The 113624-nt window shown below is 73.2% G+C and carries 96 protein-coding genes and 4 pseudogenes (2 of these 100 running past the window's edge); 51 read left to right on the plus strand and 49 right to left on the minus strand.

Annotated features, from left to right (window positions below; genetic code table 11):
* Positions 1–1599, plus strand: partial view of a DNA helicase PcrA gene (pcrA, locus tag A6F73_RS19745; RefSeq protein ID WP_063349013.1) — the 3' portion only. The gene continues 1029 nt to the left of window position 1, outside the view; only the last 1599 of its 2628 coding nucleotides appear in the window; its start codon lies off the left edge, out of view; its stop codon occupies positions 1597–1599.
* A 25-nt stretch (positions 1600–1624) separates the two neighbouring features.
* On the opposite strand, the gene A6F73_RS19750 is transcribed toward pcrA, so the two are convergent.
* Entirely contained in the window at positions 1625–2473 is an 849-nt protein-coding gene (locus tag A6F73_RS19750; RefSeq protein WP_063349014.1) for a M23 family metallopeptidase, read from the minus strand.
* 368 nt (positions 2474–2841) lie between these two features.
* Here A6F73_RS19750 and A6F73_RS19755 point away from each other — a divergent pair, with 368 nt between their 5' ends.
* Positions 2842–3249: a cobalamin B12-binding domain-containing protein gene (locus A6F73_RS19755; protein WP_063351339.1), complete on the plus strand. Its 408-nt coding sequence runs from the start codon at positions 2842–2844 to the stop codon at positions 3247–3249.
* 81 nt (positions 3250–3330) lie between these two features.
* Here the strand turns inward: A6F73_RS19755 and A6F73_RS19760 are convergent, their stop codons facing one another.
* Together A6F73_RS19760 and A6F73_RS19765 are read right to left on the minus strand one after the other, a co-directional pair.
* Positions 3331–4932: a DUF5691 domain-containing protein gene (locus A6F73_RS19760; protein ID WP_063349015.1), complete on the minus strand. Its 1602-nt coding sequence runs from the start codon at positions 4930–4932 to the stop codon at positions 3331–3333.
* A 52-nt stretch (positions 4933–4984) separates the two neighbouring features.
* Complete coding sequence (locus tag A6F73_RS19765; protein WP_063349016.1) at positions 4985–6283, minus strand: SWIM zinc finger family protein; 1299 nt, start codon at positions 6281–6283, stop codon at positions 4985–4987.
* 150 nt (positions 6284–6433) lie between these two features.
* Here A6F73_RS19765 and A6F73_RS19770 point away from each other — a divergent pair, with 150 nt between their 5' ends.
* The 5 genes from A6F73_RS19770 to sucD all read left to right on the plus strand — a co-directional run bounded on the left by A6F73_RS19770 (position 6434) and on the right by sucD (position 13514).
* Complete coding sequence (locus A6F73_RS19770; RefSeq protein WP_063349017.1) at positions 6434–7546, plus strand: AAA family ATPase; 1113 nt, start codon at positions 6434–6436, stop codon at positions 7544–7546.
* Entirely contained in the window at positions 7543–9951 is a 2409-nt protein-coding gene (locus A6F73_RS19775) for a DUF5682 family protein (protein WP_063349018.1), read from the plus strand. Before A6F73_RS19770 ends, A6F73_RS19775 begins: the two co-directional genes overlap by 4 nt.
* A gap of 20 nt (positions 9952–9971) precedes the next feature.
* Positions 9972–11135 carry a VWA domain-containing protein gene (locus A6F73_RS19780; RefSeq protein ID WP_063349019.1) on the plus strand — a complete coding sequence of 388 codons (1164 nt, stop codon included), beginning with the start codon at positions 9972–9974 and terminating at the stop codon, positions 11133–11135.
* Positions 11136–11437: 302 nt separating this feature from the next.
* Complete coding sequence (sucC, locus tag A6F73_RS19785) at positions 11438–12610, plus strand: ADP-forming succinate--CoA ligase subunit beta (protein ID WP_063349020.1); 1173 nt, start codon at positions 11438–11440, stop codon at positions 12608–12610.
* Between the two features lie 19 nt (positions 12611–12629).
* Complete coding sequence (gene sucD, locus A6F73_RS19790) at positions 12630–13514, plus strand: succinate--CoA ligase subunit alpha (RefSeq protein WP_063349021.1); 885 nt, start codon at positions 12630–12632, stop codon at positions 13512–13514.
* Positions 13515–13584: 70 nt separating this feature from the next.
* On the opposite strand, the gene A6F73_RS19795 is transcribed toward sucD, so the two are convergent.
* On the minus strand, positions 13585–15309 hold the full coding sequence (locus tag A6F73_RS19795) for a LuxR C-terminal-related transcriptional regulator (protein ID WP_063349022.1): 1725 nt from the start codon (positions 15307–15309) through the stop codon (positions 13585–13587).
* Between the two features lie 132 nt (positions 15310–15441).
* On the opposite strand from A6F73_RS19795, the gene A6F73_RS41555 reads away from it, so the two are divergent.
* Positions 15442–16953, plus strand: a complete 1512-nt coding sequence (locus A6F73_RS41555; protein ID WP_063349023.1) for a DUF6350 family protein — start codon at positions 15442–15444, stop codon at positions 16951–16953.
* Between the two features lie 193 nt (positions 16954–17146).
* On the opposite strand, the gene A6F73_RS19805 is transcribed toward A6F73_RS41555, so the two are convergent.
* Both A6F73_RS19805 and A6F73_RS19810 read right to left on the minus strand, forming a co-directional pair.
* The gene (locus A6F73_RS19805; protein WP_063349024.1) at positions 17147–18304 is read right to left on the minus strand and encodes an IS701 family transposase; all 1158 of its coding nucleotides are present in this window, start codon (positions 18302–18304) and stop codon (positions 17147–17149) included.
* A gap of 88 nt (positions 18305–18392) precedes the next feature.
* The gene (locus tag A6F73_RS19810; RefSeq protein WP_063349025.1) at positions 18393–19040 is read right to left on the minus strand and encodes a hypothetical protein; all 648 of its coding nucleotides are present in this window, start codon (positions 19038–19040) and stop codon (positions 18393–18395) included.
* A 368-nt stretch (positions 19041–19408) separates the two neighbouring features.
* Between A6F73_RS19810 and purN the strand changes: the two genes are divergently transcribed.
* Together purN and purH are read left to right on the plus strand one after the other, a co-directional pair.
* Positions 19409–20074 (plus strand): phosphoribosylglycinamide formyltransferase, encoded by a 666-nt coding sequence (purN, locus tag A6F73_RS19815; protein ID WP_063349026.1) that lies wholly within the window; start codon positions 19409–19411, stop codon positions 20072–20074.
* Positions 20075–20143: 69 nt separating this feature from the next.
* Positions 20144–21721, plus strand: coding sequence for a bifunctional phosphoribosylaminoimidazolecarboxamide formyltransferase/IMP cyclohydrolase (purH, locus tag A6F73_RS19820; RefSeq protein WP_063349027.1), 1578 nt, complete (start codon positions 20144–20146; stop codon positions 21719–21721).
* A gap of 131 nt (positions 21722–21852) precedes the next feature.
* Here the strand turns inward: purH and A6F73_RS19825 are convergent, their stop codons facing one another.
* On the minus strand, positions 21853–22479 hold the full coding sequence (locus tag A6F73_RS19825; RefSeq protein ID WP_063349028.1) for a hypothetical protein: 627 nt from the start codon (positions 22477–22479) through the stop codon (positions 21853–21855).
* Positions 22480–23028: 549 nt separating this feature from the next.
* On the opposite strand from A6F73_RS19825, the gene A6F73_RS19830 reads away from it, so the two are divergent.
* The 6 genes from A6F73_RS19830 to A6F73_RS19855 all read left to right on the plus strand — a co-directional run bounded on the left by A6F73_RS19830 (position 23029) and on the right by A6F73_RS19855 (position 28614).
* Positions 23029–23883: a bifunctional methylenetetrahydrofolate dehydrogenase/methenyltetrahydrofolate cyclohydrolase gene (locus A6F73_RS19830; RefSeq protein ID WP_063349029.1), complete on the plus strand. Its 855-nt coding sequence runs from the start codon at positions 23029–23031 to the stop codon at positions 23881–23883.
* Between the two features lie 35 nt (positions 23884–23918).
* The gene (locus A6F73_RS19835) at positions 23919–24344 is read left to right on the plus strand and encodes a DUF3017 domain-containing protein (RefSeq protein WP_063349030.1); all 426 of its coding nucleotides are present in this window, start codon (positions 23919–23921) and stop codon (positions 24342–24344) included.
* A gap of 204 nt (positions 24345–24548) precedes the next feature.
* Positions 24549–25541 carry a malate dehydrogenase gene (locus A6F73_RS19840; RefSeq protein WP_063349031.1) on the plus strand — a complete coding sequence of 331 codons (993 nt, stop codon included), beginning with the start codon at positions 24549–24551 and terminating at the stop codon, positions 25539–25541.
* Between the two features lie 125 nt (positions 25542–25666).
* On the plus strand, positions 25667–26992 hold the full coding sequence (locus A6F73_RS19845) for a hemolysin family protein (RefSeq protein WP_063349032.1): 1326 nt from the start codon (positions 25667–25669) through the stop codon (positions 26990–26992).
* 30 nt (positions 26993–27022) lie between these two features.
* Positions 27023–28063 (plus strand): tryptophan--tRNA ligase, encoded by a 1041-nt coding sequence (gene trpS / locus A6F73_RS19850; protein ID WP_063351340.1) that lies wholly within the window; start codon positions 27023–27025, stop codon positions 28061–28063.
* Positions 28064–28125: 62 nt separating this feature from the next.
* The gene (locus tag A6F73_RS19855) at positions 28126–28614 is read left to right on the plus strand and encodes a 2'-5' RNA ligase family protein (protein ID WP_347878545.1); all 489 of its coding nucleotides are present in this window, start codon (positions 28126–28128) and stop codon (positions 28612–28614) included.
* Between the two features lie 20 nt (positions 28615–28634).
* Here the strand turns inward: A6F73_RS19855 and A6F73_RS19860 are convergent, their stop codons facing one another.
* A complete protein-coding gene (locus tag A6F73_RS19860) occupies positions 28635–31145 on the minus strand; it encodes a CDP-glycerol glycerophosphotransferase family protein (RefSeq protein WP_159398496.1) in 2511 nt (836 codons plus the stop codon).
* A 316-nt stretch (positions 31146–31461) separates the two neighbouring features.
* Positions 31462–35034 carry a CDP-glycerol glycerophosphotransferase family protein gene (locus A6F73_RS19865; protein ID WP_063349034.1) on the minus strand — a complete coding sequence of 1191 codons (3573 nt, stop codon included), beginning with the start codon at positions 35032–35034 and terminating at the stop codon, positions 31462–31464.
* A 134-nt stretch (positions 35035–35168) separates the two neighbouring features.
* Between A6F73_RS19865 and A6F73_RS19870 the strand changes: the two genes are divergently transcribed.
* Positions 35169–36167, plus strand: a complete 999-nt coding sequence (locus tag A6F73_RS19870; RefSeq protein WP_079135826.1) for a glycosyltransferase — start codon at positions 35169–35171, stop codon at positions 36165–36167.
* 54 nt (positions 36168–36221) lie between these two features.
* Positions 36222–37169: a YihY/virulence factor BrkB family protein gene (locus tag A6F73_RS19875; protein WP_063349036.1), complete on the plus strand. Its 948-nt coding sequence runs from the start codon at positions 36222–36224 to the stop codon at positions 37167–37169.
* A gap of 22 nt (positions 37170–37191) precedes the next feature.
* Here the strand turns inward: A6F73_RS19875 and A6F73_RS19880 are convergent, their stop codons facing one another.
* A complete protein-coding gene (locus A6F73_RS19880) occupies positions 37192–38373 on the minus strand; it encodes a D-alanyl-D-alanine carboxypeptidase (protein WP_107453066.1) in 1182 nt (393 codons plus the stop codon).
* A 172-nt stretch (positions 38374–38545) separates the two neighbouring features.
* On the opposite strand from A6F73_RS19880, the gene A6F73_RS40495 reads away from it, so the two are divergent.
* Both A6F73_RS40495 and A6F73_RS19890 read left to right on the plus strand, forming a co-directional pair.
* Positions 38546–38803 (plus strand): hypothetical protein, encoded by a 258-nt coding sequence (locus tag A6F73_RS40495; RefSeq protein ID WP_063349038.1) that lies wholly within the window; start codon positions 38546–38548, stop codon positions 38801–38803.
* A 91-nt stretch (positions 38804–38894) separates the two neighbouring features.
* Entirely contained in the window at positions 38895–40505 is a 1611-nt protein-coding gene (locus tag A6F73_RS19890; RefSeq protein ID WP_063349039.1) for a hypothetical protein, read from the plus strand.
* 66 nt (positions 40506–40571) lie between these two features.
* On the opposite strand, the gene A6F73_RS19895 is transcribed toward A6F73_RS19890, so the two are convergent.
* Genes A6F73_RS19895 through sdhC form a run of 4 tightly spaced genes read right to left on the minus strand, consistent with a single transcriptional unit; the run spans position 40572 to position 44022 of the window.
* Positions 40572–41345 (minus strand): succinate dehydrogenase iron-sulfur subunit, encoded by a 774-nt coding sequence (locus A6F73_RS19895; protein WP_063349040.1) that lies wholly within the window; start codon positions 41343–41345, stop codon positions 40572–40574.
* Positions 41345–43087: a succinate dehydrogenase flavoprotein subunit gene (gene sdhA / locus A6F73_RS19900; protein WP_063349041.1), complete on the minus strand. Its 1743-nt coding sequence runs from the start codon at positions 43085–43087 to the stop codon at positions 41345–41347. Before sdhA ends, A6F73_RS19895 begins: the two co-directional genes overlap by 1 nt.
* Before the next feature lie 54 nt (positions 43088–43141).
* Positions 43142–43633 (minus strand): succinate dehydrogenase hydrophobic membrane anchor subunit, encoded by a 492-nt coding sequence (locus A6F73_RS19905; protein ID WP_063349042.1) that lies wholly within the window; start codon positions 43631–43633, stop codon positions 43142–43144.
* 8 nt (positions 43634–43641) lie between these two features.
* On the minus strand, positions 43642–44022 hold the full coding sequence (sdhC, locus tag A6F73_RS19910) for a succinate dehydrogenase, cytochrome b556 subunit (RefSeq protein WP_063349043.1): 381 nt from the start codon (positions 44020–44022) through the stop codon (positions 43642–43644).
* 254 nt (positions 44023–44276) lie between these two features.
* Between sdhC and A6F73_RS19915 the strand changes: the two genes are divergently transcribed.
* Positions 44277–45068, plus strand: coding sequence for a hypothetical protein (locus tag A6F73_RS19915; RefSeq protein WP_063349044.1), 792 nt, complete (start codon positions 44277–44279; stop codon positions 45066–45068).
* A gap of 43 nt (positions 45069–45111) precedes the next feature.
* Here the strand turns inward: A6F73_RS19915 and A6F73_RS19920 are convergent, their stop codons facing one another.
* Both A6F73_RS19920 and A6F73_RS19925 read right to left on the minus strand, forming a co-directional pair.
* On the minus strand, positions 45112–45597 hold the full coding sequence (locus tag A6F73_RS19920) for a 2-oxo-4-hydroxy-4-carboxy-5-ureidoimidazoline decarboxylase (protein ID WP_063349045.1): 486 nt from the start codon (positions 45595–45597) through the stop codon (positions 45112–45114).
* A gap of 391 nt (positions 45598–45988) precedes the next feature.
* The gene (locus A6F73_RS19925; protein ID WP_063349046.1) at positions 45989–46744 is read right to left on the minus strand and encodes an SDR family oxidoreductase; all 756 of its coding nucleotides are present in this window, start codon (positions 46742–46744) and stop codon (positions 45989–45991) included.
* 140 nt (positions 46745–46884) lie between these two features.
* On the opposite strand from A6F73_RS19925, the gene A6F73_RS19930 reads away from it, so the two are divergent.
* The 9 genes from A6F73_RS19930 (at position 46885) to A6F73_RS19970 (ending at position 57906) form a co-directional block, all read left to right on the plus strand.
* On the plus strand, positions 46885–48474 hold the full coding sequence (locus tag A6F73_RS19930; protein ID WP_063349047.1) for a methylmalonyl-CoA mutase family protein: 1590 nt from the start codon (positions 46885–46887) through the stop codon (positions 48472–48474).
* 183 nt (positions 48475–48657) lie between these two features.
* Positions 48658–49911 (plus strand): amidohydrolase, encoded by a 1254-nt coding sequence (locus A6F73_RS19935; protein ID WP_079135828.1) that lies wholly within the window; start codon positions 48658–48660, stop codon positions 49909–49911.
* A gap of 416 nt (positions 49912–50327) precedes the next feature.
* Complete coding sequence (locus A6F73_RS19940; RefSeq protein WP_063349048.1) at positions 50328–51389, plus strand: BMP family ABC transporter substrate-binding protein; 1062 nt, start codon at positions 50328–50330, stop codon at positions 51387–51389.
* 260 nt (positions 51390–51649) lie between these two features.
* Positions 51650–53263 carry an ABC transporter ATP-binding protein gene (locus A6F73_RS19945; RefSeq protein ID WP_279634956.1) on the plus strand — a complete coding sequence of 538 codons (1614 nt, stop codon included), beginning with the start codon at positions 51650–51652 and terminating at the stop codon, positions 53261–53263.
* Positions 53264–53268: 5 nt separating this feature from the next.
* Positions 53269–54435 (plus strand): ABC transporter permease, encoded by a 1167-nt coding sequence (locus A6F73_RS19950; RefSeq protein WP_063349050.1) that lies wholly within the window; start codon positions 53269–53271, stop codon positions 54433–54435.
* Positions 54432–55697 carry an ABC transporter permease gene (locus A6F73_RS42530; protein ID WP_063349051.1) on the plus strand — a complete coding sequence of 422 codons (1266 nt, stop codon included), beginning with the start codon at positions 54432–54434 and terminating at the stop codon, positions 55695–55697. Before A6F73_RS19950 ends, A6F73_RS42530 begins: the two co-directional genes overlap by 4 nt.
* Positions 55694–56098, plus strand: coding sequence for a cytidine deaminase (locus tag A6F73_RS19960; protein ID WP_063349052.1), 405 nt, complete (start codon positions 55694–55696; stop codon positions 56096–56098). The genes A6F73_RS42530 and A6F73_RS19960 overlap by 4 nt, the downstream gene beginning before the upstream one ends.
* 96 nt (positions 56099–56194) lie before the next feature.
* The gene (locus A6F73_RS19965; protein ID WP_063349053.1) at positions 56195–57472 is read left to right on the plus strand and encodes a thymidine phosphorylase; all 1278 of its coding nucleotides are present in this window, start codon (positions 56195–56197) and stop codon (positions 57470–57472) included.
* 95 nt (positions 57473–57567) lie between these two features.
* Positions 57568–57906 carry a helix-turn-helix transcriptional regulator gene (locus A6F73_RS19970; protein WP_063349054.1) on the plus strand — a complete coding sequence of 113 codons (339 nt, stop codon included), beginning with the start codon at positions 57568–57570 and terminating at the stop codon, positions 57904–57906.
* Between the two features lie 91 nt (positions 57907–57997).
* Here A6F73_RS19970 and A6F73_RS19975 read toward each other — a convergent pair whose 3' ends face one another.
* Genes A6F73_RS19975 through A6F73_RS19990 form a run of 4 tightly spaced genes read right to left on the minus strand, consistent with a single transcriptional unit; the run spans position 57998 to position 60510 of the window.
* On the minus strand, positions 57998–58552 hold the full coding sequence (locus A6F73_RS19975) for a Uma2 family endonuclease (RefSeq protein WP_063349055.1): 555 nt from the start codon (positions 58550–58552) through the stop codon (positions 57998–58000).
* A gap of 25 nt (positions 58553–58577) precedes the next feature.
* Entirely contained in the window at positions 58578–58871 is a 294-nt protein-coding gene (locus A6F73_RS19980) for a hypothetical protein (protein WP_063349056.1), read from the minus strand.
* Positions 58858–59211, minus strand: coding sequence for an AbrB/MazE/SpoVT family DNA-binding domain-containing protein (locus tag A6F73_RS19985; RefSeq protein ID WP_079135829.1), 354 nt, complete (start codon positions 59209–59211; stop codon positions 58858–58860). The genes A6F73_RS19980 and A6F73_RS19985 overlap by 14 nt, the downstream gene beginning before the upstream one ends.
* A 9-nt stretch (positions 59212–59220) precedes the next feature.
* Positions 59221–60510, minus strand: coding sequence for an MFS transporter (locus A6F73_RS19990; RefSeq protein WP_063349057.1), 1290 nt, complete (start codon positions 60508–60510; stop codon positions 59221–59223).
* A gap of 92 nt (positions 60511–60602) precedes the next feature.
* Between A6F73_RS19990 and A6F73_RS19995 the strand changes: the two genes are divergently transcribed.
* The 3 genes from A6F73_RS19995 to A6F73_RS20005 all read left to right on the plus strand — a co-directional run bounded on the left by A6F73_RS19995 (position 60603) and on the right by A6F73_RS20005 (position 63438).
* A complete protein-coding gene (locus tag A6F73_RS19995; protein WP_079135830.1) occupies positions 60603–61580 on the plus strand; it encodes a LysR family transcriptional regulator in 978 nt (325 codons plus the stop codon).
* A 130-nt stretch (positions 61581–61710) separates the two neighbouring features.
* Positions 61711–62868, plus strand: a complete 1158-nt coding sequence (locus A6F73_RS20000; RefSeq protein WP_063349058.1) for an adenosine deaminase — start codon at positions 61711–61713, stop codon at positions 62866–62868.
* Positions 62869–63081: 213 nt separating this feature from the next.
* Positions 63082–63438 (plus strand): hypothetical protein, encoded by a 357-nt coding sequence (locus A6F73_RS20005; protein WP_063349059.1) that lies wholly within the window; start codon positions 63082–63084, stop codon positions 63436–63438.
* A gap of 109 nt (positions 63439–63547) precedes the next feature.
* Here A6F73_RS20005 and A6F73_RS20010 read toward each other — a convergent pair whose 3' ends face one another.
* Positions 63548–63733: a PspC domain-containing protein gene (locus A6F73_RS20010; RefSeq protein ID WP_063349060.1), complete on the minus strand. Its 186-nt coding sequence runs from the start codon at positions 63731–63733 to the stop codon at positions 63548–63550.
* Positions 63734–64236: 503 nt separating this feature from the next.
* On the opposite strand from A6F73_RS20010, the gene aspS reads away from it, so the two are divergent.
* Entirely contained in the window at positions 64237–65514 is a 1278-nt protein-coding gene (gene aspS / locus A6F73_RS20015) for an aspartate--tRNA(Asn) ligase (protein WP_063349061.1), read from the plus strand.
* Between the two features lie 74 nt (positions 65515–65588).
* Here the strand turns inward: aspS and A6F73_RS20020 are convergent, their stop codons facing one another.
* Positions 65589–66071, minus strand: coding sequence for a hypothetical protein (locus tag A6F73_RS20020; protein WP_063349062.1), 483 nt, complete (start codon positions 66069–66071; stop codon positions 65589–65591).
* Between the two features lie 144 nt (positions 66072–66215).
* Between A6F73_RS20020 and A6F73_RS44395 the strand changes: the two are divergent.
* Positions 66216–66302 (plus strand): annotated as a pseudogene (locus A6F73_RS44395) (PhzF family phenazine biosynthesis protein); the annotation flags it as partial.
* Here the strand turns inward: A6F73_RS44395 and A6F73_RS20025 are convergent.
* The 4 genes from A6F73_RS20025 to A6F73_RS20040 all read right to left on the minus strand — a co-directional run bounded on the left by A6F73_RS20025 (position 66302) and on the right by A6F73_RS20040 (position 69721).
* Positions 66302–66913: a VanZ family protein gene (locus A6F73_RS20025; protein ID WP_079135831.1), complete on the minus strand. Its 612-nt coding sequence runs from the start codon at positions 66911–66913 to the stop codon at positions 66302–66304. The pseudogene A6F73_RS44395 and the gene A6F73_RS20025 sit on opposite strands and share 1 nt — an antisense overlap.
* A gap of 148 nt (positions 66914–67061) precedes the next feature.
* Positions 67062–67376, minus strand: coding sequence for a hypothetical protein (locus tag A6F73_RS20030; protein WP_063349063.1), 315 nt, complete (start codon positions 67374–67376; stop codon positions 67062–67064).
* Positions 67373–68917, minus strand: a complete 1545-nt coding sequence (locus tag A6F73_RS20035; protein ID WP_063349064.1) for a HAMP domain-containing sensor histidine kinase — start codon at positions 68915–68917, stop codon at positions 67373–67375. The genes A6F73_RS20030 and A6F73_RS20035 overlap by 4 nt, the downstream gene beginning before the upstream one ends.
* 126 nt (positions 68918–69043) lie before the next feature.
* The gene (locus tag A6F73_RS20040) at positions 69044–69721 is read right to left on the minus strand and encodes a response regulator transcription factor (RefSeq protein ID WP_063349065.1); all 678 of its coding nucleotides are present in this window, start codon (positions 69719–69721) and stop codon (positions 69044–69046) included.
* 591 nt (positions 69722–70312) lie between these two features.
* On the opposite strand from A6F73_RS20040, the gene A6F73_RS20045 reads away from it, so the two are divergent.
* On the plus strand, positions 70313–70975 hold the full coding sequence (locus tag A6F73_RS20045) for a SigE family RNA polymerase sigma factor (protein WP_107453068.1): 663 nt from the start codon (positions 70313–70315) through the stop codon (positions 70973–70975).
* A gap of 294 nt (positions 70976–71269) precedes the next feature.
* Here the strand turns inward: A6F73_RS20045 and A6F73_RS20050 are convergent, their stop codons facing one another.
* From A6F73_RS20050 to deoC, 4 genes are all read right to left on the minus strand, one after another.
* Positions 71270–71908, minus strand: a complete 639-nt coding sequence (locus tag A6F73_RS20050) for a hypothetical protein (RefSeq protein ID WP_063349066.1) — start codon at positions 71906–71908, stop codon at positions 71270–71272.
* 244 nt (positions 71909–72152) lie between these two features.
* Positions 72153–73055: an aldehyde dehydrogenase family protein gene (locus tag A6F73_RS20055; RefSeq protein ID WP_063349067.1), complete on the minus strand. Its 903-nt coding sequence runs from the start codon at positions 73053–73055 to the stop codon at positions 72153–72155.
* Complete coding sequence (locus A6F73_RS20060) at positions 73048–74523, minus strand: aldehyde dehydrogenase family protein (protein ID WP_063349068.1); 1476 nt, start codon at positions 74521–74523, stop codon at positions 73048–73050. The genes A6F73_RS20055 and A6F73_RS20060 overlap by 8 nt, the downstream gene beginning before the upstream one ends.
* A gap of 5 nt (positions 74524–74528) precedes the next feature.
* On the minus strand, positions 74529–75515 hold the full coding sequence (gene deoC / locus A6F73_RS20065) for a deoxyribose-phosphate aldolase (RefSeq protein ID WP_079135833.1): 987 nt from the start codon (positions 75513–75515) through the stop codon (positions 74529–74531).
* Between the two features lie 229 nt (positions 75516–75744).
* Between deoC and A6F73_RS20070 the strand changes: the two genes are divergently transcribed.
* The gene (locus A6F73_RS20070) at positions 75745–76419 is read left to right on the plus strand and encodes a PH domain-containing protein (protein ID WP_063349070.1); all 675 of its coding nucleotides are present in this window, start codon (positions 75745–75747) and stop codon (positions 76417–76419) included.
* A 63-nt stretch (positions 76420–76482) separates the two neighbouring features.
* Here the strand turns inward: A6F73_RS20070 and A6F73_RS20075 are convergent, their stop codons facing one another.
* The 6 genes from A6F73_RS20075 to A6F73_RS44060 form a co-directional block, all read right to left on the minus strand.
* A complete protein-coding gene (locus A6F73_RS20075) occupies positions 76483–78207 on the minus strand; it encodes a phospho-sugar mutase (protein WP_063349071.1) in 1725 nt (574 codons plus the stop codon).
* Between the two features lie 192 nt (positions 78208–78399).
* Positions 78400–79221, minus strand: coding sequence for a purine-nucleoside phosphorylase (locus A6F73_RS20080; protein WP_063349072.1), 822 nt, complete (start codon positions 79219–79221; stop codon positions 78400–78402).
* A 210-nt stretch (positions 79222–79431) separates the two neighbouring features.
* Positions 79432–80517: an NlpC/P60 family protein gene (locus A6F73_RS20085; protein WP_063349073.1), complete on the minus strand. Its 1086-nt coding sequence runs from the start codon at positions 80515–80517 to the stop codon at positions 79432–79434.
* Between the two features lie 60 nt (positions 80518–80577).
* The gene (locus tag A6F73_RS20090; protein WP_063349074.1) at positions 80578–81060 is read right to left on the minus strand and encodes a poly-gamma-glutamate biosynthesis protein PgsC/CapC; all 483 of its coding nucleotides are present in this window, start codon (positions 81058–81060) and stop codon (positions 80578–80580) included.
* Positions 81057–82406 (minus strand): poly-gamma-glutamate synthase PgsB, encoded by a 1350-nt coding sequence (pgsB, locus tag A6F73_RS20095; RefSeq protein ID WP_079135834.1) that lies wholly within the window; start codon positions 82404–82406, stop codon positions 81057–81059. Before pgsB ends, A6F73_RS20090 begins: the two co-directional genes overlap by 4 nt.
* Before the next feature lie 21 nt (positions 82407–82427).
* Positions 82428–84668 (minus strand): HAMP domain-containing protein, encoded by a 2241-nt coding sequence (locus A6F73_RS44060; RefSeq protein ID WP_279634917.1) that lies wholly within the window; start codon positions 84666–84668, stop codon positions 82428–82430.
* Positions 84669–84914: 246 nt separating this feature from the next.
* Here A6F73_RS44060 and A6F73_RS20105 point away from each other — a divergent pair, with 246 nt between their 5' ends.
* A complete protein-coding gene (locus A6F73_RS20105) occupies positions 84915–85904 on the plus strand; it encodes a hypothetical protein (RefSeq protein ID WP_159398497.1) in 990 nt (329 codons plus the stop codon).
* Positions 85905–85915: 11 nt separating this feature from the next.
* Here A6F73_RS20105 and A6F73_RS20110 read toward each other — a convergent pair whose 3' ends face one another.
* A complete protein-coding gene (locus tag A6F73_RS20110; RefSeq protein ID WP_063349076.1) occupies positions 85916–86353 on the minus strand; it encodes a gamma-glutamylcyclotransferase in 438 nt (145 codons plus the stop codon).
* A 99-nt stretch (positions 86354–86452) separates the two neighbouring features.
* Between A6F73_RS20110 and A6F73_RS20115 the strand changes: the two genes are divergently transcribed.
* Positions 86453–87901: an NAD(P)H-quinone dehydrogenase gene (locus tag A6F73_RS20115; protein ID WP_063349077.1), complete on the plus strand. Its 1449-nt coding sequence runs from the start codon at positions 86453–86455 to the stop codon at positions 87899–87901.
* Positions 87902–88137: 236 nt separating this feature from the next.
* Positions 88138–88875: pseudogene (locus A6F73_RS39450) on the plus strand (DeoR/GlpR family DNA-binding transcription regulator); the annotation flags it as partial.
* Positions 88876–89172: 297 nt separating this feature from the next.
* On the opposite strand, the gene A6F73_RS20135 reads toward A6F73_RS39450, so the two are convergent.
* The 5 genes from A6F73_RS20135 to A6F73_RS20150 all read right to left on the minus strand — a co-directional run bounded on the left by A6F73_RS20135 (position 89173) and on the right by A6F73_RS20150 (position 94032).
* Positions 89173–90948, minus strand: a complete 1776-nt coding sequence (locus A6F73_RS20135) for a biotin carboxylase N-terminal domain-containing protein (protein ID WP_063349081.1) — start codon at positions 90946–90948, stop codon at positions 89173–89175.
* A 288-nt stretch (positions 90949–91236) separates the two neighbouring features.
* Entirely contained in the window at positions 91237–91836 is a 600-nt protein-coding gene (locus A6F73_RS20140) for a nucleoside triphosphate pyrophosphatase (RefSeq protein WP_063349082.1), read from the minus strand.
* 97 nt (positions 91837–91933) lie between these two features.
* Positions 91934–92059 (minus strand): hypothetical protein, encoded by a 126-nt coding sequence (locus tag A6F73_RS44065; protein ID WP_279634918.1) that lies wholly within the window; start codon positions 92057–92059, stop codon positions 91934–91936.
* Positions 92060–92196: 137 nt separating this feature from the next.
* The gene (locus tag A6F73_RS20145; protein ID WP_063349083.1) at positions 92197–92418 is read right to left on the minus strand and encodes an acyl-CoA carboxylase epsilon subunit; all 222 of its coding nucleotides are present in this window, start codon (positions 92416–92418) and stop codon (positions 92197–92199) included.
* A 24-nt stretch (positions 92419–92442) separates the two neighbouring features.
* On the minus strand, positions 92443–94032 hold the full coding sequence (locus tag A6F73_RS20150; protein ID WP_063349084.1) for an acyl-CoA carboxylase subunit beta: 1590 nt from the start codon (positions 94030–94032) through the stop codon (positions 92443–92445).
* A gap of 241 nt (positions 94033–94273) precedes the next feature.
* On the opposite strand from A6F73_RS20150, the gene A6F73_RS20155 reads away from it, so the two are divergent.
* From A6F73_RS20155 to A6F73_RS43235, 3 genes and pseudogenes are all read left to right on the plus strand, one after another.
* On the plus strand, positions 94274–95167 hold the full coding sequence (locus A6F73_RS20155; protein WP_063351348.1) for a biotin--[acetyl-CoA-carboxylase] ligase: 894 nt from the start codon (positions 94274–94276) through the stop codon (positions 95165–95167).
* A gap of 169 nt (positions 95168–95336) precedes the next feature.
* A complete protein-coding gene (locus tag A6F73_RS20160) occupies positions 95337–96461 on the plus strand; it encodes an adenylate/guanylate cyclase domain-containing protein (protein WP_063349085.1) in 1125 nt (374 codons plus the stop codon).
* A gap of 446 nt (positions 96462–96907) precedes the next feature.
* Positions 96908–97933 (plus strand): annotated as a pseudogene (locus tag A6F73_RS43235) (diguanylate cyclase); the annotation flags it as partial.
* Positions 97934–98656: 723 nt separating this feature from the next.
* Here A6F73_RS43235 and A6F73_RS20170 read toward each other — a convergent pair.
* Positions 98657–99253 (minus strand): TetR/AcrR family transcriptional regulator, encoded by a 597-nt coding sequence (locus tag A6F73_RS20170; protein WP_063349086.1) that lies wholly within the window; start codon positions 99251–99253, stop codon positions 98657–98659.
* Positions 99254–99381: 128 nt separating this feature from the next.
* Here A6F73_RS20170 and A6F73_RS20175 point away from each other — a divergent pair, with 128 nt between their 5' ends.
* The gene (locus tag A6F73_RS20175) at positions 99382–100581 is read left to right on the plus strand and encodes a macrolide family glycosyltransferase (protein WP_063349087.1); all 1200 of its coding nucleotides are present in this window, start codon (positions 99382–99384) and stop codon (positions 100579–100581) included.
* Here the strand turns inward: A6F73_RS20175 and fdhD are convergent.
* Positions 100571–101470 (minus strand): formate dehydrogenase accessory sulfurtransferase FdhD, encoded by a 900-nt coding sequence (gene fdhD / locus A6F73_RS20180; protein WP_079135836.1) that lies wholly within the window; start codon positions 101468–101470, stop codon positions 100571–100573. The two genes, A6F73_RS20175 and fdhD, sit on opposite strands and share 11 nt — an antisense overlap.
* Before the next feature lie 156 nt (positions 101471–101626).
* On the opposite strand from fdhD, the gene hutH reads away from it, so the two are divergent.
* Positions 101627–103210 carry a histidine ammonia-lyase gene (gene hutH / locus A6F73_RS20185; RefSeq protein ID WP_107452919.1) on the plus strand — a complete coding sequence of 528 codons (1584 nt, stop codon included), beginning with the start codon at positions 101627–101629 and terminating at the stop codon, positions 103208–103210.
* 91 nt (positions 103211–103301) lie between these two features.
* Here the strand turns inward: hutH and A6F73_RS20190 are convergent, their stop codons facing one another.
* Positions 103302–103727 (minus strand): hypothetical protein, encoded by a 426-nt coding sequence (locus A6F73_RS20190; protein WP_063349089.1) that lies wholly within the window; start codon positions 103725–103727, stop codon positions 103302–103304.
* A gap of 206 nt (positions 103728–103933) precedes the next feature.
* Here A6F73_RS20190 and A6F73_RS20195 point away from each other — a divergent pair, with 206 nt between their 5' ends.
* Positions 103934–104803, plus strand: coding sequence for a MurR/RpiR family transcriptional regulator (locus A6F73_RS20195; RefSeq protein ID WP_063349090.1), 870 nt, complete (start codon positions 103934–103936; stop codon positions 104801–104803).
* 59 nt (positions 104804–104862) lie between these two features.
* On the plus strand, positions 104863–105186 hold the full coding sequence (locus A6F73_RS20200) for a hypothetical protein (protein WP_063349091.1): 324 nt from the start codon (positions 104863–104865) through the stop codon (positions 105184–105186).
* Position 105187: 1 nt separating this feature from the next.
* On the opposite strand, the gene A6F73_RS20205 is transcribed toward A6F73_RS20200, so the two are convergent.
* Entirely contained in the window at positions 105188–105760 is a 573-nt protein-coding gene (locus A6F73_RS20205; protein WP_063349092.1) for a Uma2 family endonuclease, read from the minus strand.
* A 180-nt stretch (positions 105761–105940) separates the two neighbouring features.
* Here A6F73_RS20205 and hutU point away from each other — a divergent pair, with 180 nt between their 5' ends.
* The 4 genes from hutU to hutI are packed head-to-tail and all read left to right on the plus strand — an operon-like array spanning position 105941 to position 111387.
* A complete protein-coding gene (gene hutU, locus A6F73_RS20210; RefSeq protein WP_063349093.1) occupies positions 105941–107608 on the plus strand; it encodes a urocanate hydratase in 1668 nt (555 codons plus the stop codon).
* Between the two features lie 17 nt (positions 107609–107625).
* The gene (locus A6F73_RS20215) at positions 107626–108807 is read left to right on the plus strand and encodes an allantoate amidohydrolase (RefSeq protein WP_079136304.1); all 1182 of its coding nucleotides are present in this window, start codon (positions 107626–107628) and stop codon (positions 108805–108807) included.
* Positions 108798–110177 carry a formimidoylglutamate deiminase gene (locus tag A6F73_RS20220; protein ID WP_279634920.1) on the plus strand — a complete coding sequence of 460 codons (1380 nt, stop codon included), beginning with the start codon at positions 108798–108800 and terminating at the stop codon, positions 110175–110177. Before A6F73_RS20215 ends, A6F73_RS20220 begins: the two co-directional genes overlap by 10 nt.
* A gap of 34 nt (positions 110178–110211) precedes the next feature.
* Positions 110212–111387, plus strand: coding sequence for an imidazolonepropionase (gene hutI / locus A6F73_RS20225; RefSeq protein WP_063349095.1), 1176 nt, complete (start codon positions 110212–110214; stop codon positions 111385–111387).
* Between the two features lie 54 nt (positions 111388–111441).
* On the opposite strand, the gene A6F73_RS20230 is transcribed toward hutI, so the two are convergent.
* The 3 genes and pseudogenes from A6F73_RS20230 to A6F73_RS20235 all read right to left on the minus strand — a co-directional run.
* On the minus strand, positions 111442–111642 hold the full coding sequence (locus A6F73_RS20230; protein WP_063351351.1) for a DUF397 domain-containing protein: 201 nt from the start codon (positions 111640–111642) through the stop codon (positions 111442–111444).
* 58 nt (positions 111643–111700) lie between these two features.
* A pseudogene (locus tag A6F73_RS39455) lies at positions 111701–112039 on the minus strand (hypothetical protein); the annotation flags it as partial.
* 169 nt (positions 112040–112208) lie between these two features.
* Positions 112209–113624, minus strand: the 3' portion of a protein-coding gene (locus A6F73_RS20235; protein WP_079135837.1) for a prolyl oligopeptidase family serine peptidase. The gene runs 657 nt beyond the window's last position; only the last 1416 of its 2073 coding nucleotides appear in the window; its start codon lies off the right edge, out of view; the stop codon is at positions 112209–112211.

Here is a 113624-nt window from a genome sequence, read left to right on the forward strand (position 1 = left end):
CTGTGCGTCGTCGGTGACGCGGACCAGTCGATCTACGCCTTCCGCGGCGCGACGATCCGCAACATCCTCCAGTTCGAGGAGGACTACCCGAACGCGACCACGATCCTGCTGGAGCAGAACTACCGCTCCACGCAGACCATCCTGAGCGCCGCCAACGCCGTCATCGAGCGCAACGCCAACCGGCGCGAGAAGAAGCTCTGGACGGCCGGCGAGCACGGCGAGAAGGTCGTCGGCTACGTCGCGGACGACGAGCACGGCGAGGCCCAGTTCATCGCCGACGAGATCGACCGGCTCACCGACGCGGGCGACGCCAAGCCCGGCGACGTCGCGATCTTCTACCGGACGAACGCCCAGTCCCGCGTGTTCGAGGAGGTGTTCATCCGGGTCGGCCTGCCGTACAAGGTGGTCGGCGGGGTGCGCTTCTACGAGCGCAAGGAGGTCCGGGACGTCCTGGCGTACCTGCGGGTGCTCTCCAACCCGGAGGACACCGTGCCGCTGCGCCGGATCCTCAACGTGCCCAAGCGCGGCATCGGCGAACGGGCCGAGGCGATGGTCGACGCGCTGGCCGCGCGGGAGCGGATCTCCTTCGCCCAGGCGCTGCTGCGGGTCGACGAGGCGTACGGGATGGCCGCGCGCTCGGCCAACGCGGTGAAGAAGTTCAACGTCCTGATGGCCGGGCTGCGGCAGGTCGTCGAGTCGGGCGCGGGCCCGGCCGCGGTGCTGGAGGCCGTCCTGGAGGAGACCGGCTACCTGGCCGAACTCCAGGCCTCCACCGACCCGCAGGACGAGACCCGGGTGGAGAACCTCCAGGAACTCGCCTCCGTCGCCCTGGAGTACGAGCAGGACCCGGGCGAGCGGCCCGACGCCGACGAGGAGGGCACCCCGCCGGTCGGCTCGCTGCCCGACTTCCTGGAACGGGTCGCGCTCGTCGCCGACTCCGACCAGATCCCGGACGACGAGGAGGGCCGGGGCGTCATCACGATGATGACCCTGCACACCGCCAAGGGCCTGGAGTTCCCGGTGGTCTTCCTGACCGGCATGGAGGACGGGATCTTCCCGCACATGCGGGCGCTCAACCAGGTCAAGGAGCTGGAGGAGGAGCGGCGGCTCGCCTACGTGGGGCTCACCCGGGCGCGGCAGCGGCTCTACCTGACCCGCTCGGTGCTGCGCAGCGCCTGGGGGCAGCCCGCGTACAACCCGGCCTCGCGGTTCCTGGAGGAGATCCCGGAGGACCTGGTGGAGTGGAAGCGGAGGGGGGCGGCGCAGGCGCCGGCCGCGCGCGGCTTCTCCTCGGGGTCGTCCTGGGGCAAGTCCTCGTCGGGGGGCGGCGGTTCGCGCTCCTCGTCGGGTTCTTCGGGCTCGTCGGCCTCGTCGAAGCCGAAGGCGGGCTGGGGGCAGTCGGCGCGACGCGGCGGCCAGGCCGTCGAACGGGACGCCGTCTCGCTCGCGGTCGGGGACCGGGTCACCCACGACACCTTCGGGCTGGGCACGGTGGTGGGCGTCACCGGCGTCGGCGACCGGGCGCAGGCCACGGTCGACTTCGGCTCGGAGGGCCGCAAGCAGCTGCTGCTGCGCTACGCGCCGGTGGAGAAGCTCTAGAGCGTTTCCTAGGCCGGACGGGGCCTCAGCGGGGGTCGAGCCCGTTCGAGAGGAACCACGGCAGCGGGTCGACCGGCCCGCTGCCGGCTGGGCGGATCTCGAAGTGCAGGTGCGGCCCGGTGCTGTTGCCACTGCTGCCGACGAAGGCGATGACGTCGCCCTGCTTCACCGGCCCCTTGCGGACCTTGTACGCCCGCAGGTGGCAGTACCAGGCCTCGGTGCCGTCGGGCATCTTCAGCACCGTCATGTAGCCGTACGACGGGTTCCACTGGGTGCGGATCGTGCCGTCGGTGACGGCCATCACCTCGGAACCGCCGTCCACCGGGAAGTCGATGCCGGTGTGGCGGTTGGCCCAGTGGGTGCCGGCCTCGCCGAACAGCTCACCGAGGCCGTGCCGGGCGACCGGCATGACCACCTTGGGCTTGACGGGCTCGGCGCTCGGCTGCGCGCCCGGGGTGCCCTGGGCGTCGGCGGGCTGGGCGCCGGCCAGCGGCTGGCGGGCGTCGCCGCGGGAGGCCTGGGCCGGGTCGCCGGCCGCGACCGCCTGCCGGGCGGCCGTCTTGGCGGCCTCGGCGCCGCCGTCGGCCGGGTTGTCCGGGCTGTTCGGGCTGTTCGGGTTGCCCTGGGCGTCCGGGGCGTCGACCGCCGTCCGTGCCGTCCGGCCGGCCGCCTGGGCGTGCTGATCGGCCTCGCCCCGCACGGTGACGGCCGCCGCGGCGGCGACCCCGAGCGCGGCCACCGACGGCAGCGCGACCCGCAGCAGTGCGGTTCTGGTGGCGGCCTTGGCGGCGCCGCGGCGCTGGGTGCGGGACTCCTCGCGGGCGGCGAGGCGCAGCTCCGCACGGGTCGGGCGGGCGGCTGCGTCGGGAGCCATCGGGGGCTGCCTCCTCGGTGGGCCTGGGGCGCGTCGTCGGGCAGGGGAGCGGCGGGGAAAGCGGCAGGGAAAAGCGGTACGGGGGAAGCGGGGAGAAATCAGCCGAGACTGTAGCCGCAAGGCCGACGCCCCGGAAAAACCTCCGGTTGTCAAGAGGTCGGCCGAGGGTCTGTGCGGTGGACGGGTGGACGGGCATACCCACTGGTAGCAAGGCCGGGGGCTGTGACTTTGCCCTCCTCTTGGGAGGTGGCGCGGCTAACCGGGCCGGGTGGCGCTAACCTCCCCTCAGGTTGGTTATTGGCCGTTAACCGCACCCGTGGCCCGCGAGGTCCGGTCGGATGGTGGACGACGAGGTCCAGGAGGCAGTCATGAGTGTGTCGGGGCCGATCCGTGTGGTGGTCGCCAAGCCGGGGCTCGACGGTCACGACCGTGGCGCCAAGGTCATTGCGCGCGCCCTGCGCGACGCCGGTATGGAGGTCATCTACACCGGGCTGCACCAGACGCCCGAGCAGGTCGTCGACACCGCGATCCAGGAGGACGCGGACGGCATCGGGCTGTCGATCCTCTCCGGTGCCCACATGACGCTGTGCGCACGGGTGTTGGAGCTGTTGAAGGAGCGCGACGCGGCGGACATCAAGGTCTTCTGCGGCGGGATCATCCCGGACGACGACATCGCCGAGCTCAAGGCGATGGGCGTCGCGGACATCTTCACCCCGGGCACGTCCACCCGGGACGTCGTGGCCTGGGTCGCGGCCAACCTGCGGGCGGCCGGCTGAGGTTGACGGTGCGGGACGGGCCGGCCCCAGGCTTCGGCGGGGCCGGCCCGTTCCGTCGTTCCGTCGCTTCGGGAACGGGCGTCAGGCGTCGAGTTCGGCGAGCATCGCGGCCCGGAAGCGCAGCGTTCCGGCCAGCCGGGCGAAGGTCTCCGACCAGGCGGAGTCGGGCGCGGCCCCGGCGGCCAGCCCCTCCACGGCGGCCGCCGTCTCCGGGGCGAGCGCGCGTTCCGTCATCCCGAGCACCCCGCTGTGGCTCCACGGGTACGCGCCGGAGCCGGCGGCGCGGGCCAGGGCCGTCACCACGGCGGTGGACAGCGGCGGCGTCCACGGCGTGCCGCAGGCGCCGAGCAGTTGGAAGGCCTCGCCCAGGCCGTGCACCTCGATGAACGCGGCCGTCCAGGCGGCCCGCTCCTCGGGTGGGAGGACGGCGAGCAGCTTGGCGGGGGCGCCGGTGACGCGGGGGGCGCGGGCCCGTCCGGCGCCGCGGGCGGGTGGTGCGGGCGCCGGGCCGAGCAGCGCCCGGGCCCAGTCGGCGTCGTGCTGGCGGACGGCGGCCCGCGCCCAGGCCTCGCGCAGGTCGTCGGCCCAGCTGCTGCTGGTCTCGTCGATGCTGTCGCCGACCCGCAGGGCGAGCAGCTGCTCCGGTGTCAGGCCGGTGCTCTCGGGCCAGAGCCGCAGCGGTGCGGCGGCGATCACCTCGCCGAACCACCAGGCCCGTTCGCCGCGTCCGGTGGGGGACTTGGGCGGTATGCCGTCGCGCTGCATGGCCGCGTCGCACTCGGCGGGCGGGGTGACCAGCAGGTGCGTCCCGGCCGCGGCGAGGCGGACGGCGGTCCTCGCCCGCTCGGCCATCCGCCGGGCGAGGGCCGAGCCGGGCAGGGTGGAGAGCAGTTCGGCGGCGGTGGCGCGGACGTTCTTGCTGCGGTCGCCGAGGGCGGCCTCCAGGAAGGGTTCGTCGGCGGCGGAGAGGCCGTCCTGGAGGGCGTCCAGGAAGAGCAGGCGGTCCTCGGCGCGCTCGGTGGACCAGGTGCCGCTCAGCAGCTCCAGGCCGGCGGCCGGATCGCGGCGGCGCAGCAGGGTGAGGTGGGTGACCCGCTCGGCGAACAGGCCCTCGTGCCACAGCTGGTGGTCGACGGGCCCGCCGGGCTGCTCGGCCGGGTCGGGGGCGGCGGTGCGCAGCACGAAGCGCCAGTCGGGGTTCTGTTCGGCCAGCCAGCGGCCCAGTGGTCCGGCCAGCGCGACGGCGTCGGCGCGCAGTTCGCTGCGGGCGCGGGCGGCGTCGAGCAGGCCGGGTATCAGTGCGCCGGGCGGGCGCAGGCCCCGGGCGCGGGCGGTGGCGAGCCACTGCGGGAGCAGTTCGGCGAGGTTGGCCAGGGTGGCGCCGCCGCTGCCGCCGGACCGGCCGGCCAGCAGGACGGCGAGCCGGCGGGCGGCCGCCGCGGGCAGCTCGGGGCGCCCGTCCTCGGGCGCGGGCGGGCCGGGCGGTCCGGCGGCGGGGACGGGCAGGGCGCCGGCCCGGCGGCGGACGGTGGCGAGGGCGGCCAGTTCCAGCAGCGCGGTGGCCGGGTCGGCCTGGTCGACGGTGTCGGCGAGCGGCAGGGTGGTGGCCGGGAGCGGGCGGCGGTCGGTGCCGAGCAGGGCGGTGGTGTGCAGGGTCTCCCACGGGTCCTGGGTGATCGTCATCTTCGGTGCTCCTGAGGTGTGCTCGGGCGTGTCCTGATCCACAAGGCACGCCCTAGACGGTGGTGAGGCCGATCGGGCGGTCGTGGCCGGCCCAGGCCGTGACCGGGGCGAAGCCCTGGTGGCCGTACTCGCCGAAGACCGTCAGCGGGCGGCCGGTGGAGACCGCGGCCAGCCGCCACAGGGCCGCCTCCGGGAGGGCCGAGGTGCGGACGGGCAGGGTGTGGTGGCCGTCCGTCAGGTGCCAGCCGTCCGGGGTGCGGACGGGCACGGCGCCGGTGAGGACGGTCGGCCAGCTGTCCAGCCACGGGTCGTCGGCGACGGCGGTGCCGTAGCCGGCGACCGCCTCGGCGACGGTGAGGCCGTCGGGCGGGCCGGCCGGGCCGGGCTCGGGGGCGCCGTAGCGGGTGCCGAGGGCGGCGCGCAGCGGGCGGGCGCCGGGGTGGAAGGCGAGGTCGGCCTCCAGCAGGTGGCCGGTGGGCAGGGCGAGGTCGGGGGCCTGGCCGGGGCGGCCGAAGGCGAGCAGCAGGGCGGGGCGGCCGGTTTTGGCGCCGCGCAGCCAGACCCGGCGGGTGGTGAGCCGTTCGTCGGCGGAGTCGCGGCTGCCGAGCACCTGCCAGCGGTCGCGCACGGTGGGGCCGGCCAGGATCTCGGCGGTGTCGGTGGGGTAGCCGACCCGGGTGCGGACGGTGGCGGCCAGTTCGGCCGGCAGCTCGTCGACGCGGGTGGCGGCGGTGGCGAGCAGGTGCAGCATCGCGTACTCCTCCAGGAGCCGGTCCTGCGGGGCGGCGTCGAGTTCGCGGACCCGGGTGGCCAGGCCGGGGGCCTGGGCGTCGACCATTCGGGCGGCGACCTCCTCCCAGGGCCCGGCGGTGGACTGGTCGGCCAGGCCGTGCCGGATCCGGTCGGCCAGGCGCAGCCGCAGCTCGGCCGCGCCGGCCGCCACCCGGGCACCGCGCCGCTCGGCCCGGCGGCGGGCGGCGGCCGGGTCGGCGGGGGGCGCGGCGCGCTTCTCGGCGCGCTCCTCGCGGGAGGTGAGCCAGTCGGCCGCCCATGCGGCGGGTTCGGCGGCCGGGACGGCCTCCGGGGCGCCGCTCCACAGCAGGAGGAGCCCGAGCGCGTGCTTGCACGGGAACTTCCGGCTGGGGCAGCTGCACTGGTAGGCGGGCGTGGCGAGTTCGATCACGGTGCGGTACGGCGTGCTGCCGCTGCCCTTGCACTCGCCCCAGAGCGCGGTGCCGTCGGTGCCCGCCCCGGACCAGGGCGCGGGCGAGGAGAGCTTGCCGGCCGCCTTCTGCGACGCGGCGTCAGGTGCCAGGGACAGGACGTGTTCGGTGCTCCAGCGTTCCTCCATGCGACCGACGGTAGGCGGCGGCACTGACATCGGCTGACCGCCCGTCGGGAGCGCCCCGGGGTTTGTCAGTGCCGGGGTGCAGGGTGGTTCCCACAGGCCGGGACGCCGGCCCCAGCTCCCCCCGATCACCCTGCCGCCGAGGGCACCCGTGTGCCCGGCGGCCGACCCGAAGGAGCCCCCGTGACCGACGTTCTGCGGCAGCATGCCGAGGACGCCTTCGCCGGTGAACTGGCCGCGCTGGCCGCGCAGGACGACCGTCCGCGCCCGGAGCGCTGGAAGCTCTCGCCGTGGGCCGTGGCGACGTACCTGCTCGGCGGCGAACTGCCCGACGGCACCCCGATCACCCCCAAGTACATCGGCCCGCGCCGGGTGGTGGAGGTCGCCGTCACGACCCTGGCGACGGACCGCGCGCTGCTGCTGCTCGGCGTGCCTGGCACCGCGAAGACCTGGGTGTCCGAGCACCTGGCCGCGGCGATCAGCGGCGACTCCACCCTGCTGGTGCAGGGCACCGCCGGCACCCCGGAGGAGGCCGTCCGGTACGGCTGGAACTATGCCCGGCTGCTCACCGACGGCCCGAGCCGGGACGCCCTGGTGCCCTCGCCGCTGATGCGGGCGATGGCGGACGGCAAGCTCGCCCGGATCGAGGAACTGACCCGGATCCCGGCGGACGTGCAGGACAGCCTGATCACCATCCTGTCCGAGAAGACGCTGCCGGTGCCGGAGTTGGGCGGCGAGACGCAGGCGGTGCGCGGCTTCAACGTGATCGCCACCGCGAACGACCGCGACCGCGGCGTCAACGAGCTGTCCAGCGCGCTGCGCCGGCGGTTCAACACCGTCGTGCTGCCGCTGCCGGGCTCGCTGGAGGAGGAGGTCGACATCGTCACCCGCCGGGTGAACCAGCTCGGCCGCTCCCTGGAGCTGCCCGAACTGCCCGGCGGCGCCGAGGAGATCAGGCGGGTGGTCACCGTGTTCCGCGAGCTGCGGGCCGGGATCACGACGGACGGGCGGACGAAGGTCAAGAGCCCGAGCGGCACCCTCTCCACGGCGGAGGCGATCTCGGTGGTGGCCAACGGCCTCGCCCTGGCCACTCACTTCGGGGACGGCGTGCTGCGCGCCGGGGACGTGACGGCCGGCATCCTCGGCGCCGTCGTCCGGGACCCGGTGGCGGACCACGCGGTGTGGCGCGAGTACGTCGAAGGGGTGGTGCGCGAGCGCGACGGTTGGAAGGACTTCTACCGGGCCGCCCGCGAGGAGGTGCGATGACCGCGGACGTCGCGCTGCTCGGCATCCGGCACCACGGCCCGGGCTCGGCCCGGGCGGTGGCCGCCGCGCTGGAGCGGTGGCGGCCGGACGCGGTGCTGATCGAGGGCCCGCCGGAGGCCGACGGCATCGTCCACCTCGCGGCCGGGAACGGCCTGGTGCCGCCGGTCGCGCTGCTGGCCCACGCGGTGGACGACCCGGCGAGGGCCGCGTTCTGGCCGTATGCCGAGTTCTCCCCGGAGTGGGTGGCGATCCGCTACGGCGTCGAGCGGGAGCTGCCGGTCCGCTTCATCGACCTGCCCGCCGGGTACGGCCTCGGCCCCGCCGCCGAGGCCGCCGAGGCGGGGGAGGCCGGGGAGCCGGGGGAGCCCGCCGGGCCGGTCGCCGACCCGCTGGCGCTGCTCGCCGAGGCGGCCGGGTACGACGACCCGGAGCGCTGGTGGGAGGACGTGGTCGAGCACCGCGCGCCCGGTGCGGGCGGCGCGGACGACCCGGACGGACTGGCGCCGTTCGCCGCCGTCGCGGAGGCGATGGCGGCGCTGCGCGCGGAGGGCCTCGGCGAGTCCCGGCGGGACGAGCTGCGCGAGGCGTACATGCGCCAGCAGATCCGGGCCGCCCGCCGCGCCGGGCACCGCCGGATCGCCGTGGTGTGCGGGGCCTTCCACGTGCCCGCGCTGGCGGTGCTGCCGACGGTCGCGCACGACCGGGCGCTGCTCGCCGCACTGCCGCGGAAGGTGCGGACGGACATCACCTGGGTGCCGTGGACGCACCGCCGGCTCTCCCAGGCCACCGGCTACGGCGCGGGCGTGCAGTCACCGGGCTGGTACCACCACCTGTTCGGCACAGAGGGCGATCCGGTGCCGCGCTGGCTCGCCCGGGCCGCCGAACTGCTGCGGGCCGAGGACCACCCGGTCTCCTCCGCCCACGTCATCGAGGCGGTCCGGCTCGCCCGCACGCTGGCGGTGCTGCGCGGCCGCCCGCTGGCCGGCCTGACCGAGACCCTGGACGCCGTCCGGGCGGTGCTCTGCGAGGGTTCGGACGTCGCCCTGGAACTCGTCCGGGACCGCCTGGTGGTCGGCGACGCGCTCGGCGAAGTCCCGGACGCGGCACCGGCGGTGCCGCTCCAGCGGGACCTCACCCGCTGGCAGCGCACGCTGCGGCTCAAGCCCGAGGCCGCGCCGAAGGACCTCGACCTCGACCTGCGCAAGGACACCGACGCGGCCCGCTCGCGGCTGCTGCACAGGCTGCGGCTCCTGGGTGTCGACTGGGGCGTGCCGGCCCGCTCGGCGGTCAACTCGACCGGGACGTTCCGGGAGAGCTGGCGGCTGTGCTGGCAGCCCGAGTTCGCGGTCCGGATCGCCGAGGCCGCCCAGTGGGGCACCACGGTGGAGGAGGCGGCGACCGGCAAGGCCGTCGGCACCGCCCGCGCCGCCGCCGAACTCGCCGAGCTGACCGGCCTGGTGGAGACCTGCCTGCTGGCCGGGCTGGCCGGCGCGCTGCCCGCCGTGATGCGGGTGCTCGCCGACTGCGCCGCCCTGGACACCGACGTTGCGCACCTGGCCGGGGCGCTGCCCGCGCTGGTCCGGGCGCTGCGCTACGGCGACGTGCGCGGCACCGACCACGGCGCGCTCGGCGAGGTCGCCACCGGCCTGGCCGACCGGATCTGCGTCGGGCTGCCGCCCGCCTGCGTCGGGTTGGACGCCGAGGGGGCGGCGGCGATGCGCGGCCGGCTCGACGAGGTGCACGGCGCGATCGGCCTGCTCGGCCCGGCCGCCCGTCCGGAGCCGGACGCCCCGGAAGGCCCGGACGCCCCGGACGGATCAGCGGGCCCGGACGCCCCGGCAGCCTCCCCGGGCCCGGACGGTTCCGAGGCCCTGGCCGACCGCTGGGCCGCCGCCCTGCGCTCGCTGGCCCGCCGCGAGCCGGCCGGCGGCCCGGCCACCGGCGCCCCCGGCCTGCTGCGCGGGCGCGCCGTCCGGCTGCTGCTGGACGACGGGCGGCTCGACTCCGAGGAGGCCGCCGGCCGGCTGCGGCTGGTCCTGTCCACCGCCAACGCCCCGGCGGACGCGGCCGGCTGGATCGAGGGCTTCCTCACCGGCGGCGGCGCCCTGCTGCTGCACGACCCGCGCCTGCTCGCCCTGCTCGACGAGTGGCTGACCGGCGTGCCCGGCGAGGTCTTCACCGACGTCCTGCCGCTGCTGCGCCGCACCTTCGCCGGGCTGGAGGCGGGCGTCCGCAGCACCATCGGCGGCCGGGTCGCGGCCGGCCCGCTCGGCGAGGCCCCGGCGGCCCTGACCCCGGGCGGCACCCTCGACCGGGCCCGGGCCGACGCCGCCGTCCCGGTGGTGGCCCTGCTGCTCGGCGCCCGCCCCCGGATCCCCCGGCAGGCCGCCGGCCGCAACACCTGACACCCGTGAAGGAGGACCTGATGGCGACCACGACCGACGAACGGCTGCGCCGCTGGCGGCTGGTGCTCGGCGGCGAGGCCGACGGCACCGGCTGCGCCCTGCGCGGCCGGGACGCCGCGATGGACGGTGCGCTGGCCGCGCTCTACCGCGGCGCGCCCGAGGAGGGCGGCCGGGGGGCCCGCGGCGGCCGGCGCAGCGCCGGGCTGGGCGGCTCGGCCCCGCAGGTGGCGCGCTGGCTGGGCGACATCCGCGAGTACTTCCCGTCCACCGTCGTCCAGCTGATGCAGCAGGACGCGATCGCCCGGCTCGGCCTGGAGCGGCTGCTGCTGGAACCCGAGATGCTGGAGGCCGTCGAACCGGACGTGCACCTGGTCGGCACCCTGCTGTCGCTCAAGCATGCGCTGCCCGAGACCACCCGGGAGACCGCCCGCGCCGTGGTCGGCAAGGTGGTCGCCGATCTGGAGCGCCGGCTCGCCGACCGCACCAGGGCCACCCTGGGCGGCGCCCTCGACCGCAGCGCCAAGGTCAACCGGCCCCGCCACCGCGACATCGACTGGGACCGCACCATCCGGGCCAACCTGAAGAACTACCTGCCCGAGCACGGCACCGTCGTGCCCGAGCGGCTGGTCGGCTACGCCCGCGCCCAGCGCGCGGTGAAGAAGGACGTCATCCTCTGCATCGACCAGTCCGGCTCGATGGCCCCGTCGGTGGTGCACTCGGCGGTGTTCGGCGCGGTGCTCGCCTCGATGCGCACGCTGGACACCCGGTTGGTCGTCTTCGACACCTCGGTGGTCGACCTCACCGAACAGCTCACCGACCCGGTCGACGTCCTGTTCGCCACCCAGCTCGGCGGCGGCACCGACATCAACCGCGCGCTCGCCTACTGCCAGTCGAGGATCACCCGGCCGTCCGAGACCGTGGTGGTGCTGATCAGCGATCTCTACGAGGGCGGCATCCGGGACGGCATGCTCAAGCGCGTCGCCGCGATGAAGGCGGCCGGCGTCCAGTTCATCGCCCTGCTGGCGCTCTCCGACGAAGGTGCGCCCGCCTACGACCACGCCCACGCCGCCGCCCTGGCCGCCCTGGGGGCCCCGGCCTTCGCCTGCACCCCGGACGCCTTTCCGGAGATCATGGCCGCGGCGATCGAGAAGCGCCCGCTGCCGGTGCCTGACCAGGGAGTGTGAGGATTCACCCGGACGTGCGAACCGGCCGACCGGCGGACAGGGGGTGCGCCGACCGCCCCCGTAGGCTGTCTGTGACGGTTCTCACCACGGACGGGCAGGCCCCGGGCGAAACAGTCCCGTCGTACGGGGATAACCTGCCAGACGGACGTGACGCGCGTGTTGATTGACGTGTGCGCCCGTGGCTGTGTGGGCCGCAAGGCCGTACCTCTGCGTACCCGCACCGCCCCGACGACCCGCAGCGAAGATCCTGCCGTGGCACGCTCGTAGAGACACAATCCGCGACCACGAACAAGGACAAACACGTGGACCTGTTCGAGTACCAGGCGAGGGACCTCTTCGCCAAGCACGGTGTGCCCGTGCTTGACGGTGATGTGATCGAGACCGCCGCAGACGCTGCCGCCATCGCGGAGCGCTTCGGCGGCCGCGCCGTCGTCAAGGCTCAGGTGAAGGTGGGTGGCCGAGGCAAGGCCGGTGGCGTGAAGCTCGCCTCCGACCCGGCTGACGCCGTCGCCAAGGCCGAGGCGATCCTCGGCATGGACATCAAGGGCCACACCGTCCACAAGGTGATGCTGGCCCAGACCGCGGACATCAAGGACGAGTACTACGTCTCGTTCCTGCTGGACCGCACCAACCGCACCTTCCTGGCGATGGCCAGCGTCGAGGGCGGCGTGGAGATCGAGGTCGTCGCCGAGGAGAACCCCGACGCGCTCGCCAAGATCCCGGTCGACGCCAACGAGGGCTGCACCCCGGAGAAGGCCGCCGAGATCGTCGCCGCGGCGAAGTTCCCGGCCGAGATCGCCGACCAGGTTGCCGACGTCCTGCAGAAGCTGTGGAAGGTCTTCATCGCCGAGGACGCGCTCCTCGTCGAGGTCAACCCGCTGATCAAGTCCGGCGAGGGCAAGATCATCGCGCTTGACGGCAAGGTCTCGCTGGACGAGAACGCCGAGTTCCGCCAGCCCGAGCACGAGGCCCTGGAGGACAAGGCCGCGGCCAACCCGCTGGAGGCCGCCGCCAAGGCCAAGGGCCTGAACTACGTCAAGCTCGACGGCCAGGTCGGCATCATCGGCAACGGCGCGGGCCTCGTGATGAGCACCCTCGACGTGGTCGCCTACGCCGGTGAGAACCACGGCGGCGTCAAGCCCGCCAACTTCCTCGACATCGGCGGCGGCGCCTCCGCCGAGGTCATGGCGAACGGCCTGGAGATCATCCTGGGCGACCCCGACGTCAAGTCGGTGTTCGTCAACGTCTTCGGCGGCATCACCGCCTGTGACGCGGTCGCCAACGGCATCGTGCAGGCCCTCGCGCTCCTGGAGAGCAAGGGCGAGAACGTCACCAAGCCGCTGGTCGTCCGCCTGGACGGCAACAACGCGGAGCTGGGTCGCAAGATCCTCGACGACGCCAACCACCCGCTGGTCCAGCGCGTGGACACCATGGACGGCGCCGCTGACCGCGCCGCCGAGCTGGCCAACAAGTAAGGAAGGGGACTTTCACACCATGGCTATCTTCCTTACCAAGGACAGCAAGGTCATCGTCCAGGGCATGACCGGCTCCGAGGGCATGAAGCACACCCGCCGCATGCTCGCCTCCGGCACCCAGATCGTCGGCGGTGTCAACCCGCGCAAGGCCGGCACCACGGTCGACGTCGACGGCACCGAGGTGCCCGTCTTCGGCGGCGTCGCCGAGGCCATGGAGAAGACCGGTGCCGATGTCACCGTCATTTTCGTGCCGCCGAAGTTCACCAAGGACGCCGTCGTCGAGGCCATCGACGCCGAGATCGGCCTGGCCGTCGTCATCACCGAGGGCGTTCCGGTGCACGACACCGCCGCCTTCTGGGCGTACGCCGGTTCGAAGGGCAACAAGACCCGGATCATCGGCCCGAACTGCCCCGGCCTGATCAGCCCCGGACAGTCGAACGCCGGCATCATCCCGGCCGACATCACCACCTCCGGCAAGATCGGTCTGGTCTCGAAGTCGGGCACCCTGACCTACCAGCTCATGTACGAGCTGCGGGACATCGGCTTCTCCTCGGCCGTGGGCATCGGCGGTGACCCGGTCATCGGCACCACCCACATCGACGCCCTCAAGGCGTTCCAGGAGGACCCGGAGACCGAGCTCATCGTCATGATCGGTGAGATCGGCGGCGACGCCGAGGAGCGTGCCGCGGCCTACATCGCCGAGCACGTCACCAAGCCGGTCGTCGGCTACGTCGCGGGCTTCACCGCCCCCGAGGGCAAGACCATGGGCCACGCCGGCGCCATCGTCTCCGGCTCCTCGGGCACCGCCCAGGCGAAGAAGGAGGCCCTCGAGGCCGCCGGTGTCAAGGTCGGCAAGACGCCGTCCGAGACCGCCCGCCTGGCGCGCGAGATCATCGCCGGCTGACGTCGGTCGACTGCGCAGCGAGCGCCCCTGCCCGTGAAGGGCAGGGGCGCTCGCGCGTTCGCGGACGCCGTCAGTACGGCGTCGGCCCGGTCGTGCACGGCAGCGGTGACCACAGCGGGCAGACCTCCGGGCCCTGCGGCGGCGGGGCGCCCGCCCCCCGGGCGACCGCCGGCAGCTCCCACCGCGCGGCGGCCTGCGGCGCCGACTCCACCACGACCGCCTCCACCCCCGGCGTCGGGCTGCACCACAGGCTGCGGACGACGTTCGGCGGCCCGCCCGGCAGCGCCGGCACACCCGGCACAACAGGCACGCCCGGCACGCCCGCGTTCGCCGTCGACAGGCACATCGCCGGCTCCGGCGGCTCCGGGGAGCGGAACAGCGTCACCGGCCGGATCCCCACCAGCGTCGCCAGCGCCGCCCCGCCCACCGCCGCCGTCAGCAGCGCCGCCGCCCCCGTCCGGCTCGCCGTCCACAGCCGGTGCCGGGCCAGCAGCACCGGCACCGGCGGCCGGTGCGGCTGCGGGCAGCCCCGGACCGCCGCCCGGTGCAGCAGCCCGCTCAGGCCGTCCGCGAACCCCGGTGCCGCCGGATCCGGCCCCAGCAGCTCCGGCACCCACCGGGCCAGCGCCACCCGGGCCGCCCACACCCGCCCCTCGGCCGCCGCCAGCGTCGACTCCACCTCCACCGCGACCGCCGCCGCCGGCAGGCCCAGCCCGTCGTGCAGCACCAGCGCCCGGCGCTGCGGCCGGGACAGCCGCCGCAGCGCCTTCAGCAGCGCCCGGTCCCGGTCGGTCAGCCGGTCGTGATCGGGCAGCACCGCCTGCGACTCGTCCGCCGGCCGCACCCGGATCCGCCGGTGCGGCAGCTTCCAGGCGTGCATCCGCCGGGGCCCGCCCCGGTGCCACGGGGACAGCGCCAGCTCGCACGCCCGTACCCGTACCCACCCTTCCGGATCCCCCGTCGCGGCCACCTCCGCCCAGCCCCGGCGCGCGGCCCCGAACGCCAGCCGGACGCAGTGCGCCGCCCGGTGCCGGCAGGCGGTCAGCAGGAACATCTGCTGCACCAGCCGGGTGTGCGCCTGCTCGTACAGCTCCTCGAAGCTCCCGGCCGGCCCGGCCCGCTCGTCGTCGGCCGGCGTGGCCGCGTGGGCGGGCCGCCCGGTGCCGGCGGCCGGGTCGTCGGGTCGGGCCTGCGCCGCGGGCGGGGTGTCGCGGGTGCCAGGCGGTGTCATGGTGGCGGCGGGTGTGCTGATGCTCCCTCCCGGGGCGTTCGGGGCCGCCTGGGGGCTAGCGGCGTCGGTGGCGTGGGCGTGGGCGTGGGCGTGGGCGTGCGCGGAGTGGGTGGCCTGGCCGGGGTGCTCTCCTCCGGTGCCGAGGACGGGCGGGCGCGGCGGCGCGGGGTCGGGGGTACGGGGGACGGCGGCAGGGTCCGCCTGGGCGTCGCCCGGCGCGTCGGGGCCGGGTGGTGTGGGGCCGGGTGGTGCGGGGTCGGGGCTCTTCGGGCGGGCGGTGGTGAGGGCGACGGCCTCGGCCTCGGTGGCCGCGCCGAGTTTGCGCATGGCCCGCTGGACGTAGCTGCGGGCGGTGGCCGGGGTGACGCCGAGGGCGGCGGCCGCCTGCGGGAGGTCGCGACCGGCGGCGAGGTGGGCGAGCACCTGGGCCTCACGGGGCGTCAGTTTCCCTAGGGGGCGCGCCGCGTCCTGGTCGGGGCGGGTGGCCCGGGGTTTGCGGGGGCGGTTCTCGGGGGTGGGGGAGTCGGCGCCGGCGGGGTGTTCGGCGGTAGGTGGCGTGGTCATCAGACGCTCCGGGCCGGTGCGCCGGCGGCTTGGGGATCGGGTCTGAAAATGCGCATAAGCCAATAATCTGGGACACGGCGGCGGTTTGCTGCTTCACGGGGCATGGCGAGTCGCCTTGGCACCATGAGGCGCATGACGCAGCTGATGGGCCGTCCGATCCTGGAACTGCCGGGCGAATTGGGCGGACGCCCGTTGCCGGCCGACCTGTTGGCGGGGGTGCGGACGGCACTGGTCGGCCTGGCGGTGGTCGGGGTGCCGGTGCTCGGACTCTGGGTGGCGACGCCGTACGCGGACAACGGGGCGACCGGCGCCACTCGGTTGGCGGGGGCGCTGTGGCTGCTCGGGCACGGCGCGCCGGTGCTGCGGGGGGACGCGGGCGCCCCGCTGACCGTCACCCCGCTGCTGCTGGGCATGCTGGCGGTGGCTCAGCTGTACCGGGCCGCCGCCGCGGTGGCGTCGCGGCGCGGGCCCCGGCCGCGCTGGGGCGGCCCGGCGGCGGTCTGGGCGGGCTACTGCGCGGTCGCGGTGGCGGTGGTGCTGCACTGCACGGGCGCCGGGCTGTTCCGGGCCAGGGTGCTGCCGGACGTCCTGGTGGTGGGGTTGCTGGCCGGGCTGGCGACGGCGGCGGGCGCGCGTTCGGCCCGGGCCGCCGGCCCCGACGCCCCGCCCCGCCGCCCGGCGTGGCCGCTGCTGGACCGGCTGCCCGCGCCGCTCCGACCGGCCGGCGGTGCGGCGGCGGTGCGCGGCTCGGTGCTGGCGGCCGGGGCGGGCCTGGTGGCGGCGGGCGGGGTGCTGGTGGCGGTGGCGGCGGCGCTGGACGCGGCGGTCGGGGGCGGGCACGGGATGGCGGTGCTCGGGCGCGGGCCGGCGGCCCTGGTCGGGCTGCTGCTGCTCGGGGTGGTGCTGCTGCCGAACGCGGTGCTCTGGGGGACGGCGTACGCCCTGGGCCCGGGGTTCGCGGTGGGTTCCGGGACGGTGGTGGCGCCGGGCGGCACCGTGCTGGGCCCCGTCCCGGAGTTCCCGATGTTCGCCCTGCTGCCGGCGGAGGGCCCGGGTGGCTGGCGGCTGGCGGCACTGCTGCTGCCGGTGCTGGCGGGGGTGGTGCCGGCGGTGCTGCTGGGCCGGGCGGCGGCCGGCCCGCGCGCAGCGGCCGAGGCGGGGTCCGGGACCGGCGACGGGGACGGCAACGGGGGCGGCGACGGACCGTGGCCGCTCGCGGTGACGGTGGTGGTGGTGCTGGTGGCGGCGCTGCTGACCGGCGTCGCGGTGGCGGCGGCGAGCTGGCTGGCGGGTGGCGCGCTGGCGGGCGGCCGGATGGCCCGGCTGGGGCCGGCGCCCTGGTGGACGGGACCGGCGGCGGCGGGCTGGTTCGCGTTGGTGGCCGTGCCGGGCGCGCTGCTGGTGCGCCATCGGGCGCTGTGCCCCGCGACCGTCCCGGAGGCCGACGAAGGGGTCGACGGAGAGGTCGACGGAGAGGTTGACGGGCAGACCGTCGAGGAACTCGACGCGGACGCCGACGAGGAGGCCCTGCCCGCCGCCCGCGCCCGGTCGGCCGAGCGGCTGCGCCGGGGGGTGCTGCTGCTGCGGGCCCGCGGGTACGGCGCGGTGCTGCGCCTGGGCGGGCGGGGCCCCGGAAGTGACTAGTACTGCAACGGTGCTTACCGTGACGAGGCTTCAGCTCTTGGGCTGTGGCCTCGTCTTTTGTAGTGGCTGGTCCGGGCCTGTTGTTGGCGTCTGCGACGCCATCGGGACCAGTGCAGGACGTGGTCGATGCTGCGGCGGACAGGCCGGGTGAGCTTCGTGATCAGTCGGCGGATCTCGGGGACCGTGAGGGGTATCAGGTCTGGCGTTCGAGCGGGTCCAGCCCCTTTTCGAGGTGCTGGGCCCGCATGACGGTGAGGTAGGCGTGGGCCGCCATGGCCAGGGTGATGTGCCGGTACCACCCCGGGTGGCGTCGGACCTGATAGTCGTCCAGGCCGCACTGGCCCTTGGCACTCTGGAAACACTCCTCGATCGCCCAGCGGGCACCCGCGACGGCGATCAGCTCGTTGAGTGTGGCACCGGCGGGCGCGTAGGCGATGTAGTAGGCGAGCTTTGTGGGATCGGTGATGCTGCGGCGTGCCAGGACCCAGTGCTTGCGGTCGGGGCGGTGCCACGGCCGGACCTCGACACGGGCCCAGTCGTAGACCCGCAGGCCATGGGCGCCCTCGCCGCAGGAACGACGCTTCCACTTCTGACGGGGAAGGTCGGCGATCAGGTCGTGCAGCCGATGGTCCAGTGCCCTCCGGGTGACGACGGTGTCGTGGCTGGTGGTGGCCACGACGTGGAAGACATCCGCCTGCTCCAACTCGTAGCGCCAGCCCTTGCGGTAGCCGTAGCCGGCATCCGCGGTCACCCACCGGAACGGGATCTGGTCGTCGATCGCGCGCCGGACCATCGCCCTGGCGAGCTGGACCTTGGTGACGAACTCGACCTCGTCGCCGATCCCTGCCGCCCGGCAGCGTGCGCGGTCGTCGGTCCAGGACTTCGGGAGGTAGAGCGCCCGGTCGATCAGGGTGCGGCCCGGCTTGCCGGAATAGGCGAGGAAGACCCCGACCTGGCAATTCTCGGTACGGCCGGCGGTGCCGGAGTACTGCCGCTGGACACCGGCCGAACGCACACCCTTCTTCAGGAACCCGGTGTCGTCCACGATCAGCACACCGGCCGGATCCGCCAGGTGCTCGACGACGTACTCGCGTACGTCGTCGAGCACCCCGTCCGCGTCCCACTCGATCCGGTTCAGCAGCCGCTGGATCCGGTCCGGACCGACATGACCGGCCTCCTCGGCCACCGTCCACCCGTTCTTGCGCTCCAAAGGCGCCAGCAGGCCCCACATGTAAGCCAGCGTAGATTCCCGCGACTCACTCCGCGCGAACCGGTGAGCAAACCGCTCATGTAACCCTGCCAGCCCATCCGACCAGCGACGAGCATCGACCTCGGATATGTCCCCATCCATGAACAGCTCAACGAGCTAACCCGACAACCGTCACGGTAAGCACCGTTGCAGTACTAGGGCGTGTCCGGCAAGACCGGCCGGACCGGCCCTAGCCGGCGTTCCCGGTGAAGTCGACGTACCACTTGGGCGCGAACCGGTCGCAGTTGTCGGCGCCGACGGAGGTCAGTGAGTCCCGGACGCAGGTGACGTAGTCGTTGTAGTACATCCCGAGGCCGATCACCGAGGTCGCGACCACGACGGTCATCGCGCCGGTGAGGATTCCGGCGAGCGCGGCCGGGGTGAGCGGGTTCGGGGCGGCGGGCTGGCGGGCGGCGGTCTGGGGGGCGGCGCCGGTGACGGCGGCGGCCGGGGCGGGCTTGGGGGTCCGCAGCGCGCTGATGCCCCACACGATGCCGAGCGCGCCGACGAACAGGGCGGCCCAGTGGAAGCCGGCGAACAGGCAGACCAGCGCGAGCGGCCCGGCCAGTGCGGCGTTGCGGGCCCGGCGCTGGGCGGGGTCGGCGGGGTCGAGCTTGGGCGGCTGCGGGGCCGGTGGGGTGGGGCGGCCGTCCTCGGGCCGGCCGGGGCCCCAGGGGTGCGGCGGCGGGAGCTGCGGGCGTTCGCCGGCGCCCTGGCCGCCGGTGCCGTCCGGGCCCTCGCCGGGCCAGGGGTTGCGCGGCTGCCACGGCTGGTCCGGGGCATCCGCCGGCGGCGGCGCGAAGGGGTTGCGCTCGCCGGTGTCGTCACCGCTGCTCATGGTTCAGCCATTCCTTCTCGGTCGGGGCGGCGGTCTCCCGCCTTCCCTATGATCCCGCAGCCGTTCGCCGGTCCTCAGGCGGCCTGCCCGCTGCGGGGGTGCCGGGAGGGCCCGTGCCCGGGGCGACTCCGCTGTGCGGGCCGGAGGAGATCCCCGTCTCAACTACGCGCGTAGCGCCGCCGGGAGGGTGCGGAGGCCGTCCGACCAGCCGTTATCGTGGTGACGGTCAGCAGCTCGCAGAGGTTCCCGGGTGCCCGCGTCGCGGTGGGTTCTCCTGGTGTTCCCCCTCGCTCGACCTGCCGTTCGTAGTGGCCCCACCACCGGTGGACGTACCAGCGGGCGGCGCCCGACCTACGGAGAATCGCGCAGTGGCCGCCGCCCCCGCCCAGCTCTTCCCGCCCCGTACGCCCGGACCGGCCCGCCTGGTGGTGCTGGTCTCCGGTTCCGGTACCAATCTGCAGGCGCTGCTCGACGCCGCAGCCGATCCGGCGTACGGCGCCGAGATCCTCGCCGTGGGTGCGGACCGCGACGGCATCGCGGGCCTGGAGCGGGCCGAGAAGGCGGGCCTGCCGGTCTTCGTCCACCGGGTGAAGGACTTCGCCGACCGGGCCGACTGGGACCGCGCGCTGACCGCCGCCGTCGCCGCCCACGAGCCGGACCTGGTGGTCACGGCCGGGTTCATGAAGATCCTCGGCCCCGAGTTCATCGCGGCCTTCGCCGGGCGGATCGTCAACACCCATCCCGCACTGCTGCCCTCCTTCCCCGGCGCCCACGGCGTCACCGACGCGCTCGCGTACGGGGTGAGGGTCACCGGCTGCACCGTCCACCTGGTCGACGCCGGGGTGGACACCGGGCCGATCATCGCGCAGGGCGTCGTCGAGGTCGTCGACGCCGACCACGCCGATGGCGGCGAAGCGCTGCACGAGCGCATCAAGACTGTCGAGCGCAAGCTGCTCGTCGACGTCGTGGGCCGGCTGGCCCGCGAGGGCCACCGCATCGAGGACCGAAAGGTATGGATTCCGGCACATGAGTGAGCGCAGCGAACGAGTCGTCAAGGAAGGTGCCTGGCGCGCAGCGCCCGCCGAGCGCAGCGAGGTGGGAGCATGAGTGCCAGCTCCACCACGCCCCCCGTTTCGGAGAACATCCGTCCGATCCGTCGTGCGCTGATCAGCGTGTACGACAAGACCGGTCTGGAGGAGCTGGCCCAGGGCCTGCACGCCGCCGGGGTCGCCATCGTCTCCACCGGCTCCACCGCCGGCCGGATCGCCGCCGCCGGCGTCCCGGTGACCGAGGTCTCCGAGCTGACCGGCTTCCCGGAGTGCCTGGACGGGCGCGTGAAGACGCTGCACCCCCGCGTGCACGCCGGCGTGCTCGCCGACCTGCGGCTGGAGTCGCACCGCGCGCAGCTGGCCGAGCTGGGCGTCGAGCCCTTCGACCTGGTCGTGGTGAACCTCTACCCGTTCAAGGCCACCGTCGCCTCGGGCGCCACCCCGGACGAGTGCGTCGAGCAGATCGACATCGGCGGCCCGAGCATGGTCCGCGCCGCCGCCAAGAACCACCCGTCGGTGGCCGTGGTGGTCGACCCGGCCCGTTACGTCGACGTGCTGCGGGCCGCCCAGGAGGGCGGCTTCGACCTGGCCACCCGCAAGCGCCTGGCCGGTGCGGCGTTCGCGCACACCGCCGCGTACGACGTCGCGGTCGCCTCCTGGTTCGAGGCCGGCTACGCGCCGAGCGACGAGCGGTTCCCGGAGTTCCTGGGCGCCACCTGGGAGCGGCAGAACGTGCTGCGCTACGGCGAGAACCCGCACCAGGGCGCCGCGCTGTACAGCGACGGCAGCGGCGGCCTGGCCGGCGCGGAGCAGCTGCACGGCAAGGAGATGTCGTACAACAACTACGTCGACACCGACGCTGCCCGCCGCGCCGCGTACGACCACGCCGAGCCGGCCGTCGCGATCATCAAGCACGCCAACCCGTGCGGCATCGCGACCGGCGCGGACGTCGCCGAGGCGCACCGCAAGGCGCACGAGTGCGACCCGGTCTCGGCGTACGGCGGCGTGATCGCGGTCAACCGCCCGGTCACCGTCGAGCTGGCCGAGCAGATCGCCCCGATCTTCACCGAGGTCGTGGTGGCCCCCGGTTACGAGGACGGCGCCGTCGAGGTGCTGGCCCGGAAGAAGAACCTGCGGGTGCTGCTGGCCCCCGAGGCGCCGGCCAACCGCCAGGAGCTGCGCCCGGTCTCCGGCGGCGTGCTGCTCCAGGACGCCGACCGGGTGCAGGCCGAGGGCGACGACCCGGCGAACTGGCGGCTGGCCACCGGTGAGGCGCTGTCCGAGGCCGAGCTGGCCGAGCTGGCCTTCGCCTGGCGGGCCTGTCGGGCCGTCAAGTCCAACGCGATCCTGCTCGCCAAGGACGGCGCCTCGGTGGGCGTCGGCATGGGCCAGGTCAACCGGGTCGACTCCTGCAAGCTCGCGGTCGAGCGGGCCGGGGAGCGGGCCAAGGGCGCGTACGCGGCCTCGGACGCGTTCTTCCCGTTCGCGGACGGCCCTGCCATCCTGATCGCGGCCGGCGTCAAGGCGATCGTCCAGCCGGGCGGTTCGATCCGGGACGAGGAGGTCGTCGCGGCGGCCGCCGAGGCCGGGGTGACGATGTACTTCACCGGTGCGCGGCACTTCTTCCACTGATCGCGTTCCACCGCTCGCCCGGCGCACCGCCCGGGTGACGGCATGACAGAGCGGCCCGGCTCCTCCGGAAGGGGAGCCGGGCCGCTCGTCGTCCGATCGGCTCGGACCGGGCCGGTCAGTGGTGCGGCCGGTCAGTAGCGCGGCCGGGCGAACCAGGCGACGCCGTCCTTGACGCTCATCCCGACGATCATCGTGATCGAGACCGCGAGCCACATCAGCGTGAAGACGATGCCGACCGGGTTGGCGTTGTTGGCGAAGGAACCGGCCAGCCCCAGCAGGCCGAGCAGCGCGCCGAACGAGCCGTACACCAGGGTGGTGATGCGGACCGCGGGCCCGCCCTTGCCGAACTTCACGCCCAGCGTGATGGAGAAGGCCGCGAACAGCGCGCACACGATGCCGACGACCACCAGCACGCCGGCCGCCGCGTTGCCGAAGCCGTTGAACGGGTCGCTCCCGTCGATCTGCTGGGCCCGGTTGGTGACCTCCTTGGCCGCCGCGGCGGCTATCAGGTAGATGCCGCCACCGATGATCTGCACGGCGCCGATGATGAACAGCAGCACCCGGGTGGTGACCACCAGGCCCGGCATGTTCTGCGGGACGGCCGGCGGGTAGCCGTAGCCCGGTCCGCCGTAGCCCGGCGCGGGCGGCGGGTAGCCGTACCCGGCCGGCGGGGCCTGCTGGGGGTAGCCGTAGCCGGGAGCCTGCGGCGGCTGGCCGTACGGGTTGTTCGGGTTGTTCGGGTCGGGCGGGTAACTCATCGATGCCTCCGGGCAGTTGCGGGGACGTGGGGACGGGACGGAGGGCCCGGTTCCGGTTGGCGAGTCGGGTCGCCGGTGGAACGGGACGCTAACGGAGGGGAGTGACAGCCCGGAGCGGATCCGGGCGCGGCCGGCTCAGGCGCGCGGTGAGAGCGCTGAGAGCGGTGAGAGCAGTGCGAGCGGAGTCGTCGACGGGCCCGTTGCGGGCAGGACGGCGCCGCAGTGGTCGGGCGGCTCGGTCTGAAGTGGTCGGCTCACGTGCTCTTTCCCCCGGGTACGCCCCCGCCGGGTGTCCGTCGGCCCGTCACCGGGCCGGGTCGCGGCAGGGAATGCCCGCATATCGTCAACCGGACGGCGGGGCCGTGTCCAGCCGGTTCCGCGCGCCGGACCGAGACTGTGGCGCAACCGCAACGTGGTCCGGGCCTTCCGTACCCGTCCGAACCCGTCCGACCGCAGGACGGGAGGACGACGGGGGCCGGCGGGAGGACGACGGGGGTTCGAAGACGGGCCCTGGTACGGCGGCTTGCCGCGATCCGGGAGAATGGGGTCATGACTGCCCAGATTCTCGATGGCAAGGCCACCGCCGCCGCGATCAAGTCCGAACTCGCCGCCCGCGTGGCGGTCCTCAAGGCGAAGGGCGTCACGCCCGGCCTCGGCACCGTCCTGGTCGGCGACGACCCGGGCAGCCGCTGGTACGTCAACGGCAAGCACAAGGACTGCGCCGAGGTCGGCATCGCCTCGATCCAGCGCGAGCTGCCCGCGACCGCCACCCAGGAGGACGTCGAGAACGTCGTCCGCGAGCTCAACGCCGACCCCTCCTGCACCGGCTACATCGTCCAGCTGCCGCTGCCCAAGGGCCTGGACCAGAACCCGGTCCTGGAGCTGATGGACCCGGACAAGGACGCCGACGGCCTGCACCCGACCTCGCTCGGCCGGCTCGCCCTGGGCATCGAGGGGCCGCTGCCGTGCACCCCGCTGGGCATCGTCGAGCTGCTGCGCCGGCACGACGTCGAGATCAACGGCGCCGAGGTGGTCGTGGTCGGCCGCGGCGTCACCGTCGGCCGCTCGATCGGCCTGCTGCTGACCCGCCGCAGCGAGAACGCCACCGTGACCCTGTGCCACACCGGCACCCGGGACCTCGGCTACCACCTGCGCAAGGCCGACATCATCGTGGCCGCCGCGGGCGTGCCGCACCTGGTCAAGCCGGAGGACGTCAAGCCGGGCGCGGCGGTGCTGGACGTGGGCGTCAGCCGCAGCGAGGGCAAGATCGTCGGCGACGTGCACCCGGGCGTGGCCGAGGTGGCCGCCTGGATCTCCCCGAACCCCGGCGGCGTGGGCCCGATGACCCGCGCGATGCTGCTCAACAACATCGTCGTGGCGGCCGAGCGCCGCGCCGGCGTCTGACCCCGCGACCGACACCACCACGAGGGACGGCGAGCATGACGGAACCGCGACCGGCGCGGACCCCGCGCAGGCCGGTCAAGACCACCGGCACCCTGCCGCCCGAGGGCGCGGCCGCAGCCCTCGGACGCGACCACACCCTGCCGGTCCGGCAGTGGCCGATAACGCTGGTCCTGCTGGTGGTCGGGGCCGGCCTCGCGGTCACCTGGTTCGCCGACTTCAAGGACGGCTTCAAGTACGGGCTGCTGATCCTCGGCTGCGGGGTGCTGCTCGGGGCCGTCCTGCGGCTGGTGCTGCCCGAGGTCGGGATGCTGGCGGTGCGCAGCCGCTTCACCGACGTGATCGTGCTGACCTTCCTGGGAGCGTCGATCGTGCTGCTGACCCTGGTGGCGCAGCCGAACCCGTGGCTGGAGATCCCGTTGCTCGACAACATCGGCAAGTTGATCGGCCGGCCCAAGCACTGACGCCGGGGTGACCGTGACGGCCCCCGCCCTGCGAGCCAGGGCGGGGGCCGCCGTCCGTTGTGACGCATCAGCCAGGCCCGCACCCGCGGCGTACGCTTCCCTTTGCGATAACCTGACGCCGGTCTCTCGATGTCGAGAGACCATCCTCGGCTCCAGCGCGCCGGTGTGCCTGGGGCACCTGGCGATCTGCTGGAGAAGGTAGAAATGACCCGCACCCCCGTCAACGTCACCATCACCGGAGCGGCCGGCCAGATCGGCTACGCGCTGCTCTTCCGCATCGCCTCGGGCCACCTGCTCGGTGCCGACGTCCCGGTGAACCTGCGCCTCCTGGAGATCCCGCAGGGCCTCAAGGCCGCCGAGGGCACCGCCATGGAGCTCGTCGACTGCGCGTTCCCGCTGCTGCGTGACATCACGATCACCGCCAACCCGAACGAGGCCTTCGACGGCGCCAACGTCGCGCTGCTGGTCGGCGCCCGTCCGCGCACCGCCGGCATGGAGCGCGGCGACCTGCTGCAGGCCAACGGCGGCATCTTCGGCCCGCAGGGCAAGGCCATCAACGACCACGCCGCGGACGACATCAAGGTCCTGGTCGTCGGCAACCCGGCCAACACCAACGCCCTGATCGCCCAGCGCAACGCCCCGGACGTCCCGGCCGAGCGCTTCACCGCGATGACCCGCCTGGACCACAACCGCGCGGTCGGCCAGCTCTCCGTCAAGACCGGTGCGCCCGTCTCCGACATCAAGCGCGTCACCATCTGGGGCAACCACTCCGCCACCCAGTACCCGGACATCTTCCAGGCCGAGATCGCCGGCAAGCCGGCCTTCGAGGCCATCGGCAGCGACCAGGCCTGGCTGGACGAGACCTTCATCCCGACCGTCGCCAAGCGCGGCGCGGCCATCATCGAGGCCCGTGGCGCCTCCTCGGCCGCCTCGGCCGCCAACGCCGCCATCGACCACGTGTACACCTGGGTCAACGGCACCGCCGAGGGCGACTGGACCTCCATGGGCGTCGTCTCGGACGGCTCCTACGGTGTCCCGCAGGGCCTGATCTCCTCCTTCCCGGTCACCACCAAGGCCGGCAAGTTCGAGATCGTCCAGGGCCTGGAGATCTCCGACTTCTCGCGCGCCCGCATCGACGCCTCGGTCAAGGAGCTGACCGAGGAGCGCGACGCGGTCCAGGAGCTGGGCCTCATCTGAGCCCCGCAGCACAGCTTTTCCCGGCGGCCCGCCGTCTCCTTCCCGGAGGCGGCGGGCCGCCGTGTGACCGGCCGCCGCCCCTTCTTCCACTCCCCGGGCGTCGGCCGGTCCTACACTGACCCGCTGTGAACGAAACCCTCGGGGACGCTCTGCTCGTCCTCGTCTTCATCCTGCTGGGCGGGCTGTTCAACGTCGCCGAGATCTCGCTGATCTCGCTGCGCGAGGGCCAGATCCGGACGCTGGAGGCGCTCGGCACCCGGCGGTCCGCCCGGGCCGCGCACCTGGCCGCCGACCCCAACCGCTTCCTGGCCGCCGTCCAGGTCGGCGTGACCTGCATGGGCTTCCTGTCCGCCGCCTTCGGCGCGGACACCCTGGCCGGCAAGGTCGCCCCGCTGTTCGTCCGGGCCGGGCTCACCGAGGGCGTCGCCGACGCGATCGCCCTGGTCGGCCTCACCCTGGTGATCAGCTACGTCTCGCTGGTGCTCGGCGAACTCACCCCCAAGCGGATCGGCCTGCAGCGGGCCGAGTCGATCGCGGTGATCGCGGCCCCGGTGGTGGACGTGATGTCGGTGGCGCTGCGCCCGGTGATCTGGCTGCTCGGCCACTCCACCAACCTGATGGTCCGCCTGCTGGGCGGCGACCCGGCCGCCGGCCGTGGCTCGATGAGCTCCGAGGAGCTGCGCGGCCTGGTCGCCGCCAACACCGAACTCGGCAGCGACGAACGGGCGTTGATCGCGGACGTGTTCTCCGCCGGGGAGCGGCAGCTGCGCGAGGTGATGGTCCCGCGCACCGAGGTGACCTTCCTGGACGCCGAGCGCCCGCTGGCCGCCGTCCGGCACCAGGCGGACACCTCGCCGCACTCGCGCTACCCGGTGGTCGAGGGCAGCGCCGACGCCGTGGTCGGCTTCGTGCACGTCCGCGACCTGTACGGCGCGCGCGGCGAGCAGGCCGCCAAGGTCCGCGACCTGGCCCGCCCGGTGAAGCTGCTGCCCGGCACCAAGCGGGTGCTGGAGGCGATGGGCGAGATGCGTCGCGAGGGCCACCACCTGGCCATCGTGGTGGACGAGTACGGCGGCACCGCCGGGATCGTCACCCTGGAGGACCTGGTCGAGGAGGTGATCGGCGAGATCCGGGACGAGTACGACCGGCCGGAGACCGCCGCCACCCGCCGGCTGGTCGGCGGCGGCATGGAGCTGGACGGCCTGCTCAACCTCGGCGACTTCACCGAGGAGACCGGCGCCACCCTGCCCGAGGGCCCGTACGAGACGGTGGCGGGCTGCCTGGTCGCCTCGCTCGGCCGGCTGCCCCGGGAGGGTGACCAGGTGCGCGTCCCGGTCGAGGGCGGTGGAGGGGTGCTGCTGACGGTGGCCAAGTTGGAGGGCCGGCGGATCGCCCGGGTGAGGGTGAGTGCGGTCACACTGGCGGAACCTCCTGGGGCGGACGTTTCCTGAGCGCCCGGTGGAACTGGAACAATGGCCCGCATGGTCAACGCAGCGGTCACTGGTCCGGTCAAGGACCGTCCCCGGGTTCTCTCCGGCATCCAGCCCACCTCCGGCTCGTTCCACCTCGGCAACTACCTGGGCGCGGTGCGCCAGTGGGTGGACCTGCAGAAGGAGAACGACGCCTTCTACATGGTCGTCGACCTGCACGCGATCACCGTCTCGCAGGACCCGAAGGAACTGCGCGAGAACACCCGGGTCTCCGCCGCCCAGCTGCTCGGCGCCGGCCTGGACCCGGAGCACTGCACCCTGTTCGTCCAGTCGCACGTGCCCGAGCACGCGCAGCTCGCCTGGGTGATGAACTGCCTCACCGGCTTCGGCGAGGCCTCCCGGATGACCCAGTTCAAGGACAAGTCCGTCCGGCACGGCGCGGACAGCACCACGGTCGGCCTGTTCACCTACCCGGTGCTCATGGTCGCGGACGTCCTGCTCTACCAGGCGGACGCCGTCCCGGTCGGCGAGGACCAGCGCCAGCACCTGGAGCTCACCCGCGACCTCGCCGACCGCTTCAACACCCGCTACAGCCCGACCTTCACGGTGCCGAAGCCGTACATCCTCAAGGAGACGGCGAAGATCCAGGACCTCCAGGACCCGGGCGCCAAGATGAGCAAGTCCGCCTCCTCGGACAAGGGCCTGGTCAACCTGCTGGACGAGGCGAAGGTCAGCGCCAAGAAGTTCAAGAGCGCCGTCACCGACACCGGCACCGTCGTCTCCTACGACGAGGACGGGAAGCCCGGCGTCTCCAACCTGCTGCGCATCCACTCCGCGCTCAGCGGCCAGTCGATCGACCAGCTGGTCGCGCACTTCGAGGGCAAGATGTACGGCGCCCTGAAGACCGAGCTGGCCGAGCTGTTCACCGAGTGGGTCACTCCCTTCCAGGAGCGCACCCGCACGTTCCTGGACGACCCGGCCGAGCTGGACCGGGTGCTGGCGATCGGCGCCGAGAAGGCCCGCGAGGTGGCCGCGCAGACGCTGGAGACGGTGTACGACCGGGTCGGCTTCCTCCCGGCCGCCAAGCGGTGACTCCCCTCACACGCCTGCCCGATGGTGACGGTCTCCCCGAGGCCGTCACCATCGGCGTGTCCGTGAGCGTTCCGGATCCGTACGGTGCGCAGATCCAGGACGCCCGGGCCGGGCACGGCGATCCGCTGGCCCGGTCGATACCGACGCACGTCACCCTGCTGCCGCCGACCGAGGTGCCCGCCGAGGCGCTGCCGAAGATCGAGGAGCACCTGGCGGCGGTGGCGGCCGCGCACCGGCCGTTCCGGATGCTGCTGCGCGGCGCCGGCACCTTCCGCCCGGTCTCCCCGGTGGTGTTCGTCCGGGTCGAGGAGGGCGCGCAGGAGTGCCGGCTGCTGGAGGCGGACGTCCGCTCCGGCCCGCTGGCCCGCGAGCTGGCGTTCCCGTACCACCCGCACGTGACGGTCGCGCACGGCCTGCCGGACGACGCGCTGGACCAGGCGTACGCGCAGGCGCGCGGCTTCCGGGCGGCCTTCCCGGTGCCGGGCTTCGGCCTCTCCCGCTTCGACGCGGACGAGGTCTGGCGGCCCTGGCGGAGCTACCTGTTCTCCTGAACCACCGCCCTGATCTTCAACTACCGTACTGACCTTCCGAGTTCGAGCATCCGGTCGACCACCCGGCGGGACGCGCCGCCGTCGTCCAGGACGCAGTGCTCGGCCCGGAAGCGCCGGTGGCGCTCCGCGTACCCGGGCGGCAGGGCCGCGCCGGTGTCGGCGAGTTCGCGCAGCGCGCCGAGCAGTCCGGCCGAGGTGGGGACGAGCGGGCCGGGGGCCTGCGGCTCGAAGTCGAAGTAGAAGCCGCGCAGGGTGTCGCGGTAGTGCTCCAGGTCGTAGGTGAAGAAGAGCACCGGGCGGCCGGTGACGGCGAAGTCGAACATGATCGACGAGTAGTCGGTCACCAGGACGTCCGCGACCAGCAGCAGTTCCTGCGGGTCGGGATAGTCCCCGCAGTCGTACAGGAAGCCGTCCCCGGCGCCCGGCAGCGGCTCGCGGACGTGCGCGTGCGGGCGGATCAGCAGCACGTGGTCCCGGCCGAGCAGGCGCCGGGCGTGGTCGAGGTCCAGCCGCAGGCCGAGCCGGAAGCCGTCGCCGTCACCGCGCTGCTGGTCCTCGCGCCAGGTCGGCGCGTACAGCACGATCCGCTTGCCGTCCGGGATGCCGAGCCGACGGCGGACGGCCGCTGCGGCGGCCTCGTCGGGGCGGGCGAGCACGTCGTTGCGCGGGTAGCCGGCCTCCAGGATCTCGCCGTCGTAGCGGAACGCGCGGCGCAGGATCGGGGTGGCGAACGGGCTGGGGGAGAGCAGCAGGCTCCACTGCGGGGTCTCCCGGTCGAGCGCCTCCAGGTAGCCGTGGTCGGCCAGCCAGGGGTTGTCGACGTCATGGGCGATCCGCTTCAGCAGCGAGCCGTGCCAGGTCTGGAGCACCACCTGGCCGGGGCGGCGCTCCAGGAAGTCCGGGAAGTGCGTGTTGCCGACCAGGTACCGGCAGGTGGCCAGCGCGCGGTACCACTCCGGGCTCCAGATCCGGACGGCCCGGACCCCGGGCGGCAGTTCGGCCTGGGCGTCGTCGACCACCCAGAGGTGCTCCAACGGCGCGCCGCGGCGGGCCAGTTCGGCGTGCACCGCGCGCGGCGAGTCGGCGTAGCCGCGGCCGCCGAACACGTCGTACAGCACGGCCTCGCGCAGCGGTTCGCGGCGGGCGGCGGGGTAATGGACGGCGCGCTGGCGGCTCTGCGTCCAGGCGCTGCGCTCGGTGGGGGTGAGCACCGGGGTGGAGTCCACCAGCAGGGTGTCGTGCCAGCGGCGCTGGAGCAGGATCCGCTTGCCGCCGGCCGTGGTGGCGGCGGGCAGCGTGGGAAGGGCGGCGGGTGCGGCGAGCAGCGGGCGGCTCGGGCCGGGCCGCCCGGCGGGCGTCAGCGCGGCCTCCCAGATGCCTTTGCGCAGGGGCAGCGCGGTGCCGTCGGCGCCGGTGCGGGTGGCGGGCAGCAGGACCTTGAAGCGGCCGTCCTGGTCGGCCTCGACGGGGGAGCGGACCTCGCTCGCGGTGCCGGTGTGCCGCAGGACGAGTTCCAGCTGGTCCGCGGCGCGGTCCGGGCAGCGGCCGGTGAGCTCGAAGCCGCCGGCCCGGACGGCGATCCGCTCGACCAGGCCGGCCGCGGGCTGGACGCACAGTTGGAGCCGGCCGTCGGCGAGGTGCTTGAGGTAGAGGGCGCGGTCCGGGGTGTCGGGCAGCCGGTGCTGGCCGGCGACCGGGCCGCCGCGCTCGTCCGGGCAGAGCTGCTCGGTGCTGCCGTCGGGGTGCAGGAACTCGGTGTCCCAGTGCTCCAGTTCGCCGCTGCCGCGGCCGTCGGCGGTGAACGGCCGGTACGGCAGGTGGACGGCGAAGGTGTTGCCGGTGCGGGCGACCGGCCGTTCGATCACGGCGTCGCTCTGCCGGTGGCGCAGCCGCAGCACGGTGCCGGCCGGGCAGGAGTCCGCGCTGCCGCGCAGGTCGAGGCCGTCGGCGGTGGGGGTGGCGTGGGTGAGCCGGATGCCGGGGCGTTCGAGCAGCAGCCGCAGTCGCCCGTCGGCGAAGTACGGCTGGAGGCGGACGTCGTGGTCCACCCAGTGGGCCGGCGGGTACTCGCCGGAGCCGCACCAGTGCGGGGCGAGGGCGCCGTACCGGCGGCGCAGCCGGGTGGGGCGCGGGCGGGTGAACAGGGTGGTCTCGATCTGCCAGTCGCCGAGCAGCCAGTCGGTGCCGTTGCGCAGCCGGCCGGGCTCTATCAGGGCGGTGAAGCCGGACCAGTCGTGGTTGAACTCGGGCTGGGCGCTGTCGTCGGTGACTTCGGGCAGCCGGCGGGGCCGGGAGCGCAGGTGGACGGGCGGCCGGGTCCCGTCGGCGTGGCGCAGGGTCAGCCAGGTCCAGGCGGAGCCGGGGCGGCCGGTGTCGAGGTCGTCCGGGCGGGCGAAGCCGGTGAGTTCCAGGCCGCGGCCGGTCCAGCGGGCGCGCAGCAGGCCGAAGGTGACGTCCTCGTCGGCGGCGGGCTGGTCGGTGCTCACACGGGGGTCGGCGTGTGGAAGGACGAACCGTGTGAGCGCAGGCATGGCGGGGGTCCTTCGGGACGGGGGCCGGGCCATGGGCGGTGGACCGGGGCCGCCGGACCGATGCCGAGAGGAAACCGGGGCCGAATTCATATCCCATACCGGAACGCCGTCCGGGTCAACAGTGCGAACCGGGGAATTTCCCGTGAAATTCGCTGACAAACACTAGTTCGAGTGCAATGTACAGGCAAAGACCAGGGATATTGTCAGGGAATTCCCAGGAAAGCGCAGAGGCGCCCGACGCGGTTCGCGTCGGGCGCCTCGGTGGGGCTCTCGGGGGTGCTGCGGGCCACCCCGTGTTACTCGGTGCTGCTCGGCACTACTCCGCGCGGAGCATCGCGTCGACCACCCGGGCGGAGGCCTTGCCGTCGTCCAGGTCGCAGTACGCCGTGCGGAACGCGGCGGCCTTGTCGGCGTACTCGGCCGCGACCTCGCCGACCCGGCCGAGCGCGTCGACCAGTTCCTCGGAGGTGGCCAGCAGTGGGCCGGGCGCCTCCGCCTCGAAGTTCAGGCTGAAGCCGCGCAGGTTGTCGCGGTAGTGCTCCAGGTCGTAGGTGAAGAACAGGATCGGCTTGCCGGTCGCGGCGAAGTCGAACACGCTGGCCGAGTAGTCGGTGATCAGCACGTCGGCGATCAGCAGCAGCTCCGCCATGTCGGGGTAGCTGCCGACGTCCCAGATGTAGCCGTTGCCGGCGCCCGGGATCTGACCGCACATCATGCTGTGCCGGCGCACCAGCAGTACCTGGTCGTCGCCGAGCGCGGCCTTGGCCGCCGCCAGGTCGAGCCGCAGGTCCAGCTGGTACCCGCCGTTCGGCCGGCGCCGGTCCTCGCGCCAGGTCGGCGCGTAGAGCACGACCTTCTTGCCCTCGGGCAGGCCGAGCCTTTCGCGCACCTGTTCGGCGGTCTTCTCCCGGTCGGCCGCGAAGAGCAGGTCGTTCTTCGGCGAACCGCTTTCGAGGATCTCGCCCTTGTAATCGAACGCGCGTCGCAGGATCGGGGCCGACCAGCTGTTGCCGGCCGCCAGCAGACTCCAGCTCGGCACCTCCCGGGCGAGGCCCTTCAGGTAGTTCGCGTCCGTGAACCAGACCTTCTCGAAATCGAGGCCGATCTGCTTCAGCGGGCTGCCGTGCCAGGTCTGCAGGACCACCTGGCCGGGGCGGCGGACGAAGAAGTCGGGCAGGTGGGTGCTGGTGACGATGTACTTGGCGGTGGCCAGCGCCTCGAACCACTCCGGGCTCCACAGCCGGATCGCGCTCGCCGACTGCGGCAGATCGGCCTGGAGGTCGTCACTGCCCCACAGGTGCTCCAGCGGCAGGCCGCGGCGGACCAGCTCCTCGTGGACCGCCCGCGGCGAGTCGGCGTACAGGCCGCCGAGGCCGACGTTGTACAGCACGGTGTCGCGCACCGGGTGCCGGCGGGCGTTCGGGTAGTCGACGAACCGCAGCTGGCGCAGCCGGTAGCCGCTGCGCTCCTCCGGCAGCAGCGCCGAGTGCGACTCCAGGGAGAGGCCGTCGTGGTGGCGGCGCTCCAGCACGATGCGCTTGCCCCGGGACTCCACCTCCAGCGGCATCGCGCCGAAGCAGTCCGGCGAGATCAGCGCGTACGAGCTCGGAAGCTCCTCGGCCACGGCGCCGACCGGACGGAAGAAGACGTTCCAGGTGCCCTGGGCGAGCGGCACCCGGCCGGCGAAGGAGGCCGTCGGCACGGCGGGCAGCGCGGTCCGGAACCGTCCGTCCGCGATCTCCACCGGGTAGACGTGCTCCTCCTCGCGCCAGTCGTGCCGGACCACCAGCTCCCAGCGGTGCGCGCCGGACAGCGGGAACGAACCGCTGAGCAGGAAGCCGTCCGCGCCGCGGGCGGAGACCTCGTCCACCACCGGCTGCAGCAGCTGGTCGGAGAACTGCAGGTACCCGCTGGGGGAGGGCTTGGAGTAGAGCGCCCGGCGCTGGTCGACCGGGGCGTCCGGGTTGAGCGGCAGGTGCAGCTGCGCCGGGGCGTTGCGGTCGTCCCAGGTCACCGGGACGGTGCTGCCGTCGGCCAGGACCAGCGCGGTGTCCCAGCGGTCACGGGCGCGCTCGGCGGCCACCGGGTCCAGCTCGGCCCAGGCCTCGCGGAGGGCGGTCAGCTCGGCCACCGGGAAGGACACGCTGAACGGCTGCAGGCTGCCGACCGGCGCGCCCAGCTCCAGCGGGAAGGCCAGCTCGCGGTCGGACTCGACGTGGGTGAGCCGCAGTCGGGCCCCGGCGAAGCTGGAGCCGGAGCGGGCCGCGCCCGACACCTCGACCCGGCCGCCGTGCGAGGCCAGGCCGGTCACCCGGGCCTTGACCGTCTCCACCCGCAGGTAGACCGAGCCGTCCCGGACCCACGGCACGATCCGCACGTCCGGCTCGACCCAGTGCGCCGGGATGTACTGCGCGGTGTCGCTCCAGCCGGCCCAGACCCGGCCCTTGTAGACGCCGCCCTTGCCCGCGCCGGCCACCAGGACGCGCCAGTTGCCGTCCTTCCACTGGCCGCGGTGCTTGAGCTTCTTCGGGTCGACGCCGACGGTGAAGCCGGCCCAGTCGCAGCTGTACAGGTCGTGGTGGCAGCTGGCGGTGGCCTCGGGGCTGTACTGGGTCTTCATCGGCACCGCGATCACCCGGCGGCCCTTGGCCTCGCGCAGCACCAGGGTGCGGACCATGTCGTGCTTGCCGGCCGCGCCCAGCTGCTCCGGGTACGCGTGCCCGGTCAGCTGCAGTCGCCCGCCGACCCAGGCCGTCTCGTACAGCCGGCTGCGCATGACCAGCGAGTTGTCCAGCTTGAGCACGCCGGACGGCACGCTCTTGCGCCCGCCGCGCAGGAACGGGTAGTCGGCGTACGGGCGCAGCAGACCGCGGGCCTGGACGCCGCCGTTGCTCTCGCCCTCGTACTTGATCTGCTCGACGAACTCGTCGATCCGGCCCTGGAGGGTCAGGTGGTACTTGAGCCGCAGCGGCGCCCGCAGCTTGCGGACCTGCTCGGGGCCGATCGCCCGCAGCAGCCGACTGACGTTCTTGATGTAGGCGTCCCGGTACTCCTTGTCGCCGTCCACGACGGACCAGAAGAACATCGGGATCTCCTCGACGAGGGTGTTCTCGTCGTAGGAGCGCAGGTACTGGGCGAAGCGCGGATCGGTCTGCTTGCGCAGCCAGCCGCGGACCAGCTCGACCGAGGTGACGCGGTCGATCAGGCCCTTGGGGTTGGTGCGCATCTGGGTGATCGACATCTCGCCGACCTCGCGCTCGCGCCAGTGGTAGATCGGCTCGCAGAGCACGTCCACGCTCTTGGCGAGGTAGTGGTGCGGCACGCTGACCGGCGCGTCCTCGTACAGGATGCCCTCGGGGTAGAGGATGCCGGCCGCGTCGAAGAAGGAGCGGCGGTACACCTTGTTCCACGCGGTGCGGTCGGTGACCAGCGCCGGGACCTCGGTGATGTGCGTCTTGAGCTTGGTCTCCCTGAACGGCCGCGAGTGCCCGCCGGACTGGTAGTAGCCCACCGCGCGGAACCGCAGCACGTTGCCGGTGGCGAAGTCCGAGCCGGTCTCGTCCAGGGTGTTGATCATCAACTCGTACGCGCTCGGCGGCATCGAGTCGTCACTGTCGACGAAGCACAGGAACTCGGCGTCCGGGTCGATGTGCCGGATGCCGGTGTTGCGGGCCGCGCCGAGGCCCTTGTTCACCTGGCGGACCAGGCGGAACCGCGAGTCCTTGGCCGCGTACGCCTCGGCGAGGGCCGCGCTGTCGTCCTTCGAACCGTCGTCGACCATGACGCACTCGAAGTCCGTGAAGGTCTGGGCGGCGATCGAGTCGAGGCATTCGACCAGGTAACGCTCGACGTTGTAGATCGGAACGACGATGGAGAGGCGGGGAGCCATCGGCTACGCAGGCCTTTCTCGGGAAGGAGCGTGGCAGCCCGTTGAGGGCCTGACCGCACTTTGGATCGGTGCGTACGTGCGCACCGATCCTACCTCCGGGCCATGGGGCCCTTCGGGGCCACTACGCTGGGCCCGTGCCCCGCTTCAGCGTGATCGTTCCCGTGTATCAGGTCGAGGACTACCTCGTCGAGTGCCTCGACTCGGTGCTCGGCCAGGGCGGCCCCGACCTCGAACTGATCGCGGTGGACGACCGTTCCCCGGACGGCTGCGGTCGGATGCTCGACGAGGCCGCCGCCGCCGACCCGCGGATCCGGGTGCTGCACCTGCCCGAGAACGTCGGCCTCGGCCGGGCCCGCAACGCCGGCCTGGAGGTCGCCACCGGGGAGTACGTGGTCTTCCTCGACAGCGACGACACGCTCACCCCCCAGCTGCTCAAGAGCGTCGACGACCGGCTCGCCGCCACCGGCGACCCGGACGTCCTGGTCTACGACTACGCCCGCACCTACGCCGACGGCCGGATCACCCGGGCCGCCTCCGCCCACGTGTTCGGCGCCGCCTCCCCGGACGTCTTCGACCTCGCCGCCCGCCCCGACCTGCTCGACCTGCTCCAGGTGGTCTGGAACAAGGCCTACCGCCGCGACTTCGTCACCGCCCAGCAGCTGGTCTTCCCGGCCGGCTACTACGAGGACACCCCCTGGACGTACCCGGTGCTGCTCGCCGCCGCCCGGATCACCCTGCTCGACGAGGTCGGCGTGCACTACCGCCAGCGCCAGGAGGGCGGCAACATCCTGGCCACCGCCAGCCGCAAGCACTTCGACGTCTTCGCCCAGTACGACCTGGTCTTCGCCTTCCTGGACCGCCGCCCCGACCTCGACCACTGGCGCCCGGTCGTCTACGGCCGGATGCTGCACCACCTCAACACCGTCGTCTCCAAGCCCGGCCGGATCCCGCCCGGCGACCGCCGCGAGTACTTCCGCCGCGCCGCCGCCCACTGCGCCCGGCTCCGGCCGGCCGGCTACCGCCCGCCGCCCGGCGTGGACGGCGTGCGCACCGAACTGCTCAGCCACGGCCGCTACGGCGCCTACCAGGCCGTCCGCGCCCTCGCCCGGGCCCGCCGACTGGTGAAACGCTAGAATCTGCGCCGAGCCTGACGGCCATTCGGAGGACGGGCCGGTATAACCGGTCGGGTGGACTTCCTGACCCGCCTCCCGGTCGTCGGCCCGCTCGTCACGTGGGTGCTGCGCAGCCGCCCGTACCGGGTGTACGAGTACTTCTCCGCGGCCCGGGGCAACCGGCTGGCCGGTGCGGTCACCTTCTTCGGCTTCCTCGCCCTGTTCCCGCTGCTCACGGTGGGCCTGGCGATCGCCGTCTCGACGCTCAGCAGCAGCCAGGTGGCGGACCTGCAGAAGCACATCTCCGACCAGCTGCCGGGCATCTCGCAGGCGCTCAACCTGCCGTCCCTGGTGGCGAACGCGGGCGCCGTCGGACTGGTCAGCGGGGCGCTGCTGCTGGTCTCCGGCCTCGGCTGGGTGGACACCATGCGCACCTCGATCCGGGACGTCTGGCAGCTGCCCGACGACGACACCAACGTGGTGCTGCGCAAGGGCTGGGACTGCGCGGTGCTGGGCGGCCTCGGCGTGGTGTCGCTGATCTCGGTGGGCGCCTCCACCGCCGGGACGACGCTGGCAGGGCGGATCGCCGACTGGACCGGCCTGCGCAGCGGCTACCTGCTGACCGGGGTCGGCGTGCTCATCGCCATAGCGTGCGACACGCTGCTCTTCGCCTACCTGCTGGCGCCGTTCCCCGGGGTCGGCGGCCAGCGCCGCCGCGACGTGCTGCAGGGCGCGCTGATCGGCGCGGTCGGCTTCGAGCTGCTGAAGGTCCTGCTCGCCTCCTACCTCGGCTCCGTCGCCGGGAAGAGCCTGTACGGCGCCTTCGGCGTGCCGGTGGCGCTGCTGCTGTGGATCAACTTCGTCTCCCGGCTGCTGATGTACTGCGTGGCCTGGACGGCGATGGCCGATCCGGTGGCCGCCCGGGAGCGCACCCGGGAGCACGCCCGGGCGCTGCTGGCGGCGGCCGACGAGGCGCAGGCGGCCGCGGACACGACGGCGGCCCGGCCCCGGGAGGAACCCTGAGGCCGGGCCGTCCGTCCGGCCGTCACCAGCCGGCCGCTCCGCGGCGGCCGCGCCGCAGGACCAGCACCCCGTAGCCGGCCGCGGCCGTCACCAGCACGACGGCCAGCCAGCCGCCGAGGCCGAGCCCGTCGTCCTCGGCGGCGGCGGGGGTGGCAGTGGGGGTGGTGCCGGGCCGGGTGGCGGGGGTGGAGTCCGGCGGGGGCGCGCCGGCGGTGCCGCCGGCCTGGCCGGAGGGCTCGCCGTCCGGCGGGAGTTCGTCGACCAGCTTGCCGACCGGCTGCACCTTTCCGGCCGCCGCGAAGCCCCAGTCCAGCAGGGCCGCGGTCTCGTCGTAGACCTTCTGGTAGCTGTCCGGGTGCATCACGGTCACCAGCAGGGTGCGGCCGTTGCGTTCGGCGGCGCCGACGAAGGTCGAGCCGGCGTTGGTGGTGAAACCGTTCTTCACGCCGATCAGGCCGGGGTACTTGCCCAGCAGGCGGTCCGTGTTGGCGATCCCGAAACTGCCGCGCTGGCCGGTGTTCTTGTCCACCGCGCCCGGGAACATCGCCTGCCGGGTGGCGCAGTACATCCGGAAGTCGGGGTTGCGCAGGCCGGCCCGGGCGAACAGCGACAGGTCGTAGGCCGAGGAGAGCTGCCCGTCCATGTCGTAGCCGTCCGGGGAGATCACCCGGGTGTCCCGGGCCTGGAGGGCGTCGGCGCGGGACTGCATCTCGACGACGGTCTGCTCGACGCCGCCGTTCATGTGCGCCAGGACGTGCACGGCGTCGTTGCCCGAGCTCAGGAACACCCCGCGCCACAGGTCCTCGACCCGGTATTCCAGGTTCTCCTTGATGCCGACCAGGCTGCTGCCCTCACCGAGCCCGAGGATCTCCTCGTCGGCGACCTTGTGCACCGTGCTGCGGTCGAACTTGGGCAGCACGGTGTCGGCGAAGAGGATCTTCAGGGTGCTGGCCGGGGCGAGCCGCAGATGCGGGTTGCTGGCCGCCAGCACGTCGCCCGACGTGGCGTCGGAGACTATCCAGGACTCGCCGGTGAGGTCCCTCGGCAGGGCCGGGGCTCCGGCCAGCGGCGAGACCTGGACGCCGGAGTGCCCGAGCCGCTCGCCGCCGACCACGGAAGCGGCCGGGGGCGGCTCCTGCGGGGCGGCGACCGCCCCCGGGGCGGCTAACAGGGCCGGGAGGACCGCGGCGGTCGTGACGAACAGATGCGCGAATTTCTGACGACGTGTGGACACGCGCAGACCGTACCCACTTCGGGGCATCCGCTGTGCGCCACACCGGGCCGGTCCTCCGTACGAGGGGCCCGCCCTACGCCGATCGGCGGTCCGCGCATACTGGGGGACGCACCCCGCCTCCCCACCCCCGACGAGGACCCCCATGAAGCTCAGCCGCCGCACCTCCTGGTTCCTGACCGCCTTCGGCGTCTGGTCGATCATCATCTGGACCACCTTCGTCAAGAACCTCTGGAAGGACTCCGGCGGCCAGGCCTTCACCAACGGCGACCACTCCCAGCCCACCGCCTTCTTCTGGATCCACCTCCTCCTCGCCGTCACCTCCTTCCTCCTCGGCATCGCCGTCGGCGCCATCGGCCTGCGCGGCCTCCGCGCCACCCGCCGCACCCCGGCCACCGACTGAATCTCCGTTGCCGCTGTCGGTCCCCACTGGAAAGATCCTCACCGCTCGTACACGTAACGAGATCTCTCGATCAAAGGGGTGGGGTACCTCCATGACACTTCGACATGCCCACAGACTCGGCGGCCTGACGGCGGCCGCGATCGCGGCCGGCCTGCTCACCGCGCCCGGCGCCTTCGCCGCCGACACCGCGCCGGCCGTCCTCGGCACCAGCCAGGGCAGCGAGTACCGCGCCGACGCCTGCGACTCGACCACCGACCCGAGCTGGGTCGGACGGACCACGAACGGCCCGACGCTCAACGCCAAGGTCACCGGCACCGGTGCCCGGTTCGGCGTCTGGGACGAGACCACGGGCGCCCAGGCCCCGGTGTTCACCGGCGAGGCCCAGGCGTACGGCCAGCAGGCCAAGGTCGCCGTCCCCGGCCTGGTGGACGGGCACGGCTACGCATGGCACGCCTGGGCCGTGCAGGACCAGCAGGCCTCCACCCCGTCGGCGGACTGCCACTTCCGCGTGGACACCACGAGCCCGACCGCCACGGTCTCCTCGCCCGACTTCCCGGCGAGCGGCACCGCCACCAAGTACGCGGGCCAGATCGGCACCTTCGTCCTCAAGGGCGTCGACCCGGCTCCGGCCGGCGGCGCGGCTTCCGGCATCGCCTGCTTCCGGTACAGCTTCTCCACGCTGGGTGTCGGCGGCTGCTCCTCGCCGAACGCCGTTCGGCCGAACGACGACGGAACGGTGTCGTTGCCGCTGAAGGTGCGGAACTGGGGCACCAACATCCTCAACGTCCAGGTGATGGACAACGCGGGCAACGTCAACGTGGCGTCCTACACCTTCTACGCCCCCTCGAACCCGAACCCGCCGCAGGCCCTCGGCGACATCGACGGCGACGGCGTTCCGGACATCCTGCTTCCGGACTCCGCAGGCAACCTCCAGATCATCAGCGCCGGCTCGGCGAGCACCACGCCGACCGCGACGATCCCGGCCAACTGGTCGCCCAACCAGAATTCCTGGACCAACGTCCAGGTCATGCACCGGGGCTGGGACGACTCCCACGCGCCGATGGACGACCTGCTGATGCACGAGGGCGGATCCGGGGCGCTGTACTTCTCCAGCAACCAGGACTACGGCTCCTTCACCGGAGGCCGGCTCTCGGTCTCCCGGCCGAGGGCGTGCCAGAACGCCTCCGGTAAGGCGACCGCCTGCCCCGGGGGCTACGCAACCGACTGGCACAAGGCCGATCAGCTGGCCCTGATCGGTTCCTTGGACGACTCGACGGTCTCCTCACTGGTGACCATCGAGGAGGGCAACCTCTGGTTGTTCACCGACCCCGGCTTCTCGTACGCGCTGAGGAGCGCTCGTCAGCTCACCACCACCGGTGACTGGGCCGGCTACGACCTGATCGCCCCCGGCCCGGACGCCGCGGGCAACCTGGCCCTGTGGGCGCGCGACCGGGCGACCGGTGACCTGCACGCCTACCCGGTCCCGAAGAAGGCCGACGGCACCTTCGACTTCTCCGCGCTCGCGGACCCGAAGGCGAACGTGGTCGCCACCGGCTTCACCACCGCCGCCTACCCGACCCTCGGCAGCTCGGGCGACGGTGACGGGGACGGCACGCCGGACCTGTGGGCCGTGACCGCCGACCGGCACCTGGTGACCTTCAGCGGCTGGTCCGCCCCGAAGGACCTCGGCGCGCTGCGCTGAGCCCATGGCGAAGGCCCCCGTCCGATCATCCGATCGGACGGGGGCCTTCGCCGTGTCAGGCGGAGATCAGAAGCGGCGGGTGACCAGCGCCCGCTTCACTTCCTGGATCGCCTTGGTGACCTCGATGCCACGCGGGCAGGCCTCGGAGCAGTTGAAGGTGGTGCGGCAGCGCCACACGCCCTCACGGTCGTTGAGGATCTCCAGGCGCTGCTCGGCGCCCTCGTCGCGCGAGTCGAAGATGAAGCGGTGCGCGTTCACGATCGCGGCCGGGCCGAAGTACTGGCCGTCGTTCCAGAACACCGGGCAGGACGACGTGCACGCGGCGCACAGGATGCACTTGGTGGTGTCGTCGAAGCGCTCGCGGTCCTCGGCGGACTGCAGGCGCTCGCGGGTCGGGTCGTTCCCCTTGGTGATGAGGAACGGCATGACGTCCTTGTACGCCTGGAAGAACGGGTCCATGTCCACGACCAGGTCCTTGAGGACCGTGAGGCCCTTTATGGCCTCGATCGTGATCGGCTTCTCCGGGTCGACGTCCTTGATCAGGGTCTTGCACGCCAGCCGGTTGCGGCCGTTGATCCGCATGGCGTCGGAGCCGCAGATGCCGTGCGCGCAGGAACGGCGGTAGGTGAGGGTGCCGTCCTGCTCCCACTTGATCTTGTTGAGCGCGTCCAGGACGCGCTCCTTCGGGTCGAGCGTCAGCTGGTAGTCGACCCACACCGGGTCCGGGTGCTCCTCCGGGTTGAACCGGCGGATCCGGAAGGTGACGGTGATCAGCTCGACGCCGCCCGCCTCGACCGCGTCCAGAGCGGCCGAGTGCTTCTCCACGGTAGGAGTGCTCATCAGTACTTACGCTCCATCGGCTGGTAGCGGGTCGTGACGACCGGCTTGTAGTCGAGGCGGATGGAGGTGCTGCCGTCGGCGGCGACCTCCTGGTACGCCATGGTGTGCTGCATGAACTTCACGTCGTCACGGGTCGGGAAGTCCTCGCGGTAGTGGCCGCCGCGCGACTCCTCGCGGGCCAGCGCGGAGACGGCCAGCACCTCGGCCAGGTCGAGCAGGTTGCCCAGCTCGACGGCCTCCAGCAGGTCCGTGTTGTACCGGAAGCCCTTGTCCTGGATCGAGACGTTCTTGTAGCGCTCCTTCAGCGCGGCGATGTCCTCGACCGCCTGCTTCAGGGTGGCGCCGGTGCGGTACACCATCGCGTTGGCGTCCATGGTCTCCTGCAGCTCCTTGCGGATCTGCGCCACGGACTCGGTGCCGGCGGCCTCGCGCAGGCCGTCGACCAGGGCCTGGACCTTCTCGGCCGGGTTCTCGGGCAGCTCGACGAACTCGTGCACGTTGGCGTAGTCGGCGGCGGCGATGCCCGCGCGACGGCCGAACACGTTGATGTCCAGCAGCGAGTTGGTGCCCAGGCGGTTGGCGCCGTGCACGGACACGCAGGCGACCTCGCCGGCCGCGTACAGGCCCGGGACGACGTCGGTGTTGTTGCGCAGCACCTCACCCTCGACGTTGGTCGGGATGCCGCCCATGGCGTAGTGCGCGGTGGGCTGGATCGGGATCGGGTCCGTGTAGGGCTCGATGCCGAGGTAGGTGCGGGCGAACTCGGTGATGTCCGGGAGCTTGGCGTCCAGCTGCTCCGGCGGCAGGTGGGTCAGGTCCAGGTAGACGTGGTCGCCGTCCGGACCGCAGCCGCGGCCTTCGCGGATCTCGGTGTAGATCGCGCGGGAGCAGACGTCACGGGACGCGAGGTCCTTCATGACGGGGGCGTAGCGCTCCATGAAGCGCTCGCCGTCCTTGTTGCGCAGGATGCCGCCCTCGCCGCGGGCGCCCTCGGTGAGCAGGATGCCCATGCGCCAGATGCCGGTCGGGTGGAACTGGAAGAACTCCATGTCCTCCAGCGGCAGGCCGCGGCGGTACACCAGGGCCTGACCGTCACCGGTGAGGGTGTGGGCGTTGGAGGAGACCTTGAAGAACTTGCCGGTGCCGCCGGAGGCGAACACGACGGACTTGGCCTGGAAGACGTGGATCTCGCCGGTGGCCAGCTCGTAGGCGACGACGCCGGCCGTCTTGCCCTCGTTGATCAGCAGGTCGAGGACGTAGAACTCGTTGAAGAACTCGACGCCGTGCTTGACGCAGTTCTGGAACAGCGTCTGGAGGATCATGTGACCGGTGCGGTCGGCCGCGTAGCAGGAGCGGCGGACGGGGGCCTCACCGTGGTTGCGGGAGTGCCCGCCGAAGCGGCGCTGGTCGATCCGGCCCTGCTCGGTGCGGGAGAAGGGCAGGCCCATCTTCTCCAGGTCGAGGACGGCGTCGATGGCCTCCTTGCACATGATCTCGGCGGCGTCCTGGTCGACCAGGTAGTCACCACCCTTGACCGTGTCGAAGGTGTGCCACTCCCAGTTGTCCTCCTCGACGTTGGCGAGGGCGGCGCACATGCCGCCCTGGGCCGCGCCGGTGTGGGACCGGGTGGGGTAGAGCTTGGTGAGGACGGCGGTGCGGGTGCGCTGCGTCGACTCGATGGCCGCGCGCATGCCGGCGCCGCCGGCGCCGACGATGACGGTGTCGTACTGGTGAATCTGCATGGGGGTTCTAACTCGCCTCTGGCCTCTGCCGATTGCCGATTAGATGCTTTGTCGTCAGATGTTGGGGTCGAAGGTGAAGATCACCAGGGTGCCGAGCAGCACGGTGAAGACCGTGGCGGTACCCATGAGCCCCTTCAGCCAGAGCCGGGTCGAGTCCTTCTCGGCGTAGTCGTTGATGACCTGCCGCATGCCGTTGGCGCCGTGGAGCATGGCGAGCCAGAGCATCGTGAGGTCCCAGACCTGCCAGAACGGCGAGGCCCAGCGGCCGGCCACGAAGGCGAAGCCGATCTTGGAGACGCCGCCGTCGAGCACCAGCATGATGAGCAGGTGCCCGAGGATCAGGACCACGAGGACGATGCCGGACAGGCGCATGAAGAGCCAGGCCAGCATCTCGAAGTTGGTGCGGGTGCGGCGCGGGGTCTTCGGGGTCCGCTTGCGCGGCGGCTCGATGACGAACGCGTCCGCCGGGTTGCCGGTGCCGAGGCCCTTGCCGGTGTGCGCGTGCGCGGAGGGGACGACCAGCGCGTCGGAGTATTCCGTGGACATGTGTCAGCTCACTTCCCGAACCAGGAGATCAGCGTGTGCTGCAGGATCCCGTAGAAGGAGCCGGCCATCAGCACGACCCAGACCGCCACGACGGTCCAGAGCATCTGCTTCTGGTACTTCGGGCCCTTGGACCAGAAGTCCACGGCGACGACCCGCAGGCCGTTGAGGGCGTGGAACAGGATGGCGGCCACCAGGCCGTACTCCATCAGGTTCACGAGAGGAGTCTTGTACGTCTGAATGACGGTGTCGTACGCCTCGGGCGACACTCGCACCAGAGCGGTGTCCAGGACATGGGCGAACAGGAAGAAAAAGATGAGGACGCCGGTGACTCGATGAGCCACCCAGCTCCACATGCCTTCCCGGCCGCGGTACAGCGTTCCAGCCGGCACGGAAAAACCCTCCGGAAGCGATTGGGGGCTCGGCCGGCTTCGGTGTCGGTCAGCCCGGCCAGGTACGGTCCACCGGCCGCCAGCATCCTATCGACGCTGCGTCGGGAACCGCCTCCGGGGGTCTCAGGTGTGATCAATCAGGCACGACTGGCCTAGCCGGACGGGAACCAGCGGCGCTTTGGTCGCTCTGGGTGACGGCTCGACTGCGTTACGGTGGCGGCCCGCTCCGCCGCCGACACCCTGCCGAGGCCCCCGTGCCGCTTCGCCCCGTCCGACCGTCCGCCGCCGCCCTCGCGGCCCTGCTGCTGCTCGCCACGGGCTGCACCACGGTCGGCGGCTCCTCCGCGGACCGGGCCGGGCCCGGCCGCGAGCTGTCCGCGGCCGAGCTGCGGGCGGCCGCGGTGGCCGGTGCCGACCTCGGGGCGGGCTACACGGTGACGGTGATGACGCCAGGCCACGGCGACACCGGGGCGGGCGCGGGGCGGGAGGTCGCGGACGTCCCGGCCTGCCAGCCGCTGCTGGACGCGGTGACCCCGGCCGCCTCGGCCGCCCCGACCGGCGCCGGCACCGCCTCGGCCTCGCCGGCCCCGGGCTACCCGTACGCGGAGACCGACCTGAGCGTGGCCCGGACCGCCGACCCCAGGGGTGGCGTGTACGGCGGCCTGCTCGGCTACCGGACGGGGCGGGCGGCCGTGCTCCAGGCGGAGCTGGAGAAGCTGTTCGGCCCGTGTGCCGCGTTCACCTCGATGGCCCCGGCGCCGCCGGCCGAGAAGCCGGGGAAGAAGGCGCCGATCCGGACCAGGCACCGGCTGAACCGTGAGGACACGCCCACCCCCGGGGGAGCGGACGCCGCGCTCGGATTCACCCTGACGAATGAATCGGGGAGCGCGGTGCTCTCGCAGCGTGCGGTGCTGGCCCGGATCGGGCCGGCGCTCGCGGTGTTCACCACCTTCGGGGTCGCCGCCGAGCCGGCCGCCGCGCCGGACGAGGTGATCGTCCGGCAGCAGGTGGCCAAGCTGCGGGCCGCCCAGGCGAAGAAGAAGTAGCGGGCGGAGAGTTAGCGGGCGGGATGGAGGAGACGGCGGCTGCTCAGCGCGCCCCGGCCTCCGAATGGGTGGCGACCAGGTGCTCCAGTCGGGTGAGGGCGATCCGGCGGAGCTCGTCCGCCGCGATCAGCCGCTCCTCGTCCGGGTCGTTGGCCAGCCGGGTGCGGATCGAGGAGAGCACGGTGTCGAGCATCTCCTCCGGGGCCACACCCTCCAGGCAGACCACGAAGACGTGGCCGAACCTGGCCTCGTACGCGGCGTGGGCGGCCCGCAGCGCGGTGTGCGCGGCCTGGCTGCCCGGTGCCCGCATGCCGAGCAGCGGTTGCGGCATCCAGCTCTCGTCGGCGAGCGCCTCGGCCAGGTCGGCCGGGCGGAGGTCGTAGGAGGCCTCGCTGGCGGCGGCCAGCAGGGACTCTATGTCGGGGTAGGGCCGGTGCGCGGTGAGCCGCAGGGCCCAGCGGTGGCTGCCGCAGCAGGCCAGGAGGGCCTCCTCGGCGGCGCCGGCATCGGCTTCGTTGAAGCGGTGCAGCCCGAGGAGGGTCGGCTCGGAGCTTGGATCGAGCCGCTGTGGCGGGATGTCGCTGGCCAGCGGGTCCTCCTCGTGAGGGCGGGAAGGTGCCGGTGAAGTGGGGTGGGGTGGAGCAGCTGAAGTATGGGGGCTGCGGGCGGCGTCACGGCGCCGGTCGGGCAGCTCCTCAAAGGTAGTTGAGCCGTCATCAGTTGGGGAGGGCGCGCGCGGAATTCATCCGGACGAGCTATCAAGTTGTGACGTTGACATCTTTGTGTCAGCGCCCTCCCCACATTCATCTGTTAATCCGGCATCCGCTGATCCGGCACCCCCACCTCAGGAGGGCGGCTCTGGCGAGGCCCTTGGCCAGAGGTGTACGGGGTGGCCGGGCCGCCGGTGGATCCGACCGCCGTCAGGCGCGGTGGACCTTGTGGTTGGCGGCCTGGGCGCGGGGGCGGACGACCAGGAGGTCGATGTTGACGTGCGGGGGGCGGGTGACCGCCCAGGCCACGGTGTCGGCGATGTCCTCCGAGGTCAGCGGCTCGGCCACGCCGGCGTACACGGCCGCGGCCTTCTCCTCGTCGCCGCGGAAGCGGGTGACGGCGAAGCCCTCGGACTTCACCATGCCGGGGGCGATCTCGATCACCCGGATCGGCTCCCCGCACAGCTCCAGGCGCAGCGTCGCCGCGATGGTGTGCGCGGCGTGCTTGGCCGCGACGTACCCGCCGCCGCCCTCGTACGCGGCCAGCGCGGCGGTCGAGGAGAGCACCAGCACGGTGCCGTCGCCGGTGGCCCGCAGGGCCGGCAGCAGCGCCTGCGTCACGTGCAGCACGCCGAGCACGTTCACCTCGTACATGGCCAGCCAGTCGGCCGGGTCGCCGTGCTCGACCGTCTCGGCGCCGATCGCCCCGCCGGCGTTGTTCACCAGCACGTCGACCCGGCCGACCTCGGCCGCGAAGGCGTCCACGGCGGCCCGGTCGGTGACGTCGAGCGTGACCGCCCTGGCCGAACCGCCCCCGTCGGCGATCTCCTTGGCCAGCGCCTCGATCCGCTCGGTCCGCCGGGCGGTCAGCACCACGTCGAAGCCCTCGGCCGCCAGCCGGCGGGCGGTCGCCGCGCCGATTCCACTGCTGGCACCGGTGACCACGGCCACCTTCTGCTCGGTCATTGCCACTCCCTGGGGCTCATCCGGTCGTTCACCCGATCATCTCAACCGTGTCCGCGCCCGCGCCGCCCGGTCCCGCTCCAGGTCCTGTCCTACATTGCGAGGACCGACCGATGCCCCCGCCGATCCCGTGGAGGGACCTCATGGCAGCCGAGCCGCGCCGCGCCGAGTCAGGCTTCCCGATCGAGCCGCTGTACGGCCCGGAGGCGCTGGCCGACTGGGATCCGGCGAGCAGGCTCGGCCGGCCGGGGGAGTACCCGTACACCCGGGGCGTCTACCCGACGATGTACGCCGGCCGGCCGTGGACGATGCGCCAGTACGCGGGCTTCGGCACCGCCGCCGAGTCCAACGCCCGCTACCGGCAGCTGATCGCGGGCGGCGGCACCGGCCTGTCGGTGGCCTTCGACCTGCCCACCCAGATGGGCTACGACTCGGACGCGCCGCTCGCCGCCGGGGAGGTGGGCAAGGTGGGCGTGGCCGTCGACAGCGTCGAGGACCTGGCCGTGCTGTTCGACGGCATCCCGCTGGGCGGGGTGTCCACCTCGATGACCATCAACGCGCCCGCCGCACTGCTCCTGCTGCTCTACCAACTGGTCGGCGAGGCCCAGGGGGTGGCGCCGGCCCGGCTGACCGGCACGGTCCAGAACGACGTGCTGAAGGAGTACATCGCCCGGGGCACGTACATCTTCCCGCCGCAGCCCTCGCTGCGGCTGGTCGCGGACGTCTTCCGGTACTGCCGGGCGGAGATCCCGCGCTGGAACACCATCTCCATCTCCGGCTACCACATGGCCGAGGCCGGGGCGGATCCGGCGCAGGAGATCGCCTTCACGCTGGCCAACGGCATCGCCTACGTCCGTACCGCGATCGCCGCCGGGATGGCGGTGGACGACTTCGCCCCCCGGCTCTCGTTCTTCTTCGTGGCCCGGGTCACGCTGCTGGAGGAGGTGGCCAAGTTCCGTGCCGCCCGCCGGATCTGGGCCAGGGTGATGCGGGAGGAGTTCGGCGCGAAGGATCCGCGCTCGTGGATGCTGCGCTTCCACACCCAGACCGCCGGGGTGCAGCTCACCGCCCAGCAGCCCGAGCTGAACCTGGTCCGGGTCTCGGTGCAGGCGCTCGCCGCGGTGTTCGGCGGCACCCAGTCGCTGCACACCAACGGCTTCGACGAGGCGATCGCGCTGCCCACCGAGAAGGCCGCCCGGCTCGCCCTGCGCACCCAGCAGGTGCTCGCCCACGAGACCGACGTGACCGCCACCGTCGACCCGTTCGCCGGCTCGTACGCGGTCGAGTCGCTGACCGACGAGGTGGAGGCCGCCGCGCTGGCGCTGATGGCCCGGGTCGAGGAGCTGGGCGGCGCGGTGGCCGCGATCGAGCAGGGCTTCCAGAAGGCCGCGATCGAGCGCACCGCCTACCGGCTCCAGCAGGAGACCGACTCCGGGGAGCGGACGGTGGTCGGCGTCAACCGCTTCCGGCTGGACGCCGAGGAGCCGTACCGGCCGCTGCGGGTGGATCCGGCGGTCGAGCGGCAGCAGGCCGAGCGGCTGGCCCGGCTGCGGGCCGGGCGGGACCGCGTGGCCGTCGCCCGGGCGCTGGACGGCCTGCGCCGCACCGCGGAGGGGGCGGGGAACGTGCTGTACCCGATGAAGGAGGCGCTGGCCGCGCGGGCCACCGTCGGCGAGGTCTGCGACGCGCTGCGGGAGGTGTGGGGCGTGTACGCCCCGGTGGAGAGCTTCTGACGCATCGCCAAGAAGGGGCCGGCCGTGACCGCCGCTCCGGGCGGTCGTTGCACAGGGCAAGCAATCGGGGAAGGCGGCTGAAACGAGATGTCATACCCACCTGTTCGGCCGGTATGCGCCCATCCGGGGACTAGTTTTCCAGAAGTCGGGCCAAATCCCCCCAACAGGCCTACCCTTGTTGAGATGAACCGTCCTGAGCCCGCTCAGCCGGGCGCCACTCTGGCCACCGCACGCCCCGCCGCCGAACTGCGCGCCCGGGTCCGGGGGCTGGAGTCCGAGCTGATCGCCTTCCGCCGTGACCTGCACCGGCACCCGGAGCTCGGCCGCCAGGAGTTCCGCACCACCGGCCTGCTCCGCGACCGGCTGGTGGCGGCCGGCCTGAGCCCCCGGGTGCTGCCCGGCGGCACCGGCCTGATCGTCGACATCGTCCCGGCCGGCACCGCCCCCGGCGCCGAGTTCCTGGCCTTCCGCGCCGACATCGACGCGCTGCCGATCGACGACGCCAAGACCGACGTGCCGTACCGCTCGACCGTCCCCGGCCGGGCCCACGCCTGCGGCCACGACGTGCACACCGCGGTGGTGCTCGGTACCGCCCTGGTGCTGGCCGAGGCCGTCCGCACCGGCGAACTGCGCCGCCCCGTCCGGCTGGTGTTCCAGCCGGCCGAGGAGGTCCTGCCGGGCGGTGCGCTGGACGTGATCAAGGCCGGGGGGATGGACGGCGTCGGCCGGATCTTCGCGGTGCACTGCGACCCCAAGGTGGAGGTGGGCCGGATCGCCCTGCGCACCGGGGCGATCACCTCGGCCTGCGACCGCCTGGTGCTGCACCTGGACGGCCCCGGCGGGCACACCGCCCGCCCGCACCTGACCACCGATCTGGTGACCGCGATCGCCCGGATGGCCGCCGACCTGCCGGGCGCGCTGGCCCGCCGGATGGACCCGCGCTGGGGCGTCAGCCTGGTCTGGGGCCGGATCGCCTCCGGCTCCGCGCCCAACGTCATCCCGCAGCGCGCCGAACTGGAGGGCACCGTCCGCTGCCTGGAGCTGGACGGCTGGCGCGAGGCGCCCGACCTGCTGCACGAGCTGATCGCCAAGCTCGCCGAGACCTACCGGGCGAAGTGGACGCTGGACTACCACCGGGGGGTGCCGCCGGTGGTCAACGAGGCGGTCTCGGTCGCCCTGCTGGACGCGGCGATGACCGACCGGTTCGGCCGGGAGGGTGCGCAGGTGGTGGAGAGCACCGAGCAGAGCCTGGGCGGCGAGGACTTCTCCTGGTACCTGGAGCACGCCCCGGGCGCGCTGGCCCGGCTCGGCGTCCGCGCCCCCGGTGACACCACCGTCCGCGACCTGCACCAGGGCCGCTTCGACGCCGACGAGCGCGCGATCGGGATCGGCGTGGAGCTGTTCGCGGCGCTCGCCCTGGACGAGCCACAGCACTGAGCCGCGGGACTGAGCTGCGGAAATCGAACGGCAGAGCTGAGCGGCAGGACCGAGCCGCCGAAACCGAACAGCAGTACTGAGCCGCGGGATTGAGCGGCGCACACCGTCCTCGGGCATCTCCTCGGGCACTGCGTGAACGCCCTCTCGGGCGACCCTCGGGCGACCGGCCGGCACCTCATCTCGGTGACCGGCCGGTTTACCGCCATCCGGGGTTATCGAACGGTTCCGTAGACTGGGCCGCAAAACCAGCTTTGGATCACCGTCCGCGCACGGGAATAGGGCCTTGGGAAGACCGTGAGACCACGGTTTGATAACAACCCGAATGGTCCGGCAGCCCGTAACCCAACCGTGTTCTACGCGCGTTACGGTGGCGTCCGACCACGCTAATCAGGTGCGTGTGAGAAGGAGATACTCCCTTGCGCCGTTCAATGAAGCTCGCTGCGGTTGTGCTCTCGGGTTCCCTGGGCATGGCCTCGCTCGCCGCTTGCGGCGCAAAGAGCACTGACACCAACACCTCCTCCGGTTCGGGCGACGGCTCGATCAAGGTCGGTATGGCCTACGACATCGGCGGCCGTGGCGACCAGTCGTTCAACGACTCCGCCGCCCGCGGTCTCGACAAGGCCAAGGCCGAGCTCGGCGTCGCGGTCACCGAGGCCGACGCCAAGACCGGTGAGGCCGAGGCCGACAAGGAGACCCGCCTCAAGAACCTGATCGACGGCGGCTACAAGACGATCATCGCGGTCGGCTTCGTCTACCAGCAGGCGGTCGACAAGGTCGCCAAGGACAACCCGAACGTCAAGTTCGCGATCATCGACTCGAACGACAAGGACCAGCCGTCCAACGTCACTTCGCTGGTCTTCGCCGAGCAGGAGGGTTCGTACCTCGCCGGCGTCGCCGCCGCGAACAAGTCGAAGTCCAAGCACGTCGGCTTCATCGGCGGTGTGCAGACCGAGCTCATCAAGAAGTTCGAGGCCGGTTACAAGGCGGGTGTGAAGTCCGTCGACGCGAACATCCAGGTCGAGACCACCTACCTGACCACGCCTCCGGACTTCACCGGCTTCAACTCGCCCGACAAGGGCAAGGAGGCCGCGCAGGGCCAGCTCGACAAGGGCGCGGACGTCATCTACGCCGCCGCCGGCTCCTCCGGCAACGGCGCCATCGAGGCCGTCGCCAACAAGCCGGGTGCCCTGGCCATCGGCGTCGACTCCGACCAGGCCGCCCAGCCGGCCCTGGCGAAGTACAAGAACAGCATCCTGACCTCGATGGTGAAGAACGTCGACAACGCCGTCTTCTCCTACATCGAGTCGATCAAGAAGGGCCAGCCGTTCACCGGCATCAAGCTCTTCGACCTGAAGGCCGAGGGCGTCTCGCTCGCCACCACCGGCGGCAAGCTCGACGACATCCAGGACAAGCTGAAGGGCGCCACCACGGCGATCACCTCCGGCGCCACCACCGTCCCGACCGCGCCGGCCCAGTAAGGCCCGCGCGTCCCGGACGCACCGGCGACTGCCGCCTGCCCGGCAGCGCCATGAACGGCAAAGCATCACGGGAGGGGCCCGGCAGGGTGCGCTCAACGCGTACCCCCGGGCCCCGTCCCGTCCCCCTGTCTTCCCCTTGGCCCTCCCAGCGCAACGACGCGCCTCCAGACCACCAGGAGATCGCCATCACCGCATCCGACCCCGTCCCCCCGCGCGAGGACGGTACCCCCAGCGCGGGGACGGCGACATCGGCCGTCGAACTGCGCGGCATCACCAAGCGCTTCCCCGGTGTCGTGGCCAACCACGACATCAACCTCACCGTCCGCAGCGGTACCGTGCACGCCCTGATGGGTGAGAACGGCGCCGGCAAGTCGACGCTGATGAAGATCCTCTACGGCATGCAGAAGCCGGACGAGGGCACCATCGCGATCAACGGCGAGCCGTGCGAGTTCAACACCCCGGGCGACGCCATCTCCCGCGGCATCGGCATGGTCCACCAGCACTTCATGCTGGCCGACAACCTCACCGTGTGGGAGAACGTCGTCCTCGGCGGCGAGAAGCTCCACGGCATCGGCGCCAAGGCGAAGGCGAAGATCAAGGAGATCTCCGACCAGTACGGCCTGGGCGTGCGCCCGGACGCCCTGGTCGAGGACCTCGGCGTCGCCGACCGCCAGCGCGTCGAGATCCTCAAGGTGCTCTACCGCGGCGCCAAGATCCTGATCCTCGACGAGCCGACGGCCGTGCTCGTCCCGCAGGAGGTCGACGCGCTGTTCGACAACCTGCGCGAGCTCAAGTCCGAGGGCGTCACCGTCATCTTCATCTCGCACAAGCTGCACGAGGTGCTGGCGGTGGCCGACGCGATCAGCGTGATCCGGCGCGGCACCACGGTCGGCGACGCCGACCCGAAGGCCGTCACCGCCCGTCAGCTGGCCGAGATGATGGTCGGCGCCGAGCTGCCCTCCCCGGAGAGCCGCGAGTCGACCGTCACCACGACCGAGATGCTCGACGTCAAGGACCTGCGGATCGCCAAGACCGACGCCGAGGGCATCGAGCGCGTCGTCCTCGACGACATCTCGCTGCGCATCCACAAGGGCGAGATCCTCGGCATCGCCGGCGTCGAGGGCAACGGCCAGGCCGAACTGGTCGAGGCCATCATGGGCATGCTGCCGCTGGACGGCGGCACCGTCACCCTGGACGGCAAGGACCTCTCCGGCTCGCTCACCCGGGCCCGCCGCGAGGCCGGCATCGGCTACATCCCCGAGGACCGCCACAAGCACGGCCTGCTGCTGGAGGCCCCGCTCTGGGAGAACCGGATCCTCGGTCACGTCACCGAGGCGCCCAACTCCAAGGGCGTCCTGCTCGACCCGGGCGCCGCCCGCAAGGACACCTGGCGGATCGTCGAGGCCTACGACGTCCGCACCCCCGGCATCGAGGTCACCGCGGCCTCCCTCTCCGGCGGCAACCAGCAGAAGCTGATCATCGGCCGCGAGATGAGCCACCAGCCCAAGCTGCTGATCGCCGCGCACCCCACCCGTGGTGTGGACGTCGGCGCGCAGGCGCAGATCTGGGAGCACATCCGGGTCGCCCAGCGGGCCGGCCTGGCCGTCCTGCTGATCTCCGCCGACCTGGACGAGCTGATCGGCCTGTCCGACACCATCCGGGTCATCTACCGCGGGCGCCTGGTCGCCGACGCCGACCCGGCCACCGTCACCGCCGAGGACCTCGGCACCGCCATGACGGGTGCCGCCAGCGGCCACCTCGAGTCCGATGCGGAGGCCGTCGAGCACTTCCACGAGATCCTCGCGGAGGGCACCGAGGCCGAGTCCGACGCCGGCCCCACCGACACCGCCGACGACCCGCAGGCGGGGGAGTAACCCACATGACCAGTCCCAACACCGCCGCCAAGCGCAGCCTGGCGCAGCGGATCAGCGGTGAGCGGATCGTGCTCGCACTGGCGGCGCCGGTGCTCGCGGTCGTGCTCTCCATCGTGATCTGCTCCGTCCTGCTGGCGACTTCGGGCAAGAACCCGTTCGACGCGTGGAACGTGATGCTCACGTACGCCGGCAAGTCGGACGGCCAAGTGGGGATCCTCAACCGGTCCACCACGTACTACCTGGCCGCAGCTGCCGCCGCCTTCGGGTTCCGGATGAACCTGTTCAACATCGGCGTCGAGGGCCAGTACAAGGTCGCGGCGCTGTTCGCGGCCTTCGTCGGCGCCAAGGTCGACCTGCCCGCGATCATCCAGATCCCGCTGCTGCTGGTCACCGCCATGCTGGTCGGCGGCCTGTACGCGAGCATCGCCGGTCTGCTGAAGGTCTACCGCGGGGTCAGCGAGGTCATCTCGACCATCATGCTGAACTCGATCTCGATCGCGGTCGTCGGCCTGCTGCTCGTCCCCGGCATCTTCGCGCCGAAGACGAGCGCCACCAGCAACTCGATCCAGACCGACCCGATCTCGCAGTCCAGCCACTTCTTCACGCTGGAGACGGCGGGTGGCCCGCTCTGGGGCTTCATCTTCATCGCCGCCCTGGTCGGCGTGGTGTTCCAGTTCGCGCTGACCCGTACCCGCTTCGGCTTCGACCTGCGCGCCACCGGCCGCTCGGAGTCGGCCGCGACCGCGTCCGGCGTGAACGTCAAGCGCATGGTGATCATCTCGATGGCGGTCTCCGGCGCGATCGCCGGTCTGATCGGCATGCCCGAGCTGGTGCAGAACTCGTTCTACTACGGCCAGAGCTTCCAGCCCGGTCTGGGCTTCCTCGGCATCTCGATCGCCCTGCTCGGCCGCAACAGCCCGATCGGCATGGCCTTCGCGGCCCTGCTGTTCGCCTTCCTGGACACCACCGGCTCCCAGCTGCCGCTCCAGGGCGGCTTCCCCTTCGAGATCGTCGACGTCATGAAGGGCACCATCGTCATCTGCGTCGTCGTCGCCTACGAACTGGTGCGCCGCTACGGCCTGAAGCGCCAGCAGCAGAAGGTCGGCGCCCAGCTCGCCGCCCAGCTCGCGGCTCAGCTCGCGGCCACTGAGAAGAAGGAGGTGTCCGCATGAGCACGGCTACCGCCGCGCGTCCCAAGGCGCCGGGCGCGCCCACCAAGAAGCGCAAGATGTCCTGGCCGGTGGTGCTGCTGCTGATCGCGGGCGCCCTGGTCCTGTTCTCCGCCGTGGGCATGGCCACCGGCAACCACGCGCTGACCTCCTCCGGTCAGATCACCGCCGCGCTCAGCGCCGCCGTGCCGATCGGCATGGCCGGTCTGGGCGGTCTGTGGTCGGAGCGGGCCGGCGTGGTGAACATCGGCCTCGAAGGCATGATGGTCGCCGGCACCTTCTGCGGTGCCTGGGCCGGCTACCTGGTCAACCCGTGGGTCGGCCTGCTGGCCGGCATGCTCGGCGGCGCGCTCGGCGGTCTGCTGCACGCGCTCGTGACCGTCACCTTCGGCGTCGACCACATCGTCTCCGGCGTCGGCATCAACCTGCTGATCCCCGGCATCTGCGCGTACGTCAACCGGATCTACTACAAGGACTACATCGCGGTCGGCGCGGGTGCGAACCAGTCGCCGCCGGCGGATCCGCTGCCGTACATCACCGTTCCCGGGCTGTCCTCGTGGCTGTCCGACATCGAGAAGCACCACTGGTTCCTGGTCTCGGACGTGGCCGGCGTGGTCGGCGGCCTGGTCACCAACATCTCGGTGGTCGTGCTGCTGGCCGGCGCGATGATCGTGGTCAGCTACTTCGTGCTCTGGCGCACGGTGTTCGGCCTGCGGCTGCGCTCCTGCGGTGAGAACCCGACCGCCGCCGAGTCGCTGGGCGTCAACGTCTACAAGTACAAGTACCTCGCGGTCATCGCCTCCGGCGCCTTCGCCGGCCTCGGCGGTGCGTACCTCTCGCTGGTCGCGGCGCACTTCTACAAGGACGGCCAGACCCTCGGCCGCGGCTTCATCGGCCTCGCCGCGATGATCTTCGGCAACTGGATGCCGGGCGGCCTGGCCATGGGCGCCGGCCTGTTCGGCTTCACCGACAGCCTCCAGCTGCGCGACCCGGAGTCGGTGCACGTGCTGATCCTGACCGTCGCCATCGCGATGGCACTGCTCGCGCTCTGGCAGCTGTACCGGCGCAAGTTCACCGGCGCGGCGATCTCCTTCGTGGTCGCCGGCGGTCTCGGCGCCTGGTACGCGCTCACCGACGAGGTGCAGCGCCCGCTGATCGTCGCCACGCCGTACGTGATCACCCTGGTGGTGCTCTCGCTGGCCTCCCAGCGGCTGCGCATGCCGAAGGCGGACGGTCAGATCTACCGCAAGGGCCAGGGCAAGTGACGGCGCCTGCGGCGTCGGCCGCGATCGACTGGGAGCGGCTGCGCGCGGCCGCGCGCGAGGCGATGACCCACGCGTACGCCCCCTACAGCAAGTTCCCGGTCGGCGCGGCCGCGCTGGTGGACGACGGGCGGCTGGTCACCGGCTGCAACGTCGAGAACGCCTCGTACGGGCTCGGGCTGTGCGCCGAGTGCGGGCTGGTGTCCGCGCTGCACGCCACCGGCGGCGGCCGGCTGACGGCCTTCACGTGCGTCGACGGCGCGGGTGAACTGCTGATGCCGTGCGGGCGCTGCCGCCAGCTGCTCTACGAGCACGGCGGGCCGGAACTGCTGATCGAGCTGCCCTCGGGGATCCGCCCGATGAGTGAGGTCCTGCCCGACGCGTTCGGGCCGGAGCGGCTCTAGCTTCGACAATTGTTACGCGCGTAGAGTGTCGCGAGTGGGCCGGAACCCGGTCATCTCGCGACACTCTTCGCTTTTGAAACCCCTCTTGGAGCACGCATGGACGCCATCTCCGTCATCAGGACCAAGCGCGACAGCGGAGAACTGAGCGACGCTCAGATCGACTGGGTCATCGACGCCTACACCCGCGGCGAGGTCGCCGACGAGCAGATGTCCGCCCTGGCCATGGCGATCCTGCTGAACGGCATGAAGCCGCACGAGATCAGCCGCTGGACCGACGCCATGATCCGCTCCGGCGTCCGGATGGACTTCTCCTCGCTGCCACTGCCCACCAGCGACAAGCACTCCACCGGCGGCGTCGGCGACAAGATCACCCTCCCGCTCGCCCCGCTCGTCGCCGCCTGCGGCGCCGCCGTCCCGCAGCTCTCCGGCCGCGGCCTCGGCCACACCGGCGGCACCCTCGACAAGCTGGAGTCCATCCCCGGCTGGCGCGCCCTGCTCTCCAACGAGGAGATGCTCGACGTCCTGCGCTCCACCGGCGCGGTCATCTGCGCCGCCGGTGACGGCCTCGCGCCCGCCGACAAGAAGCTCTACGCGCTGCGCGACGTCACCGGCACCGTCGAGGCCATCCCGCTGATCGCCTCCTCGATCATGTCCAAGAAGATCGCCGAAGGCACCGGCGCCCTGGTCCTGGACGTCAAGGTCGGCTCCGGCGCCTTCATGAAGAACCTCGACAACGCCCGCGAACTCGCCCGCACCATGGTCGGCCTGGGCACCAACGCCGGCGTGAACACCGTCGCCCTGCTCACCGACATGTCCACCCCGCTCGGCCTCACCGCCGGCAACGCGCTGGAGGTCCGCGAGTCGATCGAGGTGCTGGCCGGCGGCGGCCCCGCCGACGTCGTCGAGCTCACCCTCGCCCTCGCCCGCGAGATGCTCGCCGCGGCCGGCGTGCACGGCAAGGACCCGGCCGACGCGCTGCGCGACGGCTCCGCGATGGACCACTGGCGCCGCATGATCGCCGCCCAGGGTGGCGACGTCGACGCCCCCCTCCCGGTCGCCCGCGAGCAGCACGTCATCCCGGCGCCCGCCTCCGGCGTCCTCACCGGGCTCGACGCCTACGCCGTCGGCGTCTGCGCCTGGCGCCTCGGCGCCGGCCGCGCCCGCAAGGAGGACCCGGTCCAGGCCGGCGCCGGCGTCGAGATGCACGCCAAGCCCGGCGACACCGTCGTGGCCGGCCAGCCCCTGCTGACCCTGCACACCGACACCCCCGAGCGCTACGACTACGCCATCGAGGCACTGACGGGCGGCATCGAGGTCTCCCCGGCCGGCACGGCCTTCACCCCGAACCCGATCGTCCTCGACCGCATCGCGTGACCGTGTGATTACCCCATGTGTGGCAGCGTGCCCTACGCTGCCGCACATGGGAGTTGACCGCTTCACGGTCGAGATCGAACCGGAGGGGGGTGGCGATGAACCACCTCCAGTGGAAGACCCGCCGCACGCGTGAGCTGCTGGGCGAGCAGGTGCAGGAGAGCCCGGAGATGGCCGCAGAGCGGCTGGAGTTTCGTTACTCCTGGGCGTTCGGGCAGGCGCTCTACGACCGCCGCACTGCTCTCGGCCTGTCGCAGACGGACGTGGCCCGTCGCGCCAACATGACCGAAGACGAGATCGAGTGCATCGAGGGAGCCGGCACCGTGCCCACCCTGCCGCTGTTGGAAAAGCTGGCGGTGGCTCTGGAAGCCGAGTTGGACCTCCACGTGGTGCCCGGTGCCGATGTGAGGCTTCGCTTTCACCCGCCGGCTGCATGAGGGGCCGACGAGGAGCCCGTACCCGGTTTGCCGGGTGCGGGCTCCTTCCGTGTGTTCAGGCCCGGTCGGCCGGTGTCCTGCGGGTGCGGGTTCAGGCGTAAGTCCGCAGGACGCTGGTGTCGAGCGTCCAGGGGCCGACGGTGATCTTGTCGCCGAAGGCGAAGTCCTTGCGGCGGGTATAGCCGGGCTCGTCGTGGACGATGCCGGTGCCCTTGCGGGGATCGACCAGGAGATAGAGCGGAATGCCCATCGCCGCGTAGTCGTGGACCTTGTCGCGGTAGTCGCTCTCGGGGTTGGACGTGGAGACGATTTCCACGACGAGAAGGATCTCGTGGGGAAGGAAGGCCGGGTCGTCGTCGTCCAGCGCCGCGTCGGGGAACACCATCAGGTCGGGATTCCGAAGCCGACCGAGGCCGACGTCCTCCAGGTCCGCGCCACCGTGGGCGATGTAGCCGGGGTGGGTCTGCGGTAGCTGGGCATTGAGCTGTTGAGCGATCCGCAGTACCGCGAGTTCGTGCCGTTTGACCGGCGACAGCATCAGGACGACCGCTCCGTCGGCGATCTCGACCTTCCCCAGCCCCGGCAGCCGGGGAAGCTGATCGGCGATCTCCCGCAATCGGGCGTACGCCGCCGGATCAACGCTCATGCCCGGAGTGTATCGGCGGTGGTCGTCAGGGGCGGTTGAAGACGTCGTGGGTGCCGATCCGGCGCCAGACGATGTGCGGGTCCCCGCCCTGGATGGGGAGGCCGTAGTGGAAGGTGGCCCGGCCGCCGGGGGCCCAGGTCAGCTCCCAGATGTCCGGGTGGCCCTGCATCTTCTTCACTCGCAGGCCGCGTCGGAAGCCCTGACCGGCCCGCAGGTCGGTGACGAACTGGGCGACGGCGACGAGGAATGCGGCCTTCTGTGCGGGAGTCAGGCCCTTCCAGTCACGGAGGAAGTGGGCCGGCGACTCATGCGTCGGCACGGCGCTTGATCTCCTCCAGGTCCAGGCCGCCCTCGTCAGCGAGGGACTGCAGGAAGGCGTCGCCGTCCTGGAAGACCTCGCCGCGGTCGCCCTCGGCGATCGCCTCGTCGACCTCCTGCTCCTTCTCCTGCCAGCCGGCGCCCCAGAACCACGCCTGGTCGTCGGGGATCACGGAGGCGGGGGTCAGTACGATGCGGCCGTCCTCGATGGCGACCACCAGTTGGTCGCCCTCCTGGAGGTCCAGTTGCTCCCTTATCTCCTGCGGGATGGTGACCACGCCCTTCTTCCGCACGGGCGTGGACACCAGGTGGGGACGACGGCGGCGCTTGAGGTCTGCCATGGGGAAAGTCTACCTGGCAGAAAGTCTGCCCAGTCGGTCCTGTTGCCGGGCCGCGTGGGCCTGGCGGGTGGCGTAGAGGGTGACGGCGGCGGCGAGGGTCATGGCGGTGAGGCCGACGGTGGCGGCGCCGGGCCAGCCGGTGGCGTGGTAGGCGTCGGCGCCCAGGGTGCCGCCGAGGCTGTTGCCGAGGTAGTAGGCGATCAGGTAGAGGGCGGAGGCCTGGGCGCGGCCCTCGGTGGCGGTGCGGCCGACCGCTGAGGAGGCGGTGGCGTGGCCGGCGAAGAATCCGGCAGTGATCAGGACCAGGCCGAGCAGGGCGCAGACCAGGGACTCGGTGAGGGAGAGCAGCAGTCCGGCGGCGGTCACGCCGATGGAGACGTAGAGCGCGCCGCGGCGGCCGAGTCGGCCGGCGAGGCGGCCGGCCGCGGCGGAGGTGCCGGTGCCGACCAGGTAGACGACGAAGATCGAGGCCGCGACGGACTCGGGCAGGTGGAACGGCGCCGAGATCAGCCGGTAGCCGACGGTGTTGTAGACCGCGCCGAACACGGCCATGAACAGCAGCCCGAGCGCGTACAGCCGCACCAGCAGCGGGTTGCGCAGGTGCCGGCCGACGGTGCGGGCGAGGGCGCGGGCATCCACGGGGGCCGGGGTGAAGTGCCGGGCGGCGGGGATCAGCAGCCGGAAGGCGAGTGCGGCGAGCAGGGCGAGGGCGGCGGAGGCGGCGAGGCCCCAGCGCCAGCCGAAGGCCGCGGCGGTCCAGCCGGAGAGCAGTCGGCCGCCCATGCCGCCGATGCTGTTGCCGGCCACGTACAGGCCCATCGCGGAGGCCAGGGCGCTGGGGTGGACCTCCTCGGCGAGGTAGGCCATGGCGGTGGCGGGCAGCCCGGCGAGCGCGGCGCCCTGGAGGACGCGCAGCACGACGAGGGTGGTGAGGTCGGGCGCGAACGGCAGGGCGAGGGCGAGGGTGGCGGCGGCGAGGGTGGAGGCCGTCATCACGGCGGTGCGGCCGTACCGGTCGGACAGGGCGCTGGCGGGGAGCAGGGCGAGCGCGAGTCCGAGGGTGGCGGCGGAGGCCGTCCAGCTGGCCTGGCCGGGGGTGAGGTCGAGGTCGGCCGAGAGGATCGGCAGCAGGCCCTGGGTGGAGTAGAGCAGGACGAAGGTCGCGACTCCGGCGGCGAACAGGGCGAGGTTGGCGCGGCGGAAGGCGCGCTGGCCGGGGCGGTGGCGGTCGTCGTGCGAGGCGGCGGGGGCGGGGGCATCCGGGGTGGTCACGGATGCCCTGGTATCGGCGGGCTGCATGTCGTCGACGGTAGGCGCGCTGCGGTTGATGCGTCCAATGCATGAACGGTGGATGATCGATGCGTTGTCGTATGAGTCGAGGTGGTGGCGGGATGGCCGGGGCGGATCGGGTGGACGTGACGGACGGCACGGAGCCGCGGTACCGGGTGGCGGAGTTGGGGCCGGACGAGCCGGCGGTGCTGCTGGCGCCCCGGCTGGCCCAGTTCGCGGCGGTGGCCCGGCTGGAGCACGTGACGCGGGCGGCCGCGCTGCTCGGGGTGCCGCAGCCGACGCTGTCGCGGGCGGTGGCCCGGCTGGAGGAGGAGCTGGGTGTGGACCTGCTGGCCCGTCAGGGCCGGACGGTCCGGCTGACCAGGGCCGGCCGGCTGCTGCTGGCCTCGGTGGAGCGGGCGCTGGCGGAGGTCGAGCGGGGGGCGGAGGCGGCCCGGGCGGAGGCCGATCCGGCGGCCGGGCGGGTGGCGTTCGGCTTTCTGCACACGATGGGGACGGACGCGGTGCCGGCGTTGCTGCGCGGGTTCCGGGCGGGGCATCCGCAGGTCCGGTTCCAGCTGGTGCAGGACTACGTCGGGGCGATGCTGGAGCGGTTGCGGGCGGGGGAGTTGGACCTCTGCCTGGTCGCGCCGCTGCCGGACGATCCGGCTTTCACGGCCCGCCCGCTGGACGAGCAGCGGCTGCACCTGGTCGTCCCGGCGGACCACCGGCTGGCGGGCCGGCGGCGGATCCGGCTGGCGGAGGTGGCCGAGGAGCCGTTCGTCGGGCTGGAGGAGGGGTACGGGCTGCGCGCGATCACGGACGGCTTCTGCGCGCAGGCCGGGTTCGTGCCGCGGCTGGCCTTCGAGGGGGAGGAGGCGGAGACGCTGCGCGGGCTGGTCGCGGCCGGGCTGGGGGTGGCGCTGCTGCCGCCGGCGCTGGTGCCGCGGCCGGGGGTGGTGGAGCTGGAGGTGACGGCGCCGCGTACCCGGCGGGCGATCGGACTGGCCTGGGCGGCGGGGCGGCCGCTGACCCCGCCGGTGGCGGCGTTCCGGGACTTCGTGCTGTCCCGGCGGGGCCGGTTGCTGCAGCACGACTGAGCCGCAACTGAGCCGTAACTGGGCCGAATGTGCCGGGGATGGCCCGGACGGTGGAATTCCCGGTGGACTTTCGCCGAACCGGCCGTGTTAACAGTGGTGGGTCTACGCGCGTAGGGGCTATATTTCCGCAATGGAGAAGCAGATCCCTGTCACCGCCGCGGGCGCCGGCCCGCGCATCCCCACCCCCGACCAGATCCGCCGCGCGCCGAAGGTGCTGCTGCACGACCACCTCGACGGCGGGCTGCGCCCGGAGACGGTCGTCGAGCTGGCCGCCGCGGTCGGCTACGAGGGCCTTCCGACCACCGACGCCAAGGAGCTCGGCGAGTGGTTCCGCGAGGCCGCCGACTCCGGCTCGCTGGTCCGCTACCTGGAGACCTTCGCGCACACCTGCGCCGTGATGCAGACCCGCGAGGCCCTGATCAAGGTCGCCGCCGACTGCGCCGAGGACCTGGCCGCCGACGGCGTCGTGTACGCCGAGGTCCGCTACGCCCCCGAGCAGCACCTGGAGGCCGGCCTGTCCCTGGACGAGGTCGTCCAGGCCGTGAACGAGGGCTTCCGCCTCGGCGAGGCCAACGCCCGCGCGGCCGGCCACCGGATCCGGGTCGGCACCCTGCTGACCGCGATGCGGCACGCCGCCCGCTCCACCGAGATCGCCGAACTGGCCAACCGCCACCGGGACCAGGGCGTCGTCGGCTTCGACATCGCCGGCGCCGAGGCGGGCCACCCGCCCACCCGCCACCAGGCCGCCTTCGACTACCTCAAGGGCGAGAACAACCACTTCACCATCCACGCGGGCGAGGCCTTCGGCCTGCCGTCGATCTGGGAGGCCCTGCAGTGCTGCGGCGCCGACCGGCTCGGCCACGGCGTGCGGATCGTCGACGACATCACGGTGGCCGAGGACGGCAGCGTCGAGCTCGGCCGGCTGGCCGCGTACGTGCGCGACAAGCGCATCCCGCTGGAGATGTGCCCGACCTCCAACCTCCAGACCGCGGCGGCCACTTCGTACGCCGAGCACCCGATCGGGCTGCTCAGCCGGCTGAAGTTCCGGGTCACCGTGAACACCGACAACCGGCTGATGAGCGGCACCAGCATGAGCCGCGAGTTCGGGCACCTGGTGGAGGCCTTCGGCTACACGCTGGGGGACATGGAGTGGTTCACGGTGAACGCGATGAAGTCCGCGTTCCTGCCGTTCGACGAGCGGCTGGCGATGATCAACGACGTGATCAAGCCGGGGTACGCCGAACTGAAGGCGGAGTGGCTGTTCAGCTCGGGCACCGGCGACAGCTGAGCGGCCCGGCCCGTTCGAATGGTCGGGTGAACGCCCACGTCCCGAAAGGGAGTTGGCGTTCATCCGACTACTCACTCGGGTGAGTGAACGCCCTTTGGTCCTCGCGTGGCCCACTCACTACGGTGTGCCCGTCCATGCTGACAGGCCGTGGCGGCGGTAGCCCGTCCGCCCCGTCCCGATGTCGGCCACCGACGACGACCCAAGGGACGAACCATGAAGCAGGCTCTCAAGGCCGCCGGCACCGCGGCGCTCGGCATCGCCATCGCGGCGGTGGGCGCCGGTACCGCCGCCGCCGCCCCCGCGCCCGGCGGCCTCGGGCTGCCCACCGGCGCGGTCACGAACCCCGCGGTGACCGGCGCGGTCACCGACACCGCCGCCAAGCTGCCCGGCGGCGACAAGGTCACCGGCACGCTCGGCACCCTCACCCCGGCCGCCGGCCAGGCGGCGCCCGCCCCGGCCGCCGAGGCCGGTGCCGCCACGCGTGGCGCCATCCCGACCATCCCCGGCATCGACAAGACCCCCATCGGCGGGCTGACCCACACCCTGCCGCTGCCGGGCCTGGCCGGCTGACCTGGCCGTCGGCACGACGACGGGCCGTCCGCCCCGGTGATCCCGGGAGCGGGCGGCCCGCCGTCGTACCGGCCCCGGCGCGACGGCGCCGGGCGTACGGTTCCCGGGCTTACGGCTCCTGGGGGAGCAGCACCCAGAGGGCCAGGTAGACCAGGCACTGGAGCCCGGGCAGGATGATCGAGATCAGGAAGATCAGTCGCACGGTCCACGGCGTCACGCCGTAGCGCTCGGCGAGCCCGGCGCAGACGCCGGCGATGACGCGGTTGTGACGGGGACGGGCGAGACGGGCGCTCATGGGTCAACTCCGTGTCGTGGCACCCGATCCGGCCGATCCGGCGGGCTTAATTTCCACTCTCCGCCACCGCGCTCCCGGAAACGTCCACCTGGCAGTCGATTCGCCACCCCGCCGACTCGCCGGTGAGGCGTAGCCGGGTGTCGGGGTCCGTCTCAGGGTCGCCCGGAGGCGGACGCCCCAGGTGGCGCCCGCGCGGCGGCGGGAAAGCCCGTTGCGGTCCGGCGACGGTCCGGTCTAGCCTCTCCGGCAACACGTCGAGGGAGACGAGTACCTCCGGGCCCCGCGGGCCGAGAGAGCCGCCGGCAGCTGTGAAGGCGGCCCTGCGTCCCGGAGCGAAGACACTCCCGAGTGCGGGGAGGAAATGCCCCGCCGGCCAGCCCCCGTCAACGGGCCGCAATGAGGCCGCCGCCCGTGCGGGCGGCGGCGAAAGTGCGGTGGCACCGCGAGTTGCCCTTCTCGCCCGCACTCCGAAGGGATCACCACGACGCCCCTGGAGGGCCGCGATGATCCACCCGACGACCCGTGTCCTGGCCGCCGAACTACCCGGCCACGTCGGCGAATCCGTAGAGATCAGTGGCTGGCTGCACCGCCGCCGCGCACTCAAGTCCGTCACCTTCCTGGTGATCCGGGACCGCTCCGGACTGGCCCAGGTGGTCGCCACCGGCGCGGGCCCCGACCTGCCGGAGGAGACCGTCCTGCGGATCCGCGGCACCGTCACCGCCAACCCGCAGGCGCCGGCCGGCGTCGAGCTGACCTCGCCCACCGTCGAGGTCCTGTCCAGCCTCGCCGAGGCGCCCCCGGTCAGCCTGTTCCGGCCGACCGTCGAGGCCGCCCTCCCGGTGATCCTCGACGGTGCCCCCGTCACCCTCCGCCACCCGCGCCTGTCCGCCCTGCACCGGATCACCGCGGCCTCGGTGGGCGGGTTCCGGGCCACCCTCGACGGCCTGGGCTTCACCGAGATCCAGACCCCGAAGGTGGTCTCCTCGGCCACCGAGTCCGGGGCGAACGTCTTCGCGCTGGACTGGTTCGGCCGCCCCGCCTACCTCGCGCAGTCGCCGCAGTTCTTCAAGCAGGCGATGGTCGGGGTGTTCGAACGGGTCTACGAGACCGGGCCGGTGTTCCGGGCCGAACCGCACGACACCGCGCGGCACTTGGCGCAGTACACCAGCCTCGACGCGGAACTCGGCTTCATCACCGACCACCGCGAGGTGATGGCTGTGCTGCGCGAGGTGGTCGCCGGGATGGTCGCCTCGGTGGCCGAGCGGGCCGGCGCCGCTGTCGACCTGTTGGAGGTGAAGCCGCCCGAGGTCCCGGCGGAGATCCCGCAGCTCCACTTCGCCGAGGCGATGCGGCTGTTGGGCGTCGACGAGCCGGACCTCGCCCCGGCGCACGAGCGGTGGCTCAGCGAGTGGGCGCTGCGCGAGCACGGCAGCGAGTTCCTGTTCGTGGTCGGCTACCCGATGCGCAAGCGGCCCTTCTACACCCACCCGGAACCGGGCCGCCCGGAGTACTCCAACAGCTTCGACCTGCTGTTCCGCGGGCTCGAACTGGTCACCGGAGGCCAGCGGCTGCACCGGCACGAGGACTACCTGGCCGCGCTGGCGGCCCGGGGCGAGCCGGTCCAGCCGTACGAGGGCTACTTGCGCTCCTTCGCGCACGGGATGCCGCCGCACGGCGGGTTCGCGCTCGGGCTGGAGCGCTGGACGGCGCGGCTCACCGGCACCGACAACATCCGCCGGACCACGCTCTTCCCGCGCGACCTGCACCGCCTGACGCCCTGACATCTGACCCCGGCGGGCGGGGGGCACCGGACGGACCGGAGCCCCCCGCCCGCCGGCGGCGAATCAGCAGGCGGCTACTGCGCCTGCCCGGACTGCCCGGCCGGCGGCACCGGCTGCGCGTACGGGTTGTCCGGCACGGGCTGCGCCGGCGGAGCGTACGGCGCACCCTGCGGCGCGGCGCCCTGCGGCGGGACGGGCTGGCCGTACGGCGCCGCCTGCGGGGCGTTGGGGTCGTACGGCGCCGGCTGCGGGGCCGGCTGCTGGTTCTTGGCGTTGCCGCGCTCGACGATCGCCTTCACGGAGCTGGCGATCAGCGCGATCGGGAGGATGAACGCCTTGAGGAAGATTTCGTACCGGCCGCCTTCGAAGACGAACGCGAGGTAGTAGGCGTACCCCAGGAATCCGAGGCCGGCGAGGACGTTGAGGATTCGCCAGCCGACCTTCAGGCCGCTACCGGGATTGACCGCTCCGAGGACCAGCATGGCGGCACCGCTGATCGCGAGCGCGACGACGTACCAGGAGAAAAGCGGCTCGGCGCTGAAATTGAGATTGTTCAAGGGGGGATTCCTGTGGGACGGGGGATAAGACGGTGAAGCCTTTGGGGCGACAGCGCAGGTTACCGGAGGCGGCCGACATTCGGCGTCGCCTTTTCATCACGGAGTCGTCGCACCCCGACGGAACGGCAATTGACGGGGTGGGAAATGACTGACTATGAGGTGCTGCGGGTCTTTTGCGGCCCCGGCGGCGAGTGCGGGAACGCACTCGCCGTGGTGCGGGAGGGCGGGCTTCAGCGGGTGGGGGGCGTGGGCTCGGCGTAGGCGCGGGCGCGCGCGACCGGCGGGCCGACCAGGGTGGTCACCTTCGGCGCGGGCGCGGCCCCGGACGCGGGCACCGGCATCCGGACCCGCGGCCGCCGGTCGCGCAGCAGCCGCCGCAGGCCGGGGACGAGGGCCAGGTGGGTGATGGCCACCCCGATCACGGCGAGCAGTATGTGGTCGACGTTGAGGACGTGCCCGGGCGTCCAGGAGGAGAGGAACTCCAGGCCGGTCGCCAGCAGGGCGGAGGCGCCGGTGGTGCGCAGGAAGGACGGCAGCCAGGGGGCCCGCAGTCGGCCGCCGGCCAGCGGGAGCAGCACGCCGAGCGGGGCCAGCAGGAGGAATTCGCCGACCACCTGCCAGCCGGTGGAGGAGCGGAGGGAGGCCAGTGGCGTCAGGTTGGTGTCGTACACCCAGGGAACCGGCAGCGGCCTCAGCACCACCAGCCAGAGGACGAGGGCCAGGTGACAGGTCAGGCCCGCCAGTCCGGCTGTTCGAAGGGGACGGTGGACGGCCGCCGCCGGCCGGTTCCTGGTCCGTGCGCCGGAACGCTCGTCGCGTGTCCTGGTGCCATCTCGCTGCACGGGGGGAAGGACGTGGACCGGTGGCGCGGTGGTTCCCCCCGGGCGTGAACATTCCGGGGCGCGCCCCCGTTCGCCCGCCGCCCCGGGGCCGAACGGCGGGGCGACAGGCAGACAGGCAGACGGGCAGACGGACGACGGGCAGGCGGGGCTACCGGCAGGGTGCCGCGGTCGGCACCGCGCCGAACACGTTGTCGGCCGGCGGGGTGGCGGGCACCACCGTGGGCGACGGGCTCGGGCTCACACCGGCCTTGGCGGCGCCGCGGGCCGGCGGGGTCGGCGTGGGCGCCGACGGCGTGGCCAGGGCGGTCGGTATGTGCGGGGCGGTCGGGCAGGCCGTCCGGCTGGCCGGGGCGCCCGCGTCCACCGGGACGGCGGTCGGCCGGATGCCGCAGCCGGAGGCGAGCGCGAGCAGCAGCAGGGCGCCGGCGGCGCGGCGCAGGGCGGTGCGGGTGGGGGCGGTCACGTGGCGTCCTTGTCCTGGGCGGAGTCGCCGACAAGGCCGTCACCGGTCTCGCCCTCGTTCGGCGGAGGCGGCGGGGCCAGCGGCAGCGTCAGCGTGAACACCGCCCCGACCTCCCCGTTCGCCGCCGTGATCGTGCCCCCGTGGATCTGTGCGTTGGCCATCGCGATCGACAGCCCCAGGCCGCTGCCCTCCGAGCGGGCCCGTCCCCGGTCCGCCTTGTAGAACCGGTCGAAGACGTGCGGCAGCACGTCCTCGGGGATGCCCGGGCCGCTGTCGGAGACCTCGATGACGACCGAGCCCGCGGTCTGCCGGACCTTGACCCGCACCGGGGAGCCGCCGTGCTTGAGCGCGTTGCCGATCAGGTTGGCGAAGACCACGTCGAGCCGGCGCGGGTCGACCACGGCCAGGATGCCGCGCGGGGCGTCCAGTTCGACGGCGTCGTACCAGGCCCGGCCGTCGATGCAGGACATGATCAGGTCGGCCATGTCCACTTCGTCGGCGACGAGCTTGGCGGTGCCGGCGTCGAAGCGGGTCACCTCCATCAGGTTCTCCACCAGGTCGGACAGCCGCCGCGTCTCGCTGACCACGAGCCGTACGGCCGGCGCGATCATCGGGTCCAGCGACTCGGCCTCGTCCTCCAGGATGTCGGTGACGGCGGTCATCGCGGTCAGCGGCGTGCGCAGCTCGTGCGACATGTCGGCGACGAACCGCCGGCTCTGCGCCTCGCGCGCGCTCAACTCCTCGACCTGCTCGTGCAGCGATTCCGCGGCCCGGTTGAACGTCCTCGCCAGGTCCGCGAGTTCGTCCCCGCCCTCGACCTCCAGCCGGGTGTCCAGGTGTCCCTGGCCGAGCCGTCGGGCGGCGTCGCCGAGTCGCTTGACCGGCCGCAGCACGGTCGACGAGGCGGCCTGGGCGAGCAGCGCCGAGCCGATCAGCGCGAGCAGCGTGGCGATGGCCAGCGACCAGCCCAGCGTGTTGAGGTCCTTGCGTTCGTTCTCCAGCGACTTGAACATGTACGCCGTCGGGCCGGTCGGCACCACCTTGGTGCCGCCGATCAGGAACGGCTGGCCCGCCAGGTTCTGCCGCTGCCAGTACAGGTGGTACGGGTACGGGTTGTTCTCGGTGACCTCGCGCTGCCGGGCGACGGTGGACTGCAGCGCCGCCGGGACGTCGGCCAGCGTGAACTGCCCCGGGTCGGAGGAGGCCGTGCACTCCGGGTGCGCCGGGTCGGCCACGACCACGTCGTAACTCAGCCCGGAGCTGGCGACGGTGGACGCGAGCGCGGTCAGGTCCGGGCAGCTCGCGTTCAACGGCAGCTCGGAGACGTTGCGGCTGAGCGAGACCCGGAAGTCGTTGAGCGCGGTGTCCTGGGCGCGCTTGAGCACCGCGTCGCGGTTGAGCCAGTAGGCGATGCCGGAGGCCGAGACGGCGGCGAGCAGCGCGACCGCCGCGAACACCGCGATCAGCCGTACCCGCAGGGAGCGCAGCCTGCGCCACGGGCCCGCGGCGAAGCGGCGGGCCGTCGTCTGATGATCAGTCACAAGAGCCTGTCGTCGTACGGAAGTTCAGGGAGTTCAGGAATTTCGGGCGGCCCAGGCGGATCGGGCGGGCGGCAAACAGGAGGACGGGAAGCAGGAGGACGGCAGGCAGGAGGACGGGAGCGGAACTCAGGCCGGCGGGTCCAGCCGGTAGCCCACCCCGCGGACGGTGCGGATCAGGGTCGGCGCGGACGGCACGTCCTCGACCTTCGCCCGCAGCCGCTGCACGCAGGCGTCCACCAGACGGGAGTCACCCAGGTAGTCGTGCTCCCAGACCAGCCGCAGCAGCTGCTGGCGGGAGAGCGCCTGGCCGGGGCGGCGGCTGAGCTCCAGGAGCAGCCGCAGCTCGGTCGGGGTGAGCTGGAGGTCCTGCCCGTCCTTGGTGACGGTCATCGCCGCCCGGTCGATCACCACGGTGCCGTACGCGGAGGAGTCGGAGCTCTCCCGCTCGCCGCGCCGCAGCACGGCCCGGATCCTGGCGTCCAGGACCCGCGGCTGCACCGGCTTGACCACATAGTCGTCGGCGCCGGACTCCAGGCCGACCACCACGTCGATGTCGTCCGAACGGGCGGTCAGCAGGATGATCGGCAGCTGGTCGGTGCGGCGGATGCGGCGGCAGACTTCGAAGCCGTCGATTCCGGGCAGCATGACGTCCAGCACGATCAGGTCGGGCCGCTGCTCCTTGAAGAGCCTCAGACCGTCCTCGCCGGAGGCGGCGGTGGCCACGCGGTGGCCCTGGCGGGTGAGGGCGAGTTCGAGGCCGGTCCGGATGGCGTCGTCGTCCTCGATCAGAAGGAGGAAAGGCACGGCCCCATTTTGGCCCACTCGAAGCGTCGAATCACCCCCAGGACCGGTCACCGACCGTATGGGAACCGGAAGGAGCACTACCGGCGTCCGGTACGGAGGGAGGCGGACCGGGACGAAAGGCCCGCCCCTGTGACACCCCTGTGACAGTCGGCGGACAGCGTCATCACAACCGGCGGGCAAGATTTTCCATGTCGCCGCAGGACAGCGGGCCAACCCGGCCGGCTGGAAGGCGGCAACAGGAACCGCTCGTACCGACCCAGGGGGCGCACGATGAACGCCATGCTTCAGACCCGGACCAACCCGGCTGTCCGCACCGCGCGTTCGTCAGCCACCGCCCCGCGGACCCGGTACGAGGTCAGGACCGACGAGAACTCCGGTGCCGTGACCGTACGGGGGTGCGCGCACAGCACCGGTGGAAACCCTGTCGCCCGCCGGGTGAGCGGCGGCGCCAGGACGGGGGAGCTGTTCGGGATCGGCCGGGTGGGGAACGCGGCCGACTCCGGCAACACCCTCACGCTGCGGGGGATCCTCCCCGTCCGCGTCGAGGGCAAGGACGCTCCGGCGGGGAACCGGGGCGTCGGCGGGAACGGTCTGCGGACGGTCGGCTCGGGGGAGTCGGCCGGCCGCGAGGCCGCCGGTGCGACGCTGCTGCAGCTGAACCCGGCGGCGGCCCGCACCACCGAGGCGGGACGGGCGGACGCGCAGGGGGAGCACCCGGCCGTCGCGGAGGACCACATCACGGAGTTCACCGCGTACGTGCGTGAGCGCCGCGCCTCCCTGTACGCCACGGCGTACCACCTCACCGGTGACCGCTACGAGGCCGAGGACCTGCTGCAGAGCGCGCTCTTCAGCACCTACCGGGCCTGGGGCCGGATCACCGACAAGGCCGCGGTCGGCGGGTACCTCCGCCGCACCATGACCAACCTGCACATCTCCGCCTGGCGGCGCCGCAAGGTCAACGAGTACCCGACCGAGGAGCTGCCGGAGACGGCCGGCGACACCGACGCGATGGGCGGCACCGAGCTGCGCACCGTGCTCTGGCAGGCGCTGGCGAAGCTTCCGGAGAACCAGCGCACCATGCTGGTGCTGCGGTACTACGAGGGCAAGACCGACCCGGAGATCGCCGACGTGCTGGGGATCAGCGTCGGCACGGTCAAGAGCAGCATCTGGCGGGCGCTGCGCCGGCTGCGCGAGGACGAGCACCTGAACAAGTCGGGCGACACCGTCCGGGCGTTCGGCGAGCTGGTCGCCTGACGCGGACGCGGGTGACGCGAAGGAGTGGAACTCCCGTCGGGGGACGGGTAGCGGACGGTCGCGGTGCGTGGACGCCGGCTCGGGGGAGCGGTGAACACGGGGAGCCCGACGGCCGTTCGGGGAAGGCGACGGGCCCGGTGCGGGGGAGACGCACCGGGCCCGTCGTTCTTCGTGTCTTCGTTCCGCGTCGAGCCCCCGCCCGGAGCCGGCCCACCCGAACGGAGGACGGCCCCAACGGAGGACGGCCCCAACGGAGGGCGGCTCAAACGGAGCACGGCCCCAACGGAGGGCGGCTCAGACGGAGGACAGCTCCCGCCGCCCGGCCGCGGCACGGATCCGGCGCTCGGCCTCGGCCCCGGCGCACGGGTGGGAGCCCAGGGTGACCTGCCGCCCGACGATGGAGCGCTCGGCGCGCATCAGCCGCCAGCCGCGCCGCAGCAGCACCGGCAGCGACTTGCGGCCCTCCCGGACGTCCCGGCGCAGCCGGCGCCAGGCCGTGGTGAGCGCGCCGTTGCGCAGGCACAGGGCATCGCCGAGCAGGCCCTCGGCGGCGCACTCGGCGGTGATCTCGGCGGCGAAGATGCCCTCGGCGATGAACGCGGGGGCGCCGTCCAGGTCCAGGGCGCGGGTGGCGATCCGGCCGTTGTCCGGGATCGAGTACACCGGGACGTCGGCGCGGCCGGTCTCGTAGAGGCTGCGGATCGCGGCGACCGCCTGGTCGCGGTGCCAGGCGAGCGGGGAGTCCCAGTCGACCGCGCCGTCGGGCAGCAGCGGCAGGGTGGGGTCGTCCCCGTCCTTGTAGAAGTCGTCCAGTTGCAGGACCGGCAGCCCGCTGCGCTCGGCGAGCGAGGACTTCCCGGAGCCGGAGGGGCCGGACAGCAGGACGACCCGGGCGTGGGTCGTCGGCACAGGATTCAGCGGGTCGTCACTCACGGGACACCAGTCTGACGCATCCGGGCCCGATGCCGAAACCCGTCGGATCACACCTTCTGCGGGCCCGCGGATCGGCGAGCCGGAGGACGGCGGCGAAACGGCGTCGAAACGGCACGGAAAGGCGACGGACCCGCGCCAGGGGGGGAGAGGCGCGGGTCCGTCCAATGACCGTCCGGGCCCTGGGGGGGAGAGGGCACTGGGGACGGCCAGTCTGTGGAGTTGTTACTCGGTGTCGACGGGGCGGTCAGATCCCCATCGGGTGCCAGACCGTCTTCGTCTCCAGGAACGAGAGTAGCCGGTCGGTACCGGGCGCATTGGTCCAGTCCTGGGCGAACGGGTCCAGCTCCGGACGGACCACCCTCTTCAGGGTATCCGCGGCGGCCGCTTCCAGCGCCTGCGGCGCGCCGGGGCCGTCGGCGGCGATCGCGCCGGTGAGGTCCACCGCGTTGACGTCCTGGTGCGAGGCCAGGGTGGGTGCGATGTCGGCGGTCCTGCCCGAGATGATGTTGACCACGCCGCCGGGGACGTCCGAGGTGGCGAGCACCTCGCCCAGCGACAGGGCCGGCAGCGGGGCGTCCGCGGCGGCCGCGACCACGACCGTGTTGCCGGTGGCGATCGCCGGGGCGATCACCGAGACCAGGCCGAGCAGCGAGTGCCCGTACCCGGCCTGCGGGGCGACGATCCCGACCACGCCGGTCGGCTCCGGGGTGGAGAGGTTGAAGAAGGGTCCGGCGACCGGGTTGGCGCCGCCCGTGATCTGGGCGACCTTGTCCGTCCAGCCCGCGTACCAGATCCAGCGGTCGATCGCGGCGTCCACCAGCGCGGCGGCCTTCTTCGGGCCGATGCCCTCGGCGGCCGAGACCTCGGCGGCGAACTGCTCGCGGCGGCCCTGCAGCATCTCGGCCACCCGGTACAGCACCTGGCCGCGGTTGTACGCGGTGGTGCCGGCCCAGCCCTTGACCGCCGCGCGGGCGGCCAGGACGGCGTCGCGGGCGTCCTTGCGGGTGCCCAGCGGAGCGTTGGCGAGCCACTGGCCCTTGGCGTCCGTCACCTCGTACACCCGCCCGCTCTCGGAGCGCGGGAACTTCCCGCCGACGTACAGCTTGTAGGTCTTGAGGACGTCAAGACGCGTCGCGACATCAGACATCGAGGTAGGCCTCCAGACCGTGGCGGCCACCCTCGCGGCCGTAACCCGACTCCTTGTAGCCGCCGAACGGCGAGGTCGGGTCGAACTTGTTGAAGGTGTTGGCCCAGACCACGCCGGCCTTGAGCCGGCTCGCCGTCCACAGGATGCGCGAGCCCTTCTCCGTCCAGATGCCGGCGGAGAGGCCGTACGGGGTGTTGTTGGCCTTCGCGACCGCCTCGTCGGGGGTGCGGAAGGTCAGCACCGACAGGACCGGGCCGAAGATCTCCTCCTGGGCGATCCGGTGGGCCTGGCTGACGCCGGTGAACAGGGTCGGCTTGAACCAGAAGCCGGTGCCCGGGAGTTCGCACTCGGGCGACCAGCGGTCCGCGCCCTCGGCCTCGCCGGCGTCGGTCAGCTCGGTGATCCGGGCCAGCTGGGCGGCGGAGTTGATGGCGCCGATGTCGGTGTTCTTGTCCAGCGGGTCGCCGACCCGCAGGGTGGACATCCGGCGCTTCAGGGCGTCCAGCAGCTCGTCCTGGATCGACTCCTGGACCAGCAGGCGCGAGCCCGCGCAGCAGACGTGGCCCTGGTTGAAGAAGATGCCGTTGACGATGCCCTCGACCGCCTGGTCGATCGGCGCGTCGTCGAAGACGATGTTCGCGGCCTTGCCGCCCAGCTCCAGCGACAGCTTCTTGCGGCTGCCGGCCAGCTGCCTGGCGATCGCCTTGCCGACCGGGGTGGAGCCGGTGAAGGCGACCTTGTTGACGTCCGGGTGCGCGGTGAGCGCGGCGCCGGTGCGGCCGTCGCCGGTGACGATGTTGACGACGCCCTTCGGCAGACCGGCTTGGCGGCAGATCTCGGCGAAGCGCAGGGCCGTCAGCGGGGTGGTCTCGGCCGGCTTGAGGACGACGGTGTTGCCGGTCGCCAGGGCGGGCGCGATCTTCCACGCCAGCATCATCAGCGGGAAGTTCCACGGGATGACCTGGCCGGCCACGCCCAGCGGGCGCGGGTTCGGGCCGAAGCCCGCGTAGTCCAGCTTGTCCGCCCAGCCGGCGTAGTAGAAGAACCACGCGGCGACGGTCGGGATGTCGAAGTCGCGGGTCTCGCGGATCGGCTTGCCGTTGTCGATCGACTCCAGGACGGCCAGCTCGCGGCTGCGCTCCTGGATGATCCGGGCGATCCGGAACAGGTACTTGCCGCGCTCGCTGCCCGGCAGCGCCGACCAGTCGGCGAAGGCCTTGCGGGCGGCGGCGACCGCGCGGTCCACGTCCTCGTCGGTGCCCTGGGCGAACTCGGCGAGCACCTGCTCGGTGGCCGGGTTGACCGTCTTCAGGGCCTCGCTGCCGGAGGAGTCGACGAACTCGCCGCCGATGAAGTGGCCGTAGGAGGTGGCGATGTCGCCCGCGGCGGCGGGGGACTCGGGGGCCGGGGCGTAGGCGAAGAGGCCGGAGGCCTTCACGGGCTCCTCGATGTTCTTCTTCTTGGCCATGGTGATCAGTCCACCGTCACGTAGTCGGGGCCGGAGTAGCGTCCGGTGGTGAGCTTCTGGCGCTGCATCAGCAGGTCGTTGAGCAGGCTGGAGGCGCCGAAGCGGAACCAGTGCGGGCTCAGCCAGTCGTCGCCGAGGGTCTCGTTGACCATCACCAGGTACTTCATGGCGTCCTTGGTGGTCTTGATCCCACCGGCGGGCTTCACGCCGACCTGGACGCCGGTCTGCGCCTTGAAGTCGCGGACCGCCTCCAGCATCAGCAGGGTGACCGGCGGGGTCGCGTTGACGGCGACCTTGCCGGTGGAGGTCTTGATGAAGTCGGCGCCGGCCAGCATCGCCAGCCAGGAGACGCGGCGCACGTTGTCGTACGTCTGCAGCTCGCCGGTCTCGAAGATCACCTTGAGGTGGGCGCTGGTGCCGTCCGGGCGCTTGCACGCCTCCTTGACGGCGACGATCTCGTTGAAGACGTCGTAGTAGCGGCCGGAGAGGAAGGCTCCCCGGTCGATCACCATGTCGATCTCGTCGGCGCCCGCGGCGACCGCGTCGGCGGTGTCGGCGAGCTTCACCGGGAGGGCGGCGCGGCCGGCCGGGAAGGCGGTGGCCACCGAGGCGACCTGGATGTCGGTGCCCCGCAGGGCGTCCTTCGCGGTGGCGACCATGTCCGGGTAGACGCAGATGGCGGCGACGCGGGGGGTGGTCGGGTCGGTCGGGTCGGGGGTCCTGCCCTTGGCGCACAGGGCGCGCACCTTGCCGACCGTGTCCGCGCCTTCCAGCGTGGTCAGGTCGATCATCGAGATCGACAGGTCGATGGCGTACGCCTTCGCCGTGGTCTTGATCGAGCGGGTACCGAGGGTGGCGGCACGCGCCTCAAGGCCGACCTGGTCGACGCCGGGCAGGCCGTGCAGGAAGCGGCGGAGCGAGGCCTCGGACGCCGCAACGTCCTGAAGGCCGCTGCCCGCAACGCCGAGGGCATTGGCTGCAACAGTGGACATAGTCACCAGAGCAGCATATCTACGCGCGTAGTCGACCGCTAGGGGGCCTGCCTTTCGTGGCCGGACCGAGACCTCGGGGGAGGCGGAGGGGCGGCAGGGGGCCCGGCAAGATCGACCGGACAGGACCTAGGGGCGGGAGGCGCGGCGACCGGCGACCGGGTGGTCCGGGGGCGGCATTCGATGCCGGACCGAGACCTCTCCGTGGGGGGCATGGGGCAGAATCGACGGCATGACCGATTCCCACGGCAAGCCCCGCAAGGGTTCCGCCGCCCCCGACGGGGATCCCGCGTACGCGGACCGCGTGTACCGCTCTGTCCCCGGTGTGATCTCCGGAGTGCTGCTGCTGGCCGTCGCCGCCTGGCTGATCGGCGACGCGGTGCTGAACGGGACGGGGAAGACGCCGTACGTCTCGCTCGCGGCGGTACCGCTGTTCGCCTTCCCGGTGATCGCCTACACGCTGCGCCCGGCGGTGCTGGCGGACAGCAGCCGGCTGCTGGTGCGCAACCCGTGGCGGACCATCACCGCGCCGTGGGCCTCGGTGGACGCGCTGCGCGCGGGGTACTCGGTCGAGCTGCTGGCCGGGGGCAAGAAGTACCAGGTGTGGGCGGTGCCGGTGTCGCTGCGGCAGCGCAAGCGGGCGACCCGGGCCCAGCAGCGCGGCGGCGCCGAGCACGCCTCCCGGATGGGGATGGTGTTCGGCCGCCAGACCAACCCGGTGGTGCAGGGCTCGCCCGACCCGACCCGCGCCTGGTCCGACCAGGTGACCAACGTGCTCCAGGAGATGGCCGAGCGCAACGCCCGCCGCCCCGACGCGGCCGGCCCGGTCGAGGTGGCGTGGTGCTGGTGGGTGATCGCGCCGACGCTGGCCGGCCTGGCCGCGCTGATCACGGTGATCGCGGTCTGAGCCGAAGCACGCGAGGGGCCCGCCGGTACGCGACCGGCGGGCCCCTTGTCGTACGGGCGGGCGTCAGACGGCGATGCCCGCGGCCTCGGCCAGGTCGCGCTTGACCGCTTCGAGCAGCTCGGCGGCCCGCTCGCGGGTGGCGGTGAGGTCGGCGGCGGTGGCGACCGGGAGGACGACCTCCAGGTAGCACTTGAGCTTGGGCTCGGTGCCGGACGGGCGGACCACGATGCGGGCCGAGCGGACGGCCTCGCCGGCCAGGTAGTAGCGCAGGCCGTCGGTGGGCGGCAGCTCGGCGGAGCCCGCCGACAGGTCGTCCGCACGGGTGACCCGGAGGCCGGCCAGGACGGTCGGCGGCTGCTCGCGCAGCCGGCGCATGGCGTCGGCGATCAGCGAGAGGTCCTGCACGCGGACGGACAGCTGGTCGGTGGCGTGCAGGCCGTGCTCCAGCGCCAGGTCGTCCAGCAGGTCGGTCAGGGTGCGGCCGGACGTCTTGAGGGTGGCGGCCAGTTCGGCGACCAGCAGGGCGGCCGTGATGCCGTCCTTGTCCCGGACGCCCTGCGGGTCGACGCAGTAGCCGAGCGCCTCCTCGTAGCCGTAGCGCAGGCCCTCGGCGCGGGAGAGCCACTTGAAGCCGGTCAGCGTCTCGGCGTAGCCCAGGCCGGCGGCCTCGGCGATCCGGCCCAGCAGGGTGGCGGAGACGATGGTGGTGGCGAAGACGCCCTCGACCTTCTTGGCGACCAGGGCCGCGCCGAGCAGCGCGCCGACCTCGTCGCCGCGCAGCATCCGCCAGCCGGAGGTGCCGTTGCCGCTGCCGGCCGCGTTGGCGAGGACCGGGACGGCCACCGCGCAGCGGTCGGCGTCCGGGTCGTTGGCGATCACGATGTCGGGGCCGACCGAGGCGGCGGTGCGGAAGGCGAGGTCCATCGCCCCAGGCTCCTCCGGGTTGGGGAAGGCCACGGTCGGGAAGTCCGGGTCGGGCTCGGCCTGCTCGGCGACGACGGTGGGCGCCGGGAAGCCGGCCCGGCGGAAGGCGGCGACCAGGGTGTCGCGGCCGACGCCGTGCATCGGGGTGTAGACGACGTCGAGGTTGCGCGGGCTGTGCTCGTCGACGATCGAGACGGCCCGGGCCAGGTAGGCCTCGATGACGTCCTCGCCGAGCACCTCCCAGCCGTCCTCGGCGCGCGGGACGTCGTGGAGCGAGCTGATCGCGTCGATCTCGGCGGCGATCCCGGCGTCGGCCGGCGGGACGATCTGCGAGCCGTCGCCCAGGTAGACCTTGTAGCCGTTGTCCTGCGGCGGGTTGTGGCTGGCGGTCACGGTGACGCCGGCGGCCGCGCCCAGGTGGCGGACGGCGAAGGCGAGCACCGGGGTCGGCAGCGGGCGCGGCAGCAGCGCGGCGCGCAGGCCGGCGCCGACCACCACGGCGGCGGTGTCCCGGGCGAAGTCGTAGGACTTGTGGCGGGCGTCGTAGCCGATCACGACCAGGTCGCCCAGGTTCTGCTGCTTGACGTAGGCGACCAGGCCGGCGGCGGCCCGGATCACCACGGCGCGGTTCATCCGCATCGGGCCCGCGCCCAGTTCGCCGCGCAGGCCGGCGGTGCCGAACTGGAGCCGGTCGGCGAAGCGCTCGGCGAGGTCCGACCAGGCGAGCTTGCCGTCCGTCTCGGCCGCCGGGTCCTCGGCCCGGGCGAGCAGGGCGGTCAGCTCCTCGCGGGTCTGCGGGTCGGGGTCCTCGGCCAGCCAGGTTCGGGCCCGGGCGAGGAGGTCGGTGGTGGTTGCCTGCGTCATGGCTGCCTGCTCCATCGGGAAGTGCGTCGGTTGGTCGGCCGGAGGGTTCCGCAAAGAAGGGGTGGGCACATGCGGACGGGGCCCGCGGGGCGTGATCAGGGGATCACGGCCGCCGAGGGCCCCGTCGCTCATGATTGTGCGCCTAGGCCCTGTCCGCCCGCCAAGACCGGCCGGACAGAGCCTGGCCGGGCGTCAGATCCGCTCAAGGACCTTCGCGAGCAGCTCGCCCATGCGCTCGGCGGAGGCCTTGCCGGCCTCCAGCACCTCGGCGTGGTTGAGCGGCTCGCCGGTGATGCCGGCGGCCAGGTTGGTGACCAGCGAGATGCCGAGCACCTCGGAGCCGGCCTCGCGGGCGGCGATGGCCTCCAGGGTGGTGGACATGCCGACCAGCTCGCCGCCGATCACCCGGGCCATGTTGACCTCGGCCGGGGTCTCGTAGTGCGGGCCGCGGAACTGGACGTAGACGGCCTCGTCCAGGCTCGGGTCCACCTCGTGGCAGAGCGCGCGCAGGCGCTTGGAGTACAGGTCGGTGAGGTCGACGAAGTTGGCGCCGACGATCGGGGAGTCCGCGGTCAGGTTGATGTGGTCGCTGATCAGGACCGGCTGGCCGGGGACCCAGCCCTCGCGCAGACCGCCGCAGCCGTTGGTCAGCACGATGATGCCGCAGCCGGCCGCGGCGGCGGTGCGCACGCCGTGGACGACGGTGGCCACGCCGTGGCCCTCGTAGTAGTGGTTGCGGCCGAGGAAGATCAGGGCGCGCTTGTCGCCGATCTTCACCGAGCGGATCGTGCCGGCGTGGCCGGCGACGGCGGGGGCGGGGAAGCCCGGGAGCTCGGTGACCGGGAACTCGGCCACGGTCTCGCCCAGGGCGTCGGCGGCCGGCACCCAGCCGGAGCCCATCACCAGGGCGACGTCGTGCCGCTCGGCACCGGTCAGCTCGCGCAGGCGCTCGGCGGCGGCCTGGGCGGCGGCGTAGGGGTCGGCGGAGACGACCGACTGAGGAGATGCGTTCACGGCTCCGAGGATAGACGGGATTCGACTACGCGCGTAGAAAATCCGGCGCGGCATGCCGGATCGTTACCCGGTTGACCCGAAAGCACAGCTCGGTGGCGCCTTTCGGGTGACGTCGCTCGTCGGTACGTACAAGTCGGTGCGGGGTCGGTGCGGGGTCGGTGCGAGGTCGGTGCGGGGTCGAACCGCAGGCGGTGCGGGCCGGGCCCGGGTTCAGAGCCGCTTCGCGCTGCGCAGCCCCTTCGCGTACAGGCCGTTGTCGTCCAGCCGCGCGGTGCCGCCCTTGTCGCCGAAGGTCGGGCCGTCCGCCTCCTCCCGGCTGGAGATGTACCGGGGGTGGCCGTCGGTGTCCAGGCCCAGATAGATGCCGGTGTGGTCGAGCCGGGCGCCGGTGCGGGCGTCGATCTCGAAGAACACCAGGTCGCCGGGCTGGAGCGGGTCGATCGAGGCCGGCCGCAGGGTGGTGTCCGAGCCCGGCGCGGTGGTCAGCGGCAGCACCGGGACGCCCGGGCCGACCCGGGCCAGGCCGTTGGCGCTGCGCGGCAGGCCGGGGCCGGCCACGTCCTTGGAGAGCAGCGGGTAACCGGAGCGGTAGCCGTAGACCATCCGGACGTACCCGGAGCAGTCGAAGGCGCCGTACCGCGTCTTGTCCGGCTGCTTGGCCACCTTGTCGGCGAACGTGTACGGAACGCCGAGGTAGTCGAGGAAGTCGGTCTGCTCCAGCCGCAGGTCGTTGCCCACCGAACCGTTCGGGTTGAGCGGGCCGAAGGAGGCGTCGCCCTTGAACCGCACGCCCTTGGCGTCCTTCTCCGGCGCCGCGCCGGCCAGGTACTGGGTGGCCACCGCCAGCACGTCGTCCGCGGTGGAGCCGAGCGACTGCTGGAACCAGGTGCGGAACCAGCCCTCCTGCTCGGCGCCCGGCCGCCACGGCTGCGGCATCAGCCGGACCCAGGTGTCGGTCACCACGGTGGCCGTGGTGGTGCCCGGCTCGGCGAAGGTGCGGCTCGGGCCGGCCAGGACGGCGGTGCGGGCGCTGTCGGTCAGGGTGGCGACCACGCCGCCGCGGGCGTCCCGGACCACCGTGCGGTCCGGTCCGCCCAGCCGCTCGTAGCGGTACTCGGCGGCGGTGCCCTGGGCGGGGCCCGGCACGGCGGCGCTGGTGATCAGCGGCGCGCCGCCGCCCGGGTCCGACGGCCGGTCGTGGTCGCGGTCGCGCAGCTGGACGGTGAGGTAGCCGCTGGCGGCCAGCAGGGCCACGGCGAGGCCGCCGCTGAGCAGGGACTTGCGGGTGACGGGCATCGGGGGGTCTTCCTGGGGGTTCCTGCGGGGATTCCTGGCGGGGGTTCCTGAACGGGGGGATCAGGTGCCGGGCAGTGCGCCGAGCAGGACGCCGGCGGTGAGCACCACGTAGTTGGCGAGCGTCACCGTGCTGGTGGCCATCAGGGTGGCCGCCCGGGGCTGGCGGACCAGCTGGTAGGCGATCAGGCCGGGAACGATGAACCCGAGCGTCTGGTTGGCGTACAGGGTGGGCAGTTCGCGCTGGAGGACCAGCATCACGGTGGCCTGCAGCAGCACGCCGATCAGCACCACGGCGGCGAACAGCCGCTTGCCGTACAGGATCACCAGCTTCTGGACCACCCGGGTGGCGAGGTAGGTCAGCACCGTCACGCCGATCACGATGGCCACCCGCTGGAGGTCCTCGACCAGGGTGAGGGCCAGCCAGCCGGGGGTGATCATGCCGCCGGGGGAGAGGTTGGTGGTCAGGTAGCAGACGAGCGAGAAGACCAGGCCGAGCGCGATGCCGATGGCGGCGATCTCGGGGGTGAGCTCGGTGGGGATCACTGCTGGTCTCCGTGGTGGGGGGTGCGGGGGTGGGGCTCGAACCAGGAGTCGGGGAGCGGTTCGGGGTGGTGGACGGGCTGGTACGCGGAGTCGTACACCGGCTCGGGGTAGAGCGGTTCGGGCTCGTGGTACGGGAGTTCGGGGGCGTCGGGCGCGTCCGGGGCCTCGTCGGGGGCGAGCCGGGACAGCTCCTCCAGGAACAGTTCGCCCTGGCCGTGGATGTTGCCGACGGCCACCAGCGAGGAGTCCGGCCCGAGTTCGGCCAGCAGGTCGGCGGTGAGCCGGGCCGGGTCGCGCCTGTCGCCGCCGAGGTCGACCACCCGGCCGGACCACCCGGCGGGGATGCCGTCCCGGGCGCTCCTGGTGGGGCGGCCGATCAGGAATACGGCGTCCGGGTCGAGCTCGGGCACGATCTGGCCCATCTGGCCGTTGCGCTCCACCCGGTCCGGGCGGCAGTTGATCACCACGTTGAGCGGGCGGTGGATCGCGCCCAGGCCCTCCAGCTGGCGGACGTTCATCAGCGTGGACTCGGGGTCGTTGGCGGCGAAGACGTTGGCGAAGCGCAGCCGCTTGCCGTCCTCGGTGCGGTAGCGCTCGACGGACAGCACGCCCGGGTCCGGCGGGGCCGCCCACATGCCCTGCAGCGCGGTCCGCCGCTCCACGCCGAGGAGTTCGGCGACGGCCAGGGCGATCGCCACGTTCTCCTTGAAGGTGAACCAGCTGAACCCGCGCAGCTCCTCGTCGGTGACCGACTCCGGGTCCACCACGATCAGTTCGCAGTCGCGCCGGGCCGCCTCCGCGCGCAGGATGTGCGCGCGCTCCTGCTCGGCGGTGACGCACACCCCGCCGACCGGCATCGAGCGGGACAGCGAGCGGGCGACGTCGTCCAGGGTCGGGCCCATCTCGGCGAGGTGGTCCTCGCGGACGTTGCACAGCACGCCGATGGTGGAGCGGATCAGCTTGGTCTGGTTGACCTCCTGGAGCGCCGGCATGACGGCCATGCACTCGATCACCAGGGCGTCCGGCCGGTAGGTGGCGGCGCGGCGGACGATGCCGATCTGCTCGACCACATTGGCGATGCCGAACTTGCGGTAGACCGGCTCCTCGGTGGCGTCCGGATGGATGAACCGGGCCGCCGTGCCGGTGGTCTTGGCGACCGTCACCAGCCCGCCGCCGCGCAGCGCGCCCGCGCAGAGCCGGGTGATCGAGCTCTTGCCGCGGATGCCGTTGACCAGCACCCGGGTCGGGATCTGTTCCAGCGCGGCGAAGTGCCGGCGCTGCTCGACGATGCCGGCCACCAGCAGCACGGCGCAGCACACCAGCAGCACGACGTAGAGGAAGAGCACGGGAGGTCCTTCGGGCGGGGCTCAGCGGGCGTGCGCGGGCACGGGGACGGACTCGGGGGCGGCGGTGCGGCGGGGGCGGGCCGGTTCCTGACGGACCAGCTCCTGGCGGATCAGCTCCAGGCTCCGGGCGACGGCGCCGACCTCGTCGTGGTGGACGGGGTAGAGCACCGTCCGGCGGTCCCCGGCGGCCAGCGCCTCGGCGCTCGCCGCGAGCCGGCGCAGCGGCAGGCCGACCGCGATGAACAGCCAGCCGAGGCAGAGCGCGGCCGCGGCCAGGCCGAGCATGCCGGCCAGCACGGCCCGCCGGTCGGCCCGGTTCTCGTCCAGGTGCAGCCAGGCCACCGGGTGGGCGGTGACCACCGACCAGCCCAGCTTGGCCACGCTGCCGTTGCCGCCGAGCGGGGCGGCGGCGAACAGCGCCGGGTCGCCGCCGCCGCGCAGCACCTCGGCGGCGGCCGACTTCCTCGCCTGGGCCAGCAGGGCCCTGGCGCGGCCCTCGGGCAGCTCGCCGAAGGAGCTGTAGCCCTCGTTGGCGGCGAGCACCCGTTGCCGGTCGTCGACCAGCCAGACCCGGCCGAGGCCGGGGCGGACCAGCAGCCCGCTGAGGAAGTCCGTCTTGAACTCGCCGATCAGCACGGGCCCGGGCGGCTCGGCGGCGCCCTCCGACTCCGCGTCGGCGGGGGCGGCGGTGAGGGCCGCGCGGGCGGCGATCCGGGGCTCCCGGCCGGAGCTGTTGAGCAGCAGCACGCCGCTCGCGCCGAGGGCCTGCGGGCCGGTGCGGTGCGGGGCGTCGCCGGCGTGCGCGAGGACCTCGCCGTTCGCGCCGAGGACGTACAGCGCGCGGTAGCGGTCGTGCTCGGTGAGGGTGGCGCGCAGCAGGGCGTCGGCCTTGCCGACGGAGGCGCCGGCGAGTTCGGGGGCGAGCGAACGCAGGTCCGCGTAGCCCTCGTTGAGCGCCTGGCGGATCCGGTCGGCGGCGGTGTCGGTGCGGTCGCGCTGGCCCGCCACCACCTGGGTGGGGACCCGTACGGTCGGGTCGTTGCCGCCCAGGAACAGCAGCGGGCCGGACCAGCCGAGCACCAGGACGGCGCACAGCGCCAGCGGCAGCGCGGTGCCGGGGCGGCGCTTCGGCGCGGCGGGGGCCGGCGGGCGGGCCGGGTCGAGGAGTTGCAGCCGCAGCTCCTCCAGGGCGCGGGCGATCCGGCCGGCCTCCCTCCGCTTCGGGCCGCGGACCGGCAGGTCGAGCCGTTCGCCGCGGGTGAGCCGGCGGGACTCCAGGAACAGCCGCAGCAGCGGCCGCTGGAGGCTGCGGCTCAGGTACCACGCGAGCAGCAGGGCCAGGGCGAGCAGCGCGCCGGCGGCGGCCAGGCCGAGCGCGGGGTGGCGCAGGCTGCCGGGCTTGCCGTCGACGGTGCTGGTGGAGACCACGGTCAGGCCGAGCGGGGCGGCCGGGTCGTGCCCGCCCGCGGCGGCGACGGCGGCGTAGCCGGCGACCCGGCGCACGCCCTTGGCGTCCGGGCTGCCGGCCAGGCTGCCGGCGGCCGCCCCGCCGGGGGCCGGGTGCTCGCGGGCGGCGCGCTCCCGGGCGCCGGTGACCACGGCGCGGTCGGCCTCGGCGCCGAGTTCGGCGCCGGTGCTGTCCAGGACGGCGCCGGCGGCGTCGAGGACCTGGATGGTCTGTTCCTTGCGGGTCGCGATGCCGGGCAGCCGCAGGTTGTCGGAGGCGACCAGCAGGGCGCGGCCGTCGGCCTTGGTGGCGACCAGGGCGAAGGTGAGCAGCCGGGTGCCGGTGGCGGAGGGCACCAGGACGGGCGCGGGCGCGGTGTCGGTGACCCGGCTGAGGTCGAGGCCGGCCAGCGGCACGGTCTCGCCGCGGGCGGCGAGCAGCCTGCCGGTGTCGGGGCGGACCACCGCCGTGCCGCGCCACTTGTGGTACGCCTGGCCGAGCGCGGACAGCACCGCGGCCGGCTCGGCGGGCGCGGCGTCGTAGCGGGCGGCGGCCCGGCGCAGGTCGGTGGCGCTCTCGTGCAGCCCGGCGCGCAGCGAGGCCGCGGTGTCCTCGGCGGCGTACTGGTGGGACTCCCGGACGGCCTGCGGGGTGTCGTCGACGCGCAGCCCGCCGACGGCGAGCGCGGTGATGGCGGCGACGGCGAGCAGTAGCACCAGCAGCAGCGCGATGGGCGGGCGGATGCCTCCCAGCAGCGGCATGTCGGCCCGGCGGCGATAGCGGTGCTGTCGCGGCGGGTTGGGTGCCGTGCTCACGGGGCCTCGTTCTTCTCGGGGCTCGGCGCACCTGTCCCCGGGAGGTCCGCCGGCCTTCTCGTCGGTCAAGCACTGATCAAGAGTTGGTCAAGCCGGAACAGCGTACGAAGGAGATTTCGAAAAGTTGTCACGTTTCGGTGTCGATCGGATGCCGCTTGGAGATCTCTTTCCGCGAACCGGGCGTGGTGCGCGGCCCCGGGCGGCCCCCGGTGGTCCGCGGCGGGCGGCACGGTAGGTTCGACGGCCATGGAGACTCGGGGTTCGCGACGCCCGTTGCTGCTGTCGGCGGCGGTGCTGCTGGTGCTGGCGGCGCTCGCGGCGGTGCTGACGCTGGCCGTGCGCGGCTCCGCCGAGCGGCCGGCGGCGGGCGCTGCGGCGGGCGCCCCGGTGGGCCGGAGCGGACCGACCGGGCCCGCCCCGGTGGACCTGGCGGCCCTGGTCGACGGGTACACCGCCGGGTTCACCGCAGGCGGCCCGTACACCGCGCCGGACGCCGGGCAGCGCCGGGCGATCGCCGACGGCGTGCTCGGCGCGCTGGACGGGCAGGCCGAGCAGGCCGGGCGCTCGCTGGCGCGGGTCGGCTACCGGCTCACCGAGTTCACCGAGGCGGCGACCGGCCGCCGGGTGGCGGAGATCGCCGACGGCACGGACGCCGAGGGCCGCGGCTGGGGCCGGGTCTACCTGGACCTCTCGGCCCGGACGGGCTGGTCCGTGCAGGTGCCCCACCCGGTCTCGGACGCCCGTACCGAGGCGCTCGGGGTGGACCTCTTCCGGGCCGCGCCGGGCGGGGTGCTGGTGCTCGCCGGGGCGCACCGCCGGGCCGGGGCGGACGGCGCCTCGGACGTCGCGCACCGCGCCGACACGGTCTTCGCGGCGGTGGTCGAGGCGCTCACCGGGCGCGGCCTGCCCGGCATCCAGGTGCACGGCTTCGACGAGGGCAGCCTGCCCGGGCAGGACGCGGTGGTCTCCAGCGGCGCCGGCCAGCCGGGCCCGGCCGCCGAGCTGACCGCCACCGGGCTGGGGAAGGCCGGGTACGCGGCCTGCCGGGCCTGGCGGGAGAAGTGCGGGCAGCTCGGGGGCACCACCAACGTCGAGGGCCGGTTCGCGGCCGGGCTCGGCGTGCCGTGGCTGCACGTCGAGCTGGGCAACGGGCTGCGCACCGAGCCGGCCCGCCGCGCGGCGGTGGCCGGGGTGCTGGCGCAGACGGCCCGCGGCTGGGCCGCGGGCCAGAGCTAGCAGGTCCAGGGCTAGCAGGGGCGGCGGCGCAGGTCCATCACGTAGTCGTGCGGGGCGCCGGCGCTCTCGGCGGCGTCGGCGACCAGGCCGAGGTAGCGGGCCGCGGGCAGGCCGCCCTCGTAGTCGTTGAGCACGTACGTCCAGACCGGGGTGTCGCCGTCCAGGGTCTGCGCGCGCAGTTTGATCTTGCGGTAGATGCCGAGCTGGACGCCCTCCCAGCGGTCCAGGCCCTCCTCGTCCATCGGCGCGACGTCGTACAGCGAGACGAAGACCTGGTCCTTCCCGTCCTCGACGACGGTGGCCAACGAGCCCTCCCAGCCGAGCTGTTCACCGCCGAAGGTGAGCCGCCAGCCGTCCAGCCACCCGGTGCCGCGCAGTGGTGAGTGCGGGGCGCGGCGGGTCATCTGCCGTGCATCGAGGTTGGTGGCATACGCGGCGTAAAGGGGCATGGGGGGAAGACTAGCCCGGTGGATGGACGGTCCGCGGCGACTGGGCGATCGCACAGAAGCCCGGACCCCGGCGTGGCGGCGTTCCCGGCGTGCGGGACAATGGTGCACGTGACTCGGATCGTGATCATCGGTGGCGGACCCGGCGGCTACGAGGCTGCGCTGGTGGCCGCGCAGCTCGGCGCGGAGGTGACCGTCGTCGACCGCGACGGTCTGGGCGGATCGGCGGTGCTCACCGACTGCGTGCCGTCGAAGACCCTGATCGCGACCGCGGAGGTGATGACCACCTTCGACAGCTCGTACGAGGAGCTGGGCATCACCGTCGCGCAGGACGAGGCCGCGGACGCGGCCAAGGTCATCGGCGTGGACCTGGGCAAGGTCAACCGCCGTGTGAAGCGACTGGCGATCGCGCAGTCCCACGACATCACCCAGTCGGTCACCCGGGCCGGGGTCACCGTGCTGCGCGGCCGCGGCCGGCTCGGCGGCGGCGGGCAGGCGGTGGACGGCTCCCGCGAGGTGCTGGTGGACGCGCCGGACGGCACCGTCCAGTCGCTGCGCGCCGACGCGGTGCTGATCGCCACCGGCGCCCACCCCCGCGAACTGCCGGACGCCCAGCCGGACGGCGAGCGGATCCTCACCTGGACCCAGGTGTACGACCTGGAGGAGTTGCCCCGCGAGCTGATCGTGGTCGGCTCCGGTGTGACCGGCGCGGAGTTCGCGGGTGCCTACCAGGCGCTCGGCTCCAAGGTCACCCTGGTCTCCTCGCGCGACCGGGTGCTGCCGGGTGAGGACCCGGACGCCGCCGAGGTGCTGGAGGACGTCTTCCGCCGCCGCGGCATGAACGTGATGGGCCGCTCGCGCGCCGAGAGCGTCAAGCGGATCGGCGACCGGGTCGAGGTGGCCCTCGCCGACGGCAAGGTGATCGAGGGCACGCACTGCCTGATGGCGGTCGGCTCGATCCCCAACACCGCGCAGATGGGCCTGGAGGAGGCCGGGGTCAAGCTCAACGACTGGGGCCAGATCCAGGTCGACCGGGTCTCCCGCACCAGCGCCCCGGGCGTCTACGCGGCCGGCGACTGCACCGGCGTCTTCATGCTCGCCTCGGTGGCGGCCATGCAGGGCCGGATCGCGATGTACCACGCGCTCGGCGACGCGGTGCAGCCGCTGAACCTGAAGACCGTCGCCTCCAACGTCTTCACCGACCCGGAGATCGCCACCGTCGGCTACACCGCGGCCGATGTGGAGTGCGGCAAGATGGACGCGGTCGTGGTCAAGCTGCCGCTGCGCGGCAACCCGCGGGCGAAGATGCAGGGCATCCGGGACGGCTTCGTGAAGCTGTTCTGCCGCCCGGGCACCGGCATCGTGGTGGGCGGCGTGGTCGTCGCCCCGCGGGCCAGCGAGCTCATCCACCCGATCGCGCTCGCGGTGGACGCCAATCTGACCGTCGAACAGGTGGCCAGCGCCTTCACCGTCTACCCGTCGGTCTCCGGCTCGACCGCCGAGGCCGCCCGGCAGCTGCACATCCGCAAGCGGGTCGAGAGCGAATCCTGAACCTCCGGCGCACAGTTGAGGGCGGCTGCCGATCGGCGGCCGCCTTTTGCGCAGGAGTGATCGTCACCCGGACGGCGGGCGCAGTCCCGGGCTGCTGACGGCGCGTATTGTACGGTCACGCGCCGCTCTTGCGTGAGCAATTCCAGCTACTAGCTGCAAACGCCTGAAAGCAGACGGTCACGCAGGTTACCGTCGGTTCTGTGTTTGCAGCAGAACGTCGCCAGTTGATCCTCGAAATGGTGCGCGCCAACGGAGCGGTCTCGCTCCGGGAGTTGGCCCGCGTCGTCCAGACCTCCGAAGTGACCGTGCGCCGCGACGTACGGGCACTGGAGGCAGAAGGGCTCCTCGACCGCCGGCACGGCGGCGCGGTGCTCCCCGGCGGCTTCAGCCGCGAACCCGGCTACCCGCAGAAGACCCACCTCTCCGCGGCGGAGAAGAGCGCCATCGCCGACCTCGCCGCCGGCCTGGTGGAGGAGGGGGACGCGGTGGTGGTCGGCGCCGGCACCACCACCCAGGAGCTGGCCCGCAGGCTGGCCAGGGTGCCCGGCCTCACCGTGGTCACCAACTCGCTGCTGGTCGCCCAGGCGCTGGCGCACGCCAACCGGGTGGAGGTGGTGATGACCGGCGGCACCCTGCGGGGTTCCAACTACGCGCTGGTCGGCAGCGGTGCCGAGCAGTCCCTGCACGGGCTGAGGGTCTCCAAGGCCTTCATCTCCGGCAGCGGGCTGACCGCCGAGCGGGGCCTGTCCACCGCCAACATGCTGTCCGCGAGCGTGGACCGGGCGCTGGTGCAGTCGGCCAACGAGGTCATCGTCCTCGCCGACCACACCAAGCTCGGCGCGGACTCCATGTTCCAGACCGTGCCCACCGAGAACATCACCCGGCTGGTCACGGACGAGCAGGCGACCGCCGACGACGGCACCGCCCGGCAACTCGACGCGATCGCCGACTGCGGGGTGCAGATCGACCTGGCGCCGCTCGGCGCCGCCCCACCGGGGACGCCCCGGTGCACGGCACCGGCAGCGGGCCCGTCCACCAGACCCAGCCCGGCCCGCTGGCGCGCCGCCCCGCCCCGCCCCCCGGCGGCGCCCCGCTGCCCGGCCAGCGCCGGCCGGGCGCGCACGGAGGTCCGGGCGGTCCGGGCGGCCTGCCGGCCAGGCTGGCCGAGCTGGGCCTCCCGCGCGGGCGCTGAGGGCCCGTACCGCCGCGCGAACGCGGCCGGCCCGCACCCCCGAGGGGGGTACGGGCCGGCCGGTGCTCCAGGGAGCGCGTCAGTCCTTGATCTCGCACAGCGCGGCGCCGCTGCTGACGCTCGCGCCCACCTCGGCCTTGAGGCCGACGACGGTGCCCGCCTTGTGCGCGTTCAGCGGCTGCTCCATCTTCATCGCCTCCAGGACCACGATCAGCTCGCCCTCGGCGACGACCTGGCCCTCCTCGACGGCGACCTTGACGATGGTGCCCTGCATCGGCGAGGCCAGGGTGTCACCGCTGACGGCCGAACCGGCCTTCTTGGCGCCCACCCGGCGCTTGGCCTTCGCGGCACCCGCCGCACCGGCCGCCGGGGCCGCCGAGACGCCCAACGAGGACGGCAGCGAGACCTCGATCCGCTTGCCGCCGACCTCGACCACGACGGTCTCGCGGCCCTCGGCCTCCTCGCCGTCGCCGGCCGCGCCCGCGAACGGCGGGATGGTGTTGTCGAACTCGGTCTCGATCCACCGGGTGTAGATCGTGAACGGGCCCTCGCCGCCGTGCACCTCGGGCGCGAACGCCGGGTCGGTGACGACCGCCTGGTGGAACGGGATGGCGGTGGCCATGCCCTCCACCTTGAACTCGTTCAGCGCGCGGCGGGCCCGCTCCAGGGCCTGCTTGCGGTCCCGGCCGGAGACGATCAGCTTGGCCAGCAGGGAGTCCCAGGCCGGGCCGATGACCGAGCCGGTCTCCACGCCGGAGTCCAGCCGGACGCCCGGGCCGGACGGCGGCGCGAACAGCGTCACGGTGCCGGGCGCGGGCAGGAAGCCCCGGCCCGGGTCCTCGCCGTTGATGCGGAACTCGAACGAGTGGCCGCGCACCTCGGGGTCGCCGTAGCCCAGTTCCTCGCCGTCGGCGATCCGGAACATCTCGCGGACCAGGTCGAGTCCGGTGACCTCCTCGGTGACCGGGTGCTCGACCTGCAGCCGGGTGTTGACCTCCAGGAAGGAGATCGTGCCGTCCAGCGCCACCAGGAACTCGCAGGTCCCGGCGCCCTCGTAGCCGGCCTCCTTCAGGATGGCCTTGGACGCCCGGTACAGCTCGGCGTTCTGCTCGGCGGTCAGGAACGGCGCGGGCGCCTCCTCGACCAGCTTCTGGTGCCGGCGCTGCAGCGAGCAGTCACGGGTGGAGACGACCACCACGTTGCCGTGCTTGTCCGCGAGGCACTGGGTCTCCACGTGCCGCGGGTTGTCCAGGTAGCGCTCGACGAAACACTCGCCGCGGCCGAAGGCGGCGACGGCCTCGCGCACCGCGGACTCGTACAGCTCCGGGATCTCCTCCAGCGTGCGGGCGACCTTGAGGCCGCGGCCGCCGCCGCCGAAGGCCGCCTTGATGGCGACCGGAAGGCCGTGCTCCCGGGCGAACACGACCACCTCGTCGGCACCCGAGACCGGGTTTGGGGTCCCGGCGACCAGCGGCGCGCCGGCGCGCTGCGCCACGTGCCGGGCGGTGACCTTGTCACCGAGGTCGCGGATGGCCTGCGGGGGCGGGCCGATCCAGGTCAGGCCCGCGTCGAGGACGGCCTGGGCGAAGTCGGCGTTCTCCGACAGGAACCCGTAGCCGGGGTGGACGGCGTCGGCCCCGGAGTCCGCTGCGGCCTTCAGGACCTTGGCGATGTCCAGGTAACTGGTGCCGGGGGTGTCTCCACCCAGCGCGTAAGCCTCGTCGGCCGCGCGGACGTGCAGCGCATCCCGGTCCGGCTCGGCGTAGACGGCGACGCTGGCGATACCGGCGTCCGAGCAGGCCCGGGCGACGCGGACGGCGATTTCCCCGCGGTTGGCGATGAGCACCTTGCGCACTGTGGCTCCCTTCTTGAACCTGGTCGAGTTTATGGATTCCTGGGCGGTACCGGCGAGTAGCCCCAGGTTGTGAACTATCCCACACGGACGGTGATGAATTTCCGGGGCCCGTCGACCGCCCGTCCGGCGACGCCGCAGGTCGCGGCCGGTGCGGTCGAACCGGCCGGATCCACAGCGGGTGACCGGGCGCTGTCCGGTGCCCCGGTGGCATCGGACACACTCTCGCGCGGCCGGCTCAAACGACGGTGGAACGGGCGGCGGGCCGCCGCCGTCCTGCGGGCCCGGCCGTCAGGCCCAGAGGTCGACCAGCCGGACGTCCAGGTCGGCGAGCAGGGTGCGCAGCAGCGGCAGCGAGAGGCCGATGACGTTGCCCGGGTCGCCGTCGATGCCCTCGATGAACGGCGCCGAGCGCCCGTCCAGGGTGAACGCCCCGGCGACGTGCAGGGGCTCGCCGGAGGCCACGTAGGCGGCGATCTCGGCGTCGTCCGGGGTGCCGAAGCGGACGGTGGTGGACGCGGTCGCCGAGGACTGCCGGCCGGTCGCGGTGTCGATCACGCAGTGGCCGGTGCGCAGCACCCCGGCCCGGCCGCGCATCGACTGCCAGCGGGCGAGCGCCTCGGTGGCGTCGGCGGGCTTGCCGAGGGCCTGGCCGTCCAGCTCCAGGACGGAGTCGCAGCCGATCACCAGCTCGCCGCCGGTCAGTGCGGCGGCGACCGCCTTCGCCTTGGCCTCGGCCAGCACCAGGGCGAGTTCGGCCGGGGTGGCGGCGCTGATCGCGTCCTCGTCGACGCCGCTGACCACCACGCGCGGGTCGAGGCCCGCCTGGCGGAGCAGTCCGAGGCGGGCGGGGGAGGCGGAGGCGAGGACGAGGATGCGCTGGTCGGTCATGCCCCTCAGGGTAGGGGGTGCCGGTGTCCGCCGTTCGGGTGAACGGCGGTCGCGGCGGTCGGGTGAGCGGCGGTCACCGCAGTCGGGTGGGCGCCGGTCACAGCAGGAGGAGGACGGCGGCCACCATCGCGAGGGCGGCGAGCACCCGGCCGGCCCGGTGCAGCCGCTCCATCATCCGGCGGGCCTCCGGGGAGGGCTCGTCGCGGGGGTCTGACCAGAGCACACGTCCAGGGTGCGCCGCGCCCGGCCCCGGGCGCCTGAGTATCCGTACTCAGCTTTCGGGCAATCCGGGCGGACGGGCCCGAACGGGTGCGGAGCGGGAAGTCGGACGGGCCGACTTCCCACTCCGCACCGGGCGGATCAGCTCGCCCAGCCGGACGTCCGCCAGGCGTTGACGCCCGGGTGGACGGCCTGGCGGAACAGGCGGGAACGGTCGTTCCAGGGGGCGGCCGGGCCGGCACCGGCCCGGCGCGCCGCCTCGGCGGCGGCCTGCGCGGCGGCGGCCCGGGCCTGGACCACCGCCAGGACGGTGGCGAGCTCCTCGGGGGTCGGCTGCCCGTGCAGCACGTGGATCGGTGCCATGGCTCATTCTCTCCCGACGAGGGCCTACAGGGGGATGTTGCCGTGCTTCTTCGGCGGCAGCACCTCGCGCTTGCCGCGCAGCGCCCGCAGACCCCGGACGATGTGCCGGCGGGTCTCGCTCGGCGGGATCACCGCGTCCACGTAGCCGCGCTCGGCCGCCAGGTACGGGTTCAGCAGGGTGTCCTCGTACGAGGCGATCAGCTCGGCCCGCTTCTGCTCGGCACCGCCCGCCGCCTCGGCCTCGGCGATCTCCCGCCGGTGCAGGATGTTGACCGCGCCCTGCGCGCCCATCACCGCGATCTGCGCGGTCGGCCAGGCCAGGTTGAGGTCGGCACCCAGGTGCTTGGAGCCCATGACGTCGTACGCGCCGCCGAAGGCCTTGCGGGTGATCACGGTGATCAGCGGGACGGTCGCCTCGGCGTAGGCGTAGATCAGCTTGGCGCCGCGGCGGATGATGCCGTCCCACTCCTGCTCGGTGCCGGGCAGGAAGCCGGGCACGTCGACGAAGGTCAGCACCGGGATGTTGAAGGAGTCGCAGGTCCGGATGAAGCGGGCGGCCTTCTCGCTGGCGTTGATGTCCAGGCAGCCGGCCAGGTCCATCGGCTGGTTGCCGACGATGCCGACGGACTGGCCCTCGACCCGGCCGAAGCCGGTGATGATGTTGCCCGCGTACAGCGGCTGGGTCTCCAGGAACTCGCCGTCGTCGACGATGTGCTCGATCACCTTGCGCATGTCGTACGGCTGGTTCGCCGAGTCCGGCACGATGGTGTCGAGTTCGAGGTCCTCGTCGGTGACGGTGAGGTCCGCCTGCTCGGGGTAGGACGGCGGGTCCGACAGGTTGTTGGAGGGCAGGTACGAGAGCAGGCTCTTGACGTACTCGACGGCCTCCTTCTCGTCGGTGGCCAGGTAGTGCGCGTTGCCGGACTTGCTGTTGTGGGTGCGGGCGCCGCCCAGCTCCTCCATGCCGACGTCCTCGCCGGTCACGGTCTTGATCACGTCCGGGCCGGTGATGAACATGTGCGAGGTCCGGTCGGCCATCACCACGAAGTCGGTGATCGCGGGGGAGTACACCGCGCCGCCCGCGCAGGGGCCCATGATCAGCGAGATCTGCGGGATCACGCCCGAGGCGTGCACGTTGCGGCGGAAGATCTCGCCGTACAGGCCGAGCGAGACCACGCCCTCCTGGATCCGGGCGCCGCCGGAGTCGTTGATGCCGATGACCGGGCAGCCGGTCTTCAGCGCGAAGTCCATCACCTTGACGATCTTCTCGCCGAACACCTCGCCCAGGGAGCCGCCGAACACGGTGAAGTCCTGGGCGAAGACGGCGACCTGACGGCCGTCCACGGTGCCGTAGCCGGTCACCACGCCGTCGCCGTACGGGCGGTTCCGCTCCTGCCCGAAGTTCGTCGAGCGGTGCCGGGCGAACTCGTCGAACTCGACGAAGGAGCCCTCGTCCAGCAGCTCCGCGACCCGCTCGCGGGCCGTCAGCTTGCCCTTGGCGTGCTGCTTCTCCACGGCCGCGGCGGAGCCGGAGTGCACCGCCTCGTCGAGCCTGCGCCGCAGGTCGGCGAGCTTGCCGGCGGTGGTGTGGGGGTCGTACGGCGCCTCGGTCATCCGGTGGCTCTCCCTGATCCATGGGCCGCGACCTGTTCGAGTGCGCGCGGGCCGGAGTGGGGGCCCGCGCATGAGGGCAGGGCGGCGCTGCGAACTACCGTTGGGTAGCGTAGCCAGCGCACCGGCCCGGACGTCATGTCCTGGCGTTATGGCCATCGACACAGTGTGTCAACGCGCGTTCTGCGGGACGATGGGGCGGCCTACGCCCCATGCGACCGGACACGCCCTAGTGTTCTGGACCATGACCGCACCCGACTCCCCCCGCCGCAGTGGACTGCGCGGTTTCGGCCACGCCGGGCCGTCGCCGTGGACCGACCTGGACCGCCCGCCGCTGGACGAGGCCGCGCTGCGCCGCGACCTGCTGGTCCCGGACGGGCTCTGGACCTCGGTGGACGTCGTCGCCGAGACCGGCTCCACCAACAACGACCTCGCCGCCCGCGCCCGGGCCGGCGCCCCGCAGGGCGCGGTGCTGGTCGCCGAGGTGCAGAACGCCGGGCGCGGCCGGCTGGAACGCCAGTGGAGCGCCCCGGCCCGCTCCGGGCTGTTCCTGTCCGTCCTGCTGCGCCCCGAGGAGGTGCCGGTCGAGCGCTACGGCTGGCTGCCGATCCTGGTCGGGGTGGCCACCGCCAGCACGCTGAGCCGGGTCGCCGGGGTCGAGGTCGGGCTGAAGTGGCCCAACGACCTCCAGGTGGAGATCGACGGCGCGGAGCGCAAGCTCGGCGGCATCCTCACCGAGCTGAGCGGCGGCGCCGTGGTCGCCGGCCTCGGCATCAACGTCTCGCTGCGCGAGCCCGAGCTGCCCGTCCCCACCGCGGCCTCGCTCGCGCTGGCCGGCGCCGAGGTCACCGACCGGTCCACCCTGCTGCGCGCCCTGCTGCGCGAGTTCGCCGGGCTGTACCGCACCTGGACGGCCGCCGCCGGCGACCCGCACACCAGCGAGCTGCTCCGCGCCTACGCGGACCGCTGCACCACGCTCGGCCGCCAGGTGAAGGTGCACCTGCCGGGCGACCGGGAGCTGGTCGGCGAGGCGGTGGCGATCGACGGCGACGGCCGCCTGGTGGTCCGCACCCCCGACGGCGCACGCCGGGCGGTCGGCGCGGGGGACGTCGTCCACGTGCGCCCCGAGCCCCGCTGAACGGCACTCTTCACCTCTCCTTGACCCGGGCTGATGCCCCGGATCACGCGATTCCGTGCGAACATTCCACCTGGCAGCGGTGTGAGGCGCGCCACTGCCCGCCGGGTGGCGGGCGCGCCCGGACAGGCAGGACACGAGGCAAGTGCGGCGACCGCACGGGGACGGACCGGTGGCAGAGGACGGCAGCAGCGGCGCGACATCGGGGACCCACGACCCCACGGTCGCGCTCGAACTGGAACGCCTGATCCTGGACGCGCCACGCCGCTACACCCCGTACCAGGCCGCGCGGGCCGCAGACGTCCCGATGGAGCTGGCGACCCGCTTCTGGCGGGCCATGGGCTTCCCCGACATCGGCCAGTCCCGGGCCCTCACCGACGGCGACGTGATCGCCCTGCGCCGGCTCGCCGGCCTGGTCGAGTCCGGCCTGCTCAGCGAGTCGATGGCGATCCAGGTGGCCCGCTCCACCGGCCAGACCACCGCCCGGCTGGCCGGCTGGCAGATGGACACCTTCCTGGAGAACCTCACCCAGGCCGTCGAACCCGGCCTGACCCGCGCCGACGTCGCCTACCCGCTGGTCGAGCTGCTGCTGCCGGAGCTGGAGCAGTTCCTGGTGTACGTCTGGCGCCGCCAGCTCGCCGCCGTCACCGGCCGGGTGGTCCAGGCCGCCGAGGACAACGAGATCACCAGCGGCCGCCTCGCCGTGGGCTTCGCCGACCTGGTCGGCTTCACCCGGCTGTCGCGGCGGCTGGAGGAGGAGGAGCTCGGCGAACTCGTCGAGACCTTCGAGAACACCTGTTCGGACCTGATCGCCGGGCAGGGCGGCCGGGTCATCAAGACCCTCGGCGACGAGATCCTCTACGTCTCCGAGGACCCGGTCACCGCCGCCGAGATCGCGCTCAGCCTGATCGAGGCCCTCGCCGAGGACGAGAGCATCCCCGCGCTGCGGGTCGGCATGGCCTTCGGCACGGTCACCTCGCGGATGGGCGACGTCTTCGGCACCACCGTGAACCTGGCCAGCCGGCTCACCTCGATCGCACCCAAGGACGCGGTGCTGATCGACGGCGAGTTCGCCGCCGCCCTGGAGCAGTACGGCAGCGTGGCCCCGCCGGACGCGGACGGCCCCGGCCTCGCCGAGGCGCTGTCGGCCGCCGCCGGGATGCCCGCCTCGGGCCTGCCGGTGCCGGGCCTGGACGCCGGGCACCGGTTCCACCTGCAGCCGATGTGGCGCCGGCCGGTGCGCGGGCTCGGGCTGGTCGAGCCGTGGCTGCTGTCGCGGCGGCTGAAGCCGGAGTAGGACTCCGCCCCTGCCCCTCCCGGGCCCTTCTCACGCCTCTCCCGGACTCTTCCCGGTCTCTTCCGGGCCCCTTCCGGTCTTCTCCTGTGCCCTTCCCGGCTTTTCCCGGGCCTTTCCGGCCTTCCCCGGCCTTTTTCAGGACGCGGCCCCGGGCCGGTCCCGATGCTTGGGGTGCCGAACGGTTGAAACCCGTACGGCCGGTTGCGGGTCCGCCCCGGCAAACGGGGCATAACCGAACGAAACCGCCATAGTCTTGGTGAAAGCGGCCGGGTGGGTGCGGCCGCCGTCGGGGGTCCGGCAGGACCGAGCACAGGGAGCGAGGCGAGCCGGTGAGCAGTGAGGCGATCATGACGGACCGCGGCTGCGACTGCGACTGCGGCGGCCCGCAGCCGGCCGGCCAACTGCCCGACCTGCGGCTGCAGTCCGTGGTCGAGCTGGCCCAGGACATGGCCGGCGCGCTCACCCCGCTGGAGGCCGTCCGGGCCGCCGCCGCCCGCGCCACCGAGGCGCTCGGGGCGACCATGGCGGCCGTCTCCGTCTGGGACCGTGAATCCGGCCGGCTCCGGGTCCTGGTCAACCACGGGGAGCTCGCGCCCGGCGAGGAGGAACTGCCCGAGGACGAGTCCTACCCCGTCGCCGACTTCCCCGAGATCGTCACCTATCTGGAGGAGCGCTGGACCACCGGGCGCCTCCCGCGGGCCTGGCTGCAGACCGCCGAGAACGCCGAACCGCACGCCGGGCACGCCCACCCCACCGCCGGCGCGTACTGCCAGGAACGCGCCGCGGCGCTGCGCCGGCGCGGCCGCGCCTGCTGCGTGGTCGCCCCGATCGTCCTGCACGGGCAGGCCTGGGGCGAGCTGTACCTGGCCCGCAGCGTCGGCAAGCCCGAGTTCTCCGCCGCCGACGCCGACTACGCGACCCTGCTCGCGGCCCAGATCTCGGCCGGCCTCGCCCAGACCGAACGCCTCGCCGACCTGCGCAAACTCGCCTTCTCCGACCCGCTCACCGGCCTCGCCAACCGGCGCGCCGTCGACACCCGGCTGGAGAGCGCCCTGACGGCGCACAACCGGGACAACACCGTGGTCTCGCTCGTCGTCTGCGACGTCAACGGCCTCAAGCGGGTCAACGACCAGCTCGGCCACGAAATGGGCGACCGGCTGCTCGAACGGTTCGCCCACCAGCTCTCGGTCGCCGCGGCCAAACTCCCCGGCAGCCTCGCCGCCCGCCTCGGCGGCGACGAGTTCTGCCTGCTCGCCGAAGGGCAGAAGGCCGACGAGGTCGTCGCCGTCGCCGAGGAGCTCTGCGCCCGGGCCCTCGCCCTGTCCGAGGGCGAGGGCGTCGCCTGCGGTGTCGCCTCCACCGGCGACTCCATCGGCCCGGTCACCACCCCCGACCGGCTCTTCCGGCTCGCCGACGCCGCCCAGTACCGGGCCAAGGCCGCCCGCGCCGCCCACCCCGTCGTCGCCGGGCGCAGCCACGGCCCCGGCTTCTCGCCCGACCCCACCGTGCTGCTCGCCGACGCCGCCGACCCGCACCACCGGGCCGACGCACGCGGCGCCCGCCCCGGCCGGGCCGGGGCGGGCGACCGGCGGCGCTTCCGGGGCGCCGCGCACAGCGCCGACCCGGGCCAGCTGCTCACCGCCGTCCTCGCGGCCCTCGACCAGGCCGCCGCCGCCCGGGCCGTCCACCCCGCCGACACCCTCGGCAAGCTCGTCGTCGTCGCCGAGGCCTCCGCCCGGCTGCTCGACGCCGTCGGCTGGTGGGTCTCCTACGTCCCGCCCGGCTCCCACCTCATGCGCACCGCCCAGCACGCCGTCTACCGGATGACCAGGGGTCCCAGCAGTACCCGCGCCGAGACCCAGCGGGCCCAGATCGAGGCCCCGGACGCCGTCTTCGACCTGCGCCACTACCCGATGACCCGCCGCGCCGTCCGCGGCGGCGCCTTCGCCCTGCGCGCCGGCGCGGCCGGCAACGACCCGGCCGAGGAGGCCATGCTGGTCGTCTCCGGCTACCGCGGCATGGTCGCCGCCGGCGGCCAGAACCCGGCCGGCGGCTGGCTCGTCGAACTCTTCGCCGACGACGCCACCCTGCCGCTCGGCCAGGCGGCCTTCGCCATGCGCGCCCTGGTGGCCGTCGCCCTGGCGGGCGCGGCCTCGCCCCCGGTGGTGTGAGGCCGGGGCGGGTGGCCGGTGCGGTCAGGCCCGCCCGAGGGCGCGCAGGACCGCCTCGACCAGGCGGTCGGCGTGGGCGTGGTCGAGCGGGCCGAGGCGGTAGAGCCAGCGGTAGTGGAGCGGGCCGTAGAGGAGTTCGAGGGCGAGGTCGAGGTCCGCGTCGGGGGCGAGCTGGCCGGCCTCGCGGGCGCTGCGCAGGCGCTCGCGGGTGACGTCGAGGAGCGGGTCCAGCAGGCGGGTGCGGTAGTCGGCGTACAGGGCCGGGTCGTTGAGCAGTTCGGCGGTGAGGGCGCGGTAGGTGCGGTCGAGGGCGGGGTCGGTGAGCTCGTCGGCGGCGGGGCGCAGGACGGCCCGCAGGTCGGCGGCGAGGTCGCCGGTGTCGGGGAGGGCGAGGCTGCCCTCGTGCTCGTTGGCGGCGAGGAAGGCGTCGAAGACGACGGCGCCCTTGGAGGGCCACCAGCGGTAGATGGTCTGCTTGCCGACGCCGGCCCGGGCGGCGATCGCCTCGATGGTGAGCTTGCCGAAGCCGACGTCGGCGACGAGTTCGGCGGCGGCGGTGAGGACGGCGGCGCGGGAGCGTTCGCTGCGGCGGGCCGGGTCGGGGGCGGTTCTGTGGGCCATGGCGGAAATTCTAAGCGAAGTGGCGAGACGGACCGTATCGTCTTGACGCGGCGCCGGACCCCGGACCATGCTGGAGCGGCGCCAGCGAGACGGACCGTCTCGTCTCATTCTGGACCCTGGAGGCCCCCATGACCCGCTCCGCGCACCCCGCCCACATCCTGATGGTCTCGATCCCGGCCCACGGGCACGTCAACCCCAGCCTCGCCGTGATCGCCGAACTGGTCGCCCGGGGCCACCGGGTCAGCTACGTCAACGACGCCTCCTTCGCCGGGGCCGTCGAGTCGACCGGCGCCCGCTTCGTCCCGTACCCGACGAGGCTGCCGCTCGCCGGCGGCCCGGACGCCTGGGAGGAGGACCCGGTGGCGCTCCAGGAGCTGTTCCTGGACGACGCCCTCGCGATGTACCCCGTCCTGCTGGAGGCCTTCGCGGACGACCGCCCCGACCTGGTGCTCTGCGACATCGCGGGCTTCGCCGGGCGGGCGCTCGGCGAGCGGCTGGGCGTGCCGGTGGTGCAGCTGTCGCCCACCTACGTCGGCTGGGAGGGCATCGAGCAGGACATGGCGGAGGTGTACGAGGCGATCCGCAGCGGGCCCGGCGGCGCCGAGCACTACCGGCGGTTCGCCGACTGGCTGGCCGAGGCCGGGACGGTGGAGCGCGACGTGGACGCCTTCAAGGGTCGCCCGGCGCGGTCCGTCGCCCTGATCCCGCGTGCCCTGCAGCTCAACGCGGACCGGGTCGACGAACGGCGCGTCACCTTCGTCGGACCGTGCTTCGGCGACCGGGCCCACCAGGGCGAGTGGCAGCGGCCGGCGCACGCGGAGAAGGTGCTGCTGGTCTCGCTCGGCTCCGCCTTCACCCACCAGCCCGCGTTCTACCGGGCCTGCGTCCAGGCCTTCGGCGGCCTGCCCGGCTGGCACACGGTGCTCCAGGTCGGCGCGCACACCGACCTGGCCGACCTGGGCGAGGTGCCGGACACCGTCGAGGTGCACCGGTGGGTGCCGCAGCTGTCGGTGCTCGCGCAGGCGGACGCCTTCGTCACCCACGCGGGCATGGGCGGCTCCAGTGAGGGGCTGTACCACGGCGTGCCGATGATCGCCGTGCCGCAGGCCGTCGACCAGTTCGCCAACGCGGACGCGCTGGTGGGGCTCGGCGTCGCCCGCCGCCTGGACACCGCGCAGGCGACCCCGCAGGCGCTGCGCGGCGCGCTGCTGGAGCTGGTCGACGACCCGGCGGTGGCCGAGCGGCTGAAGGCGCTGGCCGCCGCCGGCCGGGCCGAGGGCGGCACCGCCCGCGCGGCGGACCTGATCGAGGCCGAGCTCAGGGGGTGACCGGCGCGGCGGGGGAGGGCGCCGTTGTCGAGGGCGTGTCGGGGGAGGGCGTGTCGGGGGAGGGCGAGGCGATCCGGTCCGGCCGGGTGTAGACGTTCGCGCCCTCCCCGCGCAGGAAGCCGACCAGGGTCAGGCCCAGCTCCTCGGCGAGGTCCACCGCGAGCGAGGACGGCGCCGAGACGGCCGCCAGCAGCGGGACGCCCGCCAGCGCGGCCTTCTGGGTCAGCTCGAACGAGGCCCGGCCGCTGACCAGAAGGACGTGCCCGGTCAGCGGCAGCCTGCCCTCGCGCAGCGCCCAGCCGACCACCTTGTCCACCGCGTTGTGCCGCCCGACGTCCTCGCGGGCGCAGAGCAGGTCGCCGGTGGCGGCGTCGAACAGGCCGGCCGCGTGCAGGCCGCCGGTGGACTCGAAGGTGCGCTGGGCGGCCCGCAACCGCTCCGGCAGGCCGTACAGCAGGGACGGCGGGACGGTGAGCGGGTCCTCGCCCACCGGGTGGCGGACGTGGGTGCGGACGGCGTCCACGGTGTCCCGGCCGCACAGGCCGCAGGCGCTGGTGGTGAGCAGGTTGCGGTGCGCGGACAGCGGCAGCGCGCGGGCGGCGCCGCGCAAGGTGGCGTCGACGACGTTGTAGGTGTTGGCGCCGGACTCGTCCGTCCCGGCGCAGTACCGCAGGGCGGCGAGCTCCTCGGCGGTGTGCACCAGCCCCTCGCCGACCAGGAACCCGGCCACCAGGTCGAAGTCCTGCCCGGGGGTGCGCATGGTGACGGTCAGCGGCTCGCCGCCGAGCCGGATCTCCAGCGGCTCCTCCGCCGCCAGCGAGTCCGGCCGCACCCCGCGCTCGTCCCCCCGCAGCCGCACCACCCGGCGCCGTGCCGTCGCCCGCGTCATCGCCCTGCCACCTCCGTGCGTGTCCGTGGGCACCAGCGTGCGGTACGGGGCGGCCCGGGTGAAAATCCTGCTGGCCGGTACGGGCGTACGATCGTGGCCGTTTCGGATGGCGACCACCTGTTGTCATATCTTCATTCACCTGATGTGATGGTGTATATGGATATGCACAGTGCTGTGGCCCCCGACGCTCCGCTGGTCCAGGTCGGCAAGGCCGACGTCAGCGCCGAGGACGTGCTGGCCGTCGCCCGGGGGAACGCCCGGGTCGAGATAGGCCCCGACGCGCTCGCCGAGATGGCGACGGCGCGGGCGCGGATCGACGCCCTCGCGGCCGAACCGCGCCCCGTCTACGGCGTGTCGACCGGATTCGGCGCGCTCGCCGTCCGGCACATCAGCCCCGAACTGCGCGCGCAGCTCCAGCGGTCGCTGGTGCGCTCGCATGCGGCCGGGATGGGACCGGCCGTCGAGCGCGAGGTCGTCCGGGCACTCGTCTTCCTGCGGATGAAGACGCTGGCCTCCGGCCGGACCGGGGTGCGCCCGCTGGTCGCGCAGACCATGGCCGCCCTGCTCAACGCGGGCATCACCCCGGTGGTCCGGGAGTTCGGCTCGCTCGGCTGCTCCGGCGACCTCGCACCGCTGTCGCACTGCGCGCTGGTCCTGATGGGCGAGGGCGTGGCCACCGGCCCGGACGGCGTGGAGAAGCCCGCCGCCGAACTGCTCGCCGCCGCCGGCATCGAGCCCGTCGAACTGCTGGAGAAGGAGGGCCTGGCCCTCATCAACGGCACCGACGGCATGCTCGGCATGCTGGTGATGGCCATCGCCGACCTGCAGCGGCTGTACACCACCGCCGACATCACCGCCGCGATGACCCTGGAGGCGCTGCTCGGCACCGACAAGGTGCTCGCCCCCGAACTGCACGCCCCGATCCGCCCCCACCCGGGCCAGGCGCTGAGCGCCGCCAACATGCTGGCCGTCCTCAAGGACTCCGGCCTCACCGGCCACCACCAGGACGACGCGCCGCGGGTCCAGGACGCCTACTCGATCCGCTGCGCCCCGCAGGTGGCCGGCGCCGGCCGGGACACCCTCGCCCACGCCCAGCTGGTCGCCTCCCGCGAGCTGGCCGCCTCGGTCGACAACCCGGTGGTGCTGCCGGACGGCCGGGTGGAGTCCAACGGCAACTTCCACGGCGCCCCGGTCGCGTACGTGCTGGACTTCCTCGCCATCGCCGCCGCCGACCTGGGCTCCATCTCCGAGCGCCGCACCGACCGGCTGCTCGACAAGGCCCGCTCGCACGGCCTGCCGGCCTTCCTGGCCGACGACCCCGGCGTGGACTCCGGCCTGATGATCGCCCAGTACACCCAGGCGGCGCTGGTCAGCGAGAACAAGCGGCTCGCCGTCCCGGCCTCGGTCGACTCGATCCCGTCCTCCGCGATGCAGGAGGACCACGTGTCGATGGGCTGGTCCGCCGCCCGCAAGCTGCGCCAGTCCGTCGACAACCTCGGCCGGATCCTCGCCGTCGAACTCACCGCCGCCGCCCGCGCCCTGGAGATCCGCCAGCAGGCCGACGACGCGGGCCGGACGGCCCCGGCCACCACGGCCGCCATGGCCGCCGCCCGGGAGGCGGGGGTCGGCGGCGCCGGCCGCGACCGCTTCCTCTCGCCGGACCTGGAGGCCGCGGCCGCGCTGGTCGCCTCCGGGGAACTGGTGCGGGCGGTGGAGCGGGTCACCGGGCCGCTGGCCTGACCCGGTGTGACCCGGTGCGTTCGGTGAGATCGGCGTGACGGGCCGTCGGGTCCGGTGCGGGCGGTGGGACGGCTGGTGCGGGCGGCGGGGCTCAGTCCCAGTCGTCGCGGGACCGGGACCGGGACCGCGGCTCGTCCCGGTCCCGGCGGTTGCCGAACGCGGCGGCGAAGTTGACCCCGACGATGCCCGCCCAACTGACCAGCAGGCCGAAGAAACCGCCGCCCTGCGGGCTGGCCGCGATCGCGGTGAGCGGGATGCCGAGGGCCAGCGAGATCACCGCCAACCGGTTGCCGGGCCGGCCGAGCCCCGGCCCCGGGCGGTGCGGTCGGCGCCGGTGCGCGGGCTCGTAGTCGTCCATCCGCTCGGCCACCCGGCGCTCGACCCGGGCGTCCAGGCGGGCGTCCAGGCGGCTCAGGAACGAGTCGACCAGCTCCGGCTCGTACTCCTTGCCGAGTTCCTTGCGAGCGTGCAGGGCGGCGTCGAGGTCGCGCCGCAGGTCGTCCTGGCGAGTGTCCATGGGAACAGCCTGGGCCCGTGCCAGGGGCGCGGTCCATCCGTCGGTGGGGGAATCCGGGCGGGTTCAGGGAGAATTCAGGGTTACCCCGAGCCCCCACCCGCTCGGGCCGTCTCGCCCGGCGTCCCGCCGTACGAGACGTCTTTGCCAGGCGCGACGCACTGCTGCACAGTCGTCGTCCGAATCGCTCGCATCCGGAGGTACCGCTGATGACCGCCACCGACGAGGCCGGCACGGTCGGCCCCTCCGCCCGGCTGCTCCAGCTGTTCGAAGGCCACCGACTGACCCCGACCCAGCGGCGGATCGCGCACTCGCTGGTCCGGCACGCCATCGAGGCGCCGTTCCTCTCCAGCGTCGAGGTCGCCGAACTCGCCGGCGTCAGCCAACCGTCCGTCACCCGCTTCGCGGTCGCCCTCGGCTACGACGGCTACCCGGCGCTGCGCAAGCAGCTGCGCGAACTCGGCGCGGGCGAGCCGGCCGCACCCGAGACCCCCGACGACGCGGTGCGCAACGAGCACCAGCAGGCCGTGCTCGCCGAGATCGCCCACCTGCGCCACCTCGCCGAACTCCTCGCCGACCCCGAGCCGATCACCCGCGCCGCCCGGCTGCTCGCCGCCTCCCGCCCACTGCCGGTGCTCGGCCTGCGGGCCGCCTCCGCGCAGGCGCGCGGCTTCGCCTACTTCGCCGCCAAGGTGCACCCGGACATCCGTCTCCTCGACGAGGGCGGCAGCATGCTCGCCGACCGGCTGGAACAGGCCGCCGCGGCCGGGGCCACCGCGCTGCTCTGCTTCGCGCTGCCGCGCTACCCGCGGGAGCTGATGGACGCGCTGACGGTGGCCCGCGAGTGCGGGCTGACGGTGCTGACCGTCGCCGACAGCGCCTTCGCGCCGGTCGCCAAGCTCTCCGACCTGATGCTGCCGGCCGCCGTCGGCACCGGGCTGGTCTTCGACACCGCGTGCGCGCCGATGATGCTCGGCCGGGTGCTGTTGCAGCGCATGTGCGACGAACTCCCGGGCGCGGAGGCCCGGTTGGAGGCCATCGAGCAGTCCGCCGCGGCACGTGGCCTGTTTTTGGAGTAGACACGGCGGGGAGTAGCCGTCACGAACCCGGGCATCCCCTACAGCAGGGGGTGCCGCCCATGCGCGTGATCCACGAGATGAAGTTCGTCGCCCGCCTGGCCTCGGGTGTCGACGAATGGTCCTGCCCCACCTGCGGACGCCGCGTCACCCTGCGGCGCCTGCCCGATCCCGAACTGACCGTCCTCGACCCGGGAGACGAGTCCGCCGTGCACGTCGGCGTCATCGAACCCGACGCCCGCGCCGCCGCCGCGGCCGCCGAGAAGTACGGCCTCGGCCCGGTCCAGAACATCCCCCGCCCGCCGACCCCGCCCACCCCCGACGCCGCCGACCGCCGCTGGCTCGCCGAGATCGGCATCGACTGGGACGGCGACGCCGCGGCCTGACTCAGGCGCGGGGTGTGTACAGCGGCAGTGCGGAGGTGTCCAGCTCGGCGGGCAGCGGCGCGGGCAGCGGGACGGGCTCGCCGTACTTGCCGTGCAGCACGCCCTGGTACTCGCCGTCGCGGGGGTGGGTGCGGAGCGTCCAGACGCCCTTGCGGGGGTCGACCGCGAGGAGGACCGGCACGCCCGCGACCGCGTACCAGCTGGTTTTGGTCGCGATGTGGCTGACCCGCTCGGAGGTGGAGATGACCTCCACGGCGAGCTCGACGTCGTGCGGGTCGGCCAGCCAGTCGTCGTCGTCCTCCCAGTCGGACGGCAGGACGACCAGGTCGGGTGTCGCGTAGTCCTCGGCGTCGTCGGGCATGTTGATCGAGGAGACCTCGTAGGCGCCGAGACCGGCCGGGAGGCTGCCGTCGAGTTGGCGGGACAGGCGCTTGACCGTCCCCGCGTGCTTGCCGCGAGGAGTGGGGGACATCACCAGGGTTCCTCCGATGATCTGGACGCGGAGGCCGGTGCTCCGCTCGATCTCCTCCGCCACATCCCGCAGTTTGCCGGGCCGCACGGTGATCGCAGTCATCGTGTTCTCCGTTCTCGTCGCTGGGCCGAGTGGCTGGTGTTCGCCGGGTTCAGGCTAGCGCGCCGGGTCGGTCGGCGGCGGGGCTGATCGGATGGGTTCGGGGTCTGGTCGGGAGGTGGTTGTTTGGATATATTCAGCCGAGCTGAATCTGAATGAATCCATCCGCAGGGAGGCCAGGACATGGTGCAGCAGGCGAGTGGGCCGCGTGAGGTCAGGGCGGCGCGGGGGACGGGGCTGACGACGCAGGGGTGGCAGCAGGAGGCGGCCCTGCGGATGCTGATGAACAACCTCGACCCGGAGGTCGCCGAGCACCCGTCGAAGCTGGTGGTGTACGGCGGGACGGGCAAGGCGGCGCGGGACTGGCGCTCGTTCGACGCCATGGTGCGGACGCTGGAGGGGCTGAAGCAGGACGAGACCATGCTGGTCCAGTCCGGGCGGCCGGTCGGCGTCATGCAGACCCACGAGTGGGCGCCGCGGGTGCTGATCGCCAACTCCAACCTGGTCGGCGACTGGGCCAACTGGGAGGAGTTCCGCCGGCTGGAGAGCCTCGGGCTCACCATGTACGGGCAGATGACCGCCGGCTCGTGGATCTACATCGGCACCCAGGGCATCCTGCAGGGCACCTACGAGACCTTCTCGGCCGTCGCCAACAAGCGGTTCAACGGCACGCTGGAAGGCACCATCACCCTCACCGCCGGCCTCGGCGGGATGGGCGGCGCCCAGCCGCTGGCCGTCACCATGAACGGCGGTGTGGCGATCTGCATCGACTGCGACCCGTCCCGGATCGCCCGCCGGATCGAGCACCGCTACCTGGACGTCGAGGCCAAGGACCTCGGGCACGCGCTGGAGCTGGCCACCGCCGCCCGCGACAAGCGGCAGCCGCTGTCCATCGGCGTGCTGGGCAACGCCGCCGAGCTGGTCCCGCAGCTGCTCGCGATGGACGCGCCGATCGACATCGTCACCGACCAGACCAGCGCCCACGACCCGCTCGCCTACCTGCCGGTGGGCGTCGCCTTCGACGACATGGCGGACTACGCGGCGGCCAAGCCCGCCGAGTTCACCCAGCGGGCCCGCGAGTCGATGGCCCGGCACGTCGAGGCGATGGTCGGCTTCCAGGACGCGGGCGCCGAGGTCTTCGACTACGGCAACTCGATCCGCGGCGAGGCCCAACTGGCAGGATACGACCGCGCGTTCGCCTTCCCCGGGTTCGTCCCCGCGTACATCCGGCCGCTGTTCTGCGAGGGCAAGGGCCCGTTCCGCTGGGCGGCGCTGTCCGGCGACCCGCAGGACATCCACAAGACCGACAAGGCCGTCCTCGACCTCTTCCCGGAGAACGAGTCGCTGCACCGCTGGATCAAGATGGCCCAGGAGAAGGTGCACTTCCAGGGCCTGCCCGCACGGATCTGCTGGCTCGGCTACGGCGAGCGCGACAAGGCCGGCGAGCGCTTCAACGACATGGTCGCCTCCGGCGAACTGTCCGCCCCGATCGTGATCGGCCGCGACCACCTCGACTGCGGCTCGGTCGCCTCCCCGTACCGGGAGACGGAGGCGATGCTGGACGGCTCGGACGCGATCGCCGACTGGCCGCTGCTCAACGCCATGGTCAACGTGGCCTCCGGCGCGTCCTGGGTCTCCATCCACCACGGCGGCGGCGTCGGCATCGGCCGCTCGATCCACGCCGGCCAGGTCACCGTCGCCGACGGCACCGCGCTGGCCGGCGAGAAGATCCGCCGGGTGCTCACCAACGACCCGGGCATGGGCGTGATCCGGCACGTGGACGCCGGCTACGACCGGGCCACCGAGGTCGCCGCCGAGCGCGGGGTGCGCGTCCCGATGGGTGAGCTGTGACGTCCTCGTTCGAAGAGATGTGGGCGGAGCTGCTCCCCGTGGGCCGCTCCGCCGCCTCCGGCGGCTACCGCCGCTTCGCCTGGAACTCCGCCGACGCCGAGTGCCGGGCCTGGTTCGAGCAGCAGGCCCGTGACCGCGGCCTCGCCTACGAGCTGGACCGCAACGGCAACCAGTGGGCCTGGCTGGGCGATCCGAACGCGGGCGGGGCGGTCGTCACCGGCTCGCACCTGGACTCCGTCCCGGACGGCGGCGCCTTCGACGGCCCGCTCGGCGTGGTCTCCTCCTTCGCGGCCCTGGACGAACTCCGCGGCCGCGGGGCCGAGTTCACCCGACCGCTGGCGATCACCAACTTCGGTGACGAGGAGGGCGCCCGGTTCGGCGTGGCCTGCATCGGCTCCCGGCTGTCCGCCGGCGTGCTCTCCCGCGAGGCCGCGTACGAGCTGCGCGACGCCGACGGCGTCCGGCTGCCCGACGCGATGGAGCGGGCCGGCTACGACCCGGGCGCGATCGGCGCGGACGACGACCGGCTGGCCCGGATCGGCGCCTTCGTCGAACTGCACGTCGAGCAGGGCCGCCTCCTCGCCGAGGACCGGCCGGTCGGCGTGGCCAGCGCGATCTGGCCGCACGGCCGTTGGCGGTTCGACTTCCACGGCGAGGCCAACCACGCCGGCACCACCCGGATCGAGGACCGCCGCGACCCGATGCTGACGTACGCCAACACCGTGCTCGCGGCCCGCAAGAAGGCCCGGCTGGCGGGCGCGCTGGCCACCTTCGGCAAGGTCGCGGTCGAGCCCAACGGCACCAACGCGATCGCCTCGCTGGTGCGCGGCTGGCTGGACTCCCGGGCCGCCGACGAGGCGACGCTCACCGCGCTGGTCGAGGAGATCGAGCAGGCCGCCGCCGAGCGCGGCGGGCGCGACGGCGTCCGGGTCGAGCTGACCCGCGAGTCCTACACCCCGGTGGTGGACTTCGACGGCCCGCTGCGCGACCGGCTCGCCAAGCTGCTGGACGCCCCGGTGCTGCCCACCGGCGCCGGACACGACGCCGGGATCCTGGCGTCGGCCGTCCCGACCGCCATGCTGTTCGTGCGCAACCCCAGCGGGGTGTCGCACTCCCCGGCCGAGCACGCCGAGGAGGCCGACTGCCTGGCCGGGGTCGCCGCCCTCGCCGACGTACTGGAGGACCTGGCGTGTCGCTGAGCCCATTGACCTCGGGGGCCGAGCCGGTGGCGTACTGGGCGCAGTACGCCTGGCTGCCGCACCCCAACGGGCCGGTGGTCGAGCGGAACGTGCTGATCACCGCCGGCCCCGGCGGCCGGATCACCGCAGTGACCCCGGACAGCGGGCCCTGCCCACCCGGGGCCGTCCGCCTCGACGGGCTGCTGCTGCCCGGCCAGGCGAACGCCCACTCGCACGCCTTCCACCGGGCGCTGCGCGGCCACGTCCAGGTCGGCTCCGGCACCTTCTGGACCTGGCGCGACACCATGTACCGGTTCGCCGGGGCGCTCGACCCGGACCGCTACCTGGCGCTCGCCACCGCCGTCTACGCCGAGATGGCGCTGGCCGGGGTCACCGCCGTCGGCGAGTTCCACTACCTGCACCACGCCCCCGGCGGCGCCCGCTACGACGACCCCAACGCGATGGGCGAGGCGCTGATCGAGGCCGCCGCCCGGGCCGGCATCCGGATCACCCTGCTCGACACCTGTTACCTGTCCGCCGGCTTCGGCGCCGAGCCGACCAGGCCGCAGCAGCGGTTCAGCGACGGCGACGCCGAGGCCTGGGCGGTGCGGGCGGACGCGCTCAAGCCCCGCGAGCACGCCCGGATCGGCGCCGCCGTCCACTCGGTGCGGGCCGTCCCGGCCGAGCAGTTGGGCACCGTCGCGCAGTGGGCGGCGGTGCGCGAGGCGCCGCTGCACGTCCACCTGTCCGAGCAGACCGCCGAGAACGACGCCTGCCTCGCCGCGCACGGCGTCACCCCGACCCGGCTGCTCGCCGACCACGGCGTGCTCGGCCCGCGCACCTCGGCCGTGCACGCCACCCACCTCACCGACGAGGACGTCCGGCTCCTCACCGACACCTCCACCACCATCTGCATGTGCCCCACCACCGAGCGGGACCTCGCGGACGGCATCGGCCCGGCCCGCCGGCTCGCCTCGGCGGGCTGCCCGGTCACCCTGGGCAGCGACAGCCACGCCGTCATCGACCCGTTCGAGGAGGCCCGCGCCCTGGAGCTGAACGAGCGGCTGCGCACCCGCACCCGCGGGCACTGGACGGCCAACCTCCTGCTGCGGGCCGGCACCGAGGACGGGCACGCCTCGCTCGGCTGGCCGGAGGCGGGGCGGGTCGAAGCCGGCGCGCTCGCCGACTTCACCGTGATCGCCCTGGACTCGGTGCGCACCGCGGGCCCGCCGCCCCGCCTCGGCGCCGAGACCGCCGTCTTCGCGGCCTCGGCGGCCGACGTGCGGCACGTGGTGGTCGGCGGCCGGCAGATCGTCCGGGACGGCGTGCACCAGCTCGTCGCGGACGTGCCGGGCGCGCTGCGGGACTCGATCGGCGTGCTGGACCACTGACCTCTTTGTTCAATTCCCTTCGGAAGGCGTTGTCTTGAGCACCAGGACCACCTTGATCACGGGCATCGGCAGCCTGGTCACCAACGACCCCGGGCACGGCACCGGGCCGCTCGGCCTGCTCACCGACGCGGCCGTGGTGATCGACGGCGGAACGGTTGCCTGGGTCGGCCCGGCGGCGCAGGCCCCGGCGGCGGACGAGCGTTTCGAGGCCGGTGGCCGGGCGCTGCTGCCCGGCTTCGTCGACTCGCACGCCCACCTGGTGTTCGCGGGGGATCGTACGGCCGAGTTCAACGCCCGGATGTCCGGGCAGGCGTACTCGGCGGGTGGCATCCGGACGACGGTGGCGGCCACCAGGGCGGCGAGTGACGCCGAACTGGAGGCCAACCTGGCCGGGTTCGTCCGGGAGGCGCTGCGGCAGGGCACCACCACGATCGAGTGCAAGTCCGGCTACGGTCTGACCGTCGCCGACGAGGCGCGGGCGCTGCGGATCGCCGCGCAGCACACCCCGGAGACCACCTACCTGGGCGCGCACGTGGTCGCGCCCGAGTACGCCGAAGACCCGGCCGGGTACGTCGACCTGGTCACCGGCGAGATGCTGGACGCCTGCGCCCCGCACGCCCGCTGGGTGGACGTGTTCTGCGAGCAGGGCGCCTTCGACGGCGACCAGGCGCGGGCCGTTCTGACGGCGGGGATCGAGAAGGGCCTCACACCGCGCGTGCACGCCAACCAGCTCACGTACGGGCCCGGCGTGCAGCTCGCGGTGGAGCTGGGGGCCGCCTCGGCGGACCACTGCACCCACCTGACCGACGAGGATGTCGCGGCACTGGCGGGGTCGGCGACGGTCGCGACGCTGCTGCCGGGGGCGGAGTTCTCGACGCGGGCCGAGTACCCGAGCGGGCGGCGGCTGCTCGACGCGGGGGCCGTGGTGGCGCTCTCCACGGACTGCAACCCGGGCTCCAGCTTCACCAGTTCGATGGCGTTCTGCATCGCGGTCGCGGTCCGGGAGATGGGCATGACGCCGGACGAGGCGGTCTGGGCGGCCACGGCAGGCGGCGCGCACGCCCTGCGGCGCAGTGACGTCGGGACGGTCGCGGTCGGCTCCCGGGCGGACCTGCTGCTGCTGGACGCGCCCTCGCACGTGCATTTGGCGTACCGCCCGGGCGTGCCACTGACGGCGGCGGTCTGGCGAGCGGGCGTCCGGGAGGTCTGAGCGGTGGGTTCTCGTCGCCCCGTCGAGCTGCTGCTCGACGGGGCGACGTGCGGTTCAGGGGGTGGTGGTGAGGTGGTCGAACTCGCCGGCCTTGGCGCCTTGGAGGAAGTTGGCGAACTTCGTGGGTGTGGTGCGGACGATCACCTCGCCCTCGTCGGACTCTCGGAGTTCAACGACCCCATCGGCAGCCCGAACCTCAAGGCATGCGTTGCTGGAGCCGGAGTAGCTGGACTTCTGCCATGCAGGGCTACTCATGATTGCCCTCATATCTCCTTCTCGATGGATCGGATGAAGTCTCGCGAGTCATCTGACCCTCGGTCACAAACGCGGACCCCGCTGGGGCGGATGGCAGTAGTTCGGCTTCATCGGCCCGCCACATCACTGGCTCGGCCTCATCCCGCCAGGCGATGCCGGCCAGCCACGTGGGCTTCGCAATCCCTCGCAGGGCCTCAGCGGAGGGGGTGCCGTCCCAGCCCTGGACGCCGATTCGATCGAGCCCTCGCCGCTCGATGCGTACCCACGTGCCACGCGCCGTGCCGGCTCCCACGGATCGGCGTTTGCGGACCACTGTCGCCCTGTCGAGTTGCGTGCCCAAGGCCGTCTCGACACGTACCAGCACCTCGTCCACCGGTGCCCGGCGCAGATCCGTCATGGGACAACGGTAGTGATGCTCAGCGGAGTTGGGAGTCGCTCCAAACGGGACGCTGTAGGTCAATCATTCGCCAACGGCGTCCCCCCCCCAGGGTGAGGTCTCGCGGTTGCACGTGTGCAGGGAACGCGCGTCCGGTTTGCGGCGCACCGTGCCCGCTGCGGGGCGCCGCTCAGCCCAAGCCCAACGACCGCCGCAAGAACTCCAGTTCATGCAGCAGCAGGTTCTCCACCACCACCTCGTCGGTCGGCCGGTGGCCGGTGGCGCGTAGCGGTAGGACCTCGTGCGGGCGCCCGGCGGCGAGCAGGGCGTGGGAGAGCCGCAGGGTGTGTACGGGGAAGACGTTGTCGTCGGCGAGGCCCTGGATCAGCAGGAGCGGGCGGCTCAGCTCCGGGGCCTCGGCAATCAGGGAGCCGTCGTCGTAGTGCCCCGGGTGCTCGTCGGGGTGGCCGAGGAAGCGCTCCTGCCAGTGGGTGTCGTAGAGCCGCCAGTCGGTGGGGGCGGCCCCGGCGGAGGCGGCGTGGAAGACGTCCGGGCGGCGCAGGACGGCGAGGGCGGCGAGGTAGCCGCCGTAGGACCAGCCGCGGATGCCGACCCGGTCGAGGTCGAGTAGTCCGGGCCGCAGCCGGGCGGCCTCGTGCAGGCCCTCGACCTGGTCCGCCAGGGCGGGGCCGGCCTTGTCGCCGTAGATCGTCTTGTCCCACTGCGGTCCGCGCCCGGGGGTGCCACGGCCGTCGACGACCAGCACCGCGAAGCCCTGGTCGGCGAACCACTGGGAGACCCGGCCCCACCACGCGCCGCTGCTGGTGACCTTGTGCATCCCGGGCCCGCCGTACGGGTCGAGCAGGACGGGCAGTGGGGTGCCGCCGGGGCGGTGGCCGGTGGGCAGGAAGAGCGCGGCGCGCAGCTCGCGGGGGCCGAGGCGGAGCAGTTCGGGGCGTGCGGCGAGGACGGGCGACTGCGCGTACGAGGTCACCGGGTGCGCCGTGCGGTCGCCGCGGTGGACGGTGGTGCGGCCGGCCGGGAAGCCCTCGGAGCGGGTGGTGAGGACGAGGGTGCCGCCGCGCCGGGCGCCCGTGTGGACGCCAGGGCCGCTGCTCAGCCGCCGGATGCCGCGGCCCGGTTCGTACTGCCAGAGGTGGGTCTCGGTGGGGTCCTCCAGGGCGGTGAACAGGATCTGTTCGCCGTCCGTGCCGAGCACCTCCCACAGCTGTAGTCCGGGCGGGGTGACGGGCTCGCCGTCGACGGTGAGGTGCCGGGTGTCGCCGAGGTCGGCGGTGTCGACCAGGGCGCCGCCGGCGGTGCGCGCGGGCAGGCCGGGGAGGAGTTCGACCCAGTGCTCGTCGCGGCGCTCGGCGAGCACCCGGGTGGCGCCGTCGGGCCCGATCGCCAGGGTGCGGACGGTGCGCTGGTCGCGGCTCTGCACGGCGGCGTACGGGCCGTGGGCGTCCCAGCCGGCGGCGGTGAGGTACTCGAACGCGGTGCGGTCCCAGCGGACCTCGGTGCGGGTGCCGTCGAGGCCGAGCAGCAGGAGCGAGACCTCGGCGTTGGCGGTGCCGGCCAGCGGGTAGCGGATCACGCGGGGCGG

It is taken from the genome of Streptomyces sp. MJM8645, from assembly GCF_001625365.1.
Taxonomy (GTDB): Bacteria; Actinomycetota; Actinomycetes; order Streptomycetales; family Streptomycetaceae; genus Kitasatospora.

Coding starts and splice junctions, on each gene's coding strand:
- A6F73_RS20085 (WP_063349073.1), bottom strand. CDS start 80,517: ATGCCCGTCACCCGCAAGTCCCTGCTCAGCGGCGGCCTCGCCGTGGCC.
- A6F73_RS19905 (WP_063349042.1), bottom strand. CDS start 43,633: ATGTCCACGGAATACTCCGACGCGCTGGTCGTCCCCTCCGCGCACGCG.
- trpS (WP_063351340.1), top strand. CDS start 27,023: ATGGTCAACGCAGCGGTCACTGGTCCGGTCAAGGACCGTCCCCGGGTT.
- A6F73_RS20105 (WP_159398497.1), top strand. CDS start 84,915: ATGGAGACTCGGGGTTCGCGACGCCCGTTGCTGCTGTCGGCGGCGGTG.
- A6F73_RS20195 (WP_063349090.1), top strand. CDS start 103,934: ATGACCGCCACCGACGAGGCCGGCACGGTCGGCCCCTCCGCCCGGCTG.
- A6F73_RS19990 (WP_063349057.1), bottom strand. CDS start 60,510: ATGCAGCCCGCCGATACCAGGGCATCCGTGACCACCCCGGATGCCCCC.
- A6F73_RS40495 (WP_063349038.1), top strand. CDS start 38,546: ATGAAGCTCAGCCGCCGCACCTCCTGGTTCCTGACCGCCTTCGGCGTC.
- A6F73_RS19805 (WP_063349024.1), bottom strand. CDS start 18,304: ATGGATGGGGACATATCCGAGGTCGATGCTCGTCGCTGGTCGGATGGG.
- A6F73_RS20175 (WP_063349087.1), top strand. CDS start 99,382: ATGACCCGCTCCGCGCACCCCGCCCACATCCTGATGGTCTCGATCCCG.
- A6F73_RS19860 (WP_159398496.1), bottom strand. CDS start 31,145: ATGCCTGCGCTCACACGGTTCGTCCTTCCACACGCCGACCCCCGTGTG.
- A6F73_RS20060 (WP_063349068.1), bottom strand. CDS start 74,523: ATGGCCAAGAAGAAGAACATCGAGGAGCCCGTGAAGGCCTCCGGCCTC.
- hutH (WP_107452919.1), top strand. CDS start 101,627: ATGGATATGCACAGTGCTGTGGCCCCCGACGCTCCGCTGGTCCAGGTC.
- A6F73_RS19840 (WP_063349031.1), top strand. CDS start 24,549: ATGACCCGCACCCCCGTCAACGTCACCATCACCGGAGCGGCCGGCCAG.
- A6F73_RS19970 (WP_063349054.1), top strand. CDS start 57,568: ATGAACCACCTCCAGTGGAAGACCCGCCGCACGCGTGAGCTGCTGGGC.
- A6F73_RS19865 (WP_063349034.1), bottom strand. CDS start 35,034: ATGGCTCCCCGCCTCTCCATCGTCGTTCCGATCTACAACGTCGAGCGT.
- A6F73_RS20075 (WP_063349071.1), bottom strand. CDS start 78,207: ATGACGCAGGCAACCACCACCGACCTCCTCGCCCGGGCCCGAACCTGG.
- A6F73_RS19895 (WP_063349040.1), bottom strand. CDS start 41,345: ATGAGCACTCCTACCGTGGAGAAGCACTCGGCCGCTCTGGACGCGGTC.
- A6F73_RS20170 (WP_063349086.1), bottom strand. CDS start 99,253: ATGGCCCACAGAACCGCCCCCGACCCGGCCCGCCGCAGCGAACGCTCC.
- purH (WP_063349027.1), top strand. CDS start 20,144: ATGAGTGCCAGCTCCACCACGCCCCCCGTTTCGGAGAACATCCGTCCG.
- A6F73_RS19925 (WP_063349046.1), bottom strand. CDS start 46,744: ATGACCGAGCAGAAGGTGGCCGTGGTCACCGGTGCCAGCAGTGGAATC.
- A6F73_RS19750 (WP_063349014.1), bottom strand. CDS start 2,473: ATGGCTCCCGACGCAGCCGCCCGCCCGACCCGTGCGGAGCTGCGCCTC.
- A6F73_RS19985 (WP_079135829.1), bottom strand. CDS start 59,211: ATGGCAGACCTCAAGCGCCGCCGTCGTCCCCACCTGGTGTCCACGCCC.
- A6F73_RS20215 (WP_079136304.1), top strand. CDS start 107,626: ATGTGGGCGGAGCTGCTCCCCGTGGGCCGCTCCGCCGCCTCCGGCGGC.
- A6F73_RS20150 (WP_063349084.1), bottom strand. CDS start 94,032: ATGACCGAGGCGCCGTACGACCCCCACACCACCGCCGGCAAGCTCGCC.
- A6F73_RS41555 (WP_063349023.1), top strand. CDS start 15,442: ATGACGCAGCTGATGGGCCGTCCGATCCTGGAACTGCCGGGCGAATTG.
- aspS (WP_063349061.1), top strand. CDS start 64,237: ATGATCCACCCGACGACCCGTGTCCTGGCCGCCGAACTACCCGGCCAC.
- fdhD (WP_079135836.1), bottom strand. CDS start 101,470: ATGACGCGGGCGACGGCACGGCGCCGGGTGGTGCGGCTGCGGGGGGAC.
- A6F73_RS20190 (WP_063349089.1), bottom strand. CDS start 103,727: ATGGACACTCGCCAGGACGACCTGCGGCGCGACCTCGACGCCGCCCTG.
- A6F73_RS19930 (WP_063349047.1), top strand. CDS start 46,885: ATGGCAGCCGAGCCGCGCCGCGCCGAGTCAGGCTTCCCGATCGAGCCG.
- A6F73_RS19755 (WP_063351339.1), top strand. CDS start 2,842: ATGAGTGTGTCGGGGCCGATCCGTGTGGTGGTCGCCAAGCCGGGGCTC.
- A6F73_RS19810 (WP_063349025.1), bottom strand. CDS start 19,040: ATGAGCAGCGGTGACGACACCGGCGAGCGCAACCCCTTCGCGCCGCCG.
- A6F73_RS20010 (WP_063349060.1), bottom strand. CDS start 63,733: ATGAGCGCCCGTCTCGCCCGTCCCCGTCACAACCGCGTCATCGCCGGC.
- A6F73_RS19975 (WP_063349055.1), bottom strand. CDS start 58,552: ATGAGCGTTGATCCGGCGGCGTACGCCCGATTGCGGGAGATCGCCGAT.
- A6F73_RS19780 (WP_063349019.1), top strand. CDS start 9,972: ATGGCGACCACGACCGACGAACGGCTGCGCCGCTGGCGGCTGGTGCTC.
- A6F73_RS19935 (WP_079135828.1), top strand. CDS start 48,658: ATGAACCGTCCTGAGCCCGCTCAGCCGGGCGCCACTCTGGCCACCGCA.
- A6F73_RS19995 (WP_079135830.1), top strand. CDS start 60,603: ATGGCCGGGGCGGATCGGGTGGACGTGACGGACGGCACGGAGCCGCGG.
- A6F73_RS19760 (WP_063349015.1), bottom strand. CDS start 4,932: ATGACGATCACCCAGGACCCGTGGGAGACCCTGCACACCACCGCCCTG.
- A6F73_RS42530 (WP_063349051.1), top strand. CDS start 54,432: ATGAGCACGGCTACCGCCGCGCGTCCCAAGGCGCCGGGCGCGCCCACC.
- A6F73_RS20205 (WP_063349092.1), bottom strand. CDS start 105,760: ATGACTGCGATCACCGTGCGGCCCGGCAAACTGCGGGATGTGGCGGAG.
- sucD (WP_063349021.1), top strand. CDS start 12,630: ATGGCTATCTTCCTTACCAAGGACAGCAAGGTCATCGTCCAGGGCATG.
- A6F73_RS19765 (WP_063349016.1), bottom strand. CDS start 6,283: ATGGAGGAACGCTGGAGCACCGAACACGTCCTGTCCCTGGCACCTGAC.
- A6F73_RS20145 (WP_063349083.1), bottom strand. CDS start 92,418: ATGGCACCGATCCACGTGCTGCACGGGCAGCCGACCCCCGAGGAGCTC.
- sdhA (WP_063349041.1), bottom strand. CDS start 43,087: ATGCAGATTCACCAGTACGACACCGTCATCGTCGGCGCCGGCGGCGCC.
- A6F73_RS20140 (WP_063349082.1), bottom strand. CDS start 91,836: ATGACCGACCAGCGCATCCTCGTCCTCGCCTCCGCCTCCCCCGCCCGC.
- A6F73_RS19835 (WP_063349030.1), top strand. CDS start 23,919: ATGACGGAACCGCGACCGGCGCGGACCCCGCGCAGGCCGGTCAAGACC.
- A6F73_RS20200 (WP_063349091.1), top strand. CDS start 104,863: ATGCGCGTGATCCACGAGATGAAGTTCGTCGCCCGCCTGGCCTCGGGT.
- A6F73_RS19825 (WP_063349028.1), bottom strand. CDS start 22,479: ATGAGTTACCCGCCCGACCCGAACAACCCGAACAACCCGTACGGCCAG.
- A6F73_RS19795 (WP_063349022.1), bottom strand. CDS start 15,309: ATGACCACGCCACCTACCGCCGAACACCCCGCCGGCGCCGACTCCCCC.
- A6F73_RS20115 (WP_063349077.1), top strand. CDS start 86,453: ATGGTGCACGTGACTCGGATCGTGATCATCGGTGGCGGACCCGGCGGC.
- hutU (WP_063349093.1), top strand. CDS start 105,941: ATGGTGCAGCAGGCGAGTGGGCCGCGTGAGGTCAGGGCGGCGCGGGGG.
- A6F73_RS20005 (WP_063349059.1), top strand. CDS start 63,082: ATGAAGCAGGCTCTCAAGGCCGCCGGCACCGCGGCGCTCGGCATCGCC.
- A6F73_RS19965 (WP_063349053.1), top strand. CDS start 56,195: ATGGACGCCATCTCCGTCATCAGGACCAAGCGCGACAGCGGAGAACTG.
- A6F73_RS20070 (WP_063349070.1), top strand. CDS start 75,745: ATGACCGATTCCCACGGCAAGCCCCGCAAGGGTTCCGCCGCCCCCGAC.
- A6F73_RS20110 (WP_063349076.1), bottom strand. CDS start 86,353: ATGCCCCTTTACGCCGCGTATGCCACCAACCTCGATGCACGGCAGATG.
- A6F73_RS20000 (WP_063349058.1), top strand. CDS start 61,711: ATGGAGAAGCAGATCCCTGTCACCGCCGCGGGCGCCGGCCCGCGCATC.
- A6F73_RS19950 (WP_063349050.1), top strand. CDS start 53,269: ATGACCAGTCCCAACACCGCCGCCAAGCGCAGCCTGGCGCAGCGGATC.
- deoC (WP_079135833.1), bottom strand. CDS start 75,515: ATGTCCACTGTTGCAGCCAATGCCCTCGGCGTTGCGGGCAGCGGCCTT.
- A6F73_RS19890 (WP_063349039.1), top strand. CDS start 38,895: ATGACACTTCGACATGCCCACAGACTCGGCGGCCTGACGGCGGCCGCG.
- A6F73_RS20155 (WP_063351348.1), top strand. CDS start 94,274: ATGACCGCACCCGACTCCCCCCGCCGCAGTGGACTGCGCGGTTTCGGC.
- A6F73_RS19775 (WP_063349018.1), top strand. CDS start 7,543: ATGACCGCGGACGTCGCGCTGCTCGGCATCCGGCACCACGGCCCGGGC.
- A6F73_RS20055 (WP_063349067.1), bottom strand. CDS start 73,055: ATGTCTGATGTCGCGACGCGTCTTGACGTCCTCAAGACCTACAAGCTG.
- A6F73_RS19830 (WP_063349029.1), top strand. CDS start 23,029: ATGACTGCCCAGATTCTCGATGGCAAGGCCACCGCCGCCGCGATCAAG.
- A6F73_RS20230 (WP_063351351.1), bottom strand. CDS start 111,642: ATGAGTAGCCCTGCATGGCAGAAGTCCAGCTACTCCGGCTCCAGCAAC.